101 protein-coding genes, 3 tRNA genes and 1 other RNA gene (2 of these 105 running past the window's edge) are annotated in these 115,343 nt (G+C 62.5%); 38 read left to right on the top strand and 67 right to left on the bottom strand.

Translation table 11 applies throughout. The features are described 5' to 3' along the window. Positions 1-67 carry the final stretch of a non-hydrolyzing UDP-N-acetylglucosamine 2-epimerase gene (gene wecB, locus KTJ77_RS06760; RefSeq protein WP_217337670.1) on the top strand. 1,256 nt of this gene lie to the left of the window's left edge, so 67 of the gene's 1,323 nt are visible here — the last part of the coding sequence; its start codon lies off the left edge, out of view; its stop codon occupies positions 65-67. Continuing rightward, positions 60-1,391, top strand: coding sequence for a glycosyltransferase family 2 protein (locus KTJ77_RS06765; RefSeq protein ID WP_217337671.1), 1,332 nt, complete (start codon positions 60-62; stop codon positions 1,389-1,391). Before wecB ends, KTJ77_RS06765 begins: the two co-directional genes overlap by 8 nt. Positions 1,392-1,442: 51 nt before the next feature. Here KTJ77_RS06765 and KTJ77_RS06770 read toward each other — a convergent pair whose 3' ends face one another. From KTJ77_RS06770 to zapE, 6 genes are all read right to left on the bottom strand, one after another. Then, entirely contained in the window at positions 1,443-2,858 is a 1,416-nt protein-coding gene (locus KTJ77_RS06770) for an NAD(P)-binding domain-containing protein (RefSeq protein ID WP_367948851.1), read from the bottom strand. 202 nt (positions 2,859-3,060) lie between these two features. After that, positions 3,061-3,429, bottom strand: coding sequence for a DUF11 domain-containing protein (locus KTJ77_RS06775; RefSeq protein WP_217337672.1), 369 nt, complete (start codon positions 3,427-3,429; stop codon positions 3,061-3,063). 100 nt (positions 3,430-3,529) lie between these two features. Next, complete coding sequence (locus tag KTJ77_RS06780) at positions 3,530-4,483, bottom strand: EamA family transporter (RefSeq protein ID WP_217337673.1); 954 nt, start codon at positions 4,481-4,483, stop codon at positions 3,530-3,532. Positions 4,484-4,561: 78 nt separating this feature from the next. Then, entirely contained in the window at positions 4,562-5,197 is a 636-nt protein-coding gene (locus tag KTJ77_RS13405; RefSeq protein WP_367948852.1) for a type II toxin-antitoxin system PemK/MazF family toxin, read from the bottom strand. A 67-nt stretch (positions 5,198-5,264) separates the two neighbouring features. Next, positions 5,265-6,491 (bottom strand): ammonium transporter, encoded by a 1,227-nt coding sequence (locus KTJ77_RS06790; RefSeq protein WP_217337675.1) that lies wholly within the window; start codon positions 6,489-6,491, stop codon positions 5,265-5,267. A gap of 215 nt (positions 6,492-6,706) precedes the next feature. Beyond that, the gene (gene zapE / locus KTJ77_RS06795; RefSeq protein WP_217337676.1) at positions 6,707-7,741 is read right to left on the bottom strand and encodes a cell division protein ZapE; all 1,035 of its coding nucleotides are present in this window, start codon (positions 7,739-7,741) and stop codon (positions 6,707-6,709) included. A gap of 128 nt (positions 7,742-7,869) precedes the next feature. Here zapE and KTJ77_RS06800 point away from each other — a divergent pair, with 128 nt between their 5' ends. Both KTJ77_RS06800 and KTJ77_RS06805 read left to right on the top strand, forming a co-directional pair. Further along, complete coding sequence (locus tag KTJ77_RS06800) at positions 7,870-8,775, top strand: sulfurtransferase (protein WP_217337677.1); 906 nt, start codon at positions 7,870-7,872, stop codon at positions 8,773-8,775. A 24-nt stretch (positions 8,776-8,799) separates the two neighbouring features. Beyond that, positions 8,800-9,237: a SufE family protein gene (locus KTJ77_RS06805; RefSeq protein WP_217337678.1), complete on the top strand. Its 438-nt coding sequence runs from the start codon at positions 8,800-8,802 to the stop codon at positions 9,235-9,237. Here the strand turns inward: KTJ77_RS06805 and KTJ77_RS06810 are convergent. Beyond that, complete coding sequence (locus KTJ77_RS06810) at positions 9,234-10,490, bottom strand: S9 family peptidase (RefSeq protein ID WP_217337679.1); 1,257 nt, start codon at positions 10,488-10,490, stop codon at positions 9,234-9,236. The genes KTJ77_RS06805 and KTJ77_RS06810 overlap by 4 nt on opposite strands. Positions 10,491-10,515: 25 nt before the next feature. On the opposite strand from KTJ77_RS06810, the gene KTJ77_RS06815 reads away from it, so the two are divergent. The 4 genes from KTJ77_RS06815 to KTJ77_RS06830 all read left to right on the top strand — a co-directional run bounded on the left by KTJ77_RS06815 (position 10,516) and on the right by KTJ77_RS06830 (position 15,711). Continuing rightward, entirely contained in the window at positions 10,516-11,097 is a 582-nt protein-coding gene (locus KTJ77_RS06815) for a DUF3000 domain-containing protein (protein ID WP_367948853.1), read from the top strand. Continuing rightward, complete coding sequence (locus tag KTJ77_RS06820) at positions 11,090-12,283, top strand: HRDC domain-containing protein (protein ID WP_367948854.1); 1,194 nt, start codon at positions 11,090-11,092, stop codon at positions 12,281-12,283. Before KTJ77_RS06815 ends, KTJ77_RS06820 begins: the two co-directional genes overlap by 8 nt. Positions 12,284-12,357: 74 nt before the next feature. Next, complete coding sequence (locus tag KTJ77_RS06825; protein ID WP_217337681.1) at positions 12,358-13,560, top strand: thiolase family protein; 1,203 nt, start codon at positions 12,358-12,360, stop codon at positions 13,558-13,560. 3 nt (positions 13,561-13,563) lie between these two features. After that, positions 13,564-15,711, top strand: coding sequence for a 3-hydroxyacyl-CoA dehydrogenase NAD-binding domain-containing protein (locus KTJ77_RS06830; RefSeq protein WP_217337682.1), 2,148 nt, complete (start codon positions 13,564-13,566; stop codon positions 15,709-15,711). A gap of 54 nt (positions 15,712-15,765) precedes the next feature. On the opposite strand, the gene KTJ77_RS06835 is transcribed toward KTJ77_RS06830, so the two are convergent. The 7 genes from KTJ77_RS06835 to dut form a co-directional block, all read right to left on the bottom strand. Beyond that, positions 15,766-16,770, bottom strand: coding sequence for a hypothetical protein (locus KTJ77_RS06835; protein ID WP_217337683.1), 1,005 nt, complete (start codon positions 16,768-16,770; stop codon positions 15,766-15,768). A 145-nt stretch (positions 16,771-16,915) separates the two neighbouring features. Continuing rightward, the gene (dxs, locus tag KTJ77_RS06840) at positions 16,916-18,874 is read right to left on the bottom strand and encodes a 1-deoxy-D-xylulose-5-phosphate synthase (protein ID WP_217337684.1); all 1,959 of its coding nucleotides are present in this window, start codon (positions 18,872-18,874) and stop codon (positions 16,916-16,918) included. A 639-nt stretch (positions 18,875-19,513) separates the two neighbouring features. After that, positions 19,514-22,348 carry an aconitate hydratase gene (locus tag KTJ77_RS06845; RefSeq protein WP_367948855.1) on the bottom strand — a complete coding sequence of 945 codons (2,835 nt, stop codon included), beginning with the start codon at positions 22,346-22,348 and terminating at the stop codon, positions 19,514-19,516. Between the two features lie 250 nt (positions 22,349-22,598). Next, entirely contained in the window at positions 22,599-23,222 is a 624-nt protein-coding gene (locus tag KTJ77_RS06850; protein ID WP_217337686.1) for a hypothetical protein, read from the bottom strand. A 120-nt stretch (positions 23,223-23,342) separates the two neighbouring features. Continuing rightward, entirely contained in the window at positions 23,343-24,122 is a 780-nt protein-coding gene (locus KTJ77_RS06855; protein ID WP_217338376.1) for a DUF3159 domain-containing protein, read from the bottom strand. Positions 24,123-24,226: 104 nt separating this feature from the next. Continuing rightward, positions 24,227-24,814, bottom strand: a complete 588-nt coding sequence (locus KTJ77_RS06860; RefSeq protein ID WP_217337687.1) for a DUF3710 domain-containing protein — start codon at positions 24,812-24,814, stop codon at positions 24,227-24,229. Next, complete coding sequence (gene dut / locus KTJ77_RS06865) at positions 24,811-25,266, bottom strand: dUTP diphosphatase (RefSeq protein WP_217337688.1); 456 nt, start codon at positions 25,264-25,266, stop codon at positions 24,811-24,813. The genes KTJ77_RS06860 and dut overlap by 4 nt, the downstream gene beginning before the upstream one ends. Positions 25,267-25,299: 33 nt before the next feature. Here dut and KTJ77_RS06870 point away from each other — a divergent pair, with 33 nt between their 5' ends. Next, positions 25,300-25,767 (top strand): DUF3093 domain-containing protein, encoded by a 468-nt coding sequence (locus KTJ77_RS06870; RefSeq protein ID WP_254367386.1) that lies wholly within the window; start codon positions 25,300-25,302, stop codon positions 25,765-25,767. Here the strand turns inward: KTJ77_RS06870 and KTJ77_RS06875 are convergent. Next, positions 25,745-26,035: a DUF4193 domain-containing protein gene (locus KTJ77_RS06875; RefSeq protein WP_217337690.1), complete on the bottom strand. Its 291-nt coding sequence runs from the start codon at positions 26,033-26,035 to the stop codon at positions 25,745-25,747. The two genes, KTJ77_RS06870 and KTJ77_RS06875, sit on opposite strands and share 23 nt — an antisense overlap. A 280-nt stretch (positions 26,036-26,315) precedes the next feature. Here KTJ77_RS06875 and sepH point away from each other — a divergent pair, with 280 nt between their 5' ends. Further along, a complete protein-coding gene (gene sepH, locus KTJ77_RS06880) occupies positions 26,316-27,410 on the top strand; it encodes a septation protein SepH (protein ID WP_217337691.1) in 1,095 nt (364 codons plus the stop codon). 50 nt (positions 27,411-27,460) lie between these two features. Here sepH and KTJ77_RS06885 read toward each other — a convergent pair whose 3' ends face one another. Beyond that, a complete protein-coding gene (locus KTJ77_RS06885; protein WP_217337692.1) occupies positions 27,461-28,576 on the bottom strand; it encodes an alkaline phosphatase family protein in 1,116 nt (371 codons plus the stop codon). A 96-nt stretch (positions 28,577-28,672) separates the two neighbouring features. On the opposite strand from KTJ77_RS06885, the gene KTJ77_RS06890 reads away from it, so the two are divergent. Then, the gene (locus tag KTJ77_RS06890; RefSeq protein WP_217337693.1) at positions 28,673-31,117 is read left to right on the top strand and encodes a DNA topoisomerase (ATP-hydrolyzing) subunit A; all 2,445 of its coding nucleotides are present in this window, start codon (positions 28,673-28,675) and stop codon (positions 31,115-31,117) included. A gap of 64 nt (positions 31,118-31,181) precedes the next feature. Here the strand turns inward: KTJ77_RS06890 and KTJ77_RS06895 are convergent, their stop codons facing one another. Then, positions 31,182-33,263, bottom strand: coding sequence for a DNA topoisomerase IV subunit B (locus tag KTJ77_RS06895; protein ID WP_217338377.1), 2,082 nt, complete (start codon positions 33,261-33,263; stop codon positions 31,182-31,184). Between the two features lie 189 nt (positions 33,264-33,452). Here KTJ77_RS06895 and KTJ77_RS06900 point away from each other — a divergent pair, with 189 nt between their 5' ends. Then, positions 33,453-33,668, top strand: a complete 216-nt coding sequence (locus KTJ77_RS06900) for a hypothetical protein (protein WP_217337694.1) — start codon at positions 33,453-33,455, stop codon at positions 33,666-33,668. A gap of 136 nt (positions 33,669-33,804) precedes the next feature. Here KTJ77_RS06900 and KTJ77_RS06905 read toward each other — a convergent pair whose 3' ends face one another. The 3 genes from KTJ77_RS06905 to KTJ77_RS06915 are packed head-to-tail and all read right to left on the bottom strand — an operon-like array spanning position 33,805 to position 36,570. Next, on the bottom strand, positions 33,805-34,836 hold the full coding sequence (locus KTJ77_RS06905; protein WP_217337695.1) for an alanine racemase: 1,032 nt from the start codon (positions 34,834-34,836) through the stop codon (positions 33,805-33,807). After that, positions 34,833-35,546 (bottom strand): alanine racemase C-terminal domain-containing protein, encoded by a 714-nt coding sequence (locus tag KTJ77_RS06910; protein ID WP_217337696.1) that lies wholly within the window; start codon positions 35,544-35,546, stop codon positions 34,833-34,835. The genes KTJ77_RS06905 and KTJ77_RS06910 overlap by 4 nt, the downstream gene beginning before the upstream one ends. A gap of 4 nt (positions 35,547-35,550) precedes the next feature. Further along, positions 35,551-36,570 (bottom strand): sugar-transfer associated ATP-grasp domain-containing protein, encoded by a 1,020-nt coding sequence (locus KTJ77_RS06915; RefSeq protein ID WP_217337697.1) that lies wholly within the window; start codon positions 36,568-36,570, stop codon positions 35,551-35,553. A 229-nt stretch (positions 36,571-36,799) separates the two neighbouring features. On the opposite strand from KTJ77_RS06915, the gene KTJ77_RS06920 reads away from it, so the two are divergent. After that, a complete protein-coding gene (locus KTJ77_RS06920; protein ID WP_217337698.1) occupies positions 36,800-37,825 on the top strand; it encodes a sugar-transfer associated ATP-grasp domain-containing protein in 1,026 nt (341 codons plus the stop codon). Here the strand turns inward: KTJ77_RS06920 and KTJ77_RS06925 are convergent. The 4 genes from KTJ77_RS06925 to KTJ77_RS06940 form a co-directional block, all read right to left on the bottom strand. Continuing rightward, positions 37,809-38,681: an endonuclease domain-containing protein gene (locus tag KTJ77_RS06925; RefSeq protein ID WP_217337699.1), complete on the bottom strand. Its 873-nt coding sequence runs from the start codon at positions 38,679-38,681 to the stop codon at positions 37,809-37,811. The two genes, KTJ77_RS06920 and KTJ77_RS06925, sit on opposite strands and share 17 nt — an antisense overlap. A 950-nt stretch (positions 38,682-39,631) precedes the next feature. Further along, entirely contained in the window at positions 39,632-40,330 is a 699-nt protein-coding gene (locus tag KTJ77_RS06930) for a coenzyme F420-0:L-glutamate ligase (RefSeq protein WP_217337700.1), read from the bottom strand. Next, on the bottom strand, positions 40,327-41,673 hold the full coding sequence (locus KTJ77_RS06935; protein ID WP_217337701.1) for an RNA polymerase sigma factor: 1,347 nt from the start codon (positions 41,671-41,673) through the stop codon (positions 40,327-40,329). The genes KTJ77_RS06930 and KTJ77_RS06935 overlap by 4 nt, the downstream gene beginning before the upstream one ends. Before the next feature lie 219 nt (positions 41,674-41,892). Then, positions 41,893-42,825 carry a PAC2 family protein gene (locus tag KTJ77_RS06940; protein WP_217337702.1) on the bottom strand — a complete coding sequence of 311 codons (933 nt, stop codon included), beginning with the start codon at positions 42,823-42,825 and terminating at the stop codon, positions 41,893-41,895. 149 nt (positions 42,826-42,974) lie between these two features. Between KTJ77_RS06940 and KTJ77_RS06945 the strand changes: the two genes are divergently transcribed. The 3 genes from KTJ77_RS06945 (at position 42,975) to sucB (ending at position 47,635) form a co-directional block, all read left to right on the top strand. Beyond that, positions 42,975-44,426 (top strand): leucyl aminopeptidase, encoded by a 1,452-nt coding sequence (locus tag KTJ77_RS06945; RefSeq protein WP_217337703.1) that lies wholly within the window; start codon positions 42,975-42,977, stop codon positions 44,424-44,426. Positions 44,427-44,459: 33 nt separating this feature from the next. After that, the gene (gene lpdA, locus KTJ77_RS06950; protein WP_217337704.1) at positions 44,460-45,836 is read left to right on the top strand and encodes a dihydrolipoyl dehydrogenase; all 1,377 of its coding nucleotides are present in this window, start codon (positions 44,460-44,462) and stop codon (positions 45,834-45,836) included. Positions 45,837-45,898: 62 nt separating this feature from the next. Further along, positions 45,899-47,635: a 2-oxoglutarate dehydrogenase, E2 component, dihydrolipoamide succinyltransferase gene (gene sucB, locus KTJ77_RS06955; protein ID WP_217337705.1), complete on the top strand. Its 1,737-nt coding sequence runs from the start codon at positions 45,899-45,901 to the stop codon at positions 47,633-47,635. 391 nt (positions 47,636-48,026) lie between these two features. Here the strand turns inward: sucB and KTJ77_RS06960 are convergent, their stop codons facing one another. From KTJ77_RS06960 to KTJ77_RS06970, 3 genes are read right to left on the bottom strand one after another with little or no spacing between them, the layout of a single operon-like run. Further along, positions 48,027-48,860 carry a DUF4097 family beta strand repeat-containing protein gene (locus tag KTJ77_RS06960; protein ID WP_217337706.1) on the bottom strand — a complete coding sequence of 278 codons (834 nt, stop codon included), beginning with the start codon at positions 48,858-48,860 and terminating at the stop codon, positions 48,027-48,029. 1 nt (position 48,861) lies between these two features. After that, positions 48,862-49,518 (bottom strand): response regulator transcription factor, encoded by a 657-nt coding sequence (locus KTJ77_RS06965; RefSeq protein ID WP_217337707.1) that lies wholly within the window; start codon positions 49,516-49,518, stop codon positions 48,862-48,864. Next, complete coding sequence (locus tag KTJ77_RS06970) at positions 49,506-50,738, bottom strand: sensor histidine kinase (RefSeq protein ID WP_217337708.1); 1,233 nt, start codon at positions 50,736-50,738, stop codon at positions 49,506-49,508. The genes KTJ77_RS06965 and KTJ77_RS06970 overlap by 13 nt, the downstream gene beginning before the upstream one ends. Before the next feature lie 163 nt (positions 50,739-50,901). On the opposite strand from KTJ77_RS06970, the gene KTJ77_RS06975 reads away from it, so the two are divergent. Further along, positions 50,902-51,258 carry a helix-turn-helix transcriptional regulator gene (locus KTJ77_RS06975; protein WP_217337709.1) on the top strand — a complete coding sequence of 119 codons (357 nt, stop codon included), beginning with the start codon at positions 50,902-50,904 and terminating at the stop codon, positions 51,256-51,258. A gap of 2 nt (positions 51,259-51,260) precedes the next feature. Next, complete coding sequence (locus KTJ77_RS06980; RefSeq protein ID WP_217338378.1) at positions 51,261-52,241, top strand: SRPBCC family protein; 981 nt, start codon at positions 51,261-51,263, stop codon at positions 52,239-52,241. Positions 52,242-52,299: 58 nt separating this feature from the next. Here the strand turns inward: KTJ77_RS06980 and KTJ77_RS06985 are convergent, their stop codons facing one another. Continuing rightward, the gene (locus tag KTJ77_RS06985; protein ID WP_217337710.1) at positions 52,300-53,736 is read right to left on the bottom strand and encodes a hypothetical protein; all 1,437 of its coding nucleotides are present in this window, start codon (positions 53,734-53,736) and stop codon (positions 52,300-52,302) included. A gap of 111 nt (positions 53,737-53,847) precedes the next feature. Here KTJ77_RS06985 and KTJ77_RS06990 point away from each other — a divergent pair, with 111 nt between their 5' ends. Next, positions 53,848-54,558 (top strand): DUF4191 domain-containing protein, encoded by a 711-nt coding sequence (locus KTJ77_RS06990; RefSeq protein WP_217337711.1) that lies wholly within the window; start codon positions 53,848-53,850, stop codon positions 54,556-54,558. A gap of 73 nt (positions 54,559-54,631) precedes the next feature. Here the strand turns inward: KTJ77_RS06990 and KTJ77_RS06995 are convergent, their stop codons facing one another. Continuing rightward, a complete protein-coding gene (locus tag KTJ77_RS06995; protein ID WP_217337712.1) occupies positions 54,632-55,045 on the bottom strand; it encodes an RDD family protein in 414 nt (137 codons plus the stop codon). 135 nt (positions 55,046-55,180) lie between these two features. Here KTJ77_RS06995 and glnA (KTJ77_RS07000) point away from each other — a divergent pair, with 135 nt between their 5' ends. Together glnA (KTJ77_RS07000) and KTJ77_RS07005 are read left to right on the top strand one after the other, a co-directional pair. Next, the gene (gene glnA, locus KTJ77_RS07000; RefSeq protein WP_217337713.1) at positions 55,181-56,605 is read left to right on the top strand and encodes a type I glutamate--ammonia ligase; all 1,425 of its coding nucleotides are present in this window, start codon (positions 55,181-55,183) and stop codon (positions 56,603-56,605) included. Between the two features lie 138 nt (positions 56,606-56,743). Next, positions 56,744-57,343 carry a hypothetical protein gene (locus tag KTJ77_RS07005; RefSeq protein ID WP_217337714.1) on the top strand — a complete coding sequence of 200 codons (600 nt, stop codon included), beginning with the start codon at positions 56,744-56,746 and terminating at the stop codon, positions 57,341-57,343. Between the two features lie 4 nt (positions 57,344-57,347). Here KTJ77_RS07005 and KTJ77_RS07010 read toward each other — a convergent pair whose 3' ends face one another. Genes KTJ77_RS07010 through KTJ77_RS07020 form a run of 3 tightly spaced genes read right to left on the bottom strand, consistent with a single transcriptional unit; the run spans position 57,348 to position 61,953 of the window. Continuing rightward, on the bottom strand, positions 57,348-60,335 hold the full coding sequence (locus tag KTJ77_RS07010; protein ID WP_217338379.1) for a bifunctional [glutamine synthetase] adenylyltransferase/[glutamine synthetase]-adenylyl-L-tyrosine phosphorylase: 2,988 nt from the start codon (positions 60,333-60,335) through the stop codon (positions 57,348-57,350). An 11-nt stretch (positions 60,336-60,346) separates the two neighbouring features. Beyond that, complete coding sequence (gene glnA / locus KTJ77_RS07015) at positions 60,347-61,687, bottom strand: type I glutamate--ammonia ligase (RefSeq protein ID WP_217337715.1); 1,341 nt, start codon at positions 61,685-61,687, stop codon at positions 60,347-60,349. 29 nt (positions 61,688-61,716) lie between these two features. Continuing rightward, complete coding sequence (locus KTJ77_RS07020) at positions 61,717-61,953, bottom strand: SPOR domain-containing protein (RefSeq protein ID WP_254367388.1); 237 nt, start codon at positions 61,951-61,953, stop codon at positions 61,717-61,719. A gap of 63 nt (positions 61,954-62,016) precedes the next feature. On the opposite strand from KTJ77_RS07020, the gene ppgK reads away from it, so the two are divergent. Further along, positions 62,017-62,769: a polyphosphate--glucose phosphotransferase gene (gene ppgK / locus KTJ77_RS07025; RefSeq protein ID WP_217337716.1), complete on the top strand. Its 753-nt coding sequence runs from the start codon at positions 62,017-62,019 to the stop codon at positions 62,767-62,769. Here the strand turns inward: ppgK and pxpB are convergent. From pxpB to KTJ77_RS07050, 5 genes are all read right to left on the bottom strand, one after another. Continuing rightward, entirely contained in the window at positions 62,766-64,361 is a 1,596-nt protein-coding gene (gene pxpB, locus KTJ77_RS07030) for a 5-oxoprolinase subunit PxpB (RefSeq protein ID WP_367948856.1), read from the bottom strand. The two genes, ppgK and pxpB, sit on opposite strands and share 4 nt — an antisense overlap. Further along, positions 64,358-65,104: a LamB/YcsF family protein gene (locus KTJ77_RS07035; RefSeq protein ID WP_217337717.1), complete on the bottom strand. Its 747-nt coding sequence runs from the start codon at positions 65,102-65,104 to the stop codon at positions 64,358-64,360. Before KTJ77_RS07035 ends, pxpB begins: the two co-directional genes overlap by 4 nt. Before the next feature lie 32 nt (positions 65,105-65,136). Then, positions 65,137-65,491, bottom strand: an RNA gene (gene rnpB, locus KTJ77_RS07040) — RNase P RNA component class A. A 256-nt stretch (positions 65,492-65,747) separates the two neighbouring features. Then, positions 65,748-67,358, bottom strand: a complete 1,611-nt coding sequence (locus KTJ77_RS07045; RefSeq protein WP_217338381.1) for a cation acetate symporter — start codon at positions 67,356-67,358, stop codon at positions 65,748-65,750. 2 nt (positions 67,359-67,360) lie between these two features. Continuing rightward, positions 67,361-67,699 carry a DUF485 domain-containing protein gene (locus tag KTJ77_RS07050; RefSeq protein WP_217337718.1) on the bottom strand — a complete coding sequence of 113 codons (339 nt, stop codon included), beginning with the start codon at positions 67,697-67,699 and terminating at the stop codon, positions 67,361-67,363. Positions 67,700-67,837: 138 nt separating this feature from the next. Here KTJ77_RS07050 and KTJ77_RS07055 point away from each other — a divergent pair, with 138 nt between their 5' ends. Then, complete coding sequence (locus KTJ77_RS07055; RefSeq protein WP_217337719.1) at positions 67,838-68,698, top strand: LuxR C-terminal-related transcriptional regulator; 861 nt, start codon at positions 67,838-67,840, stop codon at positions 68,696-68,698. A gap of 11 nt (positions 68,699-68,709) precedes the next feature. Here KTJ77_RS07055 and KTJ77_RS07060 read toward each other — a convergent pair whose 3' ends face one another. The 4 genes from KTJ77_RS07060 to KTJ77_RS07075 form a co-directional block, all read right to left on the bottom strand. Next, complete coding sequence (locus KTJ77_RS07060) at positions 68,710-70,365, bottom strand: bifunctional 3'-5' exonuclease/DNA polymerase (RefSeq protein WP_367948900.1); 1,656 nt, start codon at positions 70,363-70,365, stop codon at positions 68,710-68,712. Between the two features lie 56 nt (positions 70,366-70,421). After that, positions 70,422-71,132 (bottom strand): zinc ribbon domain-containing protein, encoded by a 711-nt coding sequence (locus KTJ77_RS07065; RefSeq protein WP_367948857.1) that lies wholly within the window; start codon positions 71,130-71,132, stop codon positions 70,422-70,424. 79 nt (positions 71,133-71,211) lie between these two features. Next, positions 71,212-72,039, bottom strand: a complete 828-nt coding sequence (locus KTJ77_RS07070; RefSeq protein ID WP_217337721.1) for a hypothetical protein — start codon at positions 72,037-72,039, stop codon at positions 71,212-71,214. A gap of 230 nt (positions 72,040-72,269) precedes the next feature. Continuing rightward, positions 72,270-72,887, bottom strand: a complete 618-nt coding sequence (locus KTJ77_RS07075) for a SatD family protein (protein ID WP_217337722.1) — start codon at positions 72,885-72,887, stop codon at positions 72,270-72,272. A 120-nt stretch (positions 72,888-73,007) separates the two neighbouring features. Between KTJ77_RS07075 and KTJ77_RS07080 the strand changes: the two genes are divergently transcribed. Then, positions 73,008-74,183 (top strand): aminotransferase class I/II-fold pyridoxal phosphate-dependent enzyme, encoded by a 1,176-nt coding sequence (locus KTJ77_RS07080; protein ID WP_217337723.1) that lies wholly within the window; start codon positions 73,008-73,010, stop codon positions 74,181-74,183. 145 nt (positions 74,184-74,328) lie between these two features. Then, on the top strand, positions 74,329-74,511 hold the full coding sequence (locus tag KTJ77_RS07085) for a hypothetical protein (RefSeq protein WP_217337724.1): 183 nt from the start codon (positions 74,329-74,331) through the stop codon (positions 74,509-74,511). Between the two features lie 138 nt (positions 74,512-74,649). Here the strand turns inward: KTJ77_RS07085 and KTJ77_RS07090 are convergent. Next, positions 74,650-74,722, bottom strand: a tRNA-Val gene (locus KTJ77_RS07090). A gap of 291 nt (positions 74,723-75,013) precedes the next feature. Between KTJ77_RS07090 and aceE the strand changes: the two genes are divergently transcribed. The 6 genes from aceE to KTJ77_RS07120 all read left to right on the top strand — a co-directional run bounded on the left by aceE (position 75,014) and on the right by KTJ77_RS07120 (position 82,570). Continuing rightward, positions 75,014-77,740, top strand: a complete 2,727-nt coding sequence (gene aceE / locus KTJ77_RS07095) for a pyruvate dehydrogenase (acetyl-transferring), homodimeric type (RefSeq protein ID WP_217337725.1) — start codon at positions 75,014-75,016, stop codon at positions 77,738-77,740. A 2-nt stretch (positions 77,741-77,742) separates the two neighbouring features. Next, entirely contained in the window at positions 77,743-78,963 is a 1,221-nt protein-coding gene (locus tag KTJ77_RS07100; RefSeq protein WP_217337726.1) for a CdaR family transcriptional regulator, read from the top strand. Between the two features lie 85 nt (positions 78,964-79,048). Further along, positions 79,049-79,969 (top strand): ACP S-malonyltransferase, encoded by a 921-nt coding sequence (locus KTJ77_RS07105; protein WP_217337727.1) that lies wholly within the window; start codon positions 79,049-79,051, stop codon positions 79,967-79,969. Continuing rightward, positions 79,966-80,967, top strand: a complete 1,002-nt coding sequence (locus KTJ77_RS07110) for a beta-ketoacyl-ACP synthase III (RefSeq protein WP_217337728.1) — start codon at positions 79,966-79,968, stop codon at positions 80,965-80,967. The genes KTJ77_RS07105 and KTJ77_RS07110 overlap by 4 nt, the downstream gene beginning before the upstream one ends. 47 nt (positions 80,968-81,014) lie before the next feature. Then, the gene (locus tag KTJ77_RS07115; RefSeq protein ID WP_147825969.1) at positions 81,015-81,263 is read left to right on the top strand and encodes an acyl carrier protein; all 249 of its coding nucleotides are present in this window, start codon (positions 81,015-81,017) and stop codon (positions 81,261-81,263) included. 71 nt (positions 81,264-81,334) lie between these two features. Further along, the gene (locus tag KTJ77_RS07120) at positions 81,335-82,570 is read left to right on the top strand and encodes a beta-ketoacyl synthase (protein WP_217337729.1); all 1,236 of its coding nucleotides are present in this window, start codon (positions 81,335-81,337) and stop codon (positions 82,568-82,570) included. A 153-nt stretch (positions 82,571-82,723) separates the two neighbouring features. Here KTJ77_RS07120 and KTJ77_RS07125 read toward each other — a convergent pair whose 3' ends face one another. The 3 genes from KTJ77_RS07125 to KTJ77_RS07135 form a co-directional block, all read right to left on the bottom strand. Further along, on the bottom strand, positions 82,724-83,227 hold the full coding sequence (locus tag KTJ77_RS07125; RefSeq protein WP_217337730.1) for a DUF3145 domain-containing protein: 504 nt from the start codon (positions 83,225-83,227) through the stop codon (positions 82,724-82,726). Positions 83,228-83,444: 217 nt separating this feature from the next. Then, positions 83,445-83,522 (bottom strand) — tRNA-Ile (locus tag KTJ77_RS07130). Positions 83,523-83,563: 41 nt separating this feature from the next. Next, positions 83,564-84,631: a DMT family transporter gene (locus tag KTJ77_RS07135; protein WP_217338383.1), complete on the bottom strand. Its 1,068-nt coding sequence runs from the start codon at positions 84,629-84,631 to the stop codon at positions 83,564-83,566. 46 nt (positions 84,632-84,677) lie between these two features. Here KTJ77_RS07135 and def point away from each other — a divergent pair, with 46 nt between their 5' ends. Together def and KTJ77_RS07145 are read left to right on the top strand one after the other, a co-directional pair. After that, entirely contained in the window at positions 84,678-85,244 is a 567-nt protein-coding gene (gene def, locus KTJ77_RS07140) for a peptide deformylase (protein ID WP_217337731.1), read from the top strand. 107 nt (positions 85,245-85,351) lie between these two features. Further along, a complete protein-coding gene (locus KTJ77_RS07145; protein ID WP_217337732.1) occupies positions 85,352-85,876 on the top strand; it encodes a septum formation family protein in 525 nt (174 codons plus the stop codon). A 398-nt stretch (positions 85,877-86,274) separates the two neighbouring features. On the opposite strand, the gene KTJ77_RS07150 is transcribed toward KTJ77_RS07145, so the two are convergent. The 5 genes from KTJ77_RS07150 to dusB all read right to left on the bottom strand — a co-directional run bounded on the left by KTJ77_RS07150 (position 86,275) and on the right by dusB (position 91,749). Next, a tRNA-Asn gene (locus tag KTJ77_RS07150) sits at positions 86,275-86,347 on the bottom strand. Positions 86,348-86,473: 126 nt separating this feature from the next. Then, positions 86,474-87,295 carry an ATP-binding cassette domain-containing protein gene (locus KTJ77_RS07155; protein ID WP_217337733.1) on the bottom strand — a complete coding sequence of 274 codons (822 nt, stop codon included), beginning with the start codon at positions 87,293-87,295 and terminating at the stop codon, positions 86,474-86,476. 32 nt (positions 87,296-87,327) lie between these two features. After that, a complete protein-coding gene (dnaG, locus tag KTJ77_RS07160) occupies positions 87,328-89,271 on the bottom strand; it encodes a DNA primase (RefSeq protein WP_217337734.1) in 1,944 nt (647 codons plus the stop codon). Next, positions 89,271-90,605 (bottom strand): deoxyguanosinetriphosphate triphosphohydrolase, encoded by a 1,335-nt coding sequence (locus KTJ77_RS07165; protein WP_217337735.1) that lies wholly within the window; start codon positions 90,603-90,605, stop codon positions 89,271-89,273. The genes dnaG and KTJ77_RS07165 overlap by 1 nt, the downstream gene beginning before the upstream one ends. After that, positions 90,595-91,749, bottom strand: a complete 1,155-nt coding sequence (gene dusB, locus KTJ77_RS07170; protein ID WP_217337736.1) for a tRNA dihydrouridine synthase DusB — start codon at positions 91,747-91,749, stop codon at positions 90,595-90,597. Before dusB ends, KTJ77_RS07165 begins: the two co-directional genes overlap by 11 nt. 113 nt (positions 91,750-91,862) lie before the next feature. Here dusB and KTJ77_RS07175 point away from each other — a divergent pair, with 113 nt between their 5' ends. Further along, entirely contained in the window at positions 91,863-92,366 is a 504-nt protein-coding gene (locus KTJ77_RS07175) for a glutathione peroxidase (RefSeq protein WP_217337737.1), read from the top strand. A 55-nt stretch (positions 92,367-92,421) separates the two neighbouring features. On the opposite strand, the gene KTJ77_RS07180 is transcribed toward KTJ77_RS07175, so the two are convergent. Beyond that, entirely contained in the window at positions 92,422-93,084 is a 663-nt protein-coding gene (locus KTJ77_RS07180; protein ID WP_217337738.1) for a DsbA family oxidoreductase, read from the bottom strand. A 116-nt stretch (positions 93,085-93,200) separates the two neighbouring features. Between KTJ77_RS07180 and KTJ77_RS07185 the strand changes: the two genes are divergently transcribed. Continuing rightward, positions 93,201-94,283 carry a PIG-L family deacetylase gene (locus tag KTJ77_RS07185; protein ID WP_217337739.1) on the top strand — a complete coding sequence of 361 codons (1,083 nt, stop codon included), beginning with the start codon at positions 93,201-93,203 and terminating at the stop codon, positions 94,281-94,283. Between the two features lie 26 nt (positions 94,284-94,309). Here KTJ77_RS07185 and KTJ77_RS07190 read toward each other — a convergent pair whose 3' ends face one another. Genes KTJ77_RS07190 through KTJ77_RS07200 form a run of 3 tightly spaced genes read right to left on the bottom strand, consistent with a single transcriptional unit; the run spans position 94,310 to position 97,286 of the window. Continuing rightward, a complete protein-coding gene (locus tag KTJ77_RS07190; protein WP_217337740.1) occupies positions 94,310-95,113 on the bottom strand; it encodes an isoprenyl transferase in 804 nt (267 codons plus the stop codon). Continuing rightward, entirely contained in the window at positions 95,113-95,835 is a 723-nt protein-coding gene (gene recO, locus KTJ77_RS07195) for a DNA repair protein RecO (protein WP_217337741.1), read from the bottom strand. Before recO ends, KTJ77_RS07190 begins: the two co-directional genes overlap by 1 nt. 44 nt (positions 95,836-95,879) lie before the next feature. After that, positions 95,880-97,286: an RNB domain-containing ribonuclease gene (locus tag KTJ77_RS07200; protein ID WP_217337742.1), complete on the bottom strand. Its 1,407-nt coding sequence runs from the start codon at positions 97,284-97,286 to the stop codon at positions 95,880-95,882. A gap of 40 nt (positions 97,287-97,326) precedes the next feature. Here KTJ77_RS07200 and KTJ77_RS07205 point away from each other — a divergent pair, with 40 nt between their 5' ends. Further along, on the top strand, positions 97,327-98,013 hold the full coding sequence (locus KTJ77_RS07205) for a TRIC cation channel family protein (protein WP_217337743.1): 687 nt from the start codon (positions 97,327-97,329) through the stop codon (positions 98,011-98,013). A 59-nt stretch (positions 98,014-98,072) separates the two neighbouring features. Here the strand turns inward: KTJ77_RS07205 and leuA are convergent, their stop codons facing one another. From leuA to lepA, 13 genes are all read right to left on the bottom strand, one after another. Beyond that, entirely contained in the window at positions 98,073-99,827 is a 1,755-nt protein-coding gene (gene leuA / locus KTJ77_RS07210; protein ID WP_217337744.1) for a 2-isopropylmalate synthase, read from the bottom strand. A 568-nt stretch (positions 99,828-100,395) separates the two neighbouring features. Continuing rightward, on the bottom strand, positions 100,396-101,280 hold the full coding sequence (era, locus tag KTJ77_RS07215) for a GTPase Era (protein ID WP_217337745.1): 885 nt from the start codon (positions 101,278-101,280) through the stop codon (positions 100,396-100,398). Then, on the bottom strand, positions 101,280-102,581 hold the full coding sequence (locus tag KTJ77_RS07220; protein WP_217337746.1) for a hemolysin family protein: 1,302 nt from the start codon (positions 102,579-102,581) through the stop codon (positions 101,280-101,282). Before KTJ77_RS07220 ends, era begins: the two co-directional genes overlap by 1 nt. After that, on the bottom strand, positions 102,578-103,042 hold the full coding sequence (gene ybeY / locus KTJ77_RS07225; protein WP_217338385.1) for an rRNA maturation RNase YbeY: 465 nt from the start codon (positions 103,040-103,042) through the stop codon (positions 102,578-102,580). Before ybeY ends, KTJ77_RS07220 begins: the two co-directional genes overlap by 4 nt. Then, positions 103,036-104,049 carry a PhoH family protein gene (locus tag KTJ77_RS07230; protein WP_217338384.1) on the bottom strand — a complete coding sequence of 338 codons (1,014 nt, stop codon included), beginning with the start codon at positions 104,047-104,049 and terminating at the stop codon, positions 103,036-103,038. Before KTJ77_RS07230 ends, ybeY begins: the two co-directional genes overlap by 7 nt. Before the next feature lie 43 nt (positions 104,050-104,092). After that, entirely contained in the window at positions 104,093-104,443 is a 351-nt protein-coding gene (locus KTJ77_RS07235) for an HIT domain-containing protein (protein WP_217337747.1), read from the bottom strand. Between the two features lie 23 nt (positions 104,444-104,466). Continuing rightward, positions 104,467-105,195 carry a 16S rRNA (uracil(1498)-N(3))-methyltransferase gene (locus KTJ77_RS07240; RefSeq protein ID WP_217337748.1) on the bottom strand — a complete coding sequence of 243 codons (729 nt, stop codon included), beginning with the start codon at positions 105,193-105,195 and terminating at the stop codon, positions 104,467-104,469. Then, entirely contained in the window at positions 105,195-106,298 is a 1,104-nt protein-coding gene (gene dnaJ / locus KTJ77_RS07245; RefSeq protein WP_217337749.1) for a molecular chaperone DnaJ, read from the bottom strand. Before dnaJ ends, KTJ77_RS07240 begins: the two co-directional genes overlap by 1 nt. A 35-nt stretch (positions 106,299-106,333) precedes the next feature. Continuing rightward, positions 106,334-107,362, bottom strand: a complete 1,029-nt coding sequence (hrcA, locus tag KTJ77_RS07250; protein ID WP_217337750.1) for a heat-inducible transcriptional repressor HrcA — start codon at positions 107,360-107,362, stop codon at positions 106,334-106,336. Between the two features lie 76 nt (positions 107,363-107,438). Continuing rightward, entirely contained in the window at positions 107,439-107,846 is a 408-nt protein-coding gene (locus KTJ77_RS07255; protein ID WP_217337751.1) for an ankyrin repeat domain-containing protein, read from the bottom strand. A gap of 1 nt (position 107,847) precedes the next feature. Then, a complete protein-coding gene (hemW, locus tag KTJ77_RS07260; protein WP_217337752.1) occupies positions 107,848-109,068 on the bottom strand; it encodes a radical SAM family heme chaperone HemW in 1,221 nt (406 codons plus the stop codon). Beyond that, entirely contained in the window at positions 109,068-109,721 is a 654-nt protein-coding gene (locus KTJ77_RS07265; protein ID WP_217337753.1) for a DUF1990 family protein, read from the bottom strand. Before KTJ77_RS07265 ends, hemW begins: the two co-directional genes overlap by 1 nt. A 106-nt stretch (positions 109,722-109,827) precedes the next feature. Beyond that, the gene (lepA, locus tag KTJ77_RS07270) at positions 109,828-111,675 is read right to left on the bottom strand and encodes a translation elongation factor 4 (protein ID WP_217337754.1); all 1,848 of its coding nucleotides are present in this window, start codon (positions 111,673-111,675) and stop codon (positions 109,828-109,830) included. Between the two features lie 283 nt (positions 111,676-111,958). On the opposite strand from lepA, the gene KTJ77_RS07275 reads away from it, so the two are divergent. Together KTJ77_RS07275 and KTJ77_RS07280 are read left to right on the top strand one after the other, a co-directional pair. Further along, positions 111,959-115,027, top strand: coding sequence for an ExeM/NucH family extracellular endonuclease (locus KTJ77_RS07275; protein WP_217337755.1), 3,069 nt, complete (start codon positions 111,959-111,961; stop codon positions 115,025-115,027). A gap of 79 nt (positions 115,028-115,106) precedes the next feature. Continuing rightward, positions 115,107-115,343, top strand: the beginning of a protein-coding gene (locus KTJ77_RS07280) for an alpha/beta fold hydrolase (RefSeq protein ID WP_217337756.1). The gene runs 546 nt beyond the window's last position; the window shows 237 of its 783 coding nt (coding positions 1-237); the start codon lies at positions 115,107-115,109; its stop codon lies beyond the right edge, outside the window.

The following is a 115,343-nucleotide window of genomic DNA, read 5'->3' on the forward strand; positions in this document are numbered from 1 at the left end:
CGTGCGTCACGAAGAAGAAGTCCAAATGGCGCACACCCTCGTCGGAGATCTCTCCGACAATGCCTGACTCGTTGACCAGATGGCTGTTCGTCGACACCCCCATCGAGGTGCGCGTGCTCTTCTTCGTGGTTCTCCTGATCGCGATATCAGCCTTCATCTCGGTAGTCACCCTTGCGATCATGGCCGCACGCGCACGTCGCGCTCGCAAGCGCGCTCATCCCGCAGGGCAAGTGAGCGAAAGCGACTTTCTCTGGGTGTTTATGGTTCCGGCGCTCAACGAGGAGGTCACGATTGCCGACAGCGTCGGGCGGCTTCTGCAAACCCAAGCGACGAACCGCGTCATTCTTGCTATCAACGATGGTTCCGATGACACAACCGGGGAGGTGCTGGAACGGTTGGCGTGCGACGACCTGCACGTTTTGACACGCACAGCTCCCGACGCCCGCACGGGCAAAGCCGCAGCGATTAACAATGCGTACTCGTTTCTCCAGTCCGTCATCTTGACGCAGGAGCGATACCGGCATTTCTCCCCCGATCGCGTCATCGTCGGAATCGTCGATGCCGATGGCCGTCTCGCCGTCGACGCGCCGGAGAAGGTCGCCTGGCACTTTGCGGATGAACAGGTCGGTGGTGTGCAGGTGCTCGTGCGCATTTACAACCGCCGGGGCTTTCTCACGTGGGCGCAAGACGTCGAGTTCAGCGCCTTCGGTCATGTCTTCCAAGCCGCGCGGTCTGCGTGGGGTACAGCGAACATGGGAGGCAACGGTCAGTTCAACCGTCTCTCGGCGCTTGCCGACATCGTGGAGGGTGAGGGCCCGTGGCGCGACCGCCTCACAGAAGACCAAGACCTCGGTGTGCGGCTGATGCAAGCAGGCTGGCGCGGCACGCAGGAGAACGGCGCAACGATCAACCAACAAGGCCTTAACAGTTTGCGCAGGCTCCTCAGGCAACGCACGCGGTGGGCGCAAGGCGCCTGGCAATCGCTCTCTCTTCTCTCAGGGACGGCCCGCGTACACGCCTCCCTCCCCGCACGCATCGACGTGATCTACTACCTTCTGACGCCGATCATCCAGTTGGCCACCGGGCTCGCGCTGATCGCCACCATCGTGTTGGCAGTCGTACATGACCTTCCGCTGGTTCCGTCCACCGCGCTCGGCCTCATCCTGTTCTTCAGCATTGGCTTCGGCCCCGGCTTTATCGTGTTGCTGTCTCGAGGCACAGGCATCAAGCAAATTGGGTACGCACTGCTGGTGATACTGCCCTATACGTTTTACTCCTGGCTGGTGTTCCCCGCGCTCATCCGCAGCCTTGCTCGTCATCTGCTTCGTCGCGAAAGCTGGGCGAAGACGGCACGGGAACCATTGCGCTCAGAAGCAGACGCGGCGGCATGACGAGAGGGCCCGCTCCCCATTTCTGGGAGGCGAGCCCTCAATCGTGAGGCGTTATGCGCCGACAAGCTCCTTGACGTCTGAGCTCGGCTCTTCATCGTCAGATGTCGTTGCGTTCTCGACGTCTTCATCGAGGTAACGCTCGAGTGAGTCATCGAGCTCGTCAATCCATGGCGTGTGGTGCACAACGGCAATGGTTCCTGTCATCACCGACTGGTAGACGCGATCACGGTACCCCATGATGTCTTCCTTCTTGTCGTTCTTCCATGCCAGGAAGATTTCGACAACACGGTCAATATCAAAATGCGGATAGTCGGTTGCGTTCAGCAGGTCGCGAATATATTCGGCCTGGAAGCGGATCTCTTCTGTGACGTTTGAGATCTTGTCAAATTCATCGCGCCACGTGTCAATCGACGCCTGACGCTCGTCTTCTGACGGCATCGCAATGCGGCCGAGAATCAGGTCGCGGGCAAACCACGCCTGCACGTCGAACATGTTGAAGGTGAACCACTGGTCCTGCGCGCCGAGGTACATCAGGCGCGGGTTGTTTTGCCATACGATTCCGCGATAGAGACCGTCCGGGTACACGTTGTTGGGCGATGCGAGCGCGAGGTCATCGGGGAGGAACGGGTACTTGTGAAGGTAGCCGGTACACATGATGACGGCGTCAATGTGCTGCGATGTGCCATCGGCGAAGTGCACCATATTGCCATCGAATCGTTCCACGACGGGCCGCTCTTCGATGCCATCGGGCCACTCGTAGCCCATGGGCTCCGAGCGGAAGCTCGCTGTAACCGAGGCTGCACCCATCTTGTACGCCTGGCTGCCGATGTCTTCTGCCGAATAGCTCGCGCCAATCACCAGCACATGCTTGTCTTCGAAGGACTCGGCTCCGCGGAAGTCGTGTGCGTGGCTGATGTAGCCGGGGTAGGTCTCGATGCCGTCAAACGTGGGCATGTGCGGGAACGAGAAGTGGCCGCTGGCGACAATCACGCGATCGAACTCTTCCGAGACCGATTCACCCGAGGGCAGGTGCTCGCTCGTCACGGTGAACACTTCACGGTCAGCGTCGTAGTCGACCCAGCGCACCACTGTCTGGAAACGGATCTGATCGCGCACGTTCGACTTCTCGAGTCGTCCTGCGATGTAGTCCCACAGCACGGCGCGCGGCGGGTAGGAGGAAATGGGCTTACCGAAGTGCTCGTCGAACGAATAGTCCGCGAACTCGAGCGCCTCCTTCGGGCCGTTAGACCACAGGTTCCGGTACATGCTGGAGTGCACGGGCTCACCAAACTCATCGAGTCCGGTGCGCCAGGTGAAGTTCCACTGGCCGCCCCAGTCTGATTGCTTTTCAAAGCACACGATGTCGGGAACGTCCGCACCAGCGCGGGCGGCCGATTCAAATGCTCGCAGCTGTGCCATGCCAGAGGGGCCGGCACCAATAATTGCTACTCGTTCTTTTCGCGTCACGTAATTACCTCGTAGTTCGTTATGTATAGGCACAGTCGTCTCCCTGCAATTGAGGAGATTCACGCTCGACGGGATCGTTGTACGATCGACCGCGCGCAGGGACAACTGCTCTTCGAAGGTACCAGGTACCGATGTTCTTGGCCTGAGTGCATGCAAAAGGCGGGGTGTGCTTCTTCAGCACACCCCGCCCTTATCGCTGTCGTTACACGTCGACCGTACGGCGTCGGCGACCGATCAAGACCATGCCACCACCGAGAACGAGCAGCGGCAGTGCCAGCAGCCCAAGGGCGGAAAGCTCGCCACCCGTAACCGGGATCGTGGTGACCTCGACCTCAGCAGATGCTTCAGCCTGCGCTCCCTCAGGATCAGTCTCACTCGTCACCACAGCAGTGTTTGTAAGCACACCGCGTGCCGAATCGGCGACGGCAACCGTCATCGTGATCTGCACGGTAGCGTCAACGGCGAGCGGGCCGTCGATGACGCATGTGACGGTCTGTCCTGATGCTTCGCAGATGTCCGTTCCGTCGGCGGTTTGAGCGGATACGATATCGACCTTATTTTGATTCAACACGCATAGTGCGATGTGGTCAAACTCTGAGCACCGTAATTAATGCATGCAAATTATCGAGTTCGCGCGGTTGCACGGGCACAGTGCGCAGTCTCGACCGTGATTAGCGACGACTCGCTTTGAGGTCCGTTGCTGTCGGTACCACAATCGGCACAGTACCCGTGGTCGTGAGCACCGCCTGCCCGCTGATCGTGGCGTGTTCCCCACGCGTCATGCGGGCTCCGCCGATGATCAGGAACACGAGCGCCAACAGAATTGGCCCATAGATGAACGCGTCGCTTGGGCTGAGCGCGTACCCAAGCACAACGGCCGCACCCAACAGCAGCACTGGTTCCAAGTAGCTGAGCAGACCGAACAAACCCAGCGGCAGCCACGTCGACGCCAGTATGTACAGCGTCATCGCGATGCCACTTAGGGCAACGACCAACAACAGTGTGAACGTTGAGGCTGGCGCCTCCCCCACGACAAACGCACCCGATGCAATAAAGATCGTTGCCGGGATGAGCAACAGAAGCGCTTCCATCAGAAACACGTGCGTGGTGTCCATATCGAACCAGCGCCGCAACGCGAAGTAGACCGGATATAGGCCCGCGATGAGTAGCACCGGCCATCCCACCGCGTGGGTCACGACCAGTTGGGCAGCAACGCCGACAGCCGCCGAGATGACGGCCGCACGCTGCCATAGCGACATGACATCACGAAATAGCGCCCTGCCCACCAGCACCATGACGAGCGGCAGCAGGAAATATCCCATCGCGATGTCTTGCGTGTGACCATTCGCGCTGCCCCACATAAATACCCACAATTGGAACCACATGATCACGGTGCACACCAGCAGCACGAGTATGTGCGGCAAGCTGGTGAAGATGCGCTTCGCATCGGCGACGAACTCGATGCGTTGTCGACGTGGAATGTGCACGGATGCGAGTGCGAGCACAATAAAGACGACGCGCCACGCCGTCACTTCTTCCGACGTGAACCCGCCGAGGTGTGCGCCAAGGAGCGCGATGACGCCGAAGAGGACGGACGCGATGACCGAGACAGCAACACCGCGCACAGGTATGGCGGTGGAAGAACGAGGGTTGATTTCAGGCTCCGATCGACAGCCTTTCAAGCCTACCCGCGAGGCATAACGCTACTTTCCGGCGACGGTCCAGCCGTAACGACGAATCAAGGCGTCAGCGACGACCGCGAACCGCTTTACGTCGAGAGCCGCTGCTTCTCGGCGCATGCCGTCGTGATGCACGCTGTACACCTGGTCGATGTCTACCCAGCTCGGCCGGCCCTGTGGATCCCACGGGCCTGAACCAATGGACAGGTAGTCTTTGTCGCCCGCGTGCGACTTACTCGTGAGCCGAACCGCGTAGACGCGGTCGCGACTCTGACGCCCGATTATCAAAACCGGACGATCCTTACCGCGACCATCATTTTCTTCGTAGGGCACCCACGTCCAGATGATCTCGCCGGCATCGGGGTCGTTGTCCGTGCGAGGGTCATAGCTGATCGTCAGCTTGCCACGACCGGGCGGATCGATCTCGATCGTGCGGGTGTCCCCCAGCTGACCGACACTGACCTCGCCGCTGGCATTCGCGGTGTGCGACTGGCTTGCACCCGACGACGTCTGGCGCGTGTGCGGCTGCGGCTTGAGTTTCGCTGTGCCCGCGCGCTGTGGGCGCGACGACCCGCTGGTTCCACTCGATGTCGACGATGACGTCAGCAGTTGCAGAATGAATTCGATGAGTCGACGGACCCAGCCGTTGTTGTTCGCCACCTGGCTACTGTACCGACGCCACAGGGGGCGCCGTGTCACCGACGCCCCCTGCTGGATTGAGGTTCGCTTAGACGCGTTCCTCGATGAGGTATCCCTCTTCGCCGTGGACTGCGGTGTCCACGCCGGCGAGTTCATCCTCGTTCTTGATGCGGAATCCAATCGTCTTCTCGATGATCAAACCGATCACGAAAGCGACGACGAAGGAGTAGATCAGCACGCCAAGCGATGACAGCACCTGAAGCACAAGCTGCGAGCCGTCACCACCGGTGAACAGGCCAACGTTCGTACCGAAGAATCCGATGTAAATGGTTCCGATCAGGCCACCAACAAGGTGCAGGCCAACCACGTCGAGCGAGTCGTCGTAGCCGAGCTTCCATTTCAGCTCGACAGCGATGCAGCAGACCGCACCAGTGATCAGACCGAGGATCAACGCCCAGCCGGGAGCCAGATCAGCACAGGCAGGAGTGATGGCGACGAGGCCAGCGACCGCACCGGATACCGCGCCAACCGAGGTGGGCTTTCCTACCTTCAACTTCTCGACAACGAGCCAGCCAACGATGGCCGCAGCCGTCGCACCCAGAGTGTTGATCACGATGAGGCCGACGCGGCTGTCTTCCGTACCCAACAGGCCGAAGGTTCCCTCCGCACCAGCGTTGAAACCAAACCAACCGAACCAGAGCAGCGCGGCACCGAGGAGAACGAGCGGAACGTTGTGCGGCTTCTGGATGCCCTTCTGGAATCCGAGTCGCTTGCCGAGCACGATGGCAAGAGCCAACGCAGCAGCACCGGCGTTGATGTGCACGGCGGTTCCGCCTGCGTAGTCAATCGTCGCGGTGTCAAAGCCGAAGAACTCTCCGAGCGAGAACGCCCAGCCGCCTCCCCACACCCACGCGGCAACCGGGAAGTAGACGAACGTGGCCCATACTGCGACGAAGATCATCCAGGCGCCGAACTTCGCGCGGTCAGCGATCGCGCCAGAAATCAGCGCGACCGAGATGATCGCGAACGTCGCACCGTAGGCGATACCCACCAGCTGGTCGCTTGACGCATTCGCGAGACCAAAGTCACTGAACGGGTTGCCGGCAAAGTCTGTCGGGTTTTCTACGGCGCTCATGTTGGCGCCGTAAAGAATCCAGAGCACCGCGACCAGCGCGATCGCGCCGAAGCTCATCATCATCATGCTGATAACGCTCTTCGCCTTGACGAGGCCGCCATAAAAGAATGCGACGCCCGGGGTCATGACAAGCACGAGGGCGGTTGCGGTAACCGCCCAAGCGAGGTTTCCACTGTCCATGTCGTTCCTCAATCCATTGAAGTCCCGGATTGACATCAGGCTCAACCGGGTGTCCCCAGTGTCACGGTCATGGATTTCGAGGAATGAGTGCTTCGTGTTTCGCGTCGATTACGCGATCACGATTTCTGTAAACAAAATGTTTCGGCGGACCGCAATAACGATCAGCATCCCCTGCCGATATGCAGAGAATGCGGAACCAGGAGTGCGGCGAGCGGTTACGCGTGGGTCTGCGCGTTGAGGCGCGAGATGGCGCGCAGGTACTTCTTGCGATAGCCGCCGCCGAGCATCTCTTCGCTAAACACCTGGTCTAGCGTCGTTCCCGTCGCCCGAATCGGAATCTGCGCGTCGTAAACCCGGTCGACGAATGCGACGAACCGGAGCGCTTCGCTCTGATCGGTGAGGGTACGCACGTTGCGCAGGCCGACAGCGCTCAGGCCGTCGATCAGCCGGATGTAGCGAGAAGGGTGCACGAGTGCGAGGTGACGAATCACGTCATCGAACGCGTCATCAGAGGAGCCTCCGCTCTGCACGAACTCGGCGACCTGGGCGTCATAATCGGCGTCGCTGAGTGTGATCGCGTGGCCGTCAAGCGCACGCTGACGGTAGTCGGTTCCGTCGATGCGGATCGTCTGAAAGCTATCCGACATGGCGTGAATCTCGCGCAAGAAGTCTTGCGCTGCAAAACGACCCTCACCAAGCGCATTTGGCGGCGTGTTGCTGGTTGCCGCCAGCTTGGTTCCGGAGCGCACCAACTCCCCCAACATCCGCGTCATCACCATGGTGTCGCCCGGGTCATCCAGCTCGAACTCATCAATGCAAAGCAGACCAGCACCGGAGAAATGCTCGACGGTGTTCTTGTAGCCAAGGGCGCCCACGATAGCCGTGTACTCAATGAACGAGCCGAAAAACTTTCGGCGCGCAGGCATCGCGTGATAGATCGATGCCAACAGGTGAGTCTTGCCCACACCGAATCCACCATCAAGGTAGACGCCCGGCTTCATTTCCGGTTCTTTCGGCTTGCGGGAGAAGAATCCGCCACGCTTGATCGGGCCGGAACCAACGGCAAAAGTCGTCAGCAGATCCTTCGCAGCTTGTTGCGAAGGGAAAGCCTCATCGACGCGGTACGTCTCGAACCGAGCGTCGTCGAACTGCGGGGGCGGAACCAGGCTGGCCAGCATGTCGGCGCCACTCACCTGAGGATTACGGTCGGTCAGATGGACGACGCCCACCGGGGCAGCATTGACGGTCATAGTTTCCTGTGTCGAACTTTTACGAAATGGTGCCGCGTCTTGCAGAGAGCCATAGGCTGGGAGGCACGGTATCAACCCTACGCCGTCCCTGAACCACACTTCACACCTTTCATCCGAAGGAGTTCCTCGTGCCTATCGAGTTCGACACCTCATCCGAGAAGTTTGCCGCGTACGCGCACCCCGGAAAGCTGGTGACCGGAGACTGGCTCGAGCAACGTCTTGGACAGCCCGGTCTCGTTGTCGTCGAGTCTGACGAAGATGTTCTGCTTTACGAAGTCGGCCACATTCCTGGTGCCGTCAAGATCGACTGGCACACGGAGCTCAACCAGCCTGTTGTGCGTGACTATGTCGAGGGTGAAGGCTTCGCTGAGCTGCTCAGCCGCAAGGGTATTTCGCGCGACGACACCGTCGTGATTTACGGCGATAAGTCCAACTGGTGGGCAGCGTACGCGCTCTGGGTCTTCGAGCTGTTCGGCCATGAAGACGTTCGTCTGCTCGACGGCGGCCGCGACAAGTGGATCGCCGAAGGCCGACCGATGACGACCGACAAGACGCAACGCCCGGCAACGGAATACCCCGTCATCGAGCGCGACGACAGCGTCATTCGCGCGTACAAGGACGACGTGCTTGCACACTTCGGCAACCCGCTGATCGATGTGCGCTCGCCAGAAGAGTACTCGGGTGAACGCACCACCATGCCTGCGTACCCCGAAGAGGGCGCGCTGCGCGCCGGCCACATTCCTTCGGCACAGTCAGTGCCGTGGTCCAAGGCTGTTGACGAAGACGGTGGCTTCAAGTCGCGCGCCGAACTCGACGCCCTGTACCGCGATGGCGCTGGCCTCAAGGATGGCGACAGCATCGTGGCCTACTGCCGCATCGGTGAGCGCTCCTCGCACACCTGGTTCGCGCTTAAGTACCTACTCGGCTTCGAGAACGTCCGCAACTACGACGGTTCCTGGACCGAATGGGGATCCACCGTGCGCGTGCCGATCGTTAACGGCACCGAGCCTGGTGAGGTTCCGACCCGCCGCTAACGGCATCGTGGGAGAATGGAGGCGATGAGCACTTCACCTTTCCCCCAGTCCTTAGCGAGTATTCGCGAAGATTTCCTCGAGTTGGAGCAGCAGGATCGCCTGCTGCTCCTTCTTGAGTTTGCGAACGAACTGCCCGACATCCCTGCCGAGTACGAGGGGCACCCCGAGCTGCAGGAGCGCGTCGTCGAATGCCAGTCGCCGGTGTACATCATCGTCGATGTCGATGAAAACAATGTCGTGGCGATGCACGCGACGGCATCGAAAGAAGCGCCCACTACCCGCGGCTTCGCCAGCATTCTCGCGCAGGGGCTGACTGGCCTTTCCGCCGATGAGGTGCTTTCGATTCCCGATGACTACCCGCAGACAATTGGCCTCACCAAGGCTGTGTCTGCGCTTCGCATTGGCGGTATGACCGGCATGCTGATGCGCGCAAAGCGCCAGGTGCGCGAGAAGAAGTCCTAGCCCTCTGATTCTTCTGCAGGCACGCGGTCGGCTTCATCGCCTGTCACCGTAAGCGGCGGAACCACAACATCAGGGCGAGACGCCTCAAGTGCGCGCGCCCATGCGGTGATGGCGTTCGTCCAACGGGTCTCGTCATAGTTCCAGAGCTTCGTATGACGCGCGACCTCGAAGCTCTCGAGCGTGACGAGATCAGGACGCGCCGCTGCGAGAGCCCGTGACGCGTCAGATGGCACGAAGCCGTCATCGTCGGAGTGCAGAATCAGCGTGGGCACCTGCAAGGCGTCAGCCCGCGCCAACATATTGAGGTCGTCGAACGGAATCTTCGCCTCCGCTCCCGCGACCTTCGCCGATACCGGGTTCTCCAGCGCTGCGATTGCGAGGGAACCAATGGCAGCAGGCACGCGGTTAAGTTCTGCCTGATAAGCCAACACCTCGCGCCAATTGACCACGGGCGAGTCGAGAATGACGCCGCTGATGGCTGCCGCATGTGGCGACTGCAGCATGGTCTGCAGCACGATCGCGCCACCCATGGACCAGCCCATCAACAGAATGCGCTGAGCCCCATTACGGCGCGCATAACTGACCGCGGCATCGACATCGTGCCATTCGGTGGATCCGAGGCCATACGTGCCGCCCGCACTCCGCGGAGCATCACCGTCGTTTCGGTAAGACACGACGAGCGATGTGTAGCCAAGCGCGTGGAATACCGGAACCGCACGCAATGTTTCCGACCGCGTGGTTCCGCGGCCGTGCACCAAGATGGCCCAGGTCGTACCGCCAGGGAACAACCAAGCGGGACTCGGGCCGACAATCGTGCCGATGAGCTCAGGCGTGTAGTCAAGGCGCAGATCATCAGGCGAATCGAAATACCAACCCGAGAACGTCGCCTCGCGGTCGATGCGCGACGTGTTATCGATCTGCGTCAGCAGCTTGCGCGTCACCGTGGACTCCGTCGCCGCCAGCACAGCGCCCAGCTTGACGTAGTGAGGCGTGCCTTCAACGTGCAGACCGTAGCGGCCAGGAAGCTCGCTGTCGGGAGTACGCGTGAGCGTGATGGTCTGCGCCTTCAGATCAAACGACTCAATTTTCACGTCGGGGATGCGTGTACTTGGCGTTACCACGCGTTTTGCCATCAGCAGCGACGCCGCACCGATCGCGCTCGCCGCAAACAAAACGGCACCACCAACAACCGCCGCTAATACGCGAATAGCCGTCACGAAGGGCAACGAAACGGCGCGCCTGGAAGTCTTCATGCAGGTCTCATTCTAGTCTGGCGCCGTGACGGAAGATTCGGGACTCAGCGCTGAGTTCAGCCGCGCCCGCGAACTGGTGATGGCGTTGACGTTACGTGAAGACTTTGCCGTGCGTGAGATTCCCGCACCATCGGGTCTCGCCCCGGAAGCTCTCGCGCTCGCGGGCGACGTGCGTCCGGAAGATGATGGCGAGTCCCTTTACGGAACCGGCCGTCTCGTCCTGCTCTACGACCCTGATGTTCCGGACGGTTGGGATAGCCCGTGGCGCATCGTTTGCTTCGCCCAGGCCCCACTTGAGACGGAAATCGGAGTCGACCCTCTGCTCGCAGAGGTAGCCTGGTCTTGGTTGACTGACGCGTTGGCTTCACACCATGCGCCCTACCGCGCCGCCTCAGGCACCGCGACGAAGACCCTCTCGAGGGGCTTCGGAACGCTGGCAGAAGAGGGCGATGGGGCACAGATCGAGCTTCGCGCGTCGTGGTCTCCGACAGAAAATATTGCCGGCCATGTGGCGGCCTGGGCCGAGCTCGTTTGTATGCTCGCCGGCTTGCCGCCCGGTTCAGAACGCATCGCTGTGTTTGGTGCGAGAAAGGTCGAGCGTGACTGAATATCACGTCATCGATGACCGCTCTGAGTTTGAGCGTGCCTTAGAACAACTCGCGGACGGCACCGGTCCTGTTGCCGTTGACGTGGAACGAGCGTCTGGCTTCCGTTATTCGCAACGCGCCTACCTGATTCAGGTGTTCCGTCGCGACTCCGGCGTCTTCCTGTTTGATCCGCCCGCGATTGGTGACTTCAGCGGACTCCAGGATGCCATCGGAAGCATCCCTTGGCTGCTGCATGCGGCAAGCCAAGATCTTCCCTCGCTCCACGAAGAGGGGCTCTACCCCGACTCGATCTTCGACACTGAGCTCGCGTCGCGTCTGCTCGGTTATGACCGTGTCGGACTCGGTGCCGTCATCGAACGCACCCTGGGCATCACCCTCGCCAAGGCACACTCGGCCGATGACTGGTCGACACGTCCGCTGCCGCAATCGTGGCTCGAATACGCAGCACTCGACGTCGTCTACCTCGTCGACGCATGGGAGACGGTGCGCTCCGAGCTCGAGGAACAGGGCAAAATTGAAATTGCCCGCCAGGAGTTCGAGGCGGTCCGTTTGAAAGAGCCCAAACCCCCTCGCGAAGACCCGTGGCGGCGATTGAGCGGCCTGCACTCCGTACGCGGCCGCCGCAACCTCGCCGTAGCACGCTCGCTCTGGCAAGCGCGCGAGGATTTTGCGCGCGACCAAGATGTCTCCCCTGGCCGGCTGGTTCCGGATCGCTCCCTCGTTGCCGCCATCATGGCTAACCCCGGCTCAAAGCACGAGCTCGGAGCCCTCAAGGCATTCAACGGCCGTGCGAGCCGAACCCAACTGGACCGCTGGTGGGCCGCTATCGAACAGGGCCGCGCAGCGACGGATCTTCCCGCTGAACGCGTCTCGAGCGACACTTTGCCGCCGCCGCGCGCCTGGGCAGACCGCAACCCGGCAGCGGATCTCCGCTATAAGGCCGCACGCCCAGCCGTTGAGGGCGTTGCAGAAGCGCTCCACATGCCGACAGAGAATCTGCTTACTCCGGAATACCTGCGTCGTGTGGCCTGGGAACACCCGGGCGATGATGCGACATCCGTCGGAGCGGCGCTCCGCACACTCGGTGCCCGCGAATGGCAAATTGACGAAACCTCACAGATTATTGCCGACGCCTTTGTAGAGAGCACCCAAATCGATCCAGAGACGACTGAAACCACTTCGTAGAATCGGCCCAACTGATTCACTTCACCTCCTCCGCCTCAATAGGCTGGGTTAAATCCCACAAACTTGGAGGCAGAGTGGCCGAGATTTCGGACGTCTACTTCGTCGATGGCACGCGAACCCCGTTCGGTCGTGCAGGCGAAAAGGGCATGTACTGGAACACCCGCGCGGACGACCTCGTCGTCAAGGCGATGATCGGTCTGATGGACCGTAACCCTGACGTGCCTAAGGAACGCGTCGACGACGTGGCGATCGCAGCCACAACGCAACAGGGCGACCAGGGACTCACGCTGGGCCGCACCGGTGCGATCCTCGCCGGACTCCCCCAGACCGTGCCGGGCTTCGCCATTGACCGCATGTGTGCAGGCGCAATGACGAGCGTCACCACGATGGCAGGTTCCATCGGCTTCGGCATGTACGACATCGCCCTCGCCGGTGGTGTCGAGCACATGGGCCGTCACCCGCTTGGCGGCGACGCAGACCCGAACCCGCGCTTCCTCACGGAAAAGCTGGTGTCTGCTGACGCGCTGAACATGGGCATCACGGCTGAACGCATTCACGATCGTTTCCCCCACCTGACGAAGGAGCGTGCCGACCGCTTCGGCATGCTGAGCCAGCACAAGGCACAGGCGGCGTACGACGCAGGCAAGATTCAGCCCGACCTCATTCCGGTCGCGGTCAAGGACGCCACTGGCGCTTGGGGCCTCGCAACCGAAGACGAAGGCCGCCGCCCTGAGACCACAATGGAAGGTCTCGCGGCACTGAAGACGCCGTTCCGCCCGCACGGTCGTGTCACCGCGGGTACCGCGTCTCCTCTCACCGACGGCGCGACAATTTCGCTGCTCGCGAGCGGAACCGCGGTGAAGGAACTTGGGCTGCGCCCGAAGATGAAGATGGTTTCGTTTGCCTTCGCAGGCGTCGAGCCGGAGATCATGGGTATCGGTCCGATCCCGTCGACGGAAAAGGCCCTGAAGAAGGCCGGGCTCACGATCGATGACATCGGTCTGTTCGAGCTCAACGAAGCTTTCGCGATTCAGGTCATCTCGTTGCTCGACCACTTCGGCATCGCCGATGACGACGCTCGCGTCAACGCATGGGGTGGCGCTATCGCGCTCGGACACCCGCTCGCGGCATCCGGCGTACGCCTCATGATCCAGCTCGCAGCACAGTTCCAGGAGCGCCCTGACGTGCGCTACGGCCTCACGGCCATGTGCGTCGGTCTCGGCCAGGGCGGATCCATCATTTGGGAAAACCCGTTCTACAACGGAAAGAAGAAGTAATCCATGACGAACTACGACGCCATCGACTTCTCCTCCCTTGACGCTTTCAAGGACGACGAGGTCATCACGCACTCCGTCGTTCGCGATGTGCGCCTGGCGAGCGGCAAGGTTCTTGCGCTCATCACGCTTGACAACGGTCGCGACCACACCCGCCCGAACACGCTGGGCCCGGCGACGCTGAAGGAACTCGGCGAGACGCTTGCTGGACTCAAGGCTCGCGCGGCCGCTGGCGAAATTCACGCCGTCGGCATCACGGGCAAGCAGTACATTCTGGCAGCCGGTGCTGACCTCTCCGACGTCGCACGGGTTCCGGATTCCGCAACCGCGCTGCTTATCGGTCAGCTCGGCCACAAGGTGCTGGGGTCGCTGAGCGACCTGGGCGTTCCGTCATTCGCTTTTGTGAACGGCCTCGCGCTCGGCGGCGGTCTCGAGATAGCACTGAACTCGACCTACCGCACCGTTGACGCATCAGCCGCTGCAATTGCGCTCCCCGAGGTTTTCCTCGGTCTCATCCCCGGATGGGGTGGCGCATACCTGCTGCCGAACCTGATCGGTATTGAGAACGCGCTCGAGGTTGTCATCTCGAACCCGCTGAAGCAGAACCGCATGCTCAAGCCGCAGCAGGCTTTCGACCTTGGCATCATGGACGCGATCTTCCCCGCGGCCACGTACCTGGAAAGCTCACTCGCGTGGGCCGACAGCGTTCTGTCTGGTGCGACGAAGGTTGTTCGCAAGAACGAGCCTGGCAAGATCGAGCGCCTCACCAAGTGGCCGATCGCGATCAAGATGGCGCGCGGCATGCTCGAGTCGAAGCTCGGCACCGTGCCGAAGGCACCGTACATGGCGCTGGATCTGCTTTCTGAAGCAAAGTCGGGAACCAAGGCCGAGGGCTTTGAGCGTGAAGACGCTGCCCTCACCGAGCTCATCTCCGGTGACCAGTTCGCCGCGTCGATGTACGCTTTCGACCTCGTGCAAAAGCGGGCGAAGCGTCCCGTCGGCGCACCGGACAGGGCACTCGCGAAGAAGGTCACGAAGGTCGGCATCATCGGCGCAGGCCTCATGGCCAGCCAGTTCGCGCTTCTCTTCGTGCGCCGCCTCCAGGTTCCGGTTCTCATCACTGACCTTGACCAGGCTCGCGTGGACAAGGGTGTTGCCTACATTCACGCCGAGATCGGCAAGCTGGAGGAGAAGGGCCGCCTGGATGGTGACACCGCCAACAAGTTGCGTGGCCTGATCCACGGAACCACGGACAAGACCGAATACGCAGACTGCGACTTCGTGATTGAAGCCGTCTTCGAAGAGGTCGGCGTTAAGCAGCAGGTATTCGGCGAGATCGAAAAGATCATCGCGGACGATGCGATTCTTGCGACGAACACGTCGTCGCTTTCGGTCGAAGAAATCGGCTCGAAGCTGGCTCACCCCGAGCGTCTCGTGGGCTTCCACTTCTTCAACCCAGTCGCCGTCATGCCGCTTATCGAGATCGTAAAGACGCCCCAGACGAACGACGCCGCGCTGTCGACAGCGTTCGTGGTGGCAAAGAACCTGGGCAAGAACGGTGTTCTCACCGCTGACGCCCCCGGCTTTGTCGTGAACCGCCTGCTTGCCAAGGTGATGGGCGAGGCTGCTCGCGCTGTCTACGAGGGCACGCCAATCGACAAGGTTGAGAAGGCTTTCGGTCCGCTCGGTCTGCCGATGGGCCCGTTCCAGCTCATCGACCTGGTCGGGTGGAAGGTCGCCGCGCACGTGCAGGACACGATGGTGCGCGCTTTCCCTGAGCGCTTCTACGCCAACGACAACTTCCACGCGCTCGCTGAGCTCGATGCCGTTGTTGAAAAAGACAAGGGTGGTCGTGTGACTGGCTTCACCAAGGCTGCCGAAAAGGTCGTCAAGGGCGCAGTCGCCAATACTCCTGCCGATGAGGCAACGATTCTGCAGCGTGTGCAGGATGGCTTGGCTCAGGAGATCAAGCTCATGCTTGACGAGGGCGTTGTGCCCGAAGTCGAAGACATCGACCTGTGCCTCATACTCGGTGCAGGCTGGCCGTTTATCGACGGTGGCGCAAGCCCGTACCTTGACCGTGAGGGCGCTTCGCAGCGTGCGTTCGGAGGCTCGTTCCACGAGCCGATGATCCGCGGCATTGCGAACCGCTAACGACGCAAACGAGTGATGGCCGCCTCCGTATGGGGGCGGCCATCACTCGTATAGCTAGCGCTTTTCGTATGTGCCTTCGCCCGTGGTTCCGTCGTAGTGGAAATACGACTTCTTCGTTTCAATCGTGACATCGACACCGAGAGGCTCCTGTGCGAGAAGCTTGGTCTCGTACGCGATCACCTTGCTCCAGTACTCTTGCGCCTTCGCATTATCAACGCCAAAGGCCGTTGCAGACTTCAGGTCGGTAAGAAGGTAACGGAACGCAAGGTACGCATAGGTGTTGCCGGTATCGTGCGGTATCAGCTGCCACAGTTCACCGTTAGCCTCCATCTGGTCATACTCGTTGAGTACGCCCTCGATTGCCCCGCCCACGGTGTTGGCTGACACGCTCACCCCAGAGCGATCCGGTGCGGCGACATCAGCGTCGGGGTCAGGCTGCGGCGGAATCGATGCGCTCGGCTTCGGCTTCGGCTTGGCAGAGATCGTGGGCTGGGGCGTCGGCGTTGCCGTCGGCGTGGGTTTCTGGGTCGGCGAAGGTGGTGCCTCCGACGGCTCAGGCGTTGCCGTGGCCGTGCGGGAAGGCGTGGGTGACGGGCCCGCATCGGGGACGGCGCCATTGCCCTGGGTCAGCAACAGCGTAACGCCGACCGACGCGGCCGCGATGGCAAGGCCGGCGACGATCGCGATGACGGGCAGAACCCACTTCTTTCGCGGCTTTGGTGGCGTCGCAACGGCAGGCACCGCATACCATTCAGCACCGCCAGGCGCCGGCTGCCCTCCCCCCTGCGGCTGTGCGCCGTACGGGGGCTGCTGGCCTGGATTTGCCGCAAACGGTGCCCCGTAGCCCACGGGCGGCGTTCCGTATCCGGCAGGAATCGTTCCGTATCCGGCAGGAGGCGCACCTGCGCCGCCTGGTGATGCCCACGAACCATCACCGACGGGCGTGGTTGGTGCGGCCTGCGCGGGTGGCAGTGGCGGAACCTGCGGTAGCGGTGGCTGCGGCGGAATCTGGCCAGGTACTGGTTGCTGGCGCGACGGTTCGTTCGATGAATCAGTCATGACGGTCCCCTTAATTTCGTCACGATCAGCCTATGCCGGATGTGCGCACACACCGAACCAGCCGTTCGAAATGAAACAGCGCGGCGTCGTCCCCACCGTTGAGCAAGCGTAACCAGACGAATTACGCCTGCGCTGTACCGTGGCGTTAGCGCGTCAGGCCGGTGGGGCCGGTCTGGGCAGCAATCTGCCCGGTCCAAAGCTGACCATCCGCATGCTGGCGCGCAACAGGCACGCGTACGCCAAGCACTTGCGCCGTGACATCATGCGCGATCTTTGTCGCGGTGAGACCGGCGTCCTCGAGAATCTGGCCGCGCGTAGCGTGATCGATGAACTCGTCGGGAAGACCGAGCTCGTCAACCGCTGTGTCGATGCCCGCTTCGCGAAGCACCTGACGAATTCGCGTGCCAACGCCACCCACACGAATACCATCTTCGAGTGAGATCACGAGACGGTGACGAGCCGCGAGATCAACGACCGTCTGCGGAACCGGGATCACCCAACGGGGATCCACGACCGTGGCACCAATCCCGTGCGCCGTGAGCCGCTCCGCGACGTCCATGGCAAGGTGGGCGAAGGGTCCGATGCCAACGAGCAGAACGTCTTCCGTGCTTCCGCGGTGCAGAATGTCGACGCCACCAATGCGCTCAATGGCAGGCAGGTCAGGTGACACCTCGCCCTTCGGGAAGCGGATAACGGTGGGTGCGTCATCGACACCGACAGCCTCTTGCAAGGCTTCACGGAGCCGAGCCGCATCACGTGGCACGTTGATTTGCACGTGCGGCACGATCTGCAACATCGCAAGATCCCACATGCCGTGGTGACTGGGGCCGTCGGGGCCGGTGACACCCGCACGGTCAAGCACGAAGGTGACGCCTGCACGGTGAAGCGCTACGTCCATCAGCACCTGGTCGAAGGCGCGGTTCATGAAGGTCGCGTATATCGCGACGACGGGGTGAAGCCCACCAAACGCCATACCTGCCGCGCTCGTGACGGCATGCTGTTCGGCAATTCCGACGTCGTAAACCCGGTTCGGGAAGCGTTCCGCAAAGGGAGCAAGGCCCGTCGGTCGCAGCATCGCAGCGGTCATTGCGATAACGTCGTCGCGTTTCTCGCCGACAGCAACCAACTCGTCAGAGAAGACGTCCGTCCACCCGGTACCCGAGGTTCCGAGGGTCTCCCCCGTCTGCGGATCAATCTTGCCGACGGCGTGGAACTGGTCTGCCTTGTCGTCAAGGGCGGGTTGGTAGCCGCGCCCCTTTTCCGTGATCGCGTGCACAAGCACGGGCGCACCGTAAGATTTCGCTTGACGAAGCGTCTCGATCATGGTTTCGAGGTCGTGCCCGTCAACCGGTCCGAGGTACTTGATATCGAGGTTCGAGTACAACGCGACGTTGTTCGTAAAGCGTGAAAGGAAGCCGTGCGTGCCGCCGCGGACGCCACGGTAGACCGCGCGGCCGAATGGACCGAAAGCACGGAAAAGGCGATCGGAACCACGGTGCAGGGTCTTGTACGGAGCTGCGGTGCGCACGCGGTTCAGATAGCGCGACATGCCACCGATCGTCGGCGCGTAGGAGCGGCCATTGTCGTTGACGATGATGACCAGGTTGCGATCATTGTCATCGGTGATGTTGTTGAGCGCTTCCCACGTCATGCCGCCGGTGAGCGAACCGTCGCCAACGACCGCAACCACATGGCGGTCGGCCCGGCCGGTCTGGGTAAGCCCACGCGAGATACCGTCTGCCCAGCTCAGCGAGCTGGAGGCGTGCGAGGACTCCACAACGTCGTGCGGGCTTTCGGAACGCTGGGGGTAGCCGGCTAGTCCGCCGCGCGAGCGCAGTTTGGTGAAGTCCTGGCGACCGGTGAGGAGCTTGTGGACGTAGGACTGGTGGCCCGTATCGAAGACGAACGGATCATTCGGGGAGTCAAACACGAGGTGCATGGCGATCGTCATTTCGACGACGCCGAGGTTCGGCCCGAGGTGTCCGCCCGTTTGCGAGACGTTCTCCACAAGGAAATCTCGGATCTCCTGTGCCAACTGCTTGAGCTCAGCAATGCTCAGCTTGTCAAGGTCACGCGGCCCGGTCACGTGAGGCAGCAACGCCATCCGGGTCCTCCTTCCGGCGGGGTGGGTCTTCCCGCAACGAAGTCTCAGTCTACTCCGAGGGGACCTCAACAAGGGATGGGCATCGCCATGGGCGCGCCGATGCTCGCAGGCGGGCAGAATTCAGACGCTTATCTTCGGCACCTGAAGCTCCGCAGGTGCGCGTGTGGGGTTCCGCGCCCTGCCGCTGGCCATCTCAACTCACGCGTTCCCAGGTACCCGCGAAAGGGGTCCTGCGGAACTACTGCGACCTAGTTTCCCAGCTAGTTTGCCGCAATAGTTCCGCAGCAGCGACGATCGGGCTCCCGTGTTAGAACTGCCGTCCCATCGTCTGCGGTGCGAAGGGCGTCTTGTCGAAACTCCTGCAGTTGCGAAAAGACATCACCACAGACCCCATCAACGTGCTCAAGACCAGACGGACATGTAATCGTGTACGACCGGCCGGGCGTCGCATCAAGGTGCATACTTCTTAAATACCAAGAGCGGAGCCTCAACGCTCTCACTTTCGCGCAAATTGGCAATAATCCAGTGTTTACCTGCAGGAAGTGACAATGCCGGCGCAGGCAACCGCATATGGCGCCATCACAAAAACGCCACGTGCCCACCCCCATTCGGGGGCGGGCACGTGGCGTTTTTAACTACTTAGACCAGCGAACGCAACACGTACTGGAGGATGCCACCGTTGCGGTAGTAGTCAGCCTCACCAGGCGTGTCGATACGAACGGTTGCCTCGAACGTGACCGTCTCCTTACCAGCGGGCGAGAACTCGCTCGGGGCTGCGGTAACGGTGACCGTCTTCGGGGTAACGCCCTCGTTCAGCTTCTCCAGGCCCTCGATCGAAACGATCTCGGTGCCGTCGAGGCCGAGCGATGCCCAGCTTTCGCCGGCAGGGAACTGCAGCGGAACAACGCCCATACCGATGAGGTTCGAGCGGTGAATGCGCTCGAAGCTCTCCGTGATGACAGCCTTGACGCCGAGCAGGCTCGTACCCTTCGCAGCCCAGTCACGGGACGAACCCGAACCGTACTCCTTGCCACCGAAGACAACGAGCGGGGTGCCCTCTGCCTGGTAGTTCTGGCATGCGTCGAAGATGTACGACTGCGGGCCGCCTGCCTGCGTGAAGTCACGCGTGAAGCCACCTTCGATTTCAGCGCCGTCGTTGACAGCGCGAACGAGCTGGTTCTTCAGGCGGATGTTCGCGAAGGTTCCGCGGATCATGACTTCGTGGTTACCACGGCGCGAACCGTAGGAGTTGAAGTCCTTCTGTGCCACACCGTGCTCGGTGAGGTACTGAGCAGCGGGCGTACCGGCCTTGATATTACCTGCGGGGCTGATGTGGTCGGTCGTGACCGAGTCACCCAGCGTCGCCATGACGCGTGCGCCCGTGATGTCCTTCACCGGGGTGAGGTCCATCGACATGCCGTCGAAGTACGGAGCCTTACGAACGTAGGTCGAAGCCTCGTCCCACTCGAAGATCGCGCCGTCAGGCGTCGGAAGGTTCTTCCAGCGGTCGTCGCCCTCGAAAACGGTGGCGTACTGCTTGATGAACTGCTCACGCGAGATCGACGTGTCGATGACCTCCTGAACCTCTTCAGGCGAAGGCCAGATGTCCTTCAGGAAGACGTCGTTGCCGTCAGCGTCCTGGCCGAGGGCGTCCGTCTCGAAGTCGAAGTGCATCGAACCGGCGAGAGCGTATGCCACGACCAGCGGCGGGCTGGCGAGGTAGTTCATCTTCACGTCGGGGCTGATGCGTCCCTCGAAGTTACGGTTACCCGAGAGGACTGCCGTGACGGCGAGGTCGTTCTCGTTAATCGCAGCCGAAACCTCTTCGATCAGCGGACCGGAGTTACCGATGCAGATCGTGCAACCGTAACCCACGGTATAGAAGCCGAGACCCTCAAGTGACTTGTCGAGGCCAGACTTCTCGTAGTAGTCGGTGACAACCTTCGAGCCCGGGCCGAGCGTGGTCTTGACCCACGGCTTCTGCTTCAGACCCTTAGCCAGCGCGTTGCGAGCCAAGAGGCCAGCGGCGAGCATGACCGACGGGTTCGAGGTGTTCGTGCAAGACGTGATGGCAGCCAGCGTGACAGCACCGTTGTCGAGCGTGTAGCTGAGGCCATCGGGGGTCTCAACGTGAACCGGCTTCGATGCGTTTGCCGGAGCACCACTGTTGATGTGTACCGGACGCGTCGTGGTGTCTTCTTCACCGGGGACCGCACCAGGGTCAGATGCAGGGAAGGAGTGCTTCGACTCGAGGTCAACGATGTCGTCGCTCGTCGATGCCGTTGCGTAGTTGAGAATGTCCTTCTCGAACTGTGCCTTCGACTCCGACAGCAGGATGCGGTCCTGCGGACGCTTCGGGCCTGCGATCGACGGAACAACCGTCGACAGGTCAAGCTCCATGTACTCCGAGTACGCGGCTTCCTTGTCAGCGTCGTGCCAGAGGCCCTGCTCCTTGGCGTATGCCTCAACGAGGTCAACAGCCTGGTCGTCGCGGCCCGTCAAACGCAGGTAGTCAAGGGTGACGTCATCGATCGGGAACATTGCAGCGGTCGAGCCGAACTCGGGCGACATGTTACCGATGGTGGCGCGGTTTGCCAGCGGCACCGAACCAACACCAGCACCGTAGAACTCAACAAACTTGCCGACGACGCCGTGCTTGCGCAGCATGTCGGTGATCGTGAGAACAACGTCGGTTGCGGTCACGCCTGCGGGGATTTCACCCGTGAGCTTGAAGCCGACAACGCGCGGGATGAGCATCGAGACGGGCTGGCCGAGCATGGCTGCCTCTGCCTCAATACCGCCAACGCCCCAACCAAGAACACCGAGGCCGTTGACCATCGTGGTGTGCGAGTCGGTACCGACACAGGTGTCGGGGTACGCCTGCAGCACGCCAGCGTTGGTGCGGTCGTAGATGACCTTAGCCAGGTGCTCAATGTTGACCTGGTGGACGATACCGGTTCCCGGGGGAACAACCTTGAAGTCGTCGAATGCCGTCTGGCCCCAACGAAGGAACTGGTAGCGCTCGCCGTTGCGCTCGTACTCGATCTCCACGTTGCGCTCGATGGCGTCGGGGCGGCCGAAGAGGTCTGCGATGACCGAGTGGTCGATGACCATTTCAGCCGGCGACAGCGGGTTGATCTTGTTGGGGTCGCCACCAAGTGCCGTCACGGCCTCACGCATGGTCGCAAGGTCAACGATGCAGGGCACACCGGTGAAGTCCTGCATGACGACGCGAGCCGGCGTGAACTGGATCTCCGTGTCGGGCTCAGCCGCCGGGTCCCACGATCCAAGAGCCTGGATCTGTTCCTTGGTTACGTTTGCTCCATCTTCTGTGCGGAGCAGGTTCTCGAGGAGAACCTTGAGGCTGAACGGGAGCTTCTGGTATCCCTCGACGGAGTCGAGCCGGAAGATCTCATAGTCGGTGCTGCCGACCGTCAGGGTGCTTTTTGCACCAAAGCTGTTCACCGTTGACACGAGGCTCTCTCCTTTGCGCCGGTCTATCCTGCTGATCTCCATCTTGGGGCTCAAAGGCCCCGGCGGCTAGCAAGGTGCGCCTTACCAGTTTCCGCGCCTTAGTGCGAGAGATCAACCCGTCAAAAGTATCTTGACGTCAAGATAAATCTAGCATGATTGCCGAATGACAGCCCGAACCCCTGAGTATGTCGCGCGTTCACGCTCCCCGCTTTCCGCCGGTTCCGCTCTCACGGCTGTCGTCGTGGTTCCGCTAATGCGTCGTGGGGCGAGCCGAACCACGGCGCGCATTCTCGAAGCCGGCAACGGCAAAGCTGGCGATGAGGCGCACGACGACGTAGATTACTGCGCTGGCAACCAAGATCAGCGGCACGAATACCAGCCCTGCCAGGACCGCGCCGACATATGCCTGATCAGCGACGCGGCTAGCGAGCGCGCCGACATCGAGGCCGAGGAACAGCACGACGAGCAGCACAATCGTGCCGAGCACGGCGCCCTGCAATCCGCGACGCATACCCCAGCGCCGTTGCGTGCCGAACAGGTTCACGACCTCAATCGCAGCCGCCGCTGCCAGCAGACTGAACGTGGAGGCAAGATCGATCTCCTGCCCGCCCCACAGCGCGGCCGCGCCGTAGATACCGGCAACCATGGCGACTGCGGCCAGTAAGGCGGCGCCATGAACGCGGAAGAACAGCTGCGGCACCGACAGGGCGACAACGGCCCATACCGCCTGCCACGGGCCGAGCTCGCCGCCAGGCCACCAGAGAACGATGCTCGCGAGCACGCCAGTCACGATCGACGCCACGACGGCTAACAGCCCCCACCTGCTGGGCCGGTTCAGCACTTGATCCCACGTGGCGTTCGATTCATCCGGCACACGATCTCCGCCCGACACCCCGTCCCCTTTCGTTTCCCGAGACATTAGCGCTTTGTGCGCCGTAGCCCGGGCAGCCATTCACAACCCCTGGGACGACATCACGGCGCCGGAACAACGGGTTTAGGTTGCGGGAGTGGTACCGGGTTCGGTGTCGGTGGGTGCCGCATCTGTCGCGGGCGGGGCCTTCGCATAGAGCGAGCGCACCGCGAGCCACGTCACCGCGACCATGGGCGCGAACAGCGGGATCCCCATGACGAGTTTCACGGTCGCCAGAGTCGCAAGCGCGTCCTCGCCCTGAAGGTAGATCGGAACCTGAACGGCAAGGCGCGCGAAGAACAGCCCTGCCCACGCGACGGTCAGCCAGAAGTACACCCTACGCTTGCGCTTCGAGCGTCGCCATGCGGTGCCCTCGCTCATCAGATAGCCACCGATGAGTCCGATGATTGACCATCCGATCAGCGCGGAAATGAGCAGGCCGGAACCATAGGCTGCGTTCGTGAGGAAGCCCGGGATGAAGTTGTTTTCAGCTTTGCCGGTGAAGAGGGCAAATCCAGCAGCGATGATCGCCGCGATGAGCCCACCGATTGCCGCAGCAGGTGGCGTCTTAGCGACGAGTCGCGCCACAGTGAACACCGCGGCGACCGCGACCGAGACACCAATCGCCAGCCACGCATCCTGCGTGAATGCGAACGTCGCAATGAAGATCAACGAAGGTACGACAGACTCGACGACGCCGCGCCAGCCGCCCATCGCACCCCACACGACGTGGCCGGTCGTGGCTTGCTCGGCCGGGTCGAGGCCCGCACGACGAGCAGCCTCACCCAACGCCGCGCTCAGCACATCGGAGACTTTTGGTTCCGGCGCCGTCGATGGCGCTTCTGAATTCCCGCCGCTAACCACAGAACTTTCGGAGTTTGCATCACCGGTAGCGCGGGTTCCGGAACCAGAACCTGCGGCGGCTGTGTCTGCTGCGGATCCGTCTGCAGGGTCGAGACCGTCGTGCGTCACGCTGCGCCCGGGGTAGCCGGCATCTTCAGCGGAATCAGATCGCGCGGGGGCATGGGCGATCCGCCACGCACAACCACGATCGAACGGAACAGGTCTTCGATGTGCTGCGCCGCTTCGAGATCATTCGTTGCTTTGCCACTCACCACACCACGCAGGAACCACCGCGGGCCATCCACGCCGATAAAGCGGGCCAGGCGCATGCCGCCTTCTCCCCCGGCGATCACCGGAACCTCAGCAAGAAGCTCAGGGCCAAGGGGGCCTTCACGCTCTTCAACGCGTCCGCCCTGCTGCTTGACCTGTTCGCGAATCTGTGCGCGCGTCTCGGCCCACAGTCCCGTCGAACGCGGAGCAGCGAACGGCTGCACCTGCAACGACGATTCCGCATAGTCAAGACCGACGGCGACGATTCGCTTGGTCTGCTCTTCCACCTCGAGTCGCAGGTTCAGGCCTTCGCGCGGCAGAATCTTGATGCCACCGAGGTCGATGTACGGGCGAACAGGGTTCGCTTCCGCCTCGTCAAACGGGCCAGCCGTTGCGCGATCTTCCGGAGCGTTCTTACCGAACTCTTCGATGTCGTCAGTCATGCCTTTTCCTCAATCTTGTGGCCGAATCCGCTCGAGCCAAATCCACCTTCACCGCGCATACTCTCCGGCAATTCTTCCACCGGGATGAAGGTCACGCGGGGCACCGGCATCACAATCATCTGCGCGATCCGGTCGCCAACGGCAATGTCGTAGGGGGTGTCCTGGTCAGTGTTGAGCAGACACACCTTGATCTCGCCACGGTACCCCGCATCGATGGTTCCTGGCGAGTTCACAATCGTGATTCCGTGCTTTGCTGCCAGTCCACTGCGCGGAACCACGAATGCGGCAAAGCCCTCGGGTAGCGCAATACGCACACCGGTGCCGACAAGACGGCGCTCCCCTGGTGCAAGCGTGAGCGCTTCAGACGAGCGCAGATCAGCACCAGCGTCACCGGGATTCGCATACACCGGAAGATCGGGTGCGAGAATGAGGACATCCACAGAATCAGTCACTCATCGAGGGTAATGCAGAATTCAGCCAGTTCCATGTCCACTAGCCGCACCTATCGCGAACGGCTGACGCCGTCGCTGTGGTTGATTGTGGCTGCCATGATCGTTGCGCCGATGTCCGCACTCGTGTTTATGCGCGACAACGGATCGATCGCGCTGATCGCAGGCGGTGTTGTCGCTATCGCCGTCGTCGCGCTGATGCTGTCCACGTCCAAGGTGGTGGAGGTCTCCGGAGGCGAGCTACGCATCGGAAAGGCACACATCCCGGTGGAGTTTCTCGGAGAACCGGTCGTCACGACCGGTTATGAAGCTCGTCTGGCGCGAGGTCAAAACCTCAAAGCGCACAGCTTCACCACAATCCGGGGCGGAATCGACGGGATTGTGACTGTTGCAGTCGTAGATCCCGCCGATTCAACACCGGCGTGGGTGGTGTCCTCACGGACACCCGACCGCCTCGCGGCGGCCATTGGGGTTGCGCAGGCTATGCGCACTCGCGGCAAATAGGACCTGCCGCTGAGTCATGATCGAGCTGCGAGCGGTGCTTAACAAGGAAGCACTCCACGCACGTGAACTCGTCTTCCTGCGGAGGCAGGACGACAACATCCAGTTCGATGTCAGACAGGTCTGCGCCAGGAAGTTCAAAGCCTGAGGGGTTATCTGAGTCCTCAGCGTCTACCGAGCCCGAAAGCTTGTCAGGTACACGCTCCTTGAGGGCCTCGATCGACTCGCTTTCGTCTTCGTTCTTGCGCGGGGCGTCGTAATCGGTGGCCATGTCGGGGGATTTCTCTACTTCCGATAGATATTGGGGGTAGTGCCGTGAAATTGGGCTACAAACAGTGTGTGCCTAACGGGTTCAGGCGGCGATAGTCTGCACGACCTGGAGCCGTTTAGCAAATGCAATACCGACTTTCAGATCGATAGTCAACACTTTTCTCTCAATTCCGGTGCGCACTTCGATTCAAAACCCGCGGCGCGCCCGTTCTATTCCCCGGTTTCTGCGCTGGTCTGTGTCACGATGTTTCGGTAAACCTACGTTCGGAAGAGGCCTGGCCATGGATCAGCTCACAATCGTCGGCACGGAGGATGACAAGCTCATCCTCGCGACGGAATCCGGCGAACGTTTCTCCGTTGCGATCGACGACGTCTTGCGTGTCGAATTGCGCAAGGCGCGCCCCGCTGCGACGCCAAACGACACGCCCCGCGCCAGCCCCCGCGATATTCAAATGCACATTCGCGCTGGCCTTTCGGCTGCGGAGGTCGCTGAACTTCTCGGTACCACCGTCTCCGATGTCGAACGCTACGAAGGGCCCGTCCTCGCCGAGCGCGAACACATCGTGAACCAAGCGCTCGCCGTTCCCGTGCTGATGGGTGGCGAGTTGGAACCGGATGGTTCCCTCAGCTTCGGAGCAGCCATTCGCGCAAAGCTCGCGGATGTCGGCGCCGAAGGCGAACTCTGGTCCAGCTGGAAAGACGACGCGGGCTGGACCATTAAGGTCGAGTTCACCGCGAGCGATGTCGACCATGACGCGCGCTGGTCGTTTGACCCTCGCCGCTCCACTCTCGCTCCCCTCAACACGGACGCGACCCAGCTCTCCAGACAAGGTTCCCTCCCGGAGGGGCTGATCCCGCGTCTGCGCGCGCTGGATAGCAACCCGTTCAAGGATGACTCGCGCTTTGATTCCGGCGCGTTCGGGCCGCGGCGTCTGCCCGACCCCGAGCCGGCTGCCGAGCCCGAAAGCGCCGAAGCCGAAGCTGAGCCCGCGTCGCGCCCGACAACGGCCGCAGATGCTGCGGTGAAGCGTGCTCCTGAGCCCGAGAACCACACGAGCCCTGACACGGCCGACCTGCTGGAAGCGCTGAGGCGCCGGCGCGGTCAGCGCGAACCTGCGCCGATGGTGAGTGAGCCCCCAGCAGAACCCGCAGCACCTGGCCCCAAACGTCGCGCAAATGACGACGGCTTGGTGTCGCTGTTCGGCGACCTCGACAAGTCAGCCTCGAACACAGAGCCCGACCACGACGACGATGAGATCGTCGCAGAAAAGCGCGCAGCTGCCGAACGCGACAAGCATCAGGGCGGCCGCCGCAAGGGCCGCACGTCTATGCCGTCGTGGGACGACATTGTGTTCGGCGCGCGCACCGACGAATAGCAACTCACCACACCGCAGCGAGCGGAATACGGCGAGCCTCGCGCCGTGGGTCAGTTCTGCGCAAATGCGCCAGCGCGCAGCATCGGAACCATCAGCTCTTCCGGCGAGATCGAGCCGTGCTGGCCGATCATTCGTTGCGCGCCCTTATCGTCCAGGGTGTCGTCGTAGAAAGCCCAGAGCCCGCGGGCGGCGACCAGAACGTCTCCGATACGCGGTACGACGTCGACGCTCACAGCACCAAAGAGGCCAGCGGCAATGGCGTCGTCACGCGTCACCACGTCTGCCGTATTGCCGCTGTGCACCTGCCAGCGCTCAGCCAGCGCTCGCACGTCGGCATCTGGTTCCGCGTACACGTGCAGCATGCGCGGTTCGCCTCCGAGATGAGCAACGCCCTGCCAGCGTGGATCCTTTTCGCCCAGCAGCACGTGCCGGGTGTTTGGCACGTCAATCATTCCATGATCCGCCGTGATGAGAACCCCAACGCCGTCGGGAATGCTCGGCGCAAACGCCGCATCAACATCTTCCAGCGCGGCAAGCCACCGCGCGCTGTCGATACCGCGGCTGTGGCCGGCTTTGTCGACCTCAGGCATGTAGCAGTAGACGACGGAACCATCGTGCTCGTCGGCGAGAGCGAGCGCCTTCGCGAAGCGCTCACGCAACACGTCAGTGGGCACGTACTCGGCACCGCGCAAAACCGCCTGGCTGAAGCCAGAACCGGCGTAGCCCGCGGGGCCGACGGCGAACGTGCGATGGCCGGCACGCGCAGCGCGCTCGAAAATGGTCTCGCACCGCTGCCACGTCGCCGGGTCGAGGCCATCGTGCTCCCACCCTGAAAGCTGATTGGCAAGCTGGCCAGTGGCCGTGTTCATGACGCGGTAGCCGACGAGGCCGTGTGTACCCGGGTCAGCACCCGTCAGGATTGCGGTGAGCGCCGCTGCCGTCGTCGAAGGGAAAACGGAGTGGCCGACCCCGCGTTTGGTGACGAGCGCGCTGAGGCGACGGGCGTGCCCGGAGTGTGCGCGCAGTTGCATGATGCCGAGCCCGTCAATAACGACAAGGACGACAGATCGCGCGCGTCCGAAGGCGGATTCGCCGGTCATCGCGGCAAGCAACTCCGACGCCACCCCGGTGATGCTCCGAGAGTGTGCGGCGGGGACAGGTAGCATAAAAGGCATCGTGGTCAGTCTTCCATATCGTGAAGAAAACCCGCCTGACGTAGGAGCTGACGCTCCCCCCACTCGCTCTCCGGGAGCCCGCACCGTATGCCTCGCAACACACCGACGAATGAACCCATCCAAGAACGCATCGAAGACGTCGATGTCTCTGCAGAAATGCAAGGGTCATTCCTGGAGTACGCGTATTCCGTTATCTACTCCCGCGCTCTTCCTGATGCGCGCGATGGTCTGAAGCCGGTTCAGCGCCGCATTCTGTACCAAATGGCAGACATGGGTCTGCGCCCAGACAAGGGCCATGTGAAGAGTGCCCGCGTTGTCGGTGAGGTGATGGGTAAGCTGCACCCCCACGGTGACGCTGCCATCTACGACGCCATGGTGCGTCTTGCACAGCCGTTTGCTATGCGCGTCGCACTGGTTGATGGCCACGGCAACTTTGGTTCTCTTGACGATGGCCCTGCCGCTTCGCGTTACACCGAAGCGCGCCTCGCGGCACCAGCACTCTCGCTGACGGAAAATCTCGACGAAGACGTCGTTGATTTCGTTCCGAACTACGACGGACAGTTCATGCAGCCCGCCGTGCTGCCCGCCGGCTACCCCAACCTGCTTGTCAACGGCGCCAGCGGCATCGCCGTTGGTATGGCAACGAACATGGCACCGCACAACCTCATCGAGGTTGTCGCTGGCGCGTTGCACCTGTTGGAGAATCCGGACGCATCGACCGAAGAGCTCATGGAGTTCATCCCGGGCCCGGATTTCCCCTCAGGCGGAATAGTGATGGGTCTCGACGGTGTCAAGGACGCGTACGAGTCCGGGCGCGGCGCGTTTAAGGTGCGCAGCAAGGTGTCGATCGAGCCGCTTGGCCCGCGCCGCACAGGGATCGTCGTGACGGAACTGCCTTACCAGGTGGGCCCCGAGCGCGTCATTGACAAGATCAAGGACGCCGTCAACTCGAAGAAGCTGCAGGGTATTTCCGACGTCACGGACCTCACTGACCGACTGAATGGCATGCGCCTGGTCATCGGAGTCAAGACCGGCTTTGATGCCAATGCGGTTCTTGAGCAGCTTTATCGCTTGACGCCTTTGGAAGACTCGTTCTCCATCAACAACGTTGCCCTCGTTGAAGGCCAGCCGCGCACGCTCGGCTTGAAGGAACTCCTGTCGGTCTACCTCAAGCACCGCATCGAGGTTGTCACCCGCCGCTCGAACTACCGTGTCGCGCGCCGCAAGGAACGCCTCCACCTGGTTGAGGGCCTCCTCCTCGCCATTCTCGACATTGACGAAGTCATCCAGGTCATTCGGTCATCTGACGACTCGGAGACGGCACGTCAGCGTCTGCAGCAGGTCTTCGAGCTGTCCGAGCTGCAGGCGGAGTACATTCTCGAGTTGCGTTTGCGCCGCCTCACCAAGTTCTCGCGCATTGAACTCGAGTCTGAGCGCGACAAGCTGCTCGCTGAGATCGCAGCGTTGGAAGAACTCCTGTCAAGCCCCGCACTCCTGCGCAAGCAGGTCGCCACCGAGCTTGACGCGGCCGCCGACACGTTCGGCACGCCGCGGCGCACGCTCCTCATGAATGCCAAGCCTGCGGTTGCTCGCTCGGCAAAGGCGGCCGCCGCTGACCTGCAGATTGCGGATTCCCCCACTCAGATCCTGCTGTCGGCAACCGGTCGCGCGGTGCGTCTTGAGCTTGCCGAAGGGCAAACGATCGCGACACCCGCACGACGCAGCAAGCATGATGCCGTGCTCGCAACGCTGGAGACGACAACACGCGCCGAGGTCGGTGCGGTCACCAACATGGGCCGCGTTCTGCGCTTCTCCCCCGTCGATCTGCCGTCGATTCCGCCTGCGTCCGTCCAGTTGGCCGCCGGCGTTCCGCTCCGCGACTACCTGGGCATTACCGACAAGAAGGAACGCGTTCTCGCCCTCATCCGATTCGATGATGAGACGCCACTTGCGCTCGGAACCCGTGAGGGTGTTGTCAAGCGCATTGTGCCTTCGACGATCCCGGTGCGACCTGAAGTCGAAATCATCGGCCTCAAGTCTGGCGACGAGGTTGTTGGCGCGGCTCTTGCCCCCGACGCCTCCGACGTTGTTTTCGTCACGTCTGACGCCCAGCTTCTGCACTACTCGTCAGCCATGGTGCGTCCGCAGGGTGCCCCTGCAGGCGGTATGGCCGGTGTGAAGCTTGCCACCGGTGCATCGGTGATCGCGTTCAACGTGGTTCCGATCGGTGCCGAGGCCATCGTCGCCACGGTATCGGGCGCCGATGCGTTCATTGACGGTATTGATGCAGGCCGCGCGAAGGTCTCGGACTTCTCCGAGTTCCCCAGCAAGGGCCGCGCAACCGGTGGTGTGCGCGCGCACGCGTTCCTCAAGGGCGAGTCACGACTCACCGTCGCGTGGGTCGGCGAGAATCCACGGGCTATCGGAACCGATGGTTCCGCCCGTGTCCTGCCTCCAGGCGGCTCCCGCCGTGATGGTTCCGGAACCGCGCTCGACGCGGTCGTCGGATTCATTGGTTCCGCCATCGCATAAGCACGCAACGATAAACGAAACCCGCCTGCTCGCTGGAACAGGCGGGTTTTTCTATCCGGCGCGATCAGGCGTCGATAGCTTCGCGCGAGAGCCGGTCGGAGGACTCGATGATGAACTCGCGGCGTGGTGGCACGTCGGTGCCCATGAGCAGCTCAAATACCCGTCCGGCGGCCTCGACGTCTTCCAAACGCACTCGGCGCAGCAGACGGCCTGCGCGGTCCATCGTCGTCGATGCGAGCTGCTCAGCGTCCATCTCACCGAGACCCTTGTACCGCTGAATCGGCTCTTGCCAGCGCTTGCCCGACTTCGTGAGCTTGGCGAGCAGTTTGTGCAGCTCAGCCTCGCTGTAGGTGTAAATCGTCTCGTTGGGCTTGGAGCCCGGGTTCATGACGATGACGCGGTGCAGGGGCGGCACAGCGGCATACACGCGGCCATCCTCAACGAGGGGACGCATGTAGCGGTAGAACAGCGTCAGCAGCAGGGTGCGAATGTGAGCGCCGTCAACATCGGCGTCACTCATCAGAATCACCTTGCCGTAGCGCGCCTGGCTGAGATCAAACGAGCGACCGGAACCAGCACCAACGGTTTGAATGATGGCCGCGCATTCGAGGTTGGAGAGCATGTCGCTCACCGAAGCCTTTTGCACGTTGAGAATCTTGCCTCGAATGGGCAGCAGCGCCTGGAACTCGCTGTTGCGGGCAAACTTTGCCGTGCCGAGCGCCGAGTCACCCTCAACGATGAACAGTTCAGACTGTTCGACGTCGTTCGAGCGGCAGTCAACGAGCTTGTTGGGTAGCGAAGAGGACTCCAGCGCGTTCTTGCGGCGCTGGGTTTCTTTATGCGCGCGTGCAGACACACGCGCCTTCATTTCGGCGACAACCTTGTCGAGCAGCTGAGCTACCTGCGTCTTGTCGTCACGCTTGGTGGAGGCAAAGCGGCTCTGCAGGTCTTTGCGAAGCACCTGGGCCACGATCGACTTCACCGCAGGAGTGCCAAGCACTTCCTTCGTCTGGCCTTCGAACTGCGGCTCAGGCAGCGTCACATTGAGCACGGCCGTGAGGCCCGCGAGCACATCGTCTTTCTCAACTTTGTCGTTGCCGACCTTCAAACGACGCGCATTCTTCTCAATCTCGCTGCGCATCTGCTTGAGGAGCTCTTGCTCAAAGCCCTGCTGGTGCGTTCCGCCCTTCGGCGTCGCAATGATGTTGACGAAGGAACGCGTCGTGGTGTCGTATCCGGTGCCCCAGCGCATTGCGATATCGACGTGGCACACGCGCTCGATCTCGGTTGTAACCATGGAGCCGTTTGCCTGCAGCACCGGCACGGTCTCTTTGAAGGTTCCTTCGCCCTGCACACGCCACGTGTCAGTGACAGGCGCGTCGGTGGCGAGGTACTCAACAAATTCGCTCAGCCCACCGTCGTATTTGAACGTGGTTTCGATGGGCTCTTCACCGCGTTCATCGGTGATCGTGATGCCGAGACCCGGAACCAGGAAAGCGGTCTGGCGGGCGCGGGTACGGAGGTCTTCGAGTTGAAACTCTGCATCCTTCGTAAAGATCTGCTTGTCTGCCCAGTAGCGCACACGTGTTCCGGTGACGCCCTTACGCGCCTTGCCGATAACCCGCAGCTCGCTGCCATCTTTGAACGGAGTGAACGGCGCGTCAGGGCGCGCCTCACCATCATCAGCAAAGTTTCCGGGTTCTCCGCGGTGAAACGACATCGCGTAGGTTTTGCCGCCGCGATCAACCTCGACATCGAGGCGCTCACTCAGGGCGTTGACAACGGAGGCACCGACACCGTGCAGACCACCGGAAGCGGCGTACGAGCCGCCACCAAACTTGCCACCCGCGTGGAGCTTTGTGAACACAACCTCGACACCGGTGAGGCCGGTGCGGGGCTCAACGTCAACCGGGATACCGCGACCGCTGTCGCGCACCTCGACGGAGCCATCAGCGCGCAACACAACGTCGATGGTGGATCCGTTGCCAGCAACAGCTTCGTCAACGGAGTTGTCAATGATCTCCCACAGGCAGTGCATGAGACCGGGCGAACCGTTCGAGCCGATATACATACCGGGGCGCTTACGAACAGCCTCCAGGCCTTCGAGCACCTGAAGATGATGGGCGGAATACTCGGAGGTCACAATGATCAAGCCTAATCGCCCGCACCGACACTCCCGCCTATTGACGCGCAGTATCGTGGGCCTCAGTCCGTCCACCACGGCGTTGGCGTACGCGGTGAGCGAAACACGGGGGCTGAACCGGCCCGCGCTCAGAATTGCGTGGTTTGATAAATAGAACCCGAACACCAGGGAAACGACACGAGGAGGCACCCGATGACGACAGCAACTACGCAGACGGAGACCGTGTCCTACCGCCTGACAGCAGCGGATCGTTGCGACTCCTGCGGCGCGCAGGCATACATTGCCGCGGAGGTAAACGGCAGCGAACTCCTGTTCTGCGCGCACCATGGTCGTAAATACGAAGAGAAGCTTCGCGCGGTAGCCACGACGTGGCACGACGAGACAGCACGTCTCGCAGAGGTCGACTGACCTTCGCGCACACATAAGAAAAGGCACCGATTCGTCGGTGCCTTTTCTGCGTTTCACTCCCCCGCACCCGCACGCCGAGCGACCGGATCGAGACGGAGTGCGCCGCCCCTGAGCGGGCGGCGCGACACAAGACGACTTACGGCAGGTAGTGACGCGGCACTTCAGGACTCACACGCAGTACGAGTTCTTCACCGATGGTTCCGATGCGCTCCGCAATGTCGGTAGCCGTTTCCAGAGCGGAACCACCGAATAGCGCGACGCGGTCGCCTTCGCCAGTGGGCCACGGCTCGCAGACGATCTCGTCAGCGCCGATCGCGGTGACGGCGCGAGAGCCATCGGGAGTGTGCACGTTGACGTGGCCAATAGCCAACGACGTGAGCGCCTCAAATCCCGCGTCAAGCACCACGCTGTCCTCCGTGACCGATGCGACTCCGGCCGTGACGGTTCCGATCCCTTTAATGCCAAGTTCTGCGTCGCTCGGCCCATCAGTTGAGCGGATTCCGTAGGCGAAAGCGCCGATACGAACCATGTCGTAGCGGTACTCGGGGCGCGCAAAGGCGGCAGCGCTCGCCGCGAGGTGCATGCGTGTGGGCTTCAGTCCCGTCGCACGCGCTTCGCTTACGGCCCAGTCGAAGATCGCCCGCGCTTCGTCATCGGAAGCGTCCGAGGTTTCAGCGATGTGTGACCAGATGCCGCGCACGTGAATGGTGCCTGCAACCTCGAGTTCGTGCGCTCGCTCCACGAAGGCTCGCCATCGTTCCGGGCGCACGCCGTTGCGGTGCAATCCGGTGTCGATCTTGAGGTGCACGGCGACCGGGGCACCTCCAGAACCAGCGGCTAAATCTTCGAGGAGCTCTTCGGTTCCGATTCCACAGTCGAGCTGTGCCGCAACGGCGTCAGCAATGTCGTGTGGGCCCTGCAGCATCCAGGCAAAGATTCGGGCGTCAGCGCCCAGCACCTCGCGCACACGCACGCCGGTGGCCACATCCAGTGCACCGATCCAGCGCACGCCCTCTTGCCATGCGCGCGTCACGATGGGCTCGAGCCCGTGGGCGTACGCGTCATCTTTGACGACGAGCATGTGGTCGGCCGGCGCGACGCGCTGGCGAATGGTGGCGAGGTTGGCGGCGAAAGTGTCGAGGTCGATCTCAAACTGTGCGGAGCTCATGCGACGACCTCTCGTCGTGATCGCAAGCCGACGAGCGTCACCAGTTCTTCTGCAGGCATGCCGGTGATCTCAACCCACTCGGCCAGTGCCGGTTCGTTGCGCTGTGGGTCTCCGAGCAGCACCACATCATCGCCGCGCGATACTGCTGCGTCTCCCACGTCGACGACGCACACGTCCATTGCGACGCGCCCTACGATGCGGTGGCGGGTGCCAGCGATGCTCACAGCGAGCTTGTTGCCAAGCGAGCGCACAAGGCCTTGAGCGTAGCCACCTGTCACCAGAGCGACTCGGGTGTCAGCCGCGGCGACGAAAGTGTGGCCGTAGCTGACACCTTCCCCTGCGCGCAGCTGCTTCACGCCGAGCACTTCGCCAACCAGAGTGAGCGCCGGGCGAAACGCACCGTCTGCGAGCCCGAGCGTCATGCGCGGCGGCACATCAGCGGCCGCGATGACGCCTGGCCCGATATCTCCGGAGGGCGAGCGAAAAACCTCGGCCGCACCGGCGCCACGGTTGACGCCGAACATATCGAGCTCTTTCGCGAGCGAGGTCACCAGGTCAGCGCCGTGACCGTAGGCGTCGGCGCGAACGTCGATCAGTGCCTCACCGAGCGACTGGCGTATACGCCGCTGTTTGATGAGTTCAAGATTGGCGCGAAGGGCGCCGGCGCTCACCAGGGCGCGCGGGAGCGTTCGCGAAAGCAGCTGCGTCATACGCTCAGAAGGTCATGACCGCTTCGTGTGCGGGGCGCGTGCCGCGGCGGATGCCGGTGGCGAGCACGCGGGATTCGTAGAGTCCGGGAATCCAGTTGCCTTCGATGAGAATCGGTCCGTTGGGGCCGACCGCGACATCCCAGCCGATGTACGGAACCTCGGGAATGATCTGCGCAACCTCGGTGATGAGCGCGACGACTTCGTCCCACAGCGGCACCTGGAAGTCGATGATCGACTTGCCCGAGTCCGGGTGATTTTCGTAGAAGGTGTCGTTCTTGCCGTTGTGTCCTCGGCCGACAGCCTTGCCGTTTTCGTCGAGCATCGTGAAGAAGCCACCCCACGAGAACTGGTCGGAGACCGAGCCGCGGCCAAACTTCTGCACGCGCACCAGGATGTGCACGTTCGTGCCATCGAAGTAGCTGGTGATGCGCGTGGTGTTAACGGTGCCTGCGCAGTATTCAGCGAGGTACGGGTGCTGGGTGATCTTCTCTTCGATGAGCATTTGGTCTTTGGAGACGAGCTCGTTGTAGAAGGCGGTCCAGTCGGTAATGTCTTTCGCTTCATAGCGGAACACGCCGTGGCCTTCGCGGCTGATCGGCACCTTCGCGATGAAGACCGGGTGACGCTTCGCGAACTCTTCCAGAGCTGCCGCGTCTTTATCGTGCAGGTCAAGCCATTCGCGACCCAGGTACTTCTCGAAGCGACGGTTGAAGTTGAGCTTGGAAATGAAGTTGTCTTCAGCGATCTTCTGGTCGTTGACCTTGACCGCAATGTGGTGCTGAAGCAGCGACGTCATAAACGTCTTGCGCTCCGCACGAGTGAGCGACGCGAAGTCGGCCTCGTAATAGTCGATGAACGCGGTGTCTTTGAAGGCAGCCGAATAGAGCATGTCAACGAAGATCGGGAAGGTGGCACGCTTGTGCTCCTTGCCAATCTTCTGCGCGAGCTCCCAGATGCGTCCGGGGTTGAAGTTGCGGAGCCGGTTCGCCAAGTACCGAACGCGCGCCTTCAGATCAATCTGCATCAGGAATCGTTGCCTTTCGTCACGCCAGGGGCGCCGAACACTGGAAGTGCCCATTCTACGCGTCGCACCCCGGGAGAAACTGAGCCGCGCCCGAATGGCGCTTCTCTGGTTCCGGTTCTCGCGTTCCGGTTCGCTGGCTCCGGTTCTCTGGTGACGGTTCTCGCGTTCTGTGCCGCGCACCGCGGTCGCGCTCAGGGGTTCCGCGCGCCTCGCCAGATAGAATCGAGCAATGGCTCAACTCGCGCTTCGCATGAAGTACCTCTTTGATCGCGCCCGCAATGTGTCGGGATCCAACATCGTGGAGTTCGCCAAGCAGACGAAGCGCGTGAGCAAAGCGCCGCTGCCGGTCATTATTGCCGACATGCTGTGGTGCTCGGTGCGGTACGAAATGGGTTTTCGTGACTATGCGGTGTGGGATATTCGCCTGCTCAAGGCGAAGGAGCGTCGTACCTGGATGACGCACCCGAAGTCGTACCGGCTGACGAAGACGCTGAACGGCGCTGAATCGCGTGAAGTGATGGAGAACAAGCTCCAATTCAATGCGGATTTTGCCGACGTCATGGGGCGCGAGTGGATCGACGCGAAGACGGCTTCTGCGCAAGAGCTTCAGGCGTTCGTTGTGAAGCACGGCGCTGTGATGGCCAAGCCTGCCGACGGCTTCGGCGGTCACGGACTCGGACGCTACGAGGCTGGCGACGCGGCAGATGCCGAGGCGTTCCGGGCGCTTTTGATTGAGCGGAACCAGACACTCGTTGAGCAGTTTCTGGTGCAGCACGAAGAGATGGCGCGACTGTATCCGGGTTCCGTCAATACCGTGCGTCTGATCACGTATCTCGATAAGCAGGGCACTTTTCACGTGATCGCCGGTGTTTTGCGTATCGGCAACGGTGGCGTGATCGACAACTTTGCTGGCGGCGGTATGTTCACGATGCTCGATGATGATGGTGTCGCGATGTACGGTGCCGTCGACAAGCATTCGAACGCGTACGAAATGCACCCGGCGACCGGCGTCGCGATAAAGGGATTCCAGGTTCCGATGTACCGCGACATGGTGGCGCTTGTGGAGAAGCTTTCGCACCGCCTCCCCCACACGCCCTATGTTGGCTGGGATGTCGCGCTGACGCCGTCTGGCCCCGCGATTCTTGAGGCGAACCACAACTCGTCGGTGTTCCAGATGAAGCCGTCGGTGTCGGGCGTGCGCACGGGCCTCATCAAGCGCTACGAAGACGCCGTCGGTTTCAGCCTGCAGAAGTAGGCGCTCCGCGCCCGTCCGCCCCCGCTGGCTCTGGTTCCCACCGGGTGGCTTCAATGGCAGCCAGCACGGTTTGCAGTGTTTGCGGCCAGGAGCGGATGACCTCAGAAAAGGAGAACCGCAGGGGAAAGTACCCGAGCCGAATCGCCGCGTTATCTCTCCGCAGATCCTTTTCTCTGTCTGCCGCCGACTCATGGTTCCGTCGTCCGTCGACTTCAATCAGCACCCGCCCGCACCGAAAATCGACCCGGCCAACGGTTTCGATTTCAACCTGCGACTCAAGCTCGATGCCCTCGAGCATGAGCCGAAATCGAAAAATCGACTCAAGCCCTGACCCGGCATCGCCCCGAGCACGCGCCAGCCACTGCCTAATGTGGGTCGGCACCGCCTTTCGGATCGACGCCCGCTCCGCGTCCGAGATGAAACCCTGATACCAAGCCGATTCATACGCGGCGAAGTACGACTCCACTGACAAACACCGCCATGCCGTCAAAAGCGCATGGAAGACCGAAACGATGCCGAACGACGTGCGCGGCGCAGTATGGTGATCCACGCACGTGCAGTTGCGGTGCGAGTGGCGACGCCCAGGAACGCCAAGTTCTACATGCGCGCGCAACGGGACATCGAGGACCCAGACCCCGCGCATTGCCAGGGCGCTGACACAGGTGAGCGCACCACCGTGCGCCGCCGCGACGGCGACGGGCTGTGTGCTGTCGAGGGCATAGACGCCCTTACGCAATCGCGCAATGGCCCCCGCCTCAGCCGAAGCCAGTGCCTCATCCATCGTCACGCCGTACGCAGCCATCTGATGGGTGCGCGCGACGCCACCGAGCCGAGCGAGTGCTTCACGTGGATCCATCCCTCCACAGTCCGCTCAGCGCGCGTGGGTTGGTTGGCGCGGTGCAGATCCGTGGACAGAACCAATCCGACACCACTTGTGGAGGAACGACCGAGGCAGCGACCTAAGACAGTGATCCTAGGCGGTTATCCAAGGCAGTGCTCTAAGGCGGCTATCGAGCCGGTAATTCCAGTTATGCATGAGCGATTTCAGTTATGCATGAGTCAGTCTTCCTCGCAGCCGACTTTTCCGGCGTGTCGCCCCGAAGAAGACCGTCCGCTCATGCGTAACTGGCGAGGCTCATGCATAACTGGATACACCGCGAAATGGCGGGGGCGATCGACGTTGCGTGGCCCCTCGGCTCAAGTCGCGGGGCCACGCGCCCGGGCCCGGCGGGAACCACGTGTCAAGCCGGGAACCACGTGTCAAGCCGGGAACCACGTGTCAAGCCGGGAACCACGTGTCAAGCCGGGAACCACGTGTCAAGCCGGGAAACACCAGGCAAGCCGGGCATTCACCCCCAAAGCCGGGGCGATGGAGCACACGCCGCACAAACCGCCCGGCAAAACGACGCAGGCGCAATCGGCCTCGCCAAATGACGCGTCAATGTACGAGTCCGCCCGACAGGCGGAACGATGGGTTGCGACGGGCGGGAACCGTGGGGCTGACGGGCGGGAATCATGCGGATGGACAGGCGGGAACCATGGGGGGGCACGGGCCCATGGGGCTGGCACCATGGGGCAGCGGACGGGAACCATTGGGTCGACAGGCGGGAACCATGCGGCTGGACGTGCGGAACCATGGGGCTACACGGGAACGCGGCACGGAACCAGGGGGCGCGACGGGCGGGAACGATGGGGCTGAGGACAGGGGGCGCCTGAGACGCGGCCTGCAAACGCTCTGAGTAAACGACAGGTCCCCCTCACGAAAAGCGTGAGGGGGACCTGAAACGTCAGCGGTTCAGCAGAACGTTACGCGCGGCGGATGATGCCGAGCGGCGTGGACTGGTGTCCCTGGCCGAGCGGGTTGTCCTTCAGAATCTTGATGAGGCGAGCCTCGCCGTCCTTCGGAAGCGTGGACCCGAGGATGTTGCCGCCGAGGTCGTTGATGTCAACGACGGCGACGCCAGCCTTCGTGTCGAGAAGCTCCTTGAGGTGGTATGCGACCGCCTTCGGCTTCTCCGGGCCCAGCACAACAGCCTGGTTGTACGGCGGAATAGTTCCGCTCGTGGGGCCATCGATCGCGCGGGCCTTGTCGCCCGCGATGCGATAGAAGTCACCCTTGCGACCGAACGCCTTGGTCACAGCCGCCACAGCAGCCGCGAACAGGATCTTCGGCGTACCGCACTCACGCAGCGCCATTTCCATCGTCTCGGGCATGCCGAGTCCGATGCCGTAGGGAGTGCGCGTCACATACTTTGACAGAAAACGTGCGAGCGGGCGTACCTGGATCTCATCGAGCCGGTACGAACGGCCCTGCGTGATGGCAACGATCTTCTCCGTAACGAAGAGAACGTCGCCCTCAACAGCCTTGCCGGCGGCGTACTCGGTAATGAATTCGTCGAGGTCATCGCCGGGCATGACCACGCGGGTCTTGATCGGGATGCGCTGGAACGACTCACCGTCGACAACGATTTCGAGGTTCTTGCCCTCGTTAGCTGCCGAGCTCATTCGAGGTAGTCCCGGAGCGACTGCGAACGGCTCGGGTGACGCAGCTTCGCCATCGTCTTCGACTCGATCTGGCGGATGCGCTCACGCGTCACGCCGAACGTGTCACCGATCTGGTCAAGCGTCTTGGGCTGGCCATCGCCGAGGCCGAACCGCATGCGAATAACGCCAGCTTCACGCTCAGACAACGAGTCAAGCAGCGACTCAAGCTGACGCTGCAGCATCGTGAAGCCCACGGCGTCCGCCGGAACCACGGCTTCGGTGTCTTCAATAAGGTCACCGAACTCGCTGTCGCCATCTTCACCAAGCGGCGTGTGCAGCGAAATCGGCTCGCGGCCGTACTTCTGCACCTCGACAACCTTTTCAGGGGTCATGTCGAGTTCACGCGAAAGCTCTTCAGGGGTGGGTTCGCGACCGAGGTCTTGCAACATCTGACGCTGAACGCGCGCCAACTTGTTGATGACCTCAACCATGTGAACCGGAATACGAATGGTACGAGCCTGGTCAGCCATGGCGCGGGTGATCGCCTGACGGATCCACCAGGTGGCATAGGTCGAGAACTTGAAGCCCTTGGTGTAGTCGAACTTCTCGACTGCACGGATCAGACCCAGGTTTCCTTCCTGGATCAGGTCAAGAAACTGCATGCCACGACCCGTGTAACGCTTCGCAAGCGAAACCACGAGACGGAGGTTGGCGCCGAGCAGGTGGCTCTTGGCACGCTGGCCATCGCGAGCAACCCACTGCAGGTCAAGGCCAAGCTGGGCCTGCTTCTCGGCGGCCGTCATGGTCGACAGCTTCTCTTCGGCGAACAGGCCAGCCTCAATACGCTGTGCGAGCTCAACCTCTTCCACTGCGTTCAGCAGCGGAACCTTACCGATCTGCTTCAGGTAGTCCTTGACAGGGTCGGCGGTTGCGCCGGTGATCTGCGTCGCGAAAACCGGAGCGTCGTCTTCGTCCGTTGCGGTGAGCACGATCGCGCCTGTCGGCAGCGGTTCGGTCATCGCAGGCTTGCGAGTGTCGCTGCCCTCGTCGTCGTCTTCGTCATCGTCCTTGCCGGGCTTGGCAGAGTCGCCTTCGACACCGCCGGCCTCGCCGAGTTCGACATCTTCGCCGTCGATCTCTTCGTCTTCGGCTGGTTCGTCTTCCTTCTTCTTGCGACCCTTGGGAGCGGCCTTCGCCGTCTTCGCCTTGGGTGTTGCAGAAGCGGTAGCGGTCTTAGCCGCTGTCTTCTTCGCGGCAGGCTTAGCCGCGGTCGTGGCTGCGGTGGCCGCCTTCGTCTTGCGCGCAGGGGCCTTCTTCTCAGTCTCGTCCTGAGGGGCCTGCGCATTCTTGCTAGCAGGGGTCACGTTTCACCTTTCACCGGAGGATCCGGAGGTTTCGGACACTAGTAAGACCCTTGTCAAGTCCTGCGTCGTGAAACGATCACGAATACAGCCCTGACAACGGGTCGATTCTCCATTGTCTCATACGGATGCGCTCCGCCATGACAACACGTAAAGAAAGTAACGCGCGGGCACCACAATTATTCCCGCCGCGCCGCCTACATGCGCGAAAAGACTCGGAATCTAGGCCGTCGTTCCCTTATCGTCATCACTCGGACGATTCGCCAGATATCGCTCCAGCTCCGCGGCAAGTTCATCCGCCGACGGCATGGGCGCACCTCCCAGCAGGGGCGATGCCTCCCCCGTCGCCGTGGTTCCGGCGCGGTAAGCGTCGTACTGGCGCTCGAGTCGTGAAATCAGTCGCTGCAGTTCGTCGTTCGCTGCAACCTGCTCGGCAACCTTGCCGCGGTACTCCTCGAGATCGTTCGACAAATCGTCAAACAGGAAGGCCAACTCGTTGGCGCGTGCAATCCACTCGATCGTCGCGATCGTTGCTTCCGGGTTATCCGTGTCTGCCAGATAGTGCGGCACCAGGAGCACAAACCCAGCGACGCTGTGCTCTTCCTCGGCAAAGCGATACTCAAGCAGGTGACCTGCGGTCGCCGGAACCTGGGTGTGCGGCTTCCACCCCGAGTACTGATCAATAAGGTCGCGACGGTTGCCGCTCACGGTGACCGCCAGCGGGCGCGTGTGCGGAACAGGCATGCCGATGGAATGCACCCACGTCATAGAAGAAACGGCATAGTCATCAGCCAGGTCGAGAACCGCGTCTGCAAATGCTTCCCATGCGAAGTCGGGTTCATAGCCCGCCAGGAGAAGAAACTGTTGTCCGAGCGCATCACGCGCCACGCACAGCTCGAGCCGCGGCGGCACATAGTTCGTCAGGTGATCCGCCTCGAACGTAATGATCGGCCGGCGTGCGCGATAGTCGAGCAATACGTCGTTGTCGAAGATCGCCACCGGCTGCAGGTCAGCGTGCGTGCGCATGTAGTCCACGGTTCCGGCAACGGCGGCACCGGCGTCGGTGAAACCGGTCAGCAACACAACAAGTGGAAGACCGCGCGGAACATCAGGGCCATGGGTTACGCGCTCGTAGACATCATCAGACTGGGGCACATCCCCATGCTACGAGCCACCGCGACATCGGCGGCGAACTGACGCTGACAGCGAACAGGGCGTGATCCCGGACGTTTTCGTGCCGATGATTGCGCCGCGCCAGCGACAAACACGACGCTGAGCGTCAAGACAAACCTAGGATAGGAGGCATGTCTGTCGCTGATCTCGTGGCCTCATCCGAATCTCCCGTCTCCTCCGACGCCGACCTTCTTGTCGTCGTTGTCGGAACTTTCCCCAACGCTGAGGCTCTCAGCGCTTGGCCAGGCCTCGAGGACAGCCTCGTCGCAACCGGTTTCAAGGGGACCGCTGGTTCCACTATGCGTGTTTCTCTCCCGGCCGTCACAGACAAGCCGATTCTTGTTGCGGGCGCCGGAAGTGACATTGACGCTGAGGCCGTGCGTTCCATCGTCGGCCAGGTCGTGCGTGCAACCACAGGTTTCGCAAAGCTCGGCATCGTGCTCACTGGTGACACGGCCAACTACCCGGAGGAAGCTGCCGAAGGCGCAGCCCTCGGTTCCTACTCGTTCGACTCTTACAAGACGAGCACTCCCACGGAGCGCGCAACGAGCGTTGTGCTGTTCGCCGAGGCCAACGCCGACCGCGCCACCGTGATCGGTGACGCCGTTGCTCTGGTCAAGGACCTCGTCAACATGCCGGCGCAAGACATGGGCCCTTCGGAGCTCGCTGACGCTGCCGTTGTCGCCGTTGAGGGTCTTCCCGTTACCGTCACCGTGCTCGACGAGAAGATGCTCGAAGAAAAGGGATTCGGCGGAATCCTCGGCGTCGGCCAGGGATCAGATCGCGCACCGCGCTTGGTTCACCTTGACTACAACCCGGAAAACGCCGAGCGCCACATTGCGCTGGTCGGCAAGGGCATCACCTTTGACACCGGCGGCCTTTCGTTGAAGCCTGCCGCCGCAATGGTGGGCATGAAGGAAGACATGGCTGGCGCAGCAACCGTGCTCTCGGTCGTTCAGGCAGCAGCACGCCTCGGTGGCAACAACCGCGTGACCGCTTGGATGTGCATCACCGACAACATGCCGTCTGGCCGTGCGATTCGCCCGGGTGACGTGCTGACGCACTTCGGCGGAACCACGGTGGAGGTTCTCAACACTGATGCTGAGGGTCGTTTGGTACTGGGAGACGGCATCGCTGCGGCTAGTGAAGAGCGCCCCGACGTCATCATCGACGTGGCCACCCTGACCGGTGCGATCATCGTTGCCCTCGGTATGCGCCACACCGGCGTTTTCGGAGATGAGGAGATCGTCGCCGACATCCTCGAGTCCTCTGCTATGGAAGATGAGCTCGCGTGGCACATGCCGCTGCCTGAGCACATGGAGTCTGAGCTTGACTCCCCCATCGCTGATATGCAGAACGCCAAGATCGGCGACTCGGCTGGTGGCGCACTGTTTGCTGGCCTGTTCCTGCGCCGCTTCGTTGGCAAGACAAGCGACGCCGAAGACGCACCGCGCATCCCGTGGGCACACCTCGACATCGCCGGATCGTCGTGGCACAAGGGCTCCCCGTACGGCTACACCGACAAGGGCGCTACCGGAGCGAGCGTACGTTCGCTCATCAACCTCGTCACGCGTAACGCCTAACCCGGCGCGCCGGCGACTTCCCAGGAGGAATGAATGACCACCCACACCTTCGACATCGTCGTCCTTGGTGCCGGTAGTGGCGGCTACGCGGCCGCTCTCCGCGCTGCAGAACTCGGCAAGACCGTCGCTCTCATTGAGAAAGACAAGGTCGGCGGAACCTGCTTGCACCGCGGTTGCATCCCTACAAAGGCACTCTTGCACTCGGCAGAGGTGGCACACACCGTGAAGACGGCTGCCACCTACGGCGTGACAGCAAGCTTCGACAACGTCGACATCGCGAACGTACACAAGTACCGCGACAACATCGTTGCGAAGAAGTTCAAGGGACTTGAGGGGCTGGTTAAAGCTCGCGGTATCACGGTCATCTCAGGCGAAGGAAAACTCGGCGCTGACCGCACCGTCGTTGTCGGCGATGACGTGTACCAGGGCGAGAACGTCATCCTGGCGACGGGCTCATACTCGCGTTCACTACCCGGCCTGGAGATTTCAGGTCGCGTAATTGCGAGCGAGCAGGCTCTCACGCTTCCGGAGATTCCGAAGAAGGTCCTGATTCTCGGTGGCGGCGTGATCGGCGTCGAGTTCGCGAGCGTCTGGCACGCTTTCGGCGCTGAGGTCACGATCATTGAGGCGCTTGACCGCCTGGTACCGAACGAGGATGCCGCGGTCAGCAAGGGCCTCGAGCGCGCATTCCGTCGCCGGGGGATCACGTCGAAACTCGGCGTGCGCTTCCAGTCGGCTACGCAGAGCAACGACGGCGTCACCGTCACGATGGAAGATGGTTCCACTCTCGACGGTGACTACCTTCTCGTCGCCGTCGGCCGCGGCCCGGCAACGGCGGGTCTCGGTTTCGAAGAAGCCGGCCTCACGATGGATCGCGGATTCGTCATCGTCGATAACGAACTGCGCACCAACATCTCCGGAGTCTGGGCGGTCGGCGACATCGTTCCCGGCCTTCAGCTTGCGCACCGCGGGTTCCAGCACGGCATCGCCGTCGCCGAGCGCATCGACGGGCAGACCGTCGCTGCGGTTCCTGACATCGAGGTTCCGAAGATCACGTACTGCTCCCCCGAGATCGCATCCGTTGGCCTCAACGAGGCTCAGGCTGCGGAGAAGTACGGCGCAGACAAGATCAAGGCCTACGAATTCAACCTCGCGGGCAACGCCAAGAGCGAGATCATTGGCACCGGCGGCTTCATCAAGGTCATCCGCGAAATTGATGGCCCGGTCATCGGCGTTCACATGCTCGGAGATCGCGTCGGCGAGATGATCACCGAGGGCCAGTTGGCTGTCGTATGGGAAGCTTTCCCTGAAGATCTTGCGCCTCTGATCCACGCACACCCCACACAGAGCGAAGCAATGGGTGAGGCCTTCTTGGCCCTCGCCGGAAAACCGCTTCACGCATTGTCGTGACGAAACCCGTTACGTCACTAAGCTAGATACGTCACAAGCAGCATCATGAAGGAGACATCGACATGAGCACATCCGTGGTCCTCCCCGCTCTCGGTGAGAGCGTTACCGAGGGAACGGTCACCCGCTGGCTCAAGCAAGTCGGCGACACGGTCCAGGCTGACGAGGGCCTGCTCGAGATTTCGACGGACAAGGTTGACACCGAAATTCCGTCGCCTGTTTCTGGCGTGATCGAAGAGATCCTCGTCCAAGAAGACGAGACCGTCGAGGTTGGCGCAATCCTGGCAAAGATCGGTGATGGTTCAGGTGCAGCGTCGGCTGAGGCCGCTCCTGCCGCTGAGCCTGCCGCTGAAGCACAGGCGGAACCTGCTGCCGCGCCGGCTGAGGCTGCTCCTGCTGCTGAAGCACCGGCTGCCGAGGCACCCGCTGCCGCAGCTCCGGCCGCTGGCGGCGACAGCACCGAGGTGAAGCTCCCCGAGCTGGGTGAGAGCGTCACCGAGGGCACCGTTACCCGCTGGCTGAAGCAGGTCGGCGAAGAGGTTGCCGTCGACGAGCCGCTGCTTGAGATCTCGACCGACAAGGTTGACACCGAAATTCCGTCGCCTGTGGCCGGCGTTCTGCAGGAGATCCTGGTTGCTGAAGACGAGACGATTGCCGTTGGTTCGGTTCTTGCTCGCGTCGGCTCTGGTGCTGCTCCTGCTCCGGCAGCTCCGGCACCCGCGGCAGAAGCACCCGCTCCGGCCGCTGAGGCACCGGCACCCGCTGCAGAAGCACCCGCGGCACCTGCTCCGGCAGCTGAAGCACCCGCGGCACCTGCTCCGGCACCTGCAGCACCCGCTCCGGCACCTGCAGCTGCTCCTTCGGCTCCGGCAGCCCCGAAGCTTGTTCTGCCTGCTGAAGGCGATGACCGTCTCTACGTCACCCCGCTCGTGCGCCGCTTGGCCGCTCAGCAGGGCGTTGACCTCACGACGGTTCAGGGCACGGGTGTTGGCGGACGCATCCGCAAGGAAGATGTCCTGAAGGCCGCACAGAGCCCCGCAACTGCCGCTCCGGCAGCCGCACCCGCCGTCAAGCTGGAAGCGTCGCCGCTGCGCGGTACGACGGTTCCGATGACGCGTCTGCGTAAGGTTGTCGCTCAGCGTGCCGTTGAGTCGATGCAGCAGACCGCTCAGCTGACGACGTTTGTTGAAGTTGACGTCACGAAGGTGGCAAACTTCCGCGACCAGACGAAGGCTGACTTCCTGGCTCAGACCGGCGACAAGCTCTCGTTCCTGCCGTTCTTCGCTTTGGCAGCTGCTGAAGCTCTCCGCGCGTTCCCCATCATCAACTCCACTGTTGAGGGTGAGAACATCGTCTACCCTGCAACCGAGAACCTCTCGATTGCTGTGGACACCGAGCGTGGCCTGCTGACGCCGGTGTTGCGTGACGCTGCGTCGAAGAACATCGCGCAGATCGCCCGCGAGATCGCTGACCTGGCTGATCGCACGCGCAACAACAAGCTGAAGCCGGACGAGCTTGCCGGTGGCACGTTCACGTTGACCAACACTGGTTCGCGTGGCGCCCTGTATGACACGCCGCTCGTGTTCTTGCCGCAGTCGGCAATTCTCGGCACCGGAGTCGTTGTGAAGCGCCCCGGCGTTGTGAAGGTTGACGGCGTCGACGCGGTTGCCGTTCGCTCCTACGTCTACCTTGCGCTGTCGTACGACCACCGCATCATCGACGGTGCTGACGCTGCTCGCTTCCTCGGTGCCATCAAGGCCCGCCTGGAAGACGCAAACTTCGCGGCCGACCTCGGCATCTAAGTTTCGCTACGACGAAGGGCTCCGGTTTCGACCGGGGCCCTTCGTCGTTTCCCAAGACGACGTCACCGCCGCGCTCAGTGTCGTCGCCGTTGTCGCCGAGACGCGCGCAACGCCGTTCATGCACGAGTCCATCCTGTTGTGCACGATCCAGACGCTCAACAGGCGTGAAAACACGGCGTGTCGCGGCCGAGACACCATTTCACCGTGCAGAACTGAAAAGAGTCATGCCTGAGTCGGTCGCACGTGGTGATGACGCTACGGTGCGGTTATGCGGCCGCGACCGGGGGCCAGGGAGACGGGAGCAGAGAGGCATCCATTCTCTTTGGTCGATGAGCCCGCTGAAACGAGGATGGGCCCCGGCGTTGCCGAGGCCCATTCAGTGCTGACGGGGCTATTCGCCGCGTCGCAGCGTGATGTCGCCAGCCGACAGATCCACCGAAATACTGCGCGGTGCGGAGGAGTCGGTGTCGAGGTCAATGTCGGCGTCGCCGAGTGAAACATCACTCGATACGCGGTACGCCACATCGGGCATGGTCAGATTGATGTCGCCGGCTGATACCGAGAAGGTAGAGGTCTCAGGCGCCGTACCTGTGATGCTGCCACGCACAGAGCCCGCGCTGACATCGACGTCGAGCGTTCGTACATCGCGAGCGGCGAGTCGCGCTGATCCCGCGCTGATCGAAAGGTCAACATCATCGATCGCGCCCTCAATCTGGACGTCGCCCGCGTTAATCTCCACGCTCAGCGTCGCGAAGTCTCCTGCAACGACCGCGGAGCCTGCACTGTTTTGCAAGTCGAGTTCGAGCGTTCCGTTCATTTCTTCCGGCAGGGTCAGCGTCACCGCTTCTTCGCCAAAGAACCCGAGGAACGGGCCACCGCTAAACCACGAGCTGTTGTTGTTGACGACAAGCGTCTCGTTCTGCGTCTTCAGGCTCCACGAGCTGATGCCACTCGCCCTGGTGCTCTGCACGTCGAGGCTGGCTTCGTCCACGTCGGCAAACACGACGGTGAAGGTGGCCGCCGAATTGTCGACGTCGAGCCGTGTGATGCCGGCGGCATTTGCGGTGATAACGTCGCTCTGCTTGTCGCTGATGCGCGCGGCGTTCGCAGCAGATACTGCCAGCCCACCTCCAGCGATGACCAGGCCGACCACGGTAAAGGCAACGGCGATCCCGCGTCCGCGACGCGGACCCGCCACCGGTGTTGAGGGGGAATTGTTCGTCATGTCATACTCCAGAATCCGCACCGAGGTGCGTCAGGACGGCGAGAACACGGCGGTTATCAGATGCGCTGGTCTCGAGGTCAAGTTTGGTGAAGAGGGCGGAGATGTGTTTCTCCACGGAACCCTCAGAAATAAAGAGTGCTTCGGCGATCGCGCTGTTTGATTTGCCCTGCGCCATCAGTGCGAGCACGTCACGTTCGCGGTCCGTCAGGCGTTCCAGCCGTGAATCGCGCCGGCGCCTGCTCAGCAGCTGAGCGACGACTTCCGGATCAAGCACCGTGGCTCCCCCGGCAACGCTCTCGGCGCTTTCCAGAAACTCATTGACGTCGGCGACGCGGTCTTTCAGGAGGTAGCCGAGGCCCGCGGAGTTCGCCGTGATGAGTTCGGTCGCATAACGCTCCTCGACGTACTGGCTCAGCACCAGGATCGCCATCTGTGGGTTTGCTGCGCGCACGGCAAGCGCCGCACGAATGCCCTCGTCGGTGAAGCTGGGCGGGAGCCGCACATCGAGGATCAGCAGGTCAGCGGTCATCGTCGCGAGCGTTGCCATCAGGCTGTGCGCGTCTGGCAGCGCCGCGACCACGGTGTGTCCGGCGTCTTCCAGCAAACGCACCAGGCCTTCGCGCAGCAGCACTGCGTCCTCACAAATTACGATGCGCATGGCACACTCACTTCCAGCGTTGTCGGGCCACCAACCGGGCTTGTCAGCGAGAAGCTTCCGCCGACCGCCGCGACGCGCCCGGCGATACCGTCGATACCGCCACCCGGCGTGCGCACCGCACCACCGGTTCCGTCGTCTTCCACACGCGCCCAGATTCGGCCATGGTCGCGTTCGCGAACTGTGACACGCACCTGGCGGGCGTTCGAGTGCTTGGCGGCGTTGGTGAGCGCCTCGGCGATCACAAAGTACAGCGCTGCTTCGGTTGCCTTGGCACACCGGCCGGTGATGTTGATGTCGAGCATGACAGGCACATGCGAGCGTGCGGCGAGGGCCGACAGCGCGGCGTCGAGCCCACGGTCATCAAGCACTGCGGGGTGAATGCCGCGTGCCAACTGGCGCAACTCCGTGATGGCAGCCTTCGTCGACAGGTGCGCGTCGTCAATGAGCGCGGCGGCCGCTTCGGGATCAGTCGCGAGCTTATTCTTGGCCATCCCGAGCGTCATACCGACCGAAACCAGACGCGGTTGCACGCCGTCATGGAGGTCACGCTCAATGCGCGTGCGCTCAATCTCGGCCGCATTAATCGCCTCGTGCCGACGCTGCGATGCGACGTGCGCCTGCGCGACGAGTTGTGCTTCGCGAGACGGAACCATGAGAGAGCGGGAGACTTCACGGTGCGCGACGCCGAGGGCCGCAAGCAGCGCGACAGCCACGAGGATCGTCACGATCGTGGCAATGATGGCTCCGACGCCGTGTACCGGCCCAAAGATGAGGATCCAGAAGTCGCGCTGCGGAAAGCGAGCGGAACCAATGAGCACCGTCAGTGACGAAAAGATCGTGCCGAGGAGAGCCATGGCCACGGAGGCCAACACGAACATGATCGTGAAGTGGAGAGCTCCGATCCAGTTGCGCGAGTCTTTAGCCTGCAACCAGACCGTGTGCGGAAGGCGCAGCCAGTCGGTGCGGGTTGACCGCGCGAACGGGTGGGGCGGCACGTCGAAGCCGAACAGGCCGGCGACACGCGCCTCCTCCATGCGGGCGATCGCGGCGAGAAAGAGAAGCGCGAGCGCAAGCGGAACGAGCCCAATGCCGAGCACGACCAACAAACTCGCACCGGCCGCTGTGAGGGCGGCCATCACACCGAGAGCCGCGATACCGACGAAAAACAGCGCCCACAAATGGGCGACGGCGCCAGCGATGGGCTTAATGGTTGATTTCATGCTTCCACGCTATTTTTCCGCCGAACAGGGCACAGTGGCGTTGTCCTCACACCTGGTGGGGGTTATCCCCCACCAGCCATCTTCTCGCGCGCTGACCCGAATGGTCAGCATTTTCTACCGGGCCCCTTGACATGGTTCCGTCACCGGCATAACGTACAACCAAATGGTTGCACAATTAGAACTCGACGAAGCGGAGATCGACCGTGTATTTCATGCACTGGCGACGTCGACCCGCCGCGACATCCTGCGCCGGACGATCGAGCAGGAGCAGTCGGTCTCGACCCTCGCCGCTGACTACGACATGTCGTTCGCGGCAGTACAGAAGCACGTTGCCGTGCTTGAAGCTGCGAACCTCATCATCAAACGCGCCGAAGGGCGCGAGCGGCTTGTCCGCGCCAACCCCGAGATGATTGCCCGCGCCCGGGCGCTTCTCACCCAATACGAAGACATGTGGCGGTCGCGGATCGCCCGACTCGATGACCTATTGGCCGCAGAGGCCACCAACCTTGAAGGAGCATGACGATGCCTGTCACCGACATCACCACCGATCCCGAAAACCTCACGATGACGGTAACCGCTGAGTTTGCGGCACCGCTCGAACGCTTGTGGAACGCGTTTACGACACCGGCGCAGCTGGAACGGTTCTGGGGCCCTCCCGGATGGCCCGCCACGTTCACGAGCTGGGATCACTCGGTAGGCGGGCGCGCGATCTATACGATGCACGGTCCGCGCGGCGAGAAGTCGACCGGCTCGTGGGAGTTTCTCGCCATCAGCGCTCCGCACAGCTTTGAAGTCATGGATACCTTTGCTGACGAGCAAGGCAACCCCCTCGAAGGATTCCCGGCGATGCGCATGACGTTCACGTTCGACGCCACCGCCGAAGGCAGCCGAATGATCAACACCAGCTACTTCACCTCGACGGAGGCTCTCGAACAGGTTGTCGCGATGGGTGCCGTCGAAGGTACGCGGATGGCCATGGCTCAGCTCGACGCCGTTTTGCAAGATCTTCGGGAATACGCGCAGGGCAAAGGCACGCGTGTGGAGCTTCTCGACGACACCCACGTGCGCATCACCCGCCTGGTGAACGGGCCACGCGAGTTGGTATGGCGCGCGCACAACGAGCCTGATCTGATTCGCGGATGGATGCTGGGCCCCGATGGTTGGGAGATGACGGAGTGCGTCGTCGGCACCGAGGTTGGCGCGGCTTTTCGCAACTCGTGGGCACCCGTTGGTGATACCGAAGGCGAAGCGTTTGGCTTCGAAGGCGAAGTTCTGCTGTTTGACGCGCCACGTCGCGCCGTGACAACAGAGCGCATGCAGGGCATGCCCACGGAGACGCTGAACGACCTCAACCTTTACGAGGAGAATGGCGCGACGCTCATCACCCTGCTCATTGAGTACCCAGACAAGGAGACCCGCGACATGATCCTCGCCACCGGCATGGCCGATGGCATGGAGTCCTCCTACGCCCGTCTCGAGACCACGGTGCTGCAAAACGCTTAGCCCGACCACGATGCCGGTCGCCCCTTAAGGCGGCCGGCATCGCTATGGACGCTACACGTTACTGTTCTCCATAGACCTCCCGAATGAGCCAGCGCTCGTCGCGTTTTTCAATAACCACGGTGATCACAGGCGCGTTGTGCGATGTCACGGAAAACACGGCGATACCGCCGTAGTCATCAACCAGCTCCACGGCTCCTGCACGTGGCACCAGCGGCATCAAAGCGGTGTCAGCCAGCAGCTCGGTACACGACTGCGGCGTGTCGCACTCACCCACCGCCACCATGAGGGCGACGGCCTCAGCCGTGATCTCTGGCTGACCCTCCTGAGCAACCACGGCTGCTGGAGCGGACTCCACCGGTTTTGGAGCGGGCTGTGCAGTCGCAGACGGAACCACTGGTTCCGCCCCAGCACTGGCCCCGTCTGCAGCCGCAGCTTCGCGCGCACCCGCGTCGACTGCCTCGTCAGCACTCGCCTCCACAGGAGCACGCGGGCCCGGCGTGGCAGAGTCGCCATCGTCTGGCCACAACAGGCCACCGGCAACGACCATGACGGCGAGGGCAATCGCAAACACCCACACCCGCTTGCGCGACGGCTTCTCCGCCCCTGCTTTACCTTTGTGCACCACAGCTCTGCCTTTGGGCACCACGGCGCGATCGCGAACCGCACGTGGTTGCGGCGTCGATGTACGCGTGAGCCGCGCACGCGTACCCTCCATCCGCTGTCTCACTTCCTCGACAACCCGCATCACGCTGAGGCGCGGCGCCTCAAAAAGCGACGCGCGTCGTCCCGGGCTTTCGTTGCGTTCAGATTGCTCGCGATGCGCACGACGGCGCGGCAGAACGGGACTGGTTTGCGTAAATACGCGTGCGGTCTCCAATGTTGCGCCGAGAAAACCAAGCTCGACAGGGCGCGGCGCCGCGATCTGAACAAGGCGACGTTCAATCTCTCCGCGCACGCTACTCTCGCCTGCCGCCGTCGCATCCCTTGCCTCCACGAGGCACCTCGCCAACTCACGATCATCGGTATGAGCTGCCAGCATGCCCAGCATGCGGGCCGAGGCGACCGCCGCGCCGTCGCCCGCCCCGACCGCGAAAACCGGGCGGCCACTGTCTGTGGCCCACCATCGGCCCGTCACCGCCGCATTCGCTTCGTGCTCGTACAACTCGTTCAACCCGCGCAGGACGCTGCACGCAAGCGTCACCAGCTCTCCCGCAAGCACCACATCACCGCGACGACGCTCCAGAAACATCTCGAGCGGTTCCACCACACGCGGCATCATCACGTCGTGCCCGTCTGAGCGTCGCCACAAATCCACTGGCGCCCAGACATGTTCGGCACCGACAAACGACATGAGGTGGGCTACACGCTCGTGGTCACTATCGACCATGAGAAAAGCGACGCCGTCTTGCATCGCAAGAGCGGCTTCGCAGGGCGCATCGGGTGGCGCAACGCGCCGGATCACGCGAAGGTCACAGGTCAGCAGGGTCGAGGCCATAGGAATATCGTCGAGAAGATAGGCGCTGCGGGGTTGGCCGTCAGCGAACCTGTGTGTAATTGGCGGCTCCGGTGAACATGTGGAGGAGCCGTTCCAGGTATTCTTAACTCCATGGCTGCCCGCAATTCCGCTCCTGAGAAGCGCCCCGGACTCATTTCCCAGATCAAGACCCTCGTGAAGTTCACGAAGGACGTCTACCCCTGGCTTCCGTGGGTGCTGATCGGCATCCTGGTTGCCGGCGTGGCGCTCGGCGTCGGCCTCGGTTTCCTCATTCCGCCCGTTGCGATCTGGAGCATCATCCTCTGGGGTGTCACCGGTCTCCTCCTCGGATTCCTTGGCGCGATGATCACGATGTCGCGACTGGCAACGAAGGCGATGTACATCAAGATCGACGGCATGCCAGGCGCCACCGGCTACGTCATCACGAGCGGACTCGGTCGCGGCTGGAACGCTGACGAGACCCCCGTCGGCGTGAACCCCAAGACGCAGGACGCCGTATATCGCGCCATCGGCCGCGCAGGCATTCTGATCCTCGGTGAGGGTGCAGAAGGTCGTCTTACCCGTCTCATCAACGAAGAGAAAATGCGCGCCAAGCGCGTCGCCCCGCAGGTTCCCGTACACGTCATGTACGTCGGTAACGGCGAAGGCCAGGTTCCGATCAAGACGCTCGCAAAGACCGTCAAGGCCCTCCCGAAGAGCATCAACAAGGCGACTCAGGCGGCCGTCATCAAGCGCATGGCGTCGATGACGCAGGGCATGGCATCGCTGCCGATCCCGAAGGGCATCGACCCGACCAAGGTTCGCGCACCGCGCCCGCGCTAGTCACGCACCAGACAAAGAAGTGAGGCACCCGATCATTCGGGTGCCTCACTTCTTTGCTTGGTAGCGGAACCATTTAGCGGCGGAAGATTCCCGGCGCACGTACCAACATGGTTCCGGAAATCTTGTCGTGCAGCCCGCGCTGATCCTGATCCCAGACAACGGCGGGAATAACCAACAGAATCAAGACGGTGCGCACAATCGGGCGCACAACGCCCGTCCACGCACCATCGAGACGCAACACACGCATACCGACGATGCGGTGCCCTGGTGTGCCACCCAGCGTCGGGACAAACACCACGTTGATCGCGAAAAAGATCAGCATCTGAGCCAGCGGGCTGTAGTCGAAGAATGCAATCGAGAGGATCGTGACGGGGATCCAGTCAATGATCAGTGCGAGCAAGCGAGGGGGGAAACGGGCGATGCTTCCAACGCCGGTTTCGGGGAGGCCAAGGTCTTGACCTGGATAGTACGCAGAAGGGTTGGTCACCCCTCCAGCCTAATCGCCGTATGTAACACGCCTGAAACATTCGGGATACGCTCGAGACACGACGAAAAGGTAACGTCCCGTTTGTAGCCGATAATTCTGGGCTCAGTAACGCCGCTCTACCCCATTGGAGAATGCATGTTCCGCGATTCATCTGAAGTGCTGGCGTACATCAAGGAGAACGACGTCAAGTTTCTTGACATCCGTTTCACGGATCTCCCGGGTGTGCAGCAGCACTTCAACATTCCGGCCTCGACCGTCGATGAAGAATTCTTCACGGTCGGCCAGCTCTTCGACGGTTCGTCGATTCGCGGTTTCGCGTCGATCCACGAGTCCGACATGCAGCTCATCCCCGATGTGACGACGGCGTACATCGACCAGTTCCGCGCGGAGAAGACCCTCATCATGGTCTTCGACATCTTCAACCCGCGCACCGGTGAGGTTTACAGCAAGGACCCGCGTCAGGTCGCAAAGAAGGCAGAGAAGTACCTCGCCTCCACCGGCATCGCTGACACCGCCTACTTCGCACCCGAAGCCGAGTTCTACATCTTCGACGACGTGCGCTACGAGGTTTCTGAGGGCAAGAGCTTCTACTCGATCGACTCCGAGGAGGCTGCGTGGAACACCGGCCGCAAGGAAGAGGGCGGCAACCTCGCCAACAAGACCCCCTTCAAGGGCGGCTACTTCCCCGTCTCCCCCGTCGACAAGACGGCAGACCTCCGCGACGACATGTCGCTGCGTCTGATCGAAGCGGGCCTGGAGCTTGAGCGTTCGCACCACGAGGTCGGCACCGCCGGCCAGCAGGAGATCAACTACCGCTTCGACACCATGGTGTCGGCAGCTGACGACATCCTGAAGTTCAAGTACATCGTCAAGAACACGGCAGAGCTGTGGGGCAAGACGGCAACGTTCATGCCGAAGCCGCTGTTCGGCGACAACGGATCGGGCATGCACACCCACCAGTCGCTATGGCTCGACGGCAAGCCGCTGTTCTTCGACGAGAAGGGCTACGGCCAGCTCTCAGACATCGCGCGCTGGTACATCGGTGGCCTGCTGAAGCACGCTAACGCTGTGCTCGCGTTCACGAACCCGTCGCTGAACTCCTACCACCGCCTGGTGAAGGGCTTCGAAGCTCCGGTCAACCTGGCGTACTCGGCCGGTAACCGTTCGGCCGCCATCCGCATCCCGCTGACGGGTTCCAACCCGAAGGCAAAGCGCATCGAGTTCCGCGTTCCTGACGCCGCATCGAACCCCTACCTTGCCTTCGCCGCGCAGCTGATGGCTGGCCTCGACGGCATCAAGAACCGCATCGAGCCGCTTGAGCCGATCGACAAGGACCTGTACGAGCTTCCCCCCGAGGAAGCAAAGAACATTCCTCAGGTTCCGAACTCGTTGCTGGACTCGCTCGAGGCTCTGCGCGCAGACCACCAGTTCCTCCTCGAAGGCGGCGTCTTCACGGAAGAGCTGATCGAGACCTGGATCAACTACAAGATCGAGAACGAGATCAAGCCGATCGCTCAGCGACCGCACCCGTTTGAATTCGAGCTCTACTACGGAGTCTGATTCTGAAGCAGCGGAGCCCGTCACCATATGGTGGCGGGCTTCGCTGTTTCCCTCACATTCCTGCAAATACATGAACTGTTGTTAAATACCCGACATCTCAATTTGATCCTCTGATTAAGTTACGCCAGGGTAAGAGGCATGACTTCTCGTATTGTCTTCGCCGGCGCGACCGCCGCCCTCCTGCTTGCTCTCACCGCCTGCGCAACACCCGCTGCTGACACTGTCGCCGATGACCCCACAACGGCGCCTGAAACCTCGGCAACGGAACCATCGGCGCAGGCCCCAGCAGAAGGTTCCGCGCCGGAGACGTTCACGTGGGATCACCTCACCAGCTGCCACCAGATCGGCGCTCCCGTTGTGGAGTACACCGCCGGCCTCACCCTGGTCGACGAGTACTTCTCGGAGTACGAAATCCAGTGCGACTGGGAACACCCCGACCCGGTGGAGTGGGAAGACCTACGCACGGTCTCGATCAGCTTTGCCGTCAATGAGTTTGTCTTGACCCACGATCAGCTCGCCATGACCGAAAGCCTGATCGCGCACCCCGATGCTGCGCTCGAAGCTCTCGGCGGAATCGCATACAGCATGGACATGCAGACCGCGATTACCGGTGTCACCGGCACAGTCGTCAGCGTTCCGGGCATCGACGTGACGGTGTCGGCGAGCGAGTTCGTCGAGCTTCCCCCGCTCCGCGACGCTACCGCCATTGCGGTCGCTAAGCAGCTGCTGGGTATTTAACGATCTACCCGTAAAACAGCTTCTCGAAGACCCGACGGGACCGCCGCGTGGCGCCGAGGTAATCCTCCTCCACGCGCGTGGCGGACCGGTCAGGGTACCCCACGACGCGACCGATTCCGTCGAGCTGCTGGCGGTCGCCTGGCAATACATCTGAGGCGCGCCCGGTGAGCAGCGTGATCGCGGAGCGTAACCGCGCAGACAACTCCCACGCCTGCATCAAACGGGTCGACGACGACTCGCTGATCAGGTCAGCCGCGACAGCCGCGGCCATTGCCCGCACGGTCGAGGTCGTGCGCAGATCAGGCACATGCCACGCATGCTGAAACTGCAAAAGCTGCACAAGCCACTCAACATCGCTGATGCTGCCGGGCCCCAGCTTCAAATGCCGGGAGCGATCGACGCCCTGCGGGAGCCGCTCGGCTTCAACACGCGCCTTAATGCGCTTAATCTCGCGGGTTGCTGCCAGGTCCGGTTTTTCCGGATACCGCATCCCGTCCGCGAGCACGGTGAACTTTCTGATCAGTTTCACGCTGCCTGCAATGCCACGCGCGCGCAGCAGCGCCTGAGCCTCCCACGGTTGCGACCAGCGCTCGTAATACTCCTCGTAGGCCTCGTAGGAGCGCACCATCGGCCCTGATCGTCCCTCAGGGCGAAGGTCAGCGTCAAGCTCCAGCGGTACGCGGTGGTCTTCGCTATGCTCACGAAGTTTGGCGACCAGCTGTTGCGACAACTCGTGCGCGCGCTGCGGTTCGACGCCGTTCGCGTCGTAAATGAACATCACATCGGCGTCGGAACCAAAAGTGAGTTCGGCTCCCCCAAATCGACCCATCGCGATGACGGAGAAATCGAGGTCATTATCTTCAGGCGGAACCACTTCGCGGCGTACCGCTCGCAGGCTCGCTTGAATCGTCACCTCGGTGATCGTGGTGAGCGCAGCCGCCGTTTGTTCAAGCGTGATGACGTCCAACATCGACGCCATCGCCGTGCGCAACAGTTCGCGGCGACGCAGTGCACGCACCGATTTCATCGCGTCTTTCGTCGTCTCATGGCGCGACTGAATCGCGCGAGCTTCTTCCTGCAGCACAAACCCGGCGCGTGGTTCCAGCCCATCAGCCTGATCCAGCCACGCAACGGACTCCGGGATCCACTCCATCAGTTCGCCCACGTAGCGGGAGCCGGAGAGCACCCGGGTCAAGTGCTGCGCCGCGACAGAGGAATCGCGCAGCATGCCAAGGAACCAGGGCGAATCACCGAGACGTTCAGAAATGCGCCGGAACGCGACCAGACCGTAGTCGGGATCGGCTCCTTCGCTGAACCACCTGATCATGATCGGCATCAGGTGGCGCTGAATCGTCACCTTGCGGCTGAGACCCGTGGTGAGCGCTTGAATATGGCGCAGGGCGCTGGCAGGGTCACGGAACCCGATCGCCGCGAGACGATCATGCGCGTGCGCCGAGGAAAGCGAGCGTTCGTCTTCGCCAAGCGACGCCACCGCACTGAGAAGTGGCCGGTAGAACAGGCGCACATGGATCTCGCGCACCTCGCGTTTGATTGCTTCCCACACCGCGATGAGCTCGCCGCCGGTCACCGCGAGCTTCGACGCGCGCGCAATGAAGCGTTGGCCCTCTTCAGTACGGGGCATGAGGTGGGTGCGTCGCAGGTTTTCCAGCTGCAGCCGATGCTCAATGACGCGAAGCTGACGATAGTGCTGCGCAAACGCAGCCGCATCGTCACGACCGATGTAGCCTTCGGCTGCCAGTGCGTCAATGGCGCCGAGCGTGGATCGCTCCCGAATCTTTTCATCAGAAAGGCCGTGCACGAGTTGCAAGAGCTGCACGGTGAACTCGATGTCGCGCAGTCCGCCCGGGCCCAGCTTGATCTGGTGATCAATGTCTTCTGCCGGGATGTTGTCCGTGACCCGCTCGCGCATGCGCTGCACGGAGTCGACGAAGTTTTCTCGTGCCGAGCTCGTCCAGATCTTGGGCTGCACGCCCGCCACGTAGGCGGCGCCAAGCTCAGCGTCACCCGCCAGGGCGCGTGCCTTCAGCAGCGCCTGAAACTCCCAACTCTTTGCCCACCGGTCGTAGTAGGTGAGGTGCGATTCCAGTGAGCGCACGAGCGCCCCCTGCTTCCCCTCCGGACGCAAGTTGGCGTCGACTTCCCACAGTGGTGGTTCCATCTCCATCCCGGAGATTCCGCGCATGAGTTGCACGGCAAGACGCGTCGCGATATCGATGGCGCGTGCTTCGGAGACCAGCTCTTCGTTCGCCGTGCCCGAGACGAAGATCACGTCGACGTCGCTCACATAGTTGAGTTCACGAGCACCAGCCTTGCCCATGCCGATGATGGCGAGGCGTGTCGCCTGCATCTCGGCGTGGCTGAACATCGCTGGCCCACCAATGCCGGTGAGCTTGGCGCGCGCGACTGACAGCGATGCCTCGAGGGCTGCCGCCGCAGCGTCGGCCAGCGCGGCAGCTACGGCGTCCACAACCACAACGGGATCAGCCGCGGCCACATCGAACGCTGCGATGCGAGCAACCATACGGCGATAGCGCACCCGCAATGCCAGCCACGCGGATTCGCTGCCGTCTGCGGCGAATCCATCGATGCTACCAACGGAGGCCAGCAGCTCGGCGCGCAGTTCGTCGGCGGTCGGCAGCGCATCGGGAACCAGCGCGAGATCGGTGAGTTCGTGCGGATGCCGCAGGTAAAAGTCGCCGAGGCCGGAAGAAACACCCAAGACGCGCCACGCGTTTTCGGCAGCGCTAGGAGATGACAGCACCTCGCGCACCGGAACCACGTCGCGGCGCGCAACGCGGATGAATCCGGTGAGCGCGCGGTCGGGGTCGGCAGCACCCGCCGCGCCATCGATGAGTTCGTCAACAGGCAGCCCCGTCAACGCGGCGAGCTCCTCCAGGAGCGTTGCCGCGTTGCTCAGCTCACTGAACCCGCGGCGTGCAAGGTCGCTGAGGCTCGTCGAGCGGCGCGACATCATGACGGCGCCTAAAGCATTTCGAGGTTGTTTGCCAGTTCGAACGGCGTGACCTGAGAACGGTAGTCGGCCCACTCCTTGCGCTTGTTACGCAACACGTAGCTGAACACCTGCTCGCCGAGGGTCTCGGCAACGAGCTCCGACTCCTCCATGTACTCGAGCGCGTGGTCAAGGCTTGCCGGGAGCGGCGCGTAGCCGAGCGCACGACGCTCCGACTCGGTGAGCGTCCAGACGTTGTCTTCTGCCTCGGCAGGCAACTCGTACTCTTCTTCGATGCCTTTCAGGCCGGCGGCCAGCATCAGCGCATACGAAAGGTACGGGTTGGCCGCCGAGTCCAGTGCGCGGTATTCCACCCGGGTCGACTGCGTCTTGTTCGGCTTGTACATCGGCACGCGAATGAGCGCTGACCGGTTGTTGTGGCCCCAGCAGACAAAGCTCGGCGCTTCGTCGCCGCCCCACAGGCGCTTGTACGAGTTCACGAACTGGTTCGTGACCGCCGTGATCTCGTTCGCGTGCTTCAGCAGGCCAGCGATGAAGTGACGGCCCGTCTTTGACAGCTGGTACTTGGCACCCTCTTCGTAGAACGCGTTCGTGTCGCCCTCAAACAACGACATGTGGGTGTGCATGCCGGAACCAGGCTGACCAGACATCGGCTTCGGCATGAACGTCGCATAGACGCCCTGCTCGATCGCGACCTCTTTGATCACCGTGCGGAACGTCATGATGTTGTCGGCCGTTGCCAGCGCGTCAGCGTAGCGCAGATCGATTTCGTTCTGGCCGGGGCCGCCCTCATGGTGCGAGTACTCCACCGAGATGCCAATGTCTTCCAGCATCCGCACGGACCGGCGACGGAAGTCATGCGCGGTTCCGCCTGGCACATTATCGAAGTACCCGGCTGAGTCGACCGGAACCGGTTGACCGTCGGGCCCAAGCTGTGACGATCGCAGCAGGTAGAACTCGATTTCGGGGTGCGTATAGAACGTAAAGCCCCGGTCGGCAGCCTTCGCCAGCGTGCGCTTCAGCACGTGACGCGGGTCAGACACCGCTGGCTGTCCGTCTGGTGTCGTGAGGTCACAGAACATGCGGGCAGTGGGATCTGTCTCGCCACGCCACGGCAGAATCTGGAAGGTCGCGGGGTCAGGGTTGGCGAGCAGGTCAGACTCATATCCGCGCGTCAAACCCTCGATAGCGGAGCCATCAAAACCCAGCCCCTCAGCGAATGCACCCTCGACTTCTGCCGGGGCCAGCGCAACGGACTTGAGAGTGCCAATGACGTCGGTAAACCACAGGCGCACAAACTTGACGCCTCGCTCTTCGATCGTCCTCAACACGAAGTCGCGCTGCTTGTCCATTCGCTTCCTCTCTTCGGGGTGATCCCAGACTACTGGTCTGACGAGCCCGCGCTTCCCCAGTTGTCTTCGGCTTCATCTTCGGCAGCCCACGCTTCAGCGCGACGTTTCACCACCGCAGGTGCGTCAGCCGCTTCAGCTTCAGTGGCAAACGGCCCAAGGCGGTAAGGCGACGGCGACTGCCGCCCCTTCTCAACCTCCTGCGTGAGGGTGTTGTACCAATACTGGTCGTCGGCCATCGGATCGACATAGGGTGCTTCGTTCGACATGTACGCCTCCTTCTCGCTTCGATACTAGGAGGCGGACAGCGTCCGCGGATATAGGCTGAGCGCATGAGTTCTCAGCGCGCCGTCGGTGTTGATATCGGAGGGACCGGCATCAAGGCCGGAATCGTTGATTTGCGACACGGTGAAATGGTTTCCGAGCGTGTGCGTGTTGCCACTCCCGAAGGTGCTGCACCGGCCGATGTGCTCACTGCCGTGCAGTCTGTGCTCGCGACCCTCGGCGTCGATGACGATCACCAGGTTCCGCTCGGCGTCGCCTTTCCGGCGATCGTGAAGCACGGTAAGACGCTGTCCGCGTCAAATGTGTCGCAGGACTGGGTCGGTTTCGAGGCCGAGAAGTTCTTCGAGAACGGGCTCGGTCGCGACATCCACTTCGTGAATGATGCCGACGCCGCTGGTGTCGCCGAGCACCGCTACGGTGCCGCGAAAGGCCGTGACGGCCTCACGATCATGACGACGCTCGGCACCGGCATTGGGTCGGCATTCGTGTATGACGGCGTGCTCATTCCCAATACCGAGCTCGGGCATTTGCAACGCAAGGGCGAGAAGATCGAGGCGTGGGCCGCCTATTCTGCGATGGAACGTGAGTCGCTGTCGTGGAAAAAGTGGGCTGCGCGTCTGCAAGTTTTCTACTCGCAGGTCGAGTTCCTCTTCTCCCCCGACCTATTCGTCGTCGGTGGCGGCGTCTCCAAGCACCCCGAGCAGTTCCTGCCGCTGCTTGACCTCGTGACGCCGATCGTTGCGGCAACACACCGCAATGCTGCAGGCATAATCGGTGCTGCCGCACTCGCAGGCGACTAACGCACGCGGAACCGCACCGTGGTTCCGGCTGGAAGCTGCGCAATGCGGTCAAGGTGCTCCGAAACCACGACCGCGATAACGGGGTAGCCGCCTGTCACCGGGTGGTCGGCGAGGAAGATCACAGGCAGACCATTCGCCGGTACCTGGATGGCGCCGCGAACAACCCCTTCGCTGGGGAGCTCGTCGGTTTTCTCGCGATCAAGCGGGGTGCCATCGAGCCGTACGCCGACGCGGTCCGATGTGGCTGAGACGGTGAAGGCCGCCGCAGTGAGGGTGTGACGTGCTTCGTCGGTGAACCAGTCATCGCGCGGGCCGAACGTCACGTCGATCGTCGCGGTGTCATCGGGGCTCGCAAGCGGCGTTGGCTCCGGAACCACGACGGTGACGGCGGTGCGCGGTTGCGTTGCCGAGATGGTGAGGCGTGAGCCGGCGCGCAACGGTTCCGGGCCGAGGCCGGAGAGCGTGTCGGTGGCGCGCGAGCGGAGGGTAGATGGTTGCTCCCAGCCGCCTCGAACGGCGAGGTAGGCGCGCACGCCGCGGGTGGCGTAGCCGATACTGAGGGTGCTGCCGGCAGCAATGGCGGTGGGTGCGCCCGGCACAACATCAATTTCAGTGTCACCGGTGACGATTGTGGCAGGCGCGTGTGCGCCGGTCAGGGCGATGACAGCATCAACGGCGAACGCCAGTTCTGCACCGCCGATGGCGAGTTCGAGTGTCGCCGCGGTCGGCGGATTTCCGACGGCCTCGTTGGCAGCGCGATGGGCGGCCCGGTCGGCTGCACCGCAAGCCGTGACGCCTTCGGCTGCGTGACCTGGCCGGCCAAGGTCCTGGATGAGGAGCTGGAGTCCGGGGCTATTCACCGTGACACCAACGACCTCGTGGTACGGCTGCGCGGTGGGCACGGGTGTGGTGGGTGCGCTGGCAGGCGCGCTGGGCGCGGCGATCGCGGGTGCGCTGGCGGACGTAAGGCTGGGGCGCACGGCGCGGAACCGCACCGCGTCGCCCGGATGCAGCAGCGCGGGCTGCTCCCGCTGGCTGTCCCACAGTGCGGCGTTCGTGTGCCCAAGCAGTTGCCATCCGCCAGGTGTGGCACGCGGATAGACGCCCGAGAACTCCCCTGCTAAACCAACGGCACCCGCAGGCACCCGCGGCCGCGGCGTCGCGCGTCGCGGCACGTGCAGGCGTTTATCGGGCGCGACCAGGTACGCAAAGCCCGGGGCGAAGCCCGTGAACGCGACGCGATAGTCCAGCGACGTATGAATGCCGACGACTTCTTCGGGCGATAGGCCGAGCGTCATCGCCACCTCGTCGAGATCATCGCCGTCGTAGACAACGTCAATGTCGATCGGCCGGAGCTGAATCTCCGAGGCCGCGTGCGTGCCAGCAGAATGGAGCCACTGGATGATGTCCGCTGCCGCCGCATGCGGTGCGAACGAAACGAGGATCGTGCGGGCCGCCGGAACCACGTCAATGATTCCCTCGGGCCGAGGCGTGGGCAGACCCACGAATGCGGCCATTGCCTCGCTCAGGCTCGAATATTCGGCGAGCACCGCACGGCGCCCGACCGGCAGAATACGCTTCGGTGTGGTCACCGTGCCGCAACGGTGACGCCCGCCGCCTCCAGGGCCGCGCGGGTGCGGCTGGCCATCTCGAGAGCTGCCGGACTATCGCCGTGCACGCACACCGAATCTGCGCGCAGCTCGATGGTTCCGCCATCCACCGTCTCCATCACGCCCTCCGTGACAAAGCGCACAATACGGGAAGCTGCGGCATCAGCATCGTGCAGCACCGCATCCGGCTGCGAACGCGGAACCAGGGTGCCGTCGGCACGATACCCGCGGTCGACGAATGCCTCAGCAATGGTTCCGATCCCCCGCTCATTCGCCCACCGCAACCCCGCGGAACCCGCGAGCCCCATCACGGGAAGGGCGGGTGTCACGAGCGCCATCGCATCGTAGACCGCATGCGCAACCTTCTCGTTGGTCGCCATCGTGTTGTACAGCGCGCCGTGCGGCTTGACGTAGGCAAGGGGCGTGCCTGCTGCACGAGCGAGCCCATCGAGGGCAGCGAGTTGGTAGGCGACGTCGGCGGTGAGCTCGGCGGGGGCCATGTCGATGTGACGGCGGCCGAACCCTGCGCGGTCACGGTATGACGGGTGAGCGCCCACGCGCACGCCGGCGCTCGCGGCGGCCCGGAGGGTTGCCATAATGCCGATCGGGTCACCACCATGAAACCCACAGGCCACATTGGCGCTCGACACAATCGCAAGCATGGCGGCGTCATCGCCCATCGTCCAGGCGCCGAAACTCTCGCCCAGGTCTGCGTTCAGATCCATATGTCTACCCTGGCACGCGCCCGCGGAAGTTAGGAATGGGTCGGCCGATACGCCGGGTTCTGTTCGGGGATTACTCCCTCTGACGGCCATCTCTCTCGGCGCGACGTTGCCGTAGCGCTCTAGCAACCTACCCGGGGACTCGGCGAGCCGCGTCAACATCCCCTGTCTGGTCTTGCTCCGGACGAGGTTTACCTCGCGAGTCATGTCACCATGACCCCGGTGGTCTCTTACACCACCCTTTCACCCTTACCGAGCATGCTCGGCGGTCTACTCTCTGTGGCACTATCTCGCGGATTTCTCCGGGTGGGCGTTACCCACCGTCCTGCCCTGCGGAGCCCGGACGTTCCTCGGTGCGGTTACCCGCAACGCGACCGTCTAGCCGACCCATTCTTCATCTATCGTATCGCTCCCCTGGTTCCGTTCTGTCCGCACCCCCTCAGCCCATGGTTCCGCTCTGCCTCGCCGGCGCCCGTGTCGTGAGAACCAGAGAATGCTCCGAGAACCAGAGATAGAAGCCGATCCGGTATGTCTGCGAGCGCAATCCCTCGTTCTCGCGACACGGAACCATGGGTGCGGAACCACGGCGGCACAAAAGAGGGCCGCTGGCGAGAAAACTCCCGCCAGCGGCCCGTGGTTGCGCTTCTTAGTGTTCGACAGCCTTTTCGGCGCCGTAACCGGTCAGCGAGCGAACTTCCATTTCGGCTTCGAGCTTGCGGTCTTCGATGCGCTGATCGACAACCGAGCCCAACCATCCGAGGAGGAATCCGACCGGGATCGACACGATGCCCGGGTTCTTCAGCGGCCAGACAGCAAAGTCGACCTCACGGAAGACGCTGTCAGGCTGACCGGAGAACACCGGCGACAGCACGATCAGGATGAGCGCCGCGGCGAGTCCGCCGTACATGCTCCATACCGCGCCCTGGGTGGTGAACTTCTTCCAGAACAGCGAGTAGAGAATGGTCGGGAGGTTTGCCGATGCTGCGACGGCAAAGGCGAGAGCGACGAGGAACGCCACGTTCTGACCCTGCACGCCGATGCCACCGAGAACCGCGAGCACACCGATCACGACAACAGTGCGGCGAGCAACCTTGACTTCACCGTCGGCGGAGTCTTGGCCCTTCTTGATCACGTTCGAGTAGATGTCGTGGGCGAACGACGCAGCTGCCGTGATCGTCAGACCAGCAACGACCGCGAGGATCGTTGCAAACGCCACAGCCGAAATAAATCCGAGCAGCAGCGGGCCACCGAGCGCGTTTGCCAGCAGTGGTGCGGCGGAGTTCACTCCACCAGGGGCGTTCTTGATGACGTCCGGGCCGACGAGCGCCGCAGCGCCATAACCGAGCACAAGTGTCAGCAGGTAGAACATGCCAATCAGCACAATCGCCCACACCACACTACGACGTGCTTCCTTGGCGGTCGGAACCGTGTAGAAGCGCATCAGGACGTGCGGCAGGCCGGCAGTACCGAGCACAAGCGCGAGACCAAGCGAGAGGAAGTCAAGCGGGTTCGAGCCGTACTGAATACCCGGCGCAAGAATTGCGTCAGGCGGTGTCGACGTCGAGTGCGCGACCGCGTTGGCGAGCAGCGTGTCCAGGCTGAAGCCGTTCAACGCCAGCACCCAGATGGTCATGACAATCGCGCCACCGATGAGAAGGAACGCCTTGACGATCTGCACCCAGGTTGTGCCCTTCATGCCACCGATGAGCACATACACAATCATCAGCACGCCGACCACAGCGATGACGATGGACTGACCAATCGTCTCCTTGATGCCCAGCAGCAGCGACACCAGTCCGCCGGCGCCGGCCATTTGTGCGAGCAGGTAGAACAGGCAAACGGCGAGGGTCGTGATGGCGGCAGCCATACGCACGGGGCCCTGCCTGAGGCGGAAAGACAGCACATCAGCCATCGTGAACTTGCCGGTGTTGCGCATCAGTTCTGCGACCAGCAGAAGTGCGACGAGCCACGCCACCAGGAAGCCGATCGAGTACAGGAACCCGTCGTATCCGTTGATGGCGATAGCGCCGACAATGCCGAGGAACGACGCCGCTGACAGGTAGTCGCCGGCGATGGCAAAGCCGTTCTGCGGGCCGGTGAACGAACGACCGGCCGCGTAGTAGTCGGCCGCCGACTTGTTGTTGCGGCTCGCGCGAATCACGATGAACAGGGTCACCGCGACGAAAGCGCCGAAGATCGAGATGTTTAGAACCGCGTTGTTCTCAACGGGTGCCGCCTCAGCGGCGAGAATCAGCATGCTCACTGCTGACCTCCGATCGCTTCGAGTTCTTCACGGATGGCGCGCGATTGCGGGTCCAATTTGCGGTTTGCGTACCAGACGTACCAACCCGTAATCGCGAAGGTCGTCACGAACTGCAGAAGCCCGAGAATGAGACCAACGTTGATGTGACCAATGACGGGGGTCGCCATGAAGTCATGGGCGTACGCGCCGAGCAGTACGTAAGCGAAATACCAAACCAAAAAGAAGATCGCGAGAGGAAAAACGAAACTGCGGTGTGACTTACGAAGAGTTGCGAACCTCTCCGACTCCTGGATCTCGACGTAGTCGATCTCTGTTGTTGGCGGTGAATCGGTCATGGGGCCTCCTTGCCCTACTCCGGTTAAGCGGCATCTTTGCCGCCAGCCCGCGCTACCCATTGTTGGTAAACGCGTAGGATGTCAACCTAGAGAAAAGCAACTTCTCGTGTCACCCCCCGAAAGTTGGTATCAATGCCGATGACTGACAATTCGCCTAGTGACGACGACGCCGTCGCGAAGGCTGTCAGAAGCCTCGCCGCTCGCACCAACTTTCCCGTCGCCTTTGGCGGACTCATTGCAGACGGCGAAGTGCAGGTCAGGCATGTCTTCGGTGCGCGCACCCGTTTTCTCGAGGATCTGCGTGTTATGCCACAGCGCGGCCTCGGCGGTCAGGCCGTCGCCGAGCAGCGCCCGCGGATGACATCGGACTACCGTTCGAATCCCCGCATCACTCACGACTATGACCGTCAAGTTCTCGGTGAGGGCATCGCGACCCTTTTGGCGGTTCCGGTGGTCGTCAATGGCGAGGCCCGCGGTGTGCTCTACGGCGGAGCGTGGGATGCCGCCAGCATGAACGGCGTCATTGCTGCTCCGGCGTTTCAAGTCGCAGAAGAACTTGCCACCGAAATTCGCATCCGCGACGAGGTGCGTCGGCGGCTGGCGCGCACAGCGTCCAGTGCGCCGATTGGAACCATGACACCGGCGCAGCGCGAAGAGTTGCGCGAGAGCTATGCCGAGTTGCGGTCACTGAGCGCGGCCGTCACCGACCAAACGTTGCGTACACGGCTGGAGGTCATCGAGCGCCGCCTTGCTGGTCTCTCGGGGCTGTCAGGCGAGCAGGCGCCGGTCGGCCCGACAACCGATATTCACCTCTCGCCGCGCGAAACTGACGTCTTGGCGTGCGCGGCGCTCGGCTCCACGACCGCAGAGATCGCGGCGCAACTTGGCCTCAAACAAGGAACAGTGAAGGCGTATCTCGGTACGGCGATGGCGAAGCTAGACTCATCAACGCGGCATGCCGCCGTCACAAAAGCCCGCCTGTTTGGGCTGCTGCCGTAAGTCGCTAGGCGCTACTTGCCGGCGTTTTCGGCAATCTTCAAATCGAGCGGAAAATCCAGCGGGAACGTGCCAAACAGGAGCGCGGCGGCCCGATCTGCGGCGTCCCTGACGACCTGCGCGGAGGCTTCTGCGAGGTCTTCTGGCACGTGCAGGATGACTTCGTCGTGAAGAAAGAACGCGAGATGCGGAACCCGTGCGAACGTCGCACCGGATGGTTCCGTCGCGGGTCCACTTGTTTCGCCGAGCGCGACGAGTCCGCGGCGAATCTCCGCGAGCCAGGCAAGCGCCCATTCCGCGGCGGTTCCCTGCACGATGAAGTTTCGCGTGAACCGGCCACGGTCGCGTGCCGAGCGTCGCGCACGTTGCTCAGCACCAGGGTCAGCGTCGACGTCTGTGGCGGCTCGCTGCACGGTCATCCAGTCTGCGCTGACCTGCGGTGACGAGCGACCCAAGAGTGTGGTGACGGTGCCGCCATCTTCACCGGTTTGTGCGGCGTGATCGACCTTCGCCATCGCTAGCGGGAACGCGCGCCGCAGGCGCGGCACCAGCCGACCTGCTTCGCCCGTCGTTGATCCATACATCGCGCCCAGAACGGCGATCTTCGCTTCTTGGCGGGTAGCGACGATGCCACGGTCCACGAGACCCGAATACAGGTCATGGCCGCGCGCGGCATCAGCCATCGCGAGGTCGCCGCTCATCGCGGCGAGAACTCGCGGCTCAAGCTGCGCAACGTCGGCGATAATCAGCCGCCACCCCGGTGCGGCGCGCACCGCGGTGCGAAGCGCTCGCGGAATCTGCAGTGCTCCGCCACCTGATGACGCCCAGCGCCCGGTGACCACACCTCCCGGCACGTAGACGGGTCGAAACCGGCCGCCCTGCACCCACTCGTCGAGCCACGCCCACGCGTTGGCGGAGTACAGGCGGGACAGCTTCTTGTACTCAAGGAGCGGCTCAATCGCGGGATGCTTTTGCTCTTCAAGCTCCCACTTGCTCGTGGATTCAACGAGGATTCCTGCGCGGTGCAATGCGCGCAGGAGCTTGGGCTGGCTATCAAGGCTGACGGTCATGTCACCGAGAAGTTGGCGCACCTCTTCAGCGCGCTGCAACATGATGGACGGCGCACCGCCTGCGGCCGGCCGCTCCCCCAGGGTGTCTGTGAGCATCTTTTCGTGCGCAGCAACATCCCATGGGAGCCCCGCGCTTCGCATCTCGGCCGCGATGAGAGCACCGGTCGATTCTGCGACGGTGAGCAGTCGCAGTCGCCCGTCTGCGGCGTTCAGGATCGCGCGCTGCCTGTCGAACTCCGCGCGTATCTCTTGCGGATCGCCCGGTACTTGGCGTGGTCCTGTCGATGCGAAGTCAAAGAGTGCTTCCACGGGCCGCTCCGGAGGTTCCGGTGCTGGCGATACATCCCACGCCACCGCGCGCCGCAGCTCGTCACCAGCCGCGACGAGCGCGGAGTCACGCAAAATCGCGTGACAGAGCCTGAGATCGTGTGCTCGGGCAACACGAACACCGGCGTTCAGGAGCGCGGGATAAACGAGGGCGGTGTCGTTGAACACCCAGCGCGGCGTCGCGTGTTCATGTTCGCGTACCCACGCGGGCCAATCGTTCGCCGAAAGGTGTGCGGTGTGTTCTTCGCCGTTGGCCCCGATGAGCGTGGCGATGTAGTCAACGCCGTTGCGGGCGGTGAGAATCCAAACCGGGTCGCCGGGTGACGGGCTCAGAGCCCCGACTCCTCCGTGCGCACCATGATTGCACCACAGCTCGGGCAGTTGGCGATTTCGTGCACCGATGTCGCGCGCACTTCTTGCAGGTCAGTCGCGTTCAGCACCATGTTGCAGGCGCCGCACGTGTTGCGGGTGAGCAGGCCCGCACCAACGCGGTCATACTGCTTGGCAAGGGCCTCCGGAATGCGGCCGACGACGGCAGCGCGGTCGCGGGCAAGCTCGTCGAGTTCGCTCGTCATTTTGGAGATCAGCTCACGCGCTTCCGCGGTCAGGCGTGCACCCTCTTCATTGGTGACATCGATGACGGCCTTCTGCTCATTGACGGCAGTTTCCGCTTCTTCGAGGCGCTCCATGATGACGAGTTGAGCATCTTCCAGGTCGCTCAGTCGCTTCGTGAGGGCAGCGATCTCGCTCTCAAAGGCGACGGCCTGCTTGGGGTCAGAGGCCGTGGCGACCCGTTCCTGGTCGCGCTGTCGACGCGCCGCGGCAACTTTCACGTCGCTTTCGAGGCGGCTCAATTCCAGCGCCACATCGTCTCGCGCACCGAGGCGCTGCGACAGTTCCTGGCTCTGGCCCTGCTTTTGTGCCGTGAGCTCGGCAATGCGAGCCGCCTGTGGCGGGTTCTTGCGGGTTGATTCGGCCACCAGAATGCGGCGGTCGAGGTCAACAAGGTCGAGCAGGATGCGCTGGTCAGCTGGGGTCACGTTCACTCTTCCAACCTACGGCAGATTGCCGGAATCTCGGGAGTGTTCGGCAACAATGGTTCCAGTCGTTACCGCACCGTCAACCGGCGACCGTTGCTGCACCGACGATCAGGGCGATCCCACAACCGGCGAGGGACCAGCTCAGCAGGCTGCCGACGAGAAATTCTTCGGCTTTCGAGCCAATACCGCGATCGGCGTTGATCTCGGGAAAACGCACGATGCCTTTGCCCGCCATGATCGCCGCGATGATGCCGAGCGCACCTGCCAGACCAAGCGCAACGATCGCCCACCGCTCCAGCGGGCCAATCCAGCGGCCACCCCGCATCGTGGAGATCACACGGGGTGCGGCAGGCTCGGGTGGCATGACCTGCACGCGCGCCCATCGCCACTTTCCCGCAACAATCCACGATCCGGCTGACACCTCAGGCTCAGTGGAACGTTCGGCCGTGTGCGTATCGGCCCGGCGAGCGAGGGTTAGCGTCGCCCGCACGATGACGTTCGCGCTGTGGGCAAGGAACACGGCAACCGCGACCGCCATTGTCGCAACGGTTGGCGAGATCACGGCACCCGTCGCCGCCCACGCGTCAGCCCACGACGGTTGCACGAGGGTCGCGAGTGTCGGAACCAGTAGGAGCGCCGCGAGTGCGGCCGCCAGAAGAAGGCCAACGGGAATCACGAGGCGTGCGGCCCACCGGCTGGCGAGGGCGAGCGCCCACAGCGCGGCCACGACAACGAACGTAAGCGCGACCCACCACGGCGCGGAGAATCCGGCGATCAGAACGATCGGCCAGCCAACGAGAGCGACAACCATGACGCCAACCGCGAGCGGGCGCGTACGCGCCGATTGCCACACCAGCATCGTGAGGTCGGCGATGGCGATCGTCAAAAGCAGTAGGGCGGCAATCATTGGTGTCCTCCACGCCCCACCGTAAGCGGTGGTCCTCACATTGCTCGGCGATCTGCTTATGTTTTCGAATTATTAGCACATCGCTTATCGCTGGCTCGTGGATACCGACCGCGCTTCAGGCACGCGCGGCGACAACGGAGACCACGTGGCGACGCATCAGGCACGGGTGCTGCGCCACGCGGGCCGAGCTAGCGGGCCATCGCCACGACGCATCAGTCACCCGCCGCGCTTCAGGCACGCGCGGCGAGCCACACCTCGTAACTCTGCGCAAGGGTTGTGGCTCCTGACTTCTTCGCGGCCTGCGAAACGGCGGCTTGAGTAATGCCCTCGCTATCGGCAATCTCCCGCTGGGTTCGGCCAGATATCAGTTGCAGCGTGATGCGCTTCTCGCGGGGCCGCATTGCCGAGATGAGGTGATCACGCAACAGCAGACTGACGTTCGCTGGCACGCTCCCCTCCCCCTCAACCCAGGTTCTGGTTCCGCTGCGCGCACCGCGCTTCTCTGCCTCCTCGATGGCGTTGCGCGCGCGCCACCAGGCATCACCGTCAAGCACGGGACCGGTCGCGCCGGGGCCAACCTCGCGTGAATCTCCGACTCCGATGCCAAACCGAACGTCGACGGCATCGGCGAGGGCCAGGCGCACGAGGCCCGTGGCGGCACATGCGTCGTCAAGAGTGCGGTAGATCACCTGAAACTCGTCGGCAAACGTCGGCCACGCCGTGCGCACGGGCGCAACCACCTCGTTAACCTGCGCGAATGCATCGGCGATGGCGCGCTGCGCCGCCACGCGGTCCTCGAGGTTTCGCGAACCGACCACATCAAGAATGACCGCCGCAACATCATGCATGACATAAGTTTATCACTTATAACTTGAAGATATAAGTGAATAGCTAATGCACGAACGGCTGCGTGCGGAGAGGCATCACTAGGTACCGTAGACGTACGTCGCTATCGAAGGAGTGTGCCCGTGAAACTCGCCCAGCGCGCGGCCAATGCCGAGCCCTTCCACGCTCTCGCCTTTGGGCAGCGTGCTGCCGACATTGAGGCGGCGGGCCACCATGTGGTGAAGCTCTCGATCGGCGAGCCGGATTTTGGTGCTCCTCCCGCCGTGCACGCCGCGATGCGCGAGGTGATGGATGGGCGCCCGCTCCCGTACACTCCGGCGCTTGGCCTGCCGCTCCTGCGGGAGACGATCGCGAACTACTACCGCACGAAGCACGGCGTCACCGTCGACCCCGCGCGCATCGCGATTACCGCAGGCGCATCGGGTGCGCTCCTGCTGGCGACAGCCGCGACCACCGATCCGCGCGATGAAGTGATCATCGCTGACCCGTCATACCCGTGCAACCGTGAGCTTGTACGCACGTTCGGCGGAACCATCGTTTCGCTCGCCACCGCGGCGGAGACCCGCTACCAGCTGGATGCTGCGAGCGTCACAGCTGCGTGGACTGAGCGCACGGTTGCCGTCATGGTGGCAAGCCCGTCGAACCCCACGGGAACATCGGTCACGACTGCCGAGCTCGACGCCGTCTGCACCCTCGCGCGCGAACGCGGGGCGTGGCGCATCATCGACGAAATTTACCTCGACCTCGCCGATCCGGCAGCCGATGGCACCCCGGCCCGCACGGCGCTTGCGATTGACCCCGACGCCATCGTGATCGGCAGCTTCTCGAAATACTTCGGCATGACCGGATGGCGCCTGGGCTGGATGGTGTTGCCGGAACCACTGGTTGAGCCGGTAGAGAAGCTTGCGATGAACTACTTTCTCTGCGCATCGACACCGGTGCAGCACGCTGCCGTCGCCGCATTTTCCCCCGAATCGGTCGCGGTCTGCGAAGCACGTCGCGAAGAACTGCACGAACGACGCACGCTGGTACTCGACGGGCTTGCGACTCTCGGCCTCGTGGTTCCGGTCTCCCCCGATGGCGCTTTCTACATCTACTTCGACGTGAGCAGCACCGGCCTCGACGCGTGGACGTTTTGCGAGCGCGCGCTCGATGAGGCTCATGTGGCGTTGACGCCTGGGCGAGACTTTGCGCAGGGCACCGCGAACACGCACGTTCGGCTGTCGTACGCGGCATCGCGTGAGGAACTGACCGAGGGGCTGCGACGACTCGGCGTGTTTCTAGCGTCCCTCCAGTAATAGCCTCGGCGCGCAACTACCTCGCGCCTGAAGTCCAGCGCTCGCTGATAACTATCGAACCCCCGGAAGCGCTCTACGAGAGCCCGTCTCGAGGGGTAATTGTTTGTAACCACGGCCGGAGAACGCCGTGTGCCACGATGTTGGCATGGACCAGTTCTCACAGCTTCAGTTCGCGATGCTCGCTATCTGGCTCGGCATCGTCATTCTCGCCCTCCTCATCGCGTATGCCGTGATCTTCTTCGCCGTTCGCAACGCGCTTCGCTCACACGCACGATGGGAGTACGCCGGCGGCGTCGCTGGCGAAGACCGCCGCGCCATCGAGCGCTAAGCGAGGCGCAATCACGGAATGCAGACGAGCGACGCCTGCGGCACCATTCGCCTCAGCGCCCGCTCGTCGACGGGTCACTGATCCACGCCGCGACCCAACGCAAAACCCCCGAGAAATTCTCGGGGGTTTTGCCTGATGTGGGCCCTACCGGGATCGAACCGATGACATCCACGGTGTAAACGTGGCGCTCTACCAGCTGAGCTAAAGGCCCTGGTGTGATTCCATCCTAGCGGGTGAAATTGCGTGCTCTGCACCATACCCAACGCAAACGTGCATAACGCACTGCTCAGATGGTTCCGTTACAGCCGTTGCAATTGCCGCACGATCAGCCAAACACGCCCGCGCGACGAATTGAGCCAATAAAAGCGGGGAACAAACCTGCCCGTGTACCCCATTTATGAGTAGGCTGTGGACTACGCGTGTTGTGTGGAGCCGACAAAGCCCCCCGCGCGTCGAACCGATGCCCTTGGCATGATCTGCCAGAACGACGAAAGGTCGCCCGGTGACTGTTCACGACCAGGATCCGTATTCCCAAGAACCCCTCGATAGCGATCCGGAAGAGACGGGCGAGTGGCAAGAATCGCTCAACCAGCTCGTCGACGCTAAGGGTCCGCAGCGTGGTCGCGAGATCATGCTCAGCTTGCTGTCGAAGTCTCGCGAACTGCACCTGGGTGTGCCGATGGTTCCGACCACCGACTACATCAACACGATCGCGTCGGAGAACGAACCCGAGTTCCCCGGTGACGAAGAGGTTGAGCGCCGCTACCGCGCCTGGACCCGTTGGAACGCCGCTCTGACCGTGCACCGCGCGCAGCGCCCTGGCATTGGTGTGGGCGGCCACATCTCGACGTACGCGTCGAGCGCTTCGCTGTACGAAGTCGGTTTCAACCACTTCTTCCGCGGCGCCGACAACCCGACCGGTGGCGACCAGATCTTCATTCAGGGTCACGCCTCCCCCGGCATCTACGCACGTTCTTTCCTCGAGGGTCGCCTGTCGGCAGCTCAGCTCGATGGGTTCCGCCAGGAGAAGTCGGCTGCTCCCAACGCACTGCCGTCGTACCCGCACCCGCGCCTGATGCCTGACTACTGGCAGTTCCCGACGGTATCGATGGGCCTCGGCCCGATCAACGCCATCTACCAGGCGATGACGAACAAGTACCTCACGAACCGCGGCATCAAGGATGCCAGCGACTCGCACGTGTGGGCCTTCCTCGGTGACGGCGAAATGGACGAGGTCGAATCGCGCGGTCAGCTTCAGGTTGCCGCGAACGAAGGCCTCGACAACCTCACGTTTGTCGTCAACTGCAACCTGCAGCGCCTTGACGGCCCGGTGCGCGGTAACGGCAAGATCATCCAGGAGCTGGAGAGCTTCTTCCGCGGTGCTGGCTGGAACGTCATTAAGGTTGTGTGGGGTCGCGAGTGGGACGCTCTGCTCGATGTCGACACCGACGGCGCCCTGCTGAACCTCATGAACGTCACCCCCGATGGTGACTACCAGACCTACAAGGCGGAGTCTGGCGCGTTCGTGCGCGAGCACTTCTTCGGTCGCGATGAGCGCACCGCCGCCATGGTCAAGGACTACACCGACGAAGAGATCTGGGGTCTCAAGCGCGGTGGCCACGACTACCGCAAGGTGTACGCCGCCTACAAGGCTGCAATGGCTCACAAGGGCCAGCCGACCGTCATCCTCGCGAAGACCGTTAAGGGCTACGGCCTCGGCTCGCACTTCGAGGGCCGCAACGCGACCCACCAGATGAAGAAGATGACGCTGGAAGACCTCAAGGGCTTCCGCGACGAGCTGCACATTCCGATCACGGACGCTCAGCTCGAAGAGAACCCGTACCAGCCGCCGTACTACAACCCCGGAACCGGCGACGAGACAATCCAGTACATGCTCGAGCGCCGCAAGGCACTCGGCGGGTTCCTGCCCGAGCGTCGCACAACGCACGTCGGCCTCAACCTGCCTGGCGATGACATGTACAAGCAGGCCAAGAAGGGCTCCGGAACGCAGGAAGTCGCCACGACGATGGCTTTCGCCCGTCTGCTGAAAGACCTGCTGCGCGACAAGGAGATCGGAAAGCGCATCGTTCCGGTCATCCCGGATGAGGCTCGTACCTTCGGTATGGACGCCTACTTCCCCACCGCGAAGATCTACAACCCGCACGGCCAGAACTACACCTCGGTCGACCGCGAGCTTCTCCTCGCCTACAAGGAGAGCCCGCAGGGGCAGATCGTTCACGTCGGCATCAACGAAGCGGGTGCTGTTGCCGCATTCACGGGCCTCGGAACCTCGTATGCCACGCACGGTGAGCCGCTGATTCCGGTGTACGTCTTCTACTCGATGTTCGGGTTCCAGCGCACCGGTGACGCCCAGTGGGCTGCCGGTGACCAGATGGCACGCGGATTCGTCATGGGTGCAACCGCCGGTCGCACCACGCTGACCGGTGAGGGCCTCCAGCACGCTGACGGGCACTCGCACCTGCTGGCCTCGACGAACCCGGCAACGATTTCGTACGACCCGGCATACGGCTATGAAATCGCGCACATCATTCAGGCTGGTCTTGACCAGATGTACGGTGGCAACCACCCGAACCCCGACGTGATGTACTACATCACCCTCTACAACGAGCCGATCGTTCAGCCCGCTGAGCCGGAGAACGTCGACGTTGAGGGCATCATCAAGGGCATCCACAAGGTCTCGACCGGTGAAGGCGACGGGCCCCGCGCTCAGATCCTCGCGTCGGGTGTTGGCCTCGGTTGGGCATACGAAGCCCAGCAGCTGCTCAAGGATGACTGGGGCGTGATCGCCGACATTTGGTCGGTCACCAGCTGGAACGAGTTGCGCCGCGACGGTCTTGCCGCCGACGAGCACAACTTCCTGCACCCGGAAGAAGAGCCCCGCACCGCATACATCGCTGAGAAGCTGCGCGGCGCTGAGGGTCCGGTCACCGCGGTGAGCGACTTCATGCACGCCGTGCAGGACCAGATTCGCCAGTGGGTTCCGAACCGTTTCGCCTCGCTCGGTGCCGACGGCTTCGGCTTCTCCGACACGCGTGCAGCTGCTCGTCGATTCTTCAAGATTGATGGCCCCTCGATCGTGGTTCGTACGCTCCAGTCGCTCGCCGAAGACGGCGTCGTTGACCGCGCGCTCGTCAAGCAGGCAATCGACAAGTACGACCTGCTGAACGTGAACGCCGGAACCAGCGGCAACGCGGGCGGCGAAAGCTAAGCATGGCGGCATCGACGGGAGGGACCTCTCCCCAAAGCAAGGCAGAAACCCTGGCCTGGTTGCGCAAGATCTCTGGCGACCTCGCGACGGCCACGCTGACCCGCTTGGAGGAGTCCCTCCCGTGGTACGCCGAGATGCCACCCGGTCGCCGCTCAGCGGTGGGCCTGGTGGCTCAGGCGGGCATCACCTCGTTTATTCAATGGTTCGATGACCCCACATCCACTCCGTGGATCGCAGCAGACATTTTCGCTGCTGCACCCCGCGAACTTCTGCGCAGCGTCAGCTTGCAGCAGACACTCCAGCTCATCCGCGTCACCGTTTCGGTGACCGAGGAGCGCGTCGCCGGCCGCAGCGAAAGCCTGCGCCAAGCAATCCTGGAATACTCCCGCGACGTCGCCTTCGCATCGGCCGATGTCTATGCGCGCGCCGCCGAAGCACGCGGCCTGTGGGACGCCCGCTTGGAAGCACTCGTTGTTGACTCGATCCTCACGGGTGAAGCCGATGAAGAACTTCCCAGCCGTATCGCAGCTCTCGGATGGCACGGTCATGGCGAAGTGTGCGTGCTGGTCGGAACCACGCCACAACAGTTTGACGTCGACCAGTTCCGGCGTGCTGCTCGCAAGCTCGGCATCGACGTTCTCATCGGCGTGCAGGGCTCACGCCTCGTTCTCGTCATCGGCCGCGCCATCACGTCATCGCGCAGCGACGAGACCGCAGACATTCCCTTTATCGAGATTGCACGGCACCTCGAGCCGCACTTCGGCCCCGGATACCTCGTCCTCGGGCCGACGGTGGCCGCTCTCGTTGACGCAAGCCAGAGCGCTCGGGCCGCACTCGCCGGCTTCGCCGTCGCACGCGGTTGGCGCCACGCTCCCCGCCCTGTCGAAGCAGACGACCTCCTTCCCGAGCGTGCACTCGCAGGCGATCCGTTCGCCAAGCAGACTCTGATCGACCGCATTTACCGCCCTCTCCAGGCACACTCAGCCGATTTGGTGACAACCCTGTGGAGCTACCTCGACAACGGCCGCTCCCTGGAAGCGACCGCGCGCGAGCTGTTCGTGCACCCCAACACGGTGCGCTACCGCCTCAAGCGTGTCAGCGAGGTCATCGGGTGGGACGCTACCGGTCCCCGCGAAGCCCTCATCCTGCAGACGGCCCTGATTCTTGGTTCCATCGGCACCACGGAGTCATTACGTCGTCGTCCGACACGCCCACGTCCGTAGGATCTGTCGAGTAAGCACAAAGCTTCTCGACATTTATGTGTGGGAATCGCCAGCGTAGACCGATTCAGATTGGCAAGATAGACAAGTGATCGTTGTTGCATGCCCCGGTCAGGGGTCTCAAACTCCCGGATTTCTGTCGCCTTGGCTCGAGCTTGACGGAGCCCGAGAGCGGCTTGAAGCGTACTCGGATGCCGCAAAGGTTGACCTCGTCACGCACGGCACAGTGTCTGACGCAGACACAATCCGCGACACGAAGATCGCCCAGCCTCTGATTGTTGCCGCGTCCTTGCTGACGTGGCACGCCCTGGGCGATGCCGCGCAGCACGCTGGCGGTGTCGCTGGCCACTCGGTCGGCGAACTCGCTGCGATCGCGGCCACCGGCGTCGTATCCGACGAAACCGCAATGTACCTCGTGGGTGAGCGCGGCCGCGCCATGGCGCAGTCGGCAACCGAAGCGGCAACCGGCATGAGCGCCGTCGTCGGCGGTGTCGAGGCCGATGTGCTCGCCGCCATCGCCGAACACGATCTTCAGCCTGCAAACTTCAACGGCGGCGGACAGATCGTCGCTGCTGGCGCGCTCGACGGGCTCGCGAAGCTCGCCGAGGCAGCACCGCGCGGTGCCCGCGTCATCCCGCTGCAGGTCGCTGGCGCGTTCCACACCCGCTACATGGGTTCGGCTGTTGAAGCGCTCCGCGCTGCCGTAGCAACCGTGACCGACGCTGTTGCTCCCGCAACGCGCCTCTGGACCAACAGCGATGGTTCCGTCGTCGCAGACGGCCAACGCGCGCTCGACCTTCTCGTCGGCCAGGTGTCATCGCCCGTACGGTGGGATCTGTGCATGCAGTCCTTCGCCGATAGCGGCATCACCGGCCTCGTCGAGCTCAGCCCGGCCGGCGCGCTCGTGGGTCTCGCTAAGCGCGGCCTGAAGGGCACACCCACCGTCGCCGTGAAAACCCCAGAAGATCTCGAAGCAGCCGTTGCGCTGTTGAATGGAGTGGCCGCATGACTGTCACCTTGAACCAGGCCAAGGGCCCCGAATTCACTCGCATCTACGCTTACGGCGCCGCACGTGGCGAAGTTGCCGTTCCCAACGATGATCTGATCGGTCCGATCGATTCGAGTGACGAGTGGATTCGTCAGCGTACCGGCATCATCACCCGCACCCGCGCGGTTCCGGAGACCTCGGCTCTCGACCTGGCTTCCGAAGCCGCTCGCGAGGCCGTCGAAAAGAGCGGCGTTAACCCCGCCGACATTGATCTGGTGATCGTTGGAACCATCAGCAACGTGCAGCAGACGCCGTCGATGGCGGCTGTGGTTGCCGACCGCATCGGCGCCAACCCGGCCGCCGCCTACGACAGCAACGCGGCGTGCGCTGGTTTCGCGTACGCGGTGGCTCAGGCTGATGCTCTCATTCGTGCAGGTGCTGCCAAGTACGCGGTCGTCATCGGTGCGGAAAAGCTCAGCGACATCGTCGACCCGACCGATCGTTCCATCTCCTTCCTGCTGGGCGATGGCGCCGGTGCTGCCGTCGTCGGGCCGAGCGACTTCCCCGGCATCTCCCCCACCGTGTGGGGTTCGGATGGCTCGAAGGCACACGCCGTCGGCATGAACCACACCCTCATCGAGTACCGCAACGGCGAAGCCGAGTGGCCGACGCTGCGCCAGGAGGGCCAGACGGTCTTCCGCTGGGCCGTGTGGGACATGGCCAAGGTCGCCAAGAAGGCGCTTGAAGTTGCGGGCATCGAGGCGAAAGATCTGGCGGCGTTCATTCCGCACCAGGCCAACATGCGCATCATTGACGAGTTTGCCAAGCAGCTCAAGTTGCCCGAATCCGTCGCCATCGCTCGTGATATTGAGACCACAGGCAACACGTCGGCGGCTTCGGTTCCGCTCGCCGCGCACCGTCTGCTCGAAGAGCACCCGGAGCTCAGCGGCGGCCTCGCCCTGCAGATCGGCTTCGGCGCTGGTCTCGTTTTCGGCGCGCAGGTCGTTGTTCTGCCGTAAGGCACCCCTAGACTTTTTTCAGTCAACCTAATCAGAGGAGAAACACCATGGCATTCACCAACGACGAGGTCCTCGAGGGCCTGACCGAGCTCATCATCGACGAGACCGGCATTGACGGTAGCGAGGTCGCTCTTGAGAAGTCGTTCACCGACGACCTCGACATCGACTCGATCTCGATGATGACGATCGTTGTCAACGCAGAAGAGAAGTTCGGCGTCAAGATTCCGGACGACGAGGTTAAGAACCTCAAGACGGTTGCTGACGCAGTCAACTACATCGCCTCCAACCAGGAATAAGGCGTTCTTGGCGTGCCACGGAACCACGGGGTCACCGTGGCACGCCAGTTTCTGACCATAGAGGAGTATCAATGACCAAGCGCATCGTCGTCACGGGCATCGGTGCAACGTCGGGTATCGGCGGCACAGCACAAGACAACTGGAGCAACCTGCTCGCGGGTGTCTCGGGCACGCGCACCATGGAGCACGACTGGGTCGAGCAGTATGAGTTGCCTGTCAACTTTGCGGCCGAAGCCATCGTTCGCCCCGAAGAGGTTCTCGCCCGCCACGAAGCGAAGCGCTTGGATCCGTCCAGCCAATTCGCACTCGTCGCCGCACGCGAAGCTTGGGCTGACGCGGGAACTCCCGAAGTCGAGTCTGAGAGGCTGGGCGTTGACTGGGCAACCGGCATCGGCGGCATCTGGACGCTCCTCGACGCGTGGGACACCCTCCGCGAAAAGGGACCGCGCCGCGTCATGCCGCTAACGGTTCCGATGCTGATGGCTAACGCTCCTGCTGGCAACCTGTCGCTGCAGTTCGAAGCGCGCGCCTACGCGTCCACGGCTGTCTCGGCCTGTGCGTCCAGCACTGAGTCGATTCTCAACGCTTACAACCACCTACAGGCCGGCCTCGCAGACATCGTCATTGCAGGCGGTAGCGAGTCGGCTATCCACCCGATCACGATGGCATCGTTCGCTGCGGCGCAGGCGCTGTCAAAGCGCAACGACGACCCGGCAACGGCATCGCGCCCGACCGCTGTGTCGCGTGACGGTTTCGTCATGGGTGAGGGTGCTGCCGCGCTCATTCTCGAGACCGAAGAGCACGCGAAGGCTCGCGGCGCGAAGATCTACGCTTACCTCGTCGGTGGCGCAGTGACCGCGGACTCGTACCACATCACGGGTAACGACCCTGAAGGCAAGGGTGCTGCTCGCGCAGTCCGCCAGACGCTGGAAATCGCTGGCGCTTCGGCCGATGACGTGACGCACATCAACGCGCACGCCACCTCCACGCCGGTGGGCGACCCCAACGAGTTCGTCGCGCTGCAGACCGTATTCGGTGACCGCATTCGAGAGATTCCGGTTGCGGCAACGAAGGCAGCGACCGGGCACCTCCTCGGTGGTACCGGCGCTTTGGAAGCAGTCTTCACGGTGCTCGCGCTCAAGAACCGCACGGTTCCGCCGACGATCAACGTCGACGAGCAAGACCCTGAGGTTCCGTTCTTGATCACCCCGAAGCCGGCAGAGCTGGGCGCGGGCGATCACCTGGCCATCAGCAACTCGTTCGGCTTTGGCGGCCACAACGCCGTCATCGCGTTCCGTAGCGCGTAAAAACACATTGTTAGGGGGCTCCCGGTATTCCGGGAGCCCCCTTTGTACGTAGGGAGCGGATTCGCTTTCTCGCCCTCCGGGAATGTTCACCGATGGTCGATACTTGCGCCTCCCGCTCCACACCCATTCCGCGCCGCATGGACGCGGAATCCTCTATCCAACTTTGTGTAGCCACACCACCGGCACATCGTCACTCGCGTGCCGGAATGGTTCCAGTTCTTCGTCCCACGCAATTCCCAGCGCGAGCTCAAGCTCTCGCTGCATTTCATACCCGTCGCCATCGGCAATCTCCATGGCGTAACGCAGGCGGTCTTCTCCGATTACCACGTTGCCCGCGGTGTCGACCTGCCCGTAGTGAATGCCGAGTCCTGGCGTGTGCATCCAGCGCCCGCCGTCGCTTCGCGGTGTCGGATCTTCACTCACTTCGTATCGCAAGTGCTCCCACCCGCGGATGGCTGTGGTCAGGGCAGCACCCGTGCCTGCCGGGCCTTCCCAGTAGAACTCGGTACGACGAGCACCATTGAGGACGGGCTGATCAGTCCATTCGAAGTTCACGGCGCGACCAAGGACGCCGCCAACCGCCCACTCGACGTGGGGACACAACGCGCGTGGCGCCGAGTGAATGTAAATCACTCCGCGCGCCTGTGGTGTCACCATGATCTCTCCGTTTCTTCAGGTGCGTCTTCCCCAACGACCTGCACGGATACCCGGCGACAACTATTCGTTTGTTCCCTTGCATTATCACAAACATGCCTGGGAATCACAACCATGTGATTCCGGGAGTTTCGCCCCACGTTCCCCGCCCATTCGGCGAGGGCAGCGAGACAGCCACTCCAGGGCGTGTTGGCACTCCTCGCTCAGTGACGAGGGCTCATGGTAGGGCGGGTGGGACTTGAACCCACGGATCGTCGGGTTATGAGCCCGCTGCCTTAACCAGCTTGGCCACCGCCCCATGCTGAATTTAGCCTATCGCAGGCTCAACCCAGGTTTATCTTACGCGCGGTCGTGTGGCGCGTCCGGGTCATTTATCGAGGGTGACGACAACGGGCCTCCAGCGAAAGGAACATCCCCTTCAGCTCTTGGGCGAGGTGCGTTACTGCCCCGGTCGATCTTGAGCTCCTGGCTGTCGCTCACCACTTGCGGGTGGTAGCGCGCAAGTTCAATCACGCCCCAGATCGCAATCGCGCCAGCAATTGCAAAGCCGACATACGCCCATACTGGTGCGCCGGAAGCTTCGCCGAGAACGAGCAGACCAATCAGAACCGCAACGATCGGGTCAATGACCGTGAGGCCCGCGATAACGAGGTCGGGCGGGCCCGACGCGTGCGCGGTCTGCACGAAGTAGCCACCAACGGCCGTGCCTGCGACGAGCGCAATGACGCACACCAGGGTGAGCCATTCGAAGTCACCTGACTGAATGCGCTTGATGACAACCTTGGCGAGGGTCGCCACAAAGCCATAGATGATGCCGGCGCACAGAATGTAGAACAGCGGCCCCATCTTGCGGCGCAGCGCAAGCCAGAGGCCACCAAGAACGATGATGACGACCATCAAGATGCTCAAAACGATCGACAGCTGGTAGTCGGAGACGTCTTTATCCTCGGCAAACAGCGCTGCAATAAGGACAAAGAGGAACACGCCGCCCACACAGGCAGAGATCGCGACCACTGACCGTTTCGTTGGATTGTGTCCGCTGATGCGCGCGTTCAACAGAGTCGTCATCACGAGAGCGATCGCACCCAGCGGCTGCACCACAATCAGCGGCGCCTGCGTGAGGGCCGCCAACTGGCACACAATCGCCAAACCCAGCATCAAGGTTCCGATGACCCAGCTTGGCCGTACCAGCAGATGCTTCAGGTGGTTGCCGCTCAGGCCTGTACCGCCGTCGGAACCAAGAGACAGCTCCACTTTCTGCACGCCACGGTGTTGGTACTGCGTACCCAGCGAGAGGAAAGCCGCGCCGGCGATGGCCAGCGGGATGCCGAGGAGGAGGCCGGGGTTCTGAAAGACGCCAACCAGCGTCTCCCCCACATCTCCGACGTTCTCAATTTCGGCAAGTATCACAACACGAGCATAGGGCGTTGGACGCCCGGACTAGGCTTGACGCGTGGCTATTCGACCAATTTGCATCATGGGTGACCCCGTCCTTCACGCGGTAGCTTCTCCTGTCGGCGAGATCACGGATGAGATCCGCACGCTCATTGCCGACATGTACGAGACGATGGACGCAGCCCCCGGTGTGGGCTTGGCTGCGCCTCAGGTGGGCGTTGGCCTGCGCATCTACACCTACTCGTACGAAGACGACGAGGGACAGCCTTGGCGCGGCGAGATCATTAACCCTGAGCTCTTCATGACGCCTGCGGAACCAGGCGACCCGGATGAGGATGAAGAGTCAGAAGGTTGCTTGTCGGTTCCGGGTGAGCGCTTCCCGCTCCGCCGCTCTGATCGGGTGCGTGTTTCTGGAATCGACCTTGAAGGCAAGCCGGTCATGATTGACGTGACGGGGTGGCGCGCACGCATCATGCAGCACGAGTTCGATCACCTCAACGGCGTGCTTTACATCGATCGCCTGCATGACTCTGACTGGAAGACCGTGCAGAAGATCGCGAAGAAGCGCGGCTGGGGACGCCCGGGCCAGTCCTGGACGCCCGGCATTGACGGCCACGAGAGCTAAACACGAACAGATAAGATAAGACGGAATGGAGCGCGCTTCCGCAGGTGTTCTCTTCTATCGCGTCGCAGGTACCGAGCTACCGAATACTTTTTAGGGGAACTTCACTCATGTCTCACAGCACCATCGCTCGCCGTTCGCTCGCGGCAGGCGCGGCACTGGCCCTTGCTCTCAGCCTCGGCGGCTGCGCGGCCGTGCAGAACCTTTTCGGCAGCGACGGCGATGTCCAGCGTGACGAGTCCGGTGAGGTCACCGAGGCCGGAACCGGATCAGCATTCGAGCTCGAAGTTGGCGACTGCCTCGACTTTCCGTCAGCGGAAGAGTTCAACGACGTCAAGTTGATTCCCTGCGGCACTCCTCACGATGCTGAGGTGTTCCTGAACTACGAAACCGCGGAGAGCACGTTTGACGAAGACGCCCTGTACGCCGAAGCCGAAGAGCAGTGCGCCGCAGAGTTCCAGTCTTATGTCGGCTCAGATCCTGCGACGTCAAAGTTCTACTACACGTACTTCACCCCGGTTGAGGCTGGCTGGGAGGGCGGCGACCGTGTCGTCACGTGTGTCGCCGTTCAGCTCGATGAGGCTCGCGAGTCAATGGTTCTGACCAGCGGCTCGGTTCGCGGACTCGCTGAGTAAATTTGTCTCTACCAAGCGGCTCTCGCCTTGTGGCGGGAGCCGCTTGTGGTTTACCGCGCCATCTCGTTTCTGCGAGAAAGGCCCCGTAGCCGCACATAGCCACGGAACCAGAAAGCTGCCAGCGGAACCACACAGCAACTACCGAGGGGCATTACCCAAAAGAATGGATGGCTGCTCGGCTGGGCCGAGAGGTCCACTCATGCATGAGTCATCCTGTTCTGCACGACGGGAACGCTCGACCGGCGTGAAAAAACGGCGTGTCGGGCCGAGTCGCCATTTTAATCGTGCATAACAGAGAAGCCAGGCACGTCGAGCACGAGCCAAACATGTCGAGCACTGCGAAGCAAGGGGACGACAAACAAATAACCCCCGGAGAATATCTCCGGGGGTTATACCTGCTCCCCCATTTGGACTCGAACCAAAAACCTGCCGATTAACAGTCGGCTGCTCTGCCAATTGAGCTATGAGGGATTAGCCCCTGCGCGGGGCAACTAGACCAGCATAGCAAAGAAGAATGGCGCATCAGAACACGAGCAAACTTCCGGGCGCGTCGCGCGATTCCGCGGGATTCGGCCGCTCGATCGTGTGGTGCCGCACCTAGCCATGGCGGGCGCGGCGCTGACGGCGGGTGCGTGGCTTCGCGGGGGTATCCGCGAGGAAAGCCGCAGCGATCGGCCCCGTCGGCGTGGGCCGAGGAACAGCGGTGAAGTCACCGTCGGCCACGACGTGACCGGCGCGAAGCGCAATCGCCGAGGCGTGCAGTTCGCGGGTGAGATTCACATCATTCGTCACGATGAGGCTCGCCATATTGCGTTCCTGCTGCCTGCGCCGAATAGCGTCGTAGATGACAGGACGCATCTCGACGTCCAAATTCGCCATCGGATCATCAGCGACAAGCAGCACCGGTTCGAGCACCACCGCGTGGGCAAACGCCACGCGTTGCAACATGCCTGCACTCAGCTCGTACGGGTATTTGTCGGCTGCCCCCAGAGGCAAGTGCACCTCGTCAAGCAACGCGGCGACACGTTGCCGCAGCGCGGTCGCGTTATGCCTGCGTGACCGCGATGTAATTGGCGATGCGATGATCTCCCCTACCGTGAACTGCGGCGGCAACAGTGCGCCCGCGCTCTGCGGAAGGTATCCGGTCCGTACGAGCCACTCACGGCGCAGGCGTCCAGGGCGCTTGCCCGGAATACCTCCCACGGTGAGGTCACCGCCGACAATCTCCACGCCCGCGGCCGGCTGCCCGGCGACGAGCGACGCGAGGGTTGTTTTACCTGCCCCCGCAGGGCCAGCGACCACGAGGGTCTCCCCCGGCTCGATCGTAAACGTCACGCCGTCAACGATCCGCAGCTGTGTGGTTCCGATACTGAGGTCAACGGCGCGAACCGCGGCGGAATCATGTCGTCGGCGTGCCATCATCCCATCCTGTCCTAGCCAACGGGCAGGGTCTACTCGCCACGCAGACTGCGAATGCGAACGTCGAGGTCGCGCAACTGCACGCGCAAGGCTCGCCCCTCTTCCGAGTCAGGCGCAATGCGCTGCACCGCCCCGAGCAGTTCGTTTTTCCGTGCGTTCATGGCGCGCTCTACTTTCGACAGCGCGAGGTCTTGCGCGGCGAGGACAGCAGCCTGCTCGTCCTTCGCCGGAAACTCGGCAGCCAGCAGCTCCCCCGCGACCATGCGGTATGGTTCCCGCACGCCGCCAATCGCGGCCAGCGCCCAGCCCGGCTTCGTGCGTTCCGGGTGCGACAGAATGGCGGCTCGGACGGCGTCAAAAGCCGGGTGACTGTACGGTGCATCCAGCGCCTGCGCCATCAGCTCTTGATCAAGCAGGTGGCCATACTGCAAAAACGCCATCAGCGTGTTGCGGTCACGGTAGACGTCTGGGGTGCGCGGCAGCGTCGCGAGCGTCACCGCGACGGCGGGGGCCGGCTCGGAGTCGGAACCATAGGGCGCGGAGCCCTGCTGGCCAGAGCCAGCGGAGACGGAACCATAGGGCGCGCCGCCTGGAGTGCGGTTTCCTGCGGCCTGATGGTCAGACCGGCGCTCGTCTGGACGCTTTTCTTTTGGTGCCCGACGTGCCGCCGCGTCGACTTCGCGGTGTACGTCGGTCGGGTCCATCCCCAACCGGCGCGCAAGCACGCGCTCGTACTCTGGGCGCAACAGAGCATCACGAATATCGGCGAGCACGGGGGCAGCCGACCGCAATGCGCCCACGCGGCCCTCAACTGTCGCGAGGTCGTAGCTCGCGAGACGCTGGTCAATCACGAACTCAAACATCGGCACTTTAGATGTCATCAGCGCCTGCACGGCCTGATCGCCGCGTTGCAGCCGCAGGTCGCACGGGTCGAGGCCATCGGGTGCGACAGCAACGTAGGTCTGGGCGTTGAAACGCTTCTCTTCGGCGAAGGCACGCAACGCTGCCTTCTGACCTGCGGCGTCCGGGTCAAACGTAAAGACCACCTCACCGTGGCCAGAATCATCGCCCATAACGCGGCGCAACACGTTGATGTGGTCGACGCCGAATGCCGTGCCGCACGTCGCGACAGCCGTCGTGATGCCTGCGACGTGGCACGCCATGACGTCGGTGTACCCTTCCACGACGACAACGCGTTTGGGGTCGCCACGCGCGATATCACGCTTGGCCAGGTCCAAACCGTAGAGCACCTGCGCCTTTTTATAGATCGGCGTCTCCGGGGTGTTCAGGTACTTCGGCCCCTTGTCGTCTTCATAGAGCTTGCGGGCGCCAAACCCAATCGTCTGCCCAGTGACGTCACGAATCGGCCAAATCAGACGCCCTCGGAACCGGTCGTAGACACCGCGGTTACCCTGCGACACGAGACCGGCAGCAAGTAGTTCCTCGCGCGTAAAGCCCTTGCGGGTCAGCGCGTTCGTCATGTTCTCCCAGCCGCGCGGCGCGTACCCCACGGCAAAGTGCGTGGCGTGGGCAGCGTCGAAGCCGCGTTCCCCAAGGAAGGCCCGAGCGGTCTCTGCTTCGGGCGAGCCCATCTGCGCACGGAAATACTCCGTCGCCGCGGCGTTGGCCGCGTATAGGCGCGCGCGCCCGCTGGTCTCCGGGGCCGAGCCGCCGTCTTCGTAATGCAACGGGTATCCGATGCGCGCTGCCAGTCGTTCCACGGCTTCAGTGAAGGTGACGTGGTCCATCTCTCGCAGGAACGTATAGACGTCACCAGACTCACCACAACCGAAGCAGTGGTAGTAGCCGACCTGTGGGCGCACGTGGAAGCTCGGTGATTTTTCGTCGTGAAACGGGCACAGCCCTTTCATCGAACCGACACCGGCCGAGCGCAATGCGACCCGTTCGCCAATGATTTCGTCGATACGGGTGCGGGCCTTCACCTCATCAACGTCGGCCTGGAGGATGCGAGGCATCAGTACGACCTGGTGGAAGGGCGAGCACCTGGCGACCAAATGCCGACGTCTGCGGCGTCTATATCGCCAACAAACCGGCGGTGCCATGCGAGTGCGGTGGCATCGGTCAGGCTCGCGACCTGGTCAACAATCACCCGTTTGCGAGCGGCGTCGTCGCGGGCTACGCGGAAGTCAGCGGAGAACACGGGATCCAGTGCGTGGCCGCCCTCGTCCCACAGCGCGGAGGCGAGACGCTTGAGCACCTTGCGCTGCTCTTTGTAAATCGACTTGCGACCATCGATTGAGACGACGGCCGCGCCGATGATTCCCTTAAGCACGGCAACTTCGGTTTCCACTTCGCGCGGAACCACGACGTGCGCCTGGTAGCGAGACATCGTGTCAACGGGGTAAGCCTGGCGAGTCGCAATGGTCGCGGCTCGTGCGAAGCGACCGATCAGTTCGCTTGTGAGGTTCTTCAACCGCGCCAGATCGTGACGCGATGCGTCGAAGCTCTTCAGCCACAGCGGAAGACGGGTCAGGCGGTAGAGGGCTTCGTCCAACTCATCGCGGGAGTAATCGAAACCTACCCACGCTTGAATTCCAGAGACCAGGGCGTCGTGCTCTGCCGGGTCGGAGAGGCGGGCTGGGCTCAGGTAGCCGTTCACGATGGCGTCTTCGAAGTCGTGTACCGAGTAAGCGATGTCATCGGAGAGATCCATGACTTCAGCTTCGATGCAGCGCACTCGCTCGGGCGCACCCGCACGCATCCACTCAAACACCGGCTCATCATCGGGGTACACGCCAAACTTCAGGCGTCCGCCCGGGTCAGGAACCGGCGCATCCAGCGTCCACGGATATTTGCACGAGGCATCGATGCTTGCGCGTGTGAGGTTCAATCCGAACGGATCGCCATTCTCATCCAGCACCTTTGGTTCCAACCGCACCAGGATGCGCAGTGTCTGGGCATTACCTTCAAAGCCGCCAATGTCGCGCGCCCACACGTTAAGGGCACGCTCGCCGTTGTGACCGAACGGCGGGTGGCCGAGGTCGTGCGTGAGGCATGCAGTGTCGACCAGGTCAGGATTGAGGCTGAGGCTGGTGGCCAGTTCACGCCCCACCTGCGACACCTCAAGCGAGTGCGTCAGCCGGTTGCGGGCGAAGTCGGCGGGCGATGCCGGAGAGAGTACCTGCGTTTTTGCGGCGAGCCGGCGCCAAGCAGCCGAGTGCAGGACGCGGGCGCGGTCACGCGCGAAGTTGTCGCGCTCGGAGCGGTGCAACTCGGGATGAAAACGCTCGACGTCACGCGCATCGTATCCGTCAGCGATACGCCCTGGTCCTACGCCATCAACCGCCACTGGTATCCGCTTCTCCTTCAGTTAGAGCGCAGGCGACATCTGCAGCGATGTCGTGCGAGTTTAGCCAGCCATCGGGCAGAACCGTCCGCTTGGGGGTACCGGCACGACCGCGCTGACCTTCGGCGGCCTCACCAGGGTAAGGCGCATCCAGGTCGAGCAGAGTCGTCAGTTCGTCAATTTCCGCCAGCGTACTCACCGTAGCGAATCGGGAGCGAATATCTCCACCCACCGGGTATCCCTTGAAGTACCAGGCTGCGTGCTTGCGGATGTCTCGGCATCCGCGAACCTCGTCTTCGAAGAACTCGGTGAGCAATTCGGCGTGGCGTTTGAACGCCGCCGCGACAAAGCCGAGCGTTGCGTCAACCGGCTTCGCGGCGATGCCATCACCGAGCGCGTGGGCGAGCTCGCCGAACAGCCACGGGCGCCCGAGGCAACCTCGGCCGACGACAACACCGTCTGCACCCGTCTCAGCCATCATGCGCACGGCGTCATCAGCTGACCAGATGTCTCCGTTGCCCAGCACCGGAATGCTCGTGACCGTCTCTTTCAACGTCGCAATCGCGTCCCAGTCGGCATGCCCCGAGTACATCTGGCTCGCGGTGCGCCCGTGCAGAGCGACGGCAGCAACGCCAGCGTCTTCTGCCATGCGTCCGGCGTCAAGGTAGGTCAAGTGGTTGTCGTCGATGCCCTTGCGCATCTTGACGGTGAGCGGAAGGTGCTCGGCAGCTTGTACTGCCTGCGTCACGATCTGGTTAAACAGCGTGTGCTTCCACGGCAGCGCAGAGCCGCCACCCTTGCGGGTCACCTTGGGTACCGGGCACCCAAAGTTCAAGTCAATGTGATCGGCGCGATCTTCAGCGACGATAATGCGCACGGCCTCGGCGACGGTCTTCGGATCGACACCGTACAGCTGAATCGAGCGAATATTCTCCGACGGGTGGTGCGTGACGAGGCGCATCGTGACAGCGTTGCGCTCCACAAGCGCGCGAGACGTAATCATTTCGCTGACAAAGAGACCAGCGCCGTACTCGCGGCAGAGCCGACGAAACGCCGTATTGGTAATGCCTGCCATGGGGGCCAGAACGACCGGAGCTTCCAATTCGATCGGCCCGATGCGTAGCGGCTGAGTAGGAGCTGTAGTCATCGTCACCTCCCTATTCTCCCCTATCCCATGCCTGCGAGGTGCGGCGCGCTCACAGCCACACCTTTTCTCGGCACTTTCGCCCTGGCTCCGCCCCACGGCAGTAGTCTCAGAACATGACCGACACTACTGAGACTGCGCTGCGCGACATCGCTTTTGTCGACGCCGCTGGTAATGAACACACGCTGGCCGAATACCGCGACAACGTGGTCATGATCGTGAACGTCGCTTCAAAGTGCGGCCTCACTCCGCAGTACGAACAACTCGAAGAGCTGCAGAAGCAGTACGGCGACCGCGGCTTCACAGTGCTGGGCTTTCCGTGCAATCAGTTCATGGGGCAAGAGCCCGGAACCATGGAAGAGATTTTGGATTACTGCGCGGTGACGTGGGGCGTTTCGTTTCCGATCAACGACAAGATCAAGGTAAACGGCCGCTCAGCCGCGCCGCTGTACAAAGCGTTGAAGAAGACGAAGGATGCCGACGGTAAGCGTGGCCCCGTGCTCTGGAACTTTGAGAAGTTCGTGTTGACGCCGGATGACACGTTGCACCGCTTCCGCCCGCCGGTGATTCCGACAGACAAGGCTGTCGTCGACGTCATCGAGGCAAACCTCCCCCGCTAACGCAAAACAGTGGCGCTCACCATCACGGTGAGCGCCACTGTTGCGTGAGGCGGGATTAGGCCTTGTCTTCTGCCCACACCTGGCGAAGAATCTGCGCGAACGCATCGGCGGGCTGGGCACCCGAAACACCGTATTTGCCGTTGATGACGAAGAACGGAACGCCCTGAATGCCGTATTGCGCTGCCTGCGCCTGGTCAGCACGTACGTCTGCAAGATACTGCTGCGACTCCAGCGCTGCGCGGGCAGCCTCGCCGTCAAGGCCAGCGTCGGTCGCGAGAGCCACGAGGCTGTCGATCTCACCGACGTGCTTGCCCTCGGTGAAGTACGCCGACATCAGGCGCTCGGCCATATCGTGTTGCTTGCCTGCAGCCTTAGCGAAGTGCAGCAACTCGTGAGCGCGCACCGTGTTGGTGTGCTTCAGCACATCAAAGTTGTATTCGAGACCGACGCCTGCTGCCACGTTCGTGACGTGATCGAGCATCTCCGAAACCTTTTCCTTCGGCATGCCCTTGTGGGTTGCCAGAAAGTCAATCTCGCTGCCGTCGAAGTCGACGGGAGTATCGGGCGAGAGCTCGTAGGAGTGGTAGGTAATCTCCACTTGCGGGGCATCAGCGTCATCGGAGGCGGCGACAATGCCGTTCTCCAGGTTGCGCTTTCCGATGTAGCACCACGGGCAGGCGATGTCGCTCCACACGTCAATTTGAATCTTTTCGGTCACCTCAATGACAACACCAGGGTGAATCGGTTCTATTCCCCGGGATTTCCCTGAGTCATTTGGCGCTCGTTGGCCATACGCTAGAAGCACGCCGTCTGGTGGCGCGTTGAAGGGGAATCATGGAGGGCACGAGGCGCCACGCTCGTGCACGCCGACGGCGCGCACGGCTGACCGTGATGTGGAGCATCATCGGCGTCGTGATCCTCGGCGTCATTGGCTTCTCGGCCGGTGCAGCCACCGGGTTCATCCCGATCTTTGCGACGCCAGCGCCGTGGCCCACATCTGCCGTCACCGCGTCTGAAACTGCCGCTGCGCCGACGACGACCCCCGAGGTTCCGGAACCATCGACGTCGGCACCAGCACCGGTTCCGTCTCCGACACCCGCACCGCCCATTCCGTGCGCCGTGGGCACCACGATGTCGGTCATGGCGCACTACGACGACGACCTCATCTTCGCCAACCCCACGATTGCCAACGCGATCGCGGGCGGCCAATGCGTGCGCACGGTGTTCATCACCGCAGGCGATGCCGGTTCAGGCATGACATATGCGACGTCGCGAGAGAGCGGAATCCTGCACGCCTACGATGTGTTGCGCGGCGTCGAGGGCGCGTGGGCAGAAGAGCACGTGGTGCTCGCAACGGGGTTGCCCATTACGCGTTTCACCCCAGCAGATGACCCTGACATCGCCGTGACATTTCTGCGGCTACCTGACGGTAACCTCCGTGGTGAGGGTTTTGAAGCCACGGGCTGGGAGAGTCTGGCGCGATTGAACAATCTATCGCTCGCCGCCATGCACACGGTAGACACGGCGACGCCGGTGTCACTCGACCTTCTGAAACAGTCGGTCAGCGAACTGATTTCTGCTGCCCACCCGACCACACTCATCACTCTTGTTCCTGGCTGGTCGTGGGCTGCGCACCGCGACCACTCCGATCACAGCACCGTCGGCACTCTCGTCCGTGACGCTGCGCAGGCTGCTGGCTTGCCTGTCGAGGCGATGCGGTACGCGACGGGCTACGGCAACAAGGACAAGCCGGCGAACGTGACGGGCGACGCGCTCGAGCTCAAGTTGCGCGCCTTCTTCGAGTACACGCAGTATGACCACGTCATGCAGTGCGGCACCCCGGTCGGATGCCTTGACATCAAGATGTTCGGCCGGTCACTCGAGCGCGAATACTTCCTCACCGACGCCGAACTGTAAGCGGAAATTGCCGCAGAGTGCGTCGGCTAACTCGTCGGTGCGTTAACGGCGCCGCCGAAGCGCCGGTTGCGGCCCGTGTAGATATCGATCGCTTCCCACAGATCGGCTCGTGTGAAATCGGGCCACAGGGTGTCGAGAAACACCATTTCGGCGTAGGCAGCCTGCCACAGCAAGAAGTTCGAGGTGCGCTGCTCGCCCGATGAGCGTACGAACAGGTCGACGTCGGGCATATCGGGCAAGTACAGGCGCTTCGCAATGAGTTTCTCGTTGACCGCGCTCGGCTTAAGCCTACCTGCCGCGACATCTTCGGCAATAGACCTCATGGCATCAGCCAGCTCAACACGGCCACCGTAGTTGACGCACATCGTCAGAGTGAGGGTGGTGTTGTCTTTCGTGAGCTCTTCTGCGTACTGCAATTCTTTAATGACCGAGCGCCACAGGCGCGGTTCTCGGCCCGCCCACCGCACGCGCACGCCCCACTCATTGAGCTGGTCGCGGCGGCGGTGCAAGACGTCCCGGTTGAATCCCATCAGAAAGCGCACTTCTTCAGGCGAACGCGCCCAGTTCTCGGTGGAAAACGCATACACCGACAGGTGCTTCACACCCGCTTGGATCGCGCCAGCGACGACGTCGAGCAGCGCTATCTCCCCCGCCTTGTGTCCCTCCACGCGGTTAAGGCCGCGCTGGTTTGCCCAGCGACCGTTGCCGTCCATGACCACCGCGACGTGCGCGGGCACAGACTTCTTCGGGTATTCCGGAGGGTAGATTCCGGTCCAGTCCAGGGGGCGAAACTCGACAGCGTCTTTGTGGGTGTACGGCTTCGGGGTCACTACGCCTCCACGTGTGCGAGCGACCGAATGCTGCGCTCGAGGTGCCATTGGGTATACGCGGCGATGAGGCCGGATGCCCGGGTGTGATCGTTCGGGGTTCCTGCCTCGATGGTGGTCCAGTCGCCGCGAATGAGGGCGTCAAGCATCGTCGTGGTTCCGACAGGAATACGAGCGGAACCAGCGGGTGCGCAGGTGTCGCACACCATGCCGCCGAGTTGGGCAACGAAGGTGTGATGCGGCCCTTCCTGCGCGCAGCGCGCACAGTGATCAAGGCCGGGAGCCCAGCCGGACAGGGACATTGCTCGGAGCAGGTAAGAGTCCAGGATGGAGCGCGACGCGTGCTCGCCACGCGCGAGGGCCCGCAGTCCACCGACGAGCAGGAGATACTGCTGAGCGGTTGCCTCGGAGTCGCCAAGACGGTCAGCGGCTTCCACCATGGCGTTCGCTGCGGTGAAGCGATCGTAGTGCAACACAATGTCGGCGCCGTAGGTCGCCAGGCTCTCGGCCTGGTTCACGATGTCGAGCGAGCGCCCCTCGTAGAACTGCCCATCAACGACCATGAACGGTTCGAGCCGCGACCCGAACTTTGAGCTTGTGCGACGCACACCCTTCGCCACGGCACGAATCTTGCCGTGGCGTCTGCTGAGAAGAGTGACGATACGGTCGGCTTCCCCCAGTTTGTGGGTTCTGAGCACGACGGCTTCATCACGATAGGTGGGCACACTTCATTATCGCGCGCCGCACCGACACTGCGGGTTGCGCCTCGCTAGGCGGCGACAAACACAGGTTTCGCGTCGGTGATATTTTCCAAGCGCACCTGCACCGCGGTTCCGGGTTCTCCCTCCATCACCACGGTCGTGGTGACAGGCGGGTCTAGAAGCTCGAGTTCAGCGCGCGTCTCGCGACGATCAACGATAAGGGCGTCAAAGATCTGACCGATTCGCGGTTGCAAAATCACCGCGGTGACAGCGGCGATGCAGTCGCGCTCGAGCGCGCCAGCCTTCTGCGCGCTCGCCGCCATGATTTCCGGGAGGCCATCGAGCCCCTCAGCTGCCCACGCGGGAATCTCGGTACCGTTCGCAATCGCCTCGCAATGTGCAAGCACATAGCGGTCGACAAGGCGACGCAGCGGTGCGGTGGTGTGCGCGTATGGTGCGCCGATCGCGGCCTGAATAACGTCATCGGGCGTCTCCGACCCGGTGAGGACGTGATAGCCAGCACCACGGAACAGGGACCGCGCCGCCATGAGCACGGCAATCGCGGCAGGGTGGGTGCGATCAAGCCGACGCAGGAAGGCCCCGTATTCTTCGTCCTCGGCAAAAGGGATGCCCATGGCTGTAACTTCACGCCGGAAGTGCGCCATCGCGTCGACTGCCGGCCGCGGCATCGTGCGCAGGATTCCTTTACCAGCCTCAAGCTGAAGGCGCGCAGCCTCCATTCCCGTCATGAGCGAGATCTGCGCGTTCCACTGTTCAACAGGCAGGAGTTGGCGACGCGTGATCGTCCAAGAGTCTCCGTCTGCGACGATCTCTTCTTCCGGCATGTCGAGCGAGGCGCCGCCACGGTCGGCCTCGCGGGCAATGCGGAGCTCGCCAACGTCACGGAGGAGCGTCATGAGCGGGTCGCCAGTGTCGACACGGCGCTGGGCCTCGACGTAGGTGAGTTGTTCGCGACTGCGCACGCGTGCGCGCTTGAGGGTCGAACGCTCGCGCTTGCCAGTGGCGTCAAGATCGATCGTCCAGACATACGCCGAGCGTTCGACGCCGGGCAGCAGGCTCGCGCCATCCTCACTGATTACGCGCGGGTGCAACGGCGCGCTCGCGTCCGGCGCGTACATGGTTTGACCCCGTTCGCGCGCCTCGCGGTCAATAGCTCCTCCCGGCCGAACGACGGCAGGAAGATCGGCGATCGCGTAATAAACCCGGTATCCGGCATCGGTCTTTTCGATGAACAGCGCCTGGTCGAGATCTTTCGAACCGTCCGGATCAATCGTGACGAACGCGATGTTCGTTGCGTCGGCAACGGGCAGCGTCACATTCGCGACCGCGTGCTCTGCCTCAGACTCGACCGCACGATCGAAGTCGAGATCGATATTGAGTCGATCACGGATCGCGGCGAACTGTGCGGCGAGGTCGGCGTGTGGTGTGGTCAAACGTGTCGTGCGAAACGGCATGCCTTCAACCTAACGCCAATGCACACGGAAGAATGGGGACGTGATCGAAACCGTGTTCGTGATTCCGCTCTGGGCTGATCTTCTTGCCGTTGGGCTGGGCGGCGTGCAAGGCGCGCTCTTCGCGTCTGGCTTTCAGGGCGAACGGCGCCTCGACCTCCTCGGCGTCGCCATCATCGGACTGTTGCTGGGTATGGGTGGCGGTCTCATTCGTGACCTCATGCTGGGGCTCCCGCCCGCCACCCTGCAGTCAAACTGGTATCTCCTCACCGCATCGGGAGCAGCGCTGGTGGGAATGCTTCTCGCCGGGGTGCTGAATCGCGCAAACGCGATCATTGTCGTGCTCGATGCCGGGGCGATCGGCATGTTCGGTGCCTTCGGCACTGTCAAGGCGCTCACCGTCGGCCTGCCCGTGGTTCCGGCTGTCTTCGTCGGCGTGTGCGCCGCCGTCGGTGGCTCGATTCTGCGCGACGTGATCATGGGCTTGCCCGTCGCGATCATGCACGTTGGTTCGCTCTATGCGGTCGCTGCCCTCCTGGGTTGCACCACCGTCGCTGCCGCTCACGCATTCGGCGCGCCCATGGTTCCGGCCGCCATCGCCGGCATTATCGTGACCGCGACCATCCGCGTGCTCGCCGTGATTTTCGACCTCTCGTTGCCGGAACAGCGGCGCCTGCACCGCCGCAAGGTTGCTGCAGAGACGGGCGCCATCGCCATCGTCAAACCGTAAGCACACCACGCCAAAAAGAAATGGGGGCCCGTCACCGGAGCCCCCATTTCTTGTTTTGGCTATACCAGCGCTGCGTTGCGTTCGCGCGTACGGATCGAGCGGTTCACCCCCGAGACGATGGCACGCAACGACGAGGTGGAAATGTCGCTATCGATGCCGACGCCCCACAGACGGTCACCGTCGACCTGCAGTTCGACATACGACGCCGCCTGAGCGTCGCCGCCCGAGCTCATCGCGTGCTCAACGTAGTCGTACACCGTGACGTCGAAGCCGAGAGTCTGCAGCACATTCACGAAAGCGGCAACCGGACCGTTGCCGGTACCCTGCGTCTGGATGCGCTCGTCTCCGTCGCGAAGCGTGACGTCGAGAACAACCTCGCCTGTCATTTCCGAACTCGTGCGTGTTGCCAGCAGCTCGAAGCGTCCCCAGCGGTCTTCTTCAAGATCAGCGGGCAGGTACTCGTCGTTGAAGATCGCCCAGATCTGGTCGCTCGTCACCTCGCCGCCCTCGGCGTCGGTCTTGGCCTGCACGACACCGGAGAACTCGATCTGGAGCTTGCGGGGCAGATCGAGAGCGTGGTCGTTCTTCAACAGGTAAGCGACGCCGCCCTTGCCTGACTGCGAGTTGACGCGAATAACGGCCTCGTACGAACGGCCAAGGTCCTTCGGGTCGACGGGCAGGTACGGAACCGCCCATTCGATGTTGTCAACGCTGACGCCCTGAGCCTCCGCCTTGGCCGCCATCGCTTCGAAGCCCTTCTTGATGGCGTCCTGGTGCGATCCGCTGAAGGCGGTGAAGACCAGGTCGCCAGCCCAGGGGCTGCGCTCGGGCACCGGCAACTGGTTGCAGTACTCGACGGTGCGCTTGACCTGGTCGATGTCACTGAAGTCAATCATCGGGTCGATGCCCTGGGTAAACATGTTGATGCCCAGCGCCACCAGGTCAACGTTTCCGGTGCGCTCACCGTTACCGAAGAGGCAGCCTTCGATACGGTCAGCGCCTGCGAGGTAACCGAGCTCGGCAGCCGCCACCGCGGTTCCGCGGTCGTTGTGCGGGTGCAGCGAGAGAATGACGTTCTCGCGGTACTTCAGGTGACGGTTCATCCACTCGATGGAGTCTGCGTAAAGGTTCGGCGTCGCCATTTCGACCGTAGCGGGCAGGTTGATGATGACCTTGTTGTCGGGCGTCGGCTGCAGCACGTCGAGCACGGCGTTACAGATCTCAGCCGCGTACTCGAGCTCGGTGCCTGTAAAGCTTTCCGGCGAGTACTCGTAGTAGACCTTGGTCTCGGGAATGCGCTTCTCGAACTCCTTGCACAGGCGTGCACCTTCGAGGGCGATGTCAATGATGCCCTGCTTGTCGGAGCGGAACACCACCTCGCGCTGCACGATGCTCGTCGAGTTGTAGAAGTGCACGATGGCCTGCTTGGCGCCGGCGATCGACTCAAATGTGCGCTCGATGAGGTGCTCACGCGACTGCGTCAACACCTGAATCGTGACGTCGTCAGGAATCAGGTTCTCTTCGATGAGCTGGCGCACGAAGTCGAAGTCGGTCTGGCTCGCCGAGGGAAAGCCGACCTCGATCTCCTTGTAGCCCATCCGCACGAGGAGTTCGAACATGACGCGCTTGCGTTCGGGGCTCATCGGGTCGATGAGAGCCTGGTTGCCATCACGCAGGTCAACCGCGCACCAGCGCGGGGCCTTCTCGATGTGCTTGGTCGGCCACGTGCGGTCGGGCAGATCGACCTTGATGATCTCGTGGAACGGACGGTACTTGTGGATCGGCATTCCGGAGGGGCGCTGGGTGTTTTCCATGATGTTTGCTTCTTCGTTAATAGAAACCGGAAGGACCAACAGCAAACTCCGCGACGAGGAAGGCCCTAGAACGAGGTCTCGTCGCGGCAGCTAAGAAGGAGCATGCCTGCGCGCATATTGTCAGGGTATCACGCACCGCGCACTGCTTTTACCCAACGTTCGGCGTCGAACTCTCCGACGCCATCCCCAACGACACGCCACGCCGTCTACGCACCGGCCGATCTTGTTATGCACGATCCGAACACTCGAACGGCACCAAAAAACGGCGTGTCGGGGTGAGACGCCGTTTTGCTCGTGCGGAACAGGTCTGCGGGACCGCTTGGCGGCGGGGCGGCGGAACCACGAGGACTGGCGGCGGACGGTGCGGGGAAAGTGTGATGCCGCGATACGGGGCGGGTGCCCGATATCGCGGCATACGCCAGAACCGTTGGATCGTCCCCACGAAATCTCGGTTCCGACAACTCTTTCAACGAATGCGAACTTCGTTGCCTTTGAGGTAGCGACAGCATAACCATGACGGTTGTCGCTCGACAAGACCTGTTCGCAAGTTGGGGATAAGCCCGACCGTTTAGAAGCCCAGGCGCCCCAACTGCTTGGGATCGCGCTGCCATTCTTTCGCAACGCGCACGTGCAAGCTCAAGAAAACGCGGGTTCCGATGAGCGGCTCGAGTTCAGCGCGGGCGCGAGCGCCCACGTCGCGAAGCCGGGCACCCTTGCGGCCAATGATGATCGCCTTCTGACTGTCGCGCTCGACGATAATGTCGGCAAAAACATCGGTGAGATCGCTGTCTTCGCGCTCTGAGATCTCAGACACGGTGACCGCGATGGAGTGCGGCAGCTCGTCGCGGACGCCGTCGAGCGCAGCTTCGCGAATGATTTCCGATACGCGGTCTTCGAGCGACTCGTCGGTGACGATGCCTTCGGGGTACAGCGCCTCGCCCTTCGGCATGAGTGCGAGTAGTTCGTCCGACAGCACGTCAAGCTGCTCGTTCGTGACGGCAGACAGCGGAATCACCGCTGCCCAGTCTTCGCGCAACGCGTCGACTTCGATGAGTCGCTCCATGATTTCATCACGCGACGCTGTGTCTGTCTTCGTGACGATCGCGACCTTCTTTGCGCGCCGGTATCCATCAAGTGAGGCCGCGATGCGCGTGTCACCTGGTCCGACTTTCTGGTCAGCAGGCACGCAGAACGCGATGACGTCAACGTCGCCAAGTACCTGCTCGACGAGGTCGTTCAACCGCTGGCCGAGAAGCGTGCGCGGCCGGTGAATACCCGGCGTATCGACGATCACGAGCTGGCCTGCCGGCCGGTTCACGATGCCGCGGATCGCGCGGCGCGTGGTCTGTGGCTTATCGCTCGTGATAGCGACCTTCTCGCCCACGAGTGCGTTCGTGAGCGTGGATTTGCCGACATTGGGTCGGCCGACAAACGTTACGAATCCGCTACGCATTACTCGTCTCCTGGTTCCAGGTTTTCATTGGCAAAGGCTTCTTCTGCCGCTTTCAGTGCGGCGCTGCGTTCAACGATGATGTTCGCGAGGCCCTTGCGGCGTCCGCGCGATTCACCACCGATCATGATGATGCCGTCAGACTCGGCGACGGCGCCCGGCTCAGGTACCCGGCCGAGTTCCTTCGCGAGGAGCCCGCCGATCGAATCGACGTCTTCGTCCTCAAGCTCAATACCAAACAGGTCGCCGACTTCGTCGAGCGGAAGGCGTGCAGACACCCGATAGCGGCCGTCGCCAAGATCGGTGATTTCGGCTTCCTTAGCGTCGTACTCGTCTGAAATGTCGCCGACGAGCTCTTCGATCAGGTCTTCAAGCGTGACCAGTCCCGAGACGCCGCCGTATTCGTCAACGACGAGGCACACGTGAATCGAGTCACGCTTCATTTGCTGCAACAGCGACTCTGCCTTCATCGCCTCAGGCACGAAAACCGGTTCACGCGCGATGTCGATCGCGGGGCGGGCACGCCACCCTGCCTCATCTGCAAACGTCGATGCGATGACGTCTTTCAAATAAAGCATGCCGACGACGTCGTCGCCCTCGGTGATCGGTATGCGCGAAACGCCTGAAGACAAGAACATGCGCACGGCGTCTTCGGTCGTGGCATCGTCTTCCAACGTCACGATTTCGGTTCGCGGAACCATGACTGCGCGCACAAAACGGTCGGTGAAGTCGAAGACCGAGTGGATCAGCTCACGATCATCCTCTTCGATCAGATCATGGCTGGCCGCTTCATCAACCATACTCAGCAGCTGCTCTTCGGAGGTGAAGGAAGCGCCCCGCGTCACGCCCGGGGTTACCCGGTCGCCGAGCGCCGCCAGACCATAGGCGAGCGGTCCGATCGCGACGCGACATGCCCGAATGATTGGCGCTGTGCCGCGCAACAGGCCGGTGGAGTGCTGGCGCCCTACTGAGCGGGGGCTAGCCCCCACCAGCACGAACGACACCGCCGTCATAATCAGGGCGGCCGCGAGGATCGACCAACCAATATGGTCAAGCAAAAGCATGAAAACGGCGGTGACCATCACGGCAGCGGTGGTCTCCGCCAAAATGCGCATGAAGACGACGGCGTTCGCGTGCGCGGGCACGTCATCGCCGATCTTCCGCAACGCCTTTGCGTTGCGGCCGGAGTGGGCCCAGTCAGAAAAGTCCTGTCGACTGGTCACGCCGAGCGCGGCATCGATGGCCGCCATCAATCCGCCGAACGCCACGAGAAGGACCGCGGCGATAAGCAAGAAGATTGTCATCGCGAGTTTTGCTCGCCCTCATGGAAATGGGCGATCAACTCGCGCTGCAGCCCGAACATTTCACGCTCTTCATCGGGTTCTGCGTGGTCATATCCGAGCAGGTGCAGCAGCCCATGGGTGGTGAGCAGAATCAGCTCATCCATCAGGGTGTGACCGGCCGTCTTGGCCTGCGCCTCAGCAACCTGCGGGCACAGCACAATGTCACCCAAAAGACCCGGTTCGGTGGGCTTGTCCATGGTGCCTGGGCGCAGTTCATCCATCGGAAAGGACAGCACATCGGTGGGGCCGGGCTCGTCCATCCACTGCACGTGCAGGGCTTCCATCGCGCCCTCGTCGACGAGCACAATGGCGACTTCAGCATCAGGGCTGACGAACAGCGCCGCAAGGTTACTCTCGGTGAGACGCAGCAGAACCGTTTCGTCGATGCTGATGGCGGATTCGTTGTTGATTTCGATCATGATCGTCCTCGTCGGGGCTGTCGGTCTTGGGGGCGAAGGGCGCCGCGGCGCTCCACGCGATTCGCCATCTCTGCTGCCTGCTCACGTTCGTGGCGGGCGGCTGTGCGCTTTTCGTCGTATTCGCTGTAGGCATCAACGATTCGTCCGACCAGGGAGTGGCGCACGACATCGGCGCTGGTGAGGCGCGCGAAATGGATGTCATCAATGTTCTTCAGCACATTCGATACCAGGCGCAAGCCGCTGGTGCCCTGCGGGAGGTCAACCTGCGTGATGTCACCGGTGATAACCATCTTGGTTCCGAAGCCCAAGCGGGTCAGGAACATTTTCATCTGCTCAGGCGTTGTGTTCTGCGCTTCGTCGAGCACCACGAAGGAGTCGTTCAACGTGCGCCCGCGCATATACGCCAGCGGCGCGACTTCAATGGTTCCGGTCGCCATCAACTTCGGCAAGACATCCGGGTCGATCATTTCGTTGAGCGCGTCATACAGGGGGCGCAGGTACGGGTCGATCTTGTCGGTGAGCGTGCCAGGCAAGAACCCGAGGCGCTCCCCCGCTTCCACAGCCGGTCGCGTCAGAATGATGCGGTTGACCTCTTTACGCTGGAGCGCTTGCACGGCTTTGGCCATGGCGAGGTAGGTCTTGCCGGTACCGGCCGGGCCGATGCCGAACACGATCGTGTTCTCGTCAATCGCGTCAACGTACTCGCGCTGGCCAAGGGTCTTCGGGCGAATCACCTTGCCGCGTGACGAGAGGATGGGTTCGCTCAGCACCTCGGACGGACGAATACCGTCTTGCTGTAGCCGTGCCGAGGTGGCGACTTCATCAGGCGCCAGGTTGTGGCCGGAGCGGGTCATTGTGAGGAGCTCTTCGACCAGCCGTTTGGCCGCGGCGACAGGGTCTGGTTCACCTGTGAGAGTGATCTCATTGCCGCGCACGTGAATCTGCACCCCGGGGTGCTGCTTTTCGACCATGCGCAACAGTCGGTCTTGTGGCCCGAGCAGGTGGACCATCGCGACGCCGTCGGCGAAGATCTGCTCGGTTACGGTTTGTGGGTCAGGCACCCATACTCGTTTCGGTTAGTCCGCCCGCAAGTACGTGGGCGTGGACGTGAGAGACGGTTTGACCGGAGTTCGCGCCCGTGTTGAAAATCAATCGGAAGTGGCCATCAGCGTGCTCGTTCGCGAGCTGCTGAGCAACGGCCACCATTTCCTGCATGAGCGCAGGATCGGCAGCAGCGAGTTCGGTAACATCGCGGTACTCCTGGGTCTTCGGAATCACCAGGAGGTGAACCGGCGCCTGCGGAGCAATGTCTTTTATCGCAAAAACTCTGTCGGTTTCAGCGACGAAAGTCGCGGGGATCTCGCGCTGCAAAATGCGGGTGAAGATCGAAGGCTCGCTGCTCATAACGGCAGTCTATCGAAGCGTGCCTACCAGCGGCCGAGAACCACGCTCAAGGCGGCCAATGCCGCTGGCCCGGCTGTTGATGTGCGCAACACCGTGGTTCCCATGCGCGCAAGGGTTGCCCCGGCATCTTCCAGCGTGTCGAGTTCTTCCGGCGTCATACCGCCCTCGGGCCCGACGACAAGCCAGACATCGCGGTCGAGGGGCAGCTCGAGCGCCGTCAGTGCTCCTGCCGCGGATGGTTCCAGCACCACGACGCTCACGTCGGTCGCCCGGGCGGCCAGCTGGGCTGTCGTCACGGGGTCACTCACCGTCGGAACCCACGCACGGTGGGCTTGCTTAGACGCCTCACGCGCAATGCTCTGCCAGCGTGCGACGCCCTTTGCGATCTTGGCGGCGTCCCAGCGCGAAACGCTCCGCGCCGCTTGCCACGGCACGATGGCGCTCACGCCCAGTTCGGTTGCCGCCTCCACAGCACGCTCGTCGCGGTCGCCCTTCGCCAGTGCCTGCACGAGCACGATGCGCGGGGTGTGCTCCTCGATGTGGCGTCGAGATTCCAAGACGATGTCGACACGCTTCGCCGCCACCGCCGTCACGACACCCGTCACCCACGCCCCGAGACCATCACCGAGGGTGACGGTCTCCCCCACGCGCACGCGGCGTACCGCAGCGGCGTGGTGTGCTTCCGGACCGGTGAGCGCGACAGAATCCCCCACTAACTGGTCAGGGGAATCAACGATGAAATGCAGCGCCATTAGTGGGTACGAAATCGATCGCGCAGCTTCGCGAACAGCCCCTGCTGGTGCTGCGCAAGCGCTGGGGTCGGCGACTTCATCGATCCCTGCAACTGCTCAATGAGCGCACGCTGCTTGGCGTCGAGCTTGGTGGGCGTCACGACGTGAATGCCGACCCGGAGGTCACCGCGAGTGGAACCACGCAGCGGCGTTATGCCGCGGCCCTTGATGGTGAGTTCGTCGCCAGACTGCACGCCGGGACGAATCTCCAGGTCAACGGAACCATCGAGCGCGTCGATTGTCGCCGTGGTGCCGAGAATAGCGTCAGGCATCGCGACTTCGAGCAGCGCCACCAGGTCGTCGCCCTCGCGCGAGAACGCGGCGTTGGGCGACACCTTGATCTCCAGGTACAGGTCACCGTTGGGGCCACCGGCTGGGCCCACTTCACCTGAGCCCGGAAGCTGGAGTCGGAGACCGTCGTCGACGCCGGCAGGAATGTCGAGCGATACCGTGCGGCGCGAGCGCACCCGTCCTTGACCCGCACACGTGACGCACGGCGAAGGAATCGTGGTTCCGTATCCGCGGCACACGTTGCACGGTGCGTTGGTCAACATCGTGCCGAGCAGGCTCCGTACCTGCTGCTGGATGTGACCGGTACCGCCACAAATGTCACACGTCTGCTCCGAGGTTCCTGGCTGGCAGCACGATCCCTGGCAGGTCTCACACAACACGGCGGTGTCGACCTCAATGTCACGGTGCACGCCGAAGATGACGTCGCCGAGCTCGACCGTCACCTTGACGAGAGCATCCTGGCCGCGCTCACGACGCGAACGGGGGCGCGGGCCGCGGGATTGTCCGCCACCGAAGAACGTTTCAAAGATGTCGCCGAACCCACCAAAGCCGCCGCCGCCGAAGGCCGAGTCGCCGCCGTTGTCATAGCGCTGACGTTCCTCGGGGTTCGAGAGCACATCGTAGGCGTGCGTCACGAGCTTGAACTTCTCTTCCGCTTCTTCCCCCGGATTCACATCCGGGTGAAGCTGGCGAGCGAGCTTTCGGTACGCCTTCTTGATTTCTTCGGTCGTCGCATCACGCGAGACACCCAAAACTTCGTAGTGGTCTGCCACTTTAGCCTTTCTCGGGGCACACGCCCCTCATCACGTCAGCGACGTGTGTCATCCTCGTCCAGCAACCGGGTCAGGTACCGCGCGACAGCGCGCACGGCAGCGAGGTTGCTGGGATAGTCCATGCGGGTCGGGCCCATCAGCCCAATCCGCGCACGGGAGCCTGGTGCGTCATAGTCTCCCGTCACAAGGGATGCCTCGGAGAGACCAAACGCTGCGTTTTCTGAGCCGATCGAGGCCGCGAGGCCCTCACGGTCGGCCACCATTTCTTCCATCAGCCTGACGAGAGTCGCCTGCTCTTCGATTGCCTCGAGCAGGGGGTGAATGGAACCACGGAAGTCCAGTTCTCGACGAGCGAGGGTTGCTGCACCCGCCATCACGAGCTTGTCTTGGCGGAACTCGTCGAGTTCTTCTGCCACCGCATCGCTGATGGCATCAAACACCTCGTCGGTCTCGGAGGGGTCTGCGCGGTGAGCTTCGAGTCGGGCGCTCGCTGTTCGTACTTCGTTGCCTGTGACAAGACCGTTCATGCGTCCCTTGAGCGCTTGAGCGTCGTTTTCGGTGACCTCCTGCGGGAGGTGCACGATACGCTGCGACACGCGGCCGGTGTCAGTGACAACAATCACCAGGATGCGCGCAGGCGCGAGCAGAACCAGTTCAATGTGGGTCACCGTGGCGCGGGCAAAAGACGGATATTGCACGAGAGCGACTTGCCCGGTGAGTTGCGTGAGGCAACGCACCGTGCGCGACAGCAAATCGTCGAGGTCGGCAGGGTCATCAAGAAATGTCGAGATCGCCGTGCGTTGGGCGGTGCTGAGGGGGCGCAGTCCCGCCAGGTGATCGACAAATACCCGGTACCCCTTGTCGGTCGGAACACGACCGCTGGAGGTGTGCGGCGCGACAATGAGGTCTTCATCCTCAAGGAGCGCCATGTCGTTACGAATTGTCGCAGCAGAAACGCCAAAAGCGTGCCGGTCAACAATCGACTTGGAACCGACGGGTTCGCGAGTGCCGACGTAGTCCTGCACGATCGCGCGGAGAACCTGGAGTCCTCGTTCGGATACCACGGCCTCTCCTCTCGCTGGCACTCAGTACGTTCGAGTGCCAATTCTACCGCTTCTGAGTGGGAGCAAGACGAACGTGTCAGCGTGCCGCGTGCTTGACCAGCAACGCCGTCATGTCGGTGAGCTGAAATTGGTCGGCAATCGCGAGGGCCGAGCGAAATCCGAGATCGGGGTCGGCTCCGGCATCCAGCAGCATCTGCAAGATCGCGGCATCATTGCGGAACACGGCGCAGGAGATCGCAGTCTGCCCCATCGTGTTCTCAATGTTGAGATCAGCACCGAGCGCAATGAGGGCCGCGACCGCGTCCGCCTGTTGCGCGTAGGCAGCAACGATGAGCATCGTGTCGCTACGGGCGTTTCTGGTATCGACGGGCACGCCAGCGCGCACCATTTCCGTCAGTTCAGATACCCGACCTTCACGAGCCAACGCAAAGGTTCCGTCAACCACTTCCGTGCTGAGACCAGCGCCAGGATTCTCGGTCGCCATATCAATCCTCCGTCAGGGCGCGAACGACAGCATCAGCAAGCAGGCGACCTCGCAGCGTCAACACGAGGCGCCCCCGCAGCGCGGCACCGGGCTCAACGAGTTCATCGGCGATCAGGCCAGCAACCGCTGAACGACGCGAGGCCGGAATCTGGTCGATTGCCAAGCCTTCACGAATGCGCGATTGCAGGAGGACCCGTTCCAAGACGGCGGCCGAACCCTCAATCGTTTCGCGCGCGTACGCAGGGCTGTGGCCGGCGGCAAGACGCTGGGCGTACGCGGCAGGATGTTTCACATTCCACCAGCGAGTGCCATCAACGTGCGAGTGGGCTCCTGGTCCGTAGCCCCACCAGTCGGTACCACGCCAGTAGGCGAGGTTATGCCGCGAGCGGTGGCTCTCTCCGCGCGAAAAGTTACTGACCTCGTACCAGTCGAAGCCGGCGCCCCTGAGCTCCTCGTCAACGAACTCGTACATGTCGGCCTGCAGGTCATCGTCAGGGGCCGGAACCACGCCTGAGCGAATCTGGCGCGCCAGTTTCGTGCCGTCCTCGATGATGAGCGCGTATGCCGAGATGTGGTCAGGCTCCAGCGCGATCGCGGTACGTACCGATGCTTTCCAGTCGTCGAGCGACTCGCCGGGGGCACCGTAGATGAGGTCAACGCTGACGTCGAGGCCGGCGTCTCGGGCCGCTGCAACCGCGGTTGCCACGTTCTCTGGGTTGTGGGTGCGATCAAGCGCCGCCAACACATGAGGCACGCTCGACTGCATGCCGATCGAAACACGGTTGACGCCGGCAGCGGCAAGCTCAACCATGACAGCGGGTGTGACCGTATCCGGATTAGCCTCGACGGTGATTTCGGCGCCATCGGCAAGCCCAAATGCATCGCGCACACCACCCAGCATGCGCGCCAAATCTCCGGCTGGCAGTAGCGTCGGTGTTCCACCACCAAAGAACACGGTCTGTGCCTGGCGGAGCGCTCCGATGTCGCTCAACACCTGGCGGGAGAGTTCGACCTCGTGGAGCAGCGTATCGGCGTAGGCGTCTTGCCTGGCCCCGCGAAGTTCGGTGGCGGTGTAGGTATTGAAGTCGCAGTACCCACAGCGCACGCGACAGAACGGCACGTGCAGGTAGACACCGAAATCAACGTCGCCGCGTGCGACGGTACCGGCGGGCAGGGCGCCAGACGTCGGAACGTCATCGCCCTCGGGAAGCGGGCCGCCCATTACGCGGTGGGGGTAGCGAACAACGGAGAGATGGCGCGCAGGTATCCGCTGAACAGCTCTTTGCGGCGGCGGCGCGTCAACACGGGCAACACCTTGTACAGCACCGATTCGGGCGCATCAAACGCGCGTACCGTGAACCACACCTCGTCGTTTTGCAACCATTCGAGCATGAAGCTCTCCTCGCCGCTGACGACGGAATCATCCATTGTGCCGAGCGCAAAGCCAACACGACGGGGCTCTTCGATCACGAAAATCACGCGCAATTCGGCATCAGCTCGATGGCCGCCAACGCGCCCACGAACGTGCACCGTGGTTCCGGCACTCACATACGGCGTGCCCTCGGCATCGAAACGCTGTTCCGGCTCCGTCTTTGATGGGCGCACAGGGTTGCCCTCTTCATCAAAGCTGACGCCGAGATAACTCGGCTCGGCCGCGGGTCGCACGTCGGTCAGAGTGAAACCGGAAGCCTTATGCGTCGTCCACGACAGCAGCGCGTCGCTGGCGGTCGCAAACCGCTCAGCACCGCTACCGATCCGCCAAGACTCCTCCGCCGGGATGCTTCGCTCCGGCGGATACTGCATGAGATCCGGCGCCTGCGTTGCTCCGACGGCGGCGTAATTGACGGTCTCGTCTCTAAACGTCCCGCGCCGCATAAAAAACAGCCTAACTGTCGTTCCTGGTCGATGCCGCAGAATTACTCACAGTGTCGCCAATGCCAGGGATTCGTTGAGCACATATCAGGGTGTTCCCTGATATGTGCTACTTGTCCTTGGCTTCGACGTCACCAGACAGCGCTGCGATGAAGGCCTCCTGCGGAACCTCCACACGACCAACCATCTTCATGCGCTTCTTACCTTCCTTCTGCTTCTCCAGAAGTTTGCGCTTACGGCTGATGTCACCGCCGTAGCACTTGGCAAGAACGTCTTTACGGATGGCGCGAATGGTTTCGCGAGCAATGATGCGGGCGCCAATGGCGGCCTGAATCGGAACCTCGAACTGCTGGCGAGGAATCAGCTTACGAAGTCGCTCGGTCATCAGCGTGCCGTAGGCGTACGCCTTCTCGCGGTGCACGATCGAGCTAAACGCGTCAACCTTCTCGCCCTGCAACAGAATGTCGACCTTCACGAGGTCAGCTTCCTGCTGGCCTGCGGGTTCGTAATCGAGCGATGCGTAACCCTGCGTGCGGCTCTTCAGGTGGTCGAAGAAGTCGAACACGATCTCGCCGAGCGGCATCGTGTAGCGCAGCTCAACACGGTCTTCGGAGAGGTACTCCATGCCAAGCAGCGTCCCACGACGCGATTGGCACAGCTCCATGACTGTTCCGACGTAGTCCTTCGGCAGCAGGATGCCGACCTTGACGATCGGTTCAGACACCGTCGCCACGCGGCCATCCGGATATTCGCTCGGGTTGGTGACCGTGACGTGCTGGTTGTTGTCTGTGGTGACTTCGTACGTCACGCTCGGTGCGGTCGTGATCAGGTCAAGCCCGAACTCGCGCGACAAGCGCTCCGTGATGATTTCAAGGTGCAAAAGACCGAGGAAGCCACAGCGGAAGCCAAAGCCAAGAGCAACGGAGGTCTCCGGCTCGTACTGCAGTGAGGCGTCAGACAGCTTCAGCTTGTCGAGTGCTTCACGTAGATCTGGGTAGTCGGAACCATCGATCGGGTAGATACCGGAGAAGACCATCGGCTTCGGGTCAACGTAGCCGTCCAGCGCTTGCTCGGCAGGGCGACGGTGGTTGGTGACGGTGTCGCCGACCTTGGAGAGACGAACGTCTTTCACACCGGTGATGAGATAACCCACCTCACCCACCGAGAGACCCTTCGTGGGTGTCGGCTCGGGGCTCGAAACACCAATCTCGAGGGCCTCGTGCGTGGCACGAGTCGACATCATCTGGATACGCTCGCGCGGTTCCAGACGGCCGTCGATCATGCGCACGTAGGTGACAACGCCACGGTAGGAGTCGTAAACCGAGTCAAAAATCATGGCGCGGGCGGGCGCGTCTGCGTCGCCCTTGGGCGGCGGGATCTGCTCAACGATGCGGTCGAGCAACTCTTCAACACCCATACCGGTCTTGCCGCTGACGCGGAGAACGTCTTCAGGCTTACCGCCGATAAGGTTTGCGAGTTCCAGCGCATACTTCTCGGGGTCGGCCGCGGGCAGGTCAATCTTGTTCAGCACCGGAATGATCGTGAGGTCATTTTCCAGCGCGAGGTACAGGTTCGCGAGCGTCTGCGCCTCAATACCCTGAGCTGCATCCACCAACAGAATCGCACCCTCACAGGCGGCGAGCGAACGCGACACCTCGTATGTGAAGTCGACGTGACCGGGGGTGTCAATCATGTTCAACGCGTACGTCTGGTTCGCGTCGGCCCACGGCATGCGCACGGCCTGGCTCTTGATCGTGATACCGCGCTCGCGCTCGATATCCATGCGGTCCAGGTACTGGGCGCGCATCTCACGGTCAGAGACAACACCGGTGATCGACAGCATGCGGTCAGCAAGGGTCGATTTGCCGTGGTCAATGTGCGCGATGATGCAGAAGTTGCGGATCTGCTCGGGCGGCGTCGCAGCGGGCTCGAGAGGCTTCAGGGCTCGGGGAGACATATCTAACAGAGTCTATCTGCCCGCGAGCGTTTCTGCCGCCTCGAGAGGGTCGGCTCGGCGGGTCGCCCGCACGCTTGGCTGATACCTGCCCAACCAGAATGCCGCGAGCGCGAATCCACCGCGTTACTCCCCCGCCGTTCAAACGCCAGTGAAACGCGGCGCGAACGTTGACTCGCGACACGCGAAGGTGAGAGAACCCTCATGATCAACCTCTTGATTCTGCGGTGCGCGAGGAAGACGCTCAAGACATTGTTCCTTCTCGCATCCCCCTTTTGGAGGCACCATGTCGTCCCTCTCTCTCGCGCGCAGGCGAATCATCGCGCCAGCCGCTGTCGTCGGCCTGTTGGCCGCGTCAGTCGGTCTTACCGCCTTACCGGCATCTGCGGCCGTCTCCGTCGATGCGCCGGTCATCATTAACGAGGTCTACGGCGGAGGCGGCAACTCCGGCGCCGCCTTTAACCGTGACTTCATCGAACTCATTAACTTCTCCGACGCTGCCGTTGATCTCAGCTCGTGGAGCGTGCAGTACGCCTCAACCACCGGCGGCACCTGGCAGGTCACACCGCTCACCGGTATGTCGCTCGGCGCCGGAGAGACTCTGCTCATCGGGCAGGCGACCGGCACCAACACGTCGTTGCCCGGCTTCGAACCAGACGTGAACGGAACCATTCCGATGAGCGGAACCGGCGGCAAAGTCGCGCTGGTTTCTTCTGCCAGTGCGCTTGCTGGTTCCACTGGTCTCGCTCAAGCCGAGAGCGTCATTGACTATGTGGGTTGGGGCGCCGCGACAGATTTTGCCGGGGCAGCCGCACCGGCCACGTCGAACGGTGTGAGCATTGCGCGCAACGCCGAGGCCATGAACACGGTCAACAATGGGGCTGACTTTGCGACGCAGACGCCGACGCCCCTCCCGCAGGGTGATGTCGAAGGTCCGGTTGATCCCCCGGAGGAGCAGACCCTGACGATCGCGGAGATTCAGGGTACAGGCGACATTTCTCCCTATGCGGGCGCGACGGTGCGCACGCAGGGTGTTGTCACCGCCGCGTATGCCACGGGAGGTTTCAACGGGTACACGATTCAGACACCCGGAACCGGTGGGCTCAGCGATCTCGGCTCCCACCTCGCGTCTGACGCGATCTTCGTCTACTCCCCGGCCACCGTCGCCACCGTCGCAATTGGCGACACGGTGGAGGTCGCCGGCGTGGTGTCCGAGCACTTCGGCCTCACCGAGATCACGGTGGCCGCGGGCAACGTGACGCAGCTTCCGGCCGCGAGCGCGCCGATCGCGATCACAGCGCCGTGGCCTGCTGATGCCAGCACGCGCGAGACTCTGGAGTCAATGCTTTACCTGCCTGCGGAACCCTTCACCGTCAGCAACACCTACACGACACACCAGTACGGCGAGGTGGGGCTCGCGTGGGGCGGAACCCCACTGCGCCAGCCGACGGATGTGGCGCCTCCTGGTTCCGCTGAAGCGGTAGCAGTCGCCGCTGACAACGCGGCGCGGGCGGTAACCCTCGACGATGGTGCGTCTACCAACTACCTGAACGCAGCGAACACCTCACTGGTTCCGGCGTATGTGTCACTGACGGAGCCCATCATGGTCGGAGCCAAGGCGACATTGACGCAACCGCACATCGTGGACTTCCGTAATGACGTCTTTAAGCTCAACCCGACCTCACCGCTTCCAGGTGGCGTCGCAGACGGCGTCGACTTCGCCAATAGCCGCCCGGCTGTGCCCGCCGAGGTCGGTGGCGATGTGTCGGTTGGCTCGTTTAACGTGCTCAACTACTTCACGACCCTCGGCGCCGAGACCGCATCGTGCACGGCCTACACCGACCGCACCGGCGACGGTGTGACGGTGCGTGGCGGATGTGACCAGCGCGGAGCGTGGGATGGTGCCGACTTCGGGCGTCAGCAGGATAAGATCGTTGCCGCCATTAATGGGCTCGACGCTGCTGTTGTCGGTCTCATGGAGATTGAGAACTCGGCAGCCCTCGGCGAAGCAACCGATGAGGCGCTGTCGAGCCTTGTTGCTGCGCTCAACGCTGGTCTCGACACACCGAAGTGGGCGGCCGTTGCTTCGGCGACCAACCTCCCGCCACTGGCAGAGCAAGACGTCATCACGAACGCGATCATCTACCAGCCGGCTCTCGTCTCCCCCGTGGGTGCGGCGTCCGCAATCGGTGAGCAGAGCGGCGATGGCGAGGCCTTCGGCAACGCTCGCGAGCCGATCGCGCAGACGTTTGTTCCAGCTTCAGGCGGAACGCCGTTCACGGTCGTTGTCAACCACTTCAAGTCGAAGGGGTCGGCCGGGCCGTGGCCGGGAGACGCTGATGCCGGTGACGGCCAGGGCTCGTCGGTGGAGTCGCGCGTTCGCCAGGCAACGGCGCTGCGTGACTGGGTGGCGACCGACCCGACAGGCAGCGGATCAACCGATGTGCTGCTCGTTGGTGACTTCAACTCCTATGGGCAGGAAGACCCGCTCCAGGTGCTGTATCAGGCCGGGTTTGTGAACGCTGAGCACCACTACGGTGTGACCGACTCGACGTACGTGTTCCAGGGTCTTTCTGGCTCACTTGACCACGTGTTGCTGAGCCCTTCGGCGCTGGAGCGGTCAACCGGCGCGACGGTGTGGGACATCAACGCGGGTGAAGCACTCGCGTTGGAATACAGCCGCTATAACTCGGTCGGCGCTCTCTACCACGAGGCCTCTCCGTACCGTTCCAGCGACCACGATCCGGTGCTGGTTGGTCTTGGCGCGGGCCAGGTCGGGTCGAGCACCACGCTGGAGCTGAGCGCATCGTCGGTCACGGCGGGCACCGCGGTCACGGCAACAGCCACCGTGACGACGGCAGGCGATAGCAGCGGAACCGTCGAGTTTGTTGTCGACGACGTGGTCGTTGGTAGTGCCCCCACGGTGAACGGCACGGCCTCCCTCGCTCTGCCTTCGACCCTCAGCGTTGGCAACCACACGATTGTCGCGGTATTCGGTGGTTCCGCCACCGCACTGGCGTCGACGTCTGCTGGGGTCCCCCTCACGGTGACCGAGGCAGCGCCTGTTGCATCACGCCTGTATTTGGACAGTAACTTCCTCGTGATCAACCGGTTCTTGCCCGCCAAGCTGACGGCATCTGTCTCAGTGCCTGGTGGTTCCGTTGCCGGCACTGTCTCCTTCTACGCAGGAGACCGACTGCTCGGCACGCAGAATGTGAACGCGCAGGGCACCGCGAAGTTCACGGTGACCGAGCGTCTGTCTCGCGGACTGCAGCGCATCACCGCGGTATTCACGCCTGCTGGGTCAGGTGTGACGACGTCGCGCGACACCACGTGGGTGTTGGTGGTGCGGTAGCACAGAGCTGGCTGACGATTGCCCGTGCGGAGGATGAATGACCTCGCCGCACGGGCAATCGTCGTTTTATGGTGGACGCATGAGGGGGCAGACTCCAACGATCGAAGTGGTGCTGGTGCATGGGATCCGCACGTCGGCGACGATGTGGCGTGCGCAAGTGGGATATCTGCAGGAGCTCGGCTATCGAGTAACCGCCGTTGATTTGCCCGGGCACGGCACGCGCATGGCCGAGACGTTCACGCTGAGCGGTGCGATGGAAACGATTGACACCGCGGTGCGTGCGGCGGCTTCGCGCGCACACGTGCTTCTCGTCGGA

The organism is Microbacterium sp. NC79 (assembly GCF_019061125.1).
In the GTDB taxonomy this organism is placed as follows: Bacteria; Actinomycetota; Actinomycetes; order Actinomycetales; family Microbacteriaceae; genus Microbacterium.

Excerpts from the sequence above, each read along its gene's own strand:
- KTJ77_RS07185 (WP_217337739.1), top strand. The coding sequence starts at position 93,201 with ATGGAGGGCACGAGGCGCCACGCTCGTGCACGCCGACGGCGCGCACGG.
- KTJ77_RS07200 (WP_217337742.1), bottom strand. The coding sequence starts at position 97,286 with ATGCCGTTTCGCACGACACGTTTGACCACACCACACGCCGACCTCGCC.
- KTJ77_RS06960 (WP_217337706.1), bottom strand. The coding sequence starts at position 48,860 with ATGACGAACAATTCCCCCTCAACACCGGTGGCGGGTCCGCGTCGCGGA.
- KTJ77_RS07235 (WP_217337747.1), bottom strand. The coding sequence starts at position 104,443 with ATGAGCAGCGAGCCTTCGATCTTCACCCGCATTTTGCAGCGCGAGATC.
- KTJ77_RS06970 (WP_217337708.1), bottom strand. The coding sequence starts at position 50,738 with ATGAAATCAACCATTAAGCCCATCGCTGGCGCCGTCGCCCATTTGTGG.
- KTJ77_RS07010 (WP_217338379.1), bottom strand. The coding sequence starts at position 60,335 with ATGTCGCGCCGCTCGACGAGCCTCAGCGACCTTGCACGCCGCGGGTTC.
- KTJ77_RS06790 (WP_217337675.1), bottom strand. The coding sequence starts at position 6,491 with ATGGACAGTGGAAACCTCGCTTGGGCGGTTACCGCAACCGCCCTCGTG.
- dxs (WP_217337684.1), bottom strand. The coding sequence starts at position 18,874 with ATGGCGTTGCTGCCTCACGTGACCGGGCCGCGTGACCTTGACAAGCTG.
- dnaG (WP_217337734.1), bottom strand. The coding sequence starts at position 89,271 with ATGCCTCGCATCCTCCAGGCCGACGTTGATGAGGTGAAGGCCCGCACC.
- KTJ77_RS06965 (WP_217337707.1), bottom strand. The coding sequence starts at position 49,518 with ATGCGCATCGTAATTTGTGAGGACGCAGTGCTGCTGCGCGAAGGCCTG.
- KTJ77_RS07155 (WP_217337733.1), bottom strand. The coding sequence starts at position 87,295 with ATGGCACGCCGACGACATGATTCCGCCGCGGTTCGCGCCGTTGACCTC.
- KTJ77_RS06875 (WP_217337690.1), bottom strand. The coding sequence starts at position 26,035 with ATGGCCACCGATTACGACGCCCCGCGCAAGAACGAAGACGAAAGCGAG.
- KTJ77_RS06810 (WP_217337679.1), bottom strand. The coding sequence starts at position 10,490 with ATGAAGACTTCCAGGCGCGCCGTTTCGTTGCCCTTCGTGACGGCTATT.
- KTJ77_RS06925 (WP_217337699.1), bottom strand. The coding sequence starts at position 38,681 with ATGGATCCACGTGAAGCACTCGCTCGGCTCGGTGGCGTCGCGCGCACC.
- KTJ77_RS06830 (WP_217337682.1), top strand. The coding sequence starts at position 13,564 with ATGACGAACTACGACGCCATCGACTTCTCCTCCCTTGACGCTTTCAAG.
- KTJ77_RS06990 (WP_217337711.1), top strand. The coding sequence starts at position 53,848 with ATGGCTGCCCGCAATTCCGCTCCTGAGAAGCGCCCCGGACTCATTTCC.
- KTJ77_RS07240 (WP_217337748.1), bottom strand. The coding sequence starts at position 105,195 with ATGGCGCTGCATTTCATCGTTGATTCCCCTGACCAGTTAGTGGGGGAT.
- glnA (WP_217337713.1), top strand. The coding sequence starts at position 55,181 with ATGTTCCGCGATTCATCTGAAGTGCTGGCGTACATCAAGGAGAACGAC.
- KTJ77_RS07085 (WP_217337724.1), top strand. The coding sequence starts at position 74,329 with ATGGACCAGTTCTCACAGCTTCAGTTCGCGATGCTCGCTATCTGGCTC.
- KTJ77_RS06860 (WP_217337687.1), bottom strand. The coding sequence starts at position 24,814 with ATGACTGACGACATCGAAGAGTTCGGTAAGAACGCTCCGGAAGATCGC.
- KTJ77_RS07020 (WP_254367388.1), bottom strand. The coding sequence starts at position 61,953 with ATGTCGAACGAAGCACCCTATGTCGATCCGATGGCCGACGACCAGTAT.
- sepH (WP_217337691.1), top strand. The coding sequence starts at position 26,316 with ATGGATCAGCTCACAATCGTCGGCACGGAGGATGACAAGCTCATCCTC.
- KTJ77_RS06945 (WP_217337703.1), top strand. The coding sequence starts at position 42,975 with ATGTCTGTCGCTGATCTCGTGGCCTCATCCGAATCTCCCGTCTCCTCC.
- KTJ77_RS07050 (WP_217337718.1), bottom strand. The coding sequence starts at position 67,699 with ATGACCGATTCACCGCCAACAACAGAGATCGACTACGTCGAGATCCAG.
- KTJ77_RS07070 (WP_217337721.1), bottom strand. The coding sequence starts at position 72,039 with ATGATTGCCGCCCTACTGCTTTTGACGATCGCCATCGCCGACCTCACG.
- KTJ77_RS07100 (WP_217337726.1), top strand. The coding sequence starts at position 77,743 with ATGGCGGCATCGACGGGAGGGACCTCTCCCCAAAGCAAGGCAGAAACC.
- KTJ77_RS06915 (WP_217337697.1), bottom strand. The coding sequence starts at position 36,570 with ATGCAGATTGATCTGAAGGCGCGCGTTCGGTACTTGGCGAACCGGCTC.
- KTJ77_RS07075 (WP_217337722.1), bottom strand. The coding sequence starts at position 72,887 with ATGCATGATGTTGCGGCGGTCATTCTTGATGTGGTCGGTTCGCGAAAC.
- KTJ77_RS07125 (WP_217337730.1), bottom strand. The coding sequence starts at position 83,227 with ATGGTGACACCACAGGCGCGCGGAGTGATTTACATTCACTCGGCGCCA.
- KTJ77_RS06905 (WP_217337695.1), bottom strand. The coding sequence starts at position 34,836 with ATGAGCTCCGCACAGTTTGAGATCGACCTCGACACTTTCGCCGCCAAC.
- KTJ77_RS07120 (WP_217337729.1), top strand. The coding sequence starts at position 81,335 with ATGACCAAGCGCATCGTCGTCACGGGCATCGGTGCAACGTCGGGTATC.
- KTJ77_RS07145 (WP_217337732.1), top strand. The coding sequence starts at position 85,352 with ATGTCTCACAGCACCATCGCTCGCCGTTCGCTCGCGGCAGGCGCGGCA.
- leuA (WP_217337744.1), bottom strand. The coding sequence starts at position 99,827 with ATGGAAAACACCCAGCGCCCCTCCGGAATGCCGATCCACAAGTACCGT.
- KTJ77_RS07265 (WP_217337753.1), bottom strand. The coding sequence starts at position 109,721 with ATGCGGCGCGGGACGTTTAGAGACGAGACCGTCAATTACGCCGCCGTC.
- KTJ77_RS07035 (WP_217337717.1), bottom strand. The coding sequence starts at position 65,104 with ATGGATCTGAACGCAGACCTGGGCGAGAGTTTCGGCGCCTGGACGATG.
- ppgK (WP_217337716.1), top strand. The coding sequence starts at position 62,017 with ATGAGTTCTCAGCGCGCCGTCGGTGTTGATATCGGAGGGACCGGCATC.
- KTJ77_RS06870 (WP_254367386.1), top strand. The coding sequence starts at position 25,300 with ATGTCCACTAGCCGCACCTATCGCGAACGGCTGACGCCGTCGCTGTGG.
- dusB (WP_217337736.1), bottom strand. The coding sequence starts at position 91,749 with ATGACTACAGCTCCTACTCAGCCGCTACGCATCGGGCCGATCGAATTG.
- KTJ77_RS06975 (WP_217337709.1), top strand. The coding sequence starts at position 50,902 with ATGGTTGCACAATTAGAACTCGACGAAGCGGAGATCGACCGTGTATTT.
- KTJ77_RS07230 (WP_217338384.1), bottom strand. The coding sequence starts at position 104,049 with ATGGTCCACCTGCTCGGGCCACAAGACCGACTGTTGCGCATGGTCGAA.
- KTJ77_RS06910 (WP_217337696.1), bottom strand. The coding sequence starts at position 35,546 with ATGACGCAGCTGCTTTCGCGAACGCTCCCGCGCGCCCTGGTGAGCGCC.
- KTJ77_RS07115 (WP_147825969.1), top strand. The coding sequence starts at position 81,015 with ATGGCATTCACCAACGACGAGGTCCTCGAGGGCCTGACCGAGCTCATC.
- KTJ77_RS06885 (WP_217337692.1), bottom strand. The coding sequence starts at position 28,576 with ATGCTACCTGTCCCCGCCGCACACTCTCGGAGCATCACCGGGGTGGCG.
- KTJ77_RS07110 (WP_217337728.1), top strand. The coding sequence starts at position 79,966 with ATGACTGTCACCTTGAACCAGGCCAAGGGCCCCGAATTCACTCGCATC.
- sucB (WP_217337705.1), top strand. The coding sequence starts at position 45,899 with ATGAGCACATCCGTGGTCCTCCCCGCTCTCGGTGAGAGCGTTACCGAG.
- era (WP_217337745.1), bottom strand. The coding sequence starts at position 101,280 with ATGCGTAGCGGATTCGTAACGTTTGTCGGCCGACCCAATGTCGGCAAA.
- KTJ77_RS07045 (WP_217338381.1), bottom strand. The coding sequence starts at position 67,358 with ATGCTGATTCTCGCCGCTGAGGCGGCACCCGTTGAGAACAACGCGGTT.
- KTJ77_RS07275 (WP_217337755.1), top strand. The coding sequence starts at position 111,959 with ATGTCGTCCCTCTCTCTCGCGCGCAGGCGAATCATCGCGCCAGCCGCT.
- KTJ77_RS06980 (WP_217338378.1), top strand. The coding sequence starts at position 51,261 with ATGCCTGTCACCGACATCACCACCGATCCCGAAAACCTCACGATGACG.
- KTJ77_RS06900 (WP_217337694.1), top strand. The coding sequence starts at position 33,453 with ATGACGACAGCAACTACGCAGACGGAGACCGTGTCCTACCGCCTGACA.
- hemW (WP_217337752.1), bottom strand. The coding sequence starts at position 109,068 with ATGGGCGGCCCGCTTCCCGAGGGCGATGACGTTCCGACGTCTGGCGCC.
- lpdA (WP_217337704.1), top strand. The coding sequence starts at position 44,460 with ATGACCACCCACACCTTCGACATCGTCGTCCTTGGTGCCGGTAGTGGC.
- zapE (WP_217337676.1), bottom strand. The coding sequence starts at position 7,741 with ATGACCGTCAATGCTGCCCCGGTGGGCGTCGTCCATCTGACCGACCGT.
- KTJ77_RS07055 (WP_217337719.1), top strand. The coding sequence starts at position 67,838 with ATGACTGACAATTCGCCTAGTGACGACGACGCCGTCGCGAAGGCTGTC.
- KTJ77_RS06985 (WP_217337710.1), bottom strand. The coding sequence starts at position 53,736 with ATGGCCTCGACCCTGCTGACCTGTGACCTTCGCGTGATCCGGCGCGTT.
- KTJ77_RS06835 (WP_217337683.1), bottom strand. The coding sequence starts at position 16,770 with ATGACTGATTCATCGAACGAACCGTCGCGCCAGCAACCAGTACCTGGC.
- KTJ77_RS06890 (WP_217337693.1), top strand. The coding sequence starts at position 28,673 with ATGCCTCGCAACACACCGACGAATGAACCCATCCAAGAACGCATCGAA.
- KTJ77_RS06930 (WP_217337700.1), bottom strand. The coding sequence starts at position 40,330 with ATGAGCTCGGCAGCTAACGAGGGCAAGAACCTCGAAATCGTTGTCGAC.
- KTJ77_RS07220 (WP_217337746.1), bottom strand. The coding sequence starts at position 102,581 with ATGACAATCTTCTTGCTTATCGCCGCGGTCCTTCTCGTGGCGTTCGGC.
- KTJ77_RS06805 (WP_217337678.1), top strand. The coding sequence starts at position 8,800 with ATGAGCACTTCACCTTTCCCCCAGTCCTTAGCGAGTATTCGCGAAGAT.
- KTJ77_RS07175 (WP_217337737.1), top strand. The coding sequence starts at position 91,863 with ATGACCGACACTACTGAGACTGCGCTGCGCGACATCGCTTTTGTCGAC.
- KTJ77_RS06920 (WP_217337698.1), top strand. The coding sequence starts at position 36,800 with ATGGCTCAACTCGCGCTTCGCATGAAGTACCTCTTTGATCGCGCCCGC.
- KTJ77_RS07005 (WP_217337714.1), top strand. The coding sequence starts at position 56,744 with ATGACTTCTCGTATTGTCTTCGCCGGCGCGACCGCCGCCCTCCTGCTT.
- KTJ77_RS06765 (WP_217337671.1), top strand. The coding sequence starts at position 60 with ATGCCTGACTCGTTGACCAGATGGCTGTTCGTCGACACCCCCATCGAG.
- KTJ77_RS07255 (WP_217337751.1), bottom strand. The coding sequence starts at position 107,846 with ATGGCGACCGAGAATCCTGGCGCTGGTCTCAGCACGGAAGTGGTTGAC.
- glnA (WP_217337715.1), bottom strand. The coding sequence starts at position 61,687 with ATGGACAAGCAGCGCGACTTCGTGTTGAGGACGATCGAAGAGCGAGGC.
- lepA (WP_217337754.1), bottom strand. The coding sequence starts at position 111,675 with ATGTCTCCCCGAGCCCTGAAGCCTCTCGAGCCCGCTGCGACGCCGCCC.